At 63.2% G+C, this 112623-nt stretch carries 98 protein-coding genes, 2 tRNA genes and 1 riboswitch (1 of these 101 only partly in view); of the genes, 49 read left to right on the top strand and 51 right to left on the bottom strand.

The window, feature by feature from the left end; all coding sequences use genetic code 11:
* Positions 1–407 precede the first annotated feature (407 nt).
* Entirely contained in the window at positions 408–2024 is a 1617-nt protein-coding gene (rtcR, locus tag LPW39_RS11475) for an RNA repair transcriptional activator RtcR (protein WP_230774766.1), read from the bottom strand.
* Between the two features lie 297 nt (positions 2025–2321).
* On the opposite strand from rtcR, the gene LPW39_RS11470 reads away from it, so the two are divergent.
* From LPW39_RS11470 to rtcA, 3 genes are all read left to right on the top strand, one after another.
* Positions 2322–3539, top strand: coding sequence for an RtcB family protein (locus LPW39_RS11470; protein WP_230774756.1), 1218 nt, complete (start codon positions 2322–2324; stop codon positions 3537–3539).
* Positions 3540–3636: 97 nt separating this feature from the next.
* Positions 3637–4476, top strand: coding sequence for a hypothetical protein (locus LPW39_RS11465; protein ID WP_230774754.1), 840 nt, complete (start codon positions 3637–3639; stop codon positions 4474–4476).
* Positions 4477–4514: 38 nt separating this feature from the next.
* Positions 4515–5591: an RNA 3'-terminal phosphate cyclase gene (gene rtcA, locus LPW39_RS11460; RefSeq protein ID WP_230774752.1), complete on the top strand. Its 1077-nt coding sequence runs from the start codon at positions 4515–4517 to the stop codon at positions 5589–5591.
* Between the two features lie 29 nt (positions 5592–5620).
* Here rtcA and LPW39_RS11455 read toward each other — a convergent pair whose 3' ends face one another.
* From LPW39_RS11455 to LPW39_RS11430, 6 genes are all read right to left on the bottom strand, one after another.
* On the bottom strand, positions 5621–5941 hold the full coding sequence (locus LPW39_RS11455) for a YkgJ family cysteine cluster protein (RefSeq protein ID WP_230774750.1): 321 nt from the start codon (positions 5939–5941) through the stop codon (positions 5621–5623).
* Positions 5942–6058: 117 nt separating this feature from the next.
* Complete coding sequence (proX, locus tag LPW39_RS11450; protein ID WP_230774748.1) at positions 6059–7072, bottom strand: glycine betaine/L-proline ABC transporter substrate-binding protein ProX; 1014 nt, start codon at positions 7070–7072, stop codon at positions 6059–6061.
* A 233-nt stretch (positions 7073–7305) separates the two neighbouring features.
* The gene (proX, locus tag LPW39_RS11445; RefSeq protein ID WP_230775469.1) at positions 7306–8313 is read right to left on the bottom strand and encodes a glycine betaine/L-proline ABC transporter substrate-binding protein ProX; all 1008 of its coding nucleotides are present in this window, start codon (positions 8311–8313) and stop codon (positions 7306–7308) included.
* A 162-nt stretch (positions 8314–8475) separates the two neighbouring features.
* Positions 8476–9750: a glycine betaine/L-proline ABC transporter permease ProW gene (gene proW, locus LPW39_RS11440; protein WP_230774746.1), complete on the bottom strand. Its 1275-nt coding sequence runs from the start codon at positions 9748–9750 to the stop codon at positions 8476–8478.
* On the bottom strand, positions 9747–11051 hold the full coding sequence (proV, locus tag LPW39_RS11435; protein WP_230774744.1) for a glycine betaine/L-proline ABC transporter ATP-binding protein ProV: 1305 nt from the start codon (positions 11049–11051) through the stop codon (positions 9747–9749). The genes proW and proV overlap by 4 nt, the downstream gene beginning before the upstream one ends.
* An 846-nt stretch (positions 11052–11897) precedes the next feature.
* Positions 11898–12500: a TIGR00645 family protein gene (locus LPW39_RS11430; protein ID WP_133857855.1), complete on the bottom strand. Its 603-nt coding sequence runs from the start codon at positions 12498–12500 to the stop codon at positions 11898–11900.
* 339 nt (positions 12501–12839) lie between these two features.
* On the opposite strand from LPW39_RS11430, the gene acs reads away from it, so the two are divergent.
* Positions 12840–14840, top strand: coding sequence for an acetate--CoA ligase (gene acs, locus LPW39_RS11425; RefSeq protein WP_230774742.1), 2001 nt, complete (start codon positions 12840–12842; stop codon positions 14838–14840).
* A gap of 141 nt (positions 14841–14981) precedes the next feature.
* Positions 14982–15464, top strand: coding sequence for a LapA family protein (locus LPW39_RS11420; protein ID WP_230774740.1), 483 nt, complete (start codon positions 14982–14984; stop codon positions 15462–15464).
* Positions 15465–15555: 91 nt separating this feature from the next.
* Here LPW39_RS11420 and LPW39_RS11415 read toward each other — a convergent pair whose 3' ends face one another.
* On the bottom strand, positions 15556–15861 hold the full coding sequence (locus tag LPW39_RS11415; protein WP_021027702.1) for a c-type cytochrome: 306 nt from the start codon (positions 15859–15861) through the stop codon (positions 15556–15558).
* 156 nt (positions 15862–16017) lie between these two features.
* On the opposite strand from LPW39_RS11415, the gene LPW39_RS11410 reads away from it, so the two are divergent.
* Positions 16018–16260, top strand: coding sequence for a TIGR04438 family Trp-rich protein (locus LPW39_RS11410; protein WP_230774738.1), 243 nt, complete (start codon positions 16018–16020; stop codon positions 16258–16260).
* Between the two features lie 238 nt (positions 16261–16498).
* Complete coding sequence (ilvD, locus tag LPW39_RS11405) at positions 16499–18364, top strand: dihydroxy-acid dehydratase (RefSeq protein WP_230774736.1); 1866 nt, start codon at positions 16499–16501, stop codon at positions 18362–18364.
* 100 nt (positions 18365–18464) lie between these two features.
* Here the strand turns inward: ilvD and LPW39_RS11400 are convergent, their stop codons facing one another.
* Positions 18465–19472, bottom strand: coding sequence for a zinc-dependent alcohol dehydrogenase family protein (locus LPW39_RS11400; RefSeq protein ID WP_230774734.1), 1008 nt, complete (start codon positions 19470–19472; stop codon positions 18465–18467).
* Between the two features lie 188 nt (positions 19473–19660).
* Here LPW39_RS11400 and LPW39_RS11395 point away from each other — a divergent pair, with 188 nt between their 5' ends.
* From LPW39_RS11395 to LPW39_RS11380, 4 genes are all read left to right on the top strand, one after another.
* Complete coding sequence (locus tag LPW39_RS11395; RefSeq protein ID WP_230774732.1) at positions 19661–20029, top strand: winged helix-turn-helix transcriptional regulator; 369 nt, start codon at positions 19661–19663, stop codon at positions 20027–20029.
* 57 nt (positions 20030–20086) lie between these two features.
* Positions 20087–21100: a Bug family tripartite tricarboxylate transporter substrate binding protein gene (locus LPW39_RS11390; protein WP_230774730.1), complete on the top strand. Its 1014-nt coding sequence runs from the start codon at positions 20087–20089 to the stop codon at positions 21098–21100.
* Positions 21101–21762: 662 nt separating this feature from the next.
* The gene (gene mgtA, locus LPW39_RS11385) at positions 21763–24510 is read left to right on the top strand and encodes a magnesium-translocating P-type ATPase (RefSeq protein WP_230774728.1); all 2748 of its coding nucleotides are present in this window, start codon (positions 21763–21765) and stop codon (positions 24508–24510) included.
* Between the two features lie 38 nt (positions 24511–24548).
* Positions 24549–25268 carry an MgtC/SapB family protein gene (locus LPW39_RS11380; protein ID WP_230774727.1) on the top strand — a complete coding sequence of 240 codons (720 nt, stop codon included), beginning with the start codon at positions 24549–24551 and terminating at the stop codon, positions 25266–25268.
* A 64-nt stretch (positions 25269–25332) separates the two neighbouring features.
* Here LPW39_RS11380 and LPW39_RS11375 read toward each other — a convergent pair whose 3' ends face one another.
* The 6 genes from LPW39_RS11375 to LPW39_RS11350 form a co-directional block, all read right to left on the bottom strand.
* Positions 25333–26028 (bottom strand): response regulator, encoded by a 696-nt coding sequence (locus tag LPW39_RS11375; RefSeq protein ID WP_230774725.1) that lies wholly within the window; start codon positions 26026–26028, stop codon positions 25333–25335.
* Positions 26025–27563, bottom strand: a complete 1539-nt coding sequence (locus LPW39_RS11370; protein ID WP_230774724.1) for an ATP-binding protein — start codon at positions 27561–27563, stop codon at positions 26025–26027. Before LPW39_RS11370 ends, LPW39_RS11375 begins: the two co-directional genes overlap by 4 nt.
* A 135-nt stretch (positions 27564–27698) precedes the next feature.
* Positions 27699–27956, bottom strand: coding sequence for a hypothetical protein (locus LPW39_RS11365; protein WP_230774722.1), 258 nt, complete (start codon positions 27954–27956; stop codon positions 27699–27701).
* 258 nt (positions 27957–28214) lie between these two features.
* Entirely contained in the window at positions 28215–28760 is a 546-nt protein-coding gene (locus tag LPW39_RS11360; RefSeq protein WP_230774720.1) for a class I SAM-dependent methyltransferase, read from the bottom strand.
* A 3-nt stretch (positions 28761–28763) separates the two neighbouring features.
* Complete coding sequence (locus LPW39_RS11355) at positions 28764–28937, bottom strand: hypothetical protein (RefSeq protein ID WP_230775504.1); 174 nt, start codon at positions 28935–28937, stop codon at positions 28764–28766.
* A gap of 13 nt (positions 28938–28950) precedes the next feature.
* The gene (locus tag LPW39_RS11350; protein ID WP_230774719.1) at positions 28951–30174 is read right to left on the bottom strand and encodes an MFS transporter; all 1224 of its coding nucleotides are present in this window, start codon (positions 30172–30174) and stop codon (positions 28951–28953) included.
* A gap of 455 nt (positions 30175–30629) precedes the next feature.
* On the opposite strand from LPW39_RS11350, the gene LPW39_RS11345 reads away from it, so the two are divergent.
* Positions 30630–32606 (top strand): DNA topoisomerase IV subunit B, encoded by a 1977-nt coding sequence (locus tag LPW39_RS11345; RefSeq protein ID WP_230774717.1) that lies wholly within the window; start codon positions 30630–30632, stop codon positions 32604–32606.
* 182 nt (positions 32607–32788) lie between these two features.
* Positions 32789–35149, top strand: coding sequence for a DNA topoisomerase IV subunit A (gene parC / locus LPW39_RS11340; protein ID WP_230774715.1), 2361 nt, complete (start codon positions 32789–32791; stop codon positions 35147–35149).
* A 79-nt stretch (positions 35150–35228) separates the two neighbouring features.
* Here parC and LPW39_RS11335 read toward each other — a convergent pair whose 3' ends face one another.
* A complete protein-coding gene (locus LPW39_RS11335; RefSeq protein WP_230774713.1) occupies positions 35229–36143 on the bottom strand; it encodes a LysR family transcriptional regulator in 915 nt (304 codons plus the stop codon).
* A 107-nt stretch (positions 36144–36250) separates the two neighbouring features.
* On the opposite strand from LPW39_RS11335, the gene LPW39_RS11330 reads away from it, so the two are divergent.
* Together LPW39_RS11330 and LPW39_RS11325 are read left to right on the top strand one after the other, a co-directional pair.
* Positions 36251–37711, top strand: coding sequence for an amidase (locus LPW39_RS11330; protein ID WP_230774711.1), 1461 nt, complete (start codon positions 36251–36253; stop codon positions 37709–37711).
* A gap of 135 nt (positions 37712–37846) precedes the next feature.
* Positions 37847–38827: a Bug family tripartite tricarboxylate transporter substrate binding protein gene (locus LPW39_RS11325; RefSeq protein ID WP_230774709.1), complete on the top strand. Its 981-nt coding sequence runs from the start codon at positions 37847–37849 to the stop codon at positions 38825–38827.
* A 39-nt stretch (positions 38828–38866) separates the two neighbouring features.
* Here the strand turns inward: LPW39_RS11325 and LPW39_RS11320 are convergent, their stop codons facing one another.
* The 3 genes from LPW39_RS11320 to LPW39_RS11310 all read right to left on the bottom strand — a co-directional run bounded on the left by LPW39_RS11320 (position 38867) and on the right by LPW39_RS11310 (position 41187).
* Positions 38867–40015, bottom strand: coding sequence for an MBL fold metallo-hydrolase (locus LPW39_RS11320; protein WP_230774707.1), 1149 nt, complete (start codon positions 40013–40015; stop codon positions 38867–38869).
* 124 nt (positions 40016–40139) lie between these two features.
* Positions 40140–40601: a RidA family protein gene (locus tag LPW39_RS11315; protein ID WP_230774706.1), complete on the bottom strand. Its 462-nt coding sequence runs from the start codon at positions 40599–40601 to the stop codon at positions 40140–40142.
* A 124-nt stretch (positions 40602–40725) separates the two neighbouring features.
* Positions 40726–41187 (bottom strand): RidA family protein, encoded by a 462-nt coding sequence (locus tag LPW39_RS11310; protein ID WP_021027680.1) that lies wholly within the window; start codon positions 41185–41187, stop codon positions 40726–40728.
* Positions 41188–41341: 154 nt separating this feature from the next.
* Between LPW39_RS11310 and LPW39_RS11305 the strand changes: the two genes are divergently transcribed.
* The 3 genes from LPW39_RS11305 to LPW39_RS11295 are packed head-to-tail and all read left to right on the top strand — an operon-like array spanning position 41342 to position 46590.
* Positions 41342–44011 carry a DNA internalization-related competence protein ComEC/Rec2 gene (locus LPW39_RS11305; RefSeq protein ID WP_230774704.1) on the top strand — a complete coding sequence of 890 codons (2670 nt, stop codon included), beginning with the start codon at positions 41342–41344 and terminating at the stop codon, positions 44009–44011.
* A gap of 60 nt (positions 44012–44071) precedes the next feature.
* Entirely contained in the window at positions 44072–45559 is a 1488-nt protein-coding gene (locus tag LPW39_RS11300; RefSeq protein ID WP_230774702.1) for a circularly permuted type 2 ATP-grasp protein, read from the top strand.
* A gap of 56 nt (positions 45560–45615) precedes the next feature.
* Entirely contained in the window at positions 45616–46590 is a 975-nt protein-coding gene (locus tag LPW39_RS11295; RefSeq protein WP_230774700.1) for an alpha-E domain-containing protein, read from the top strand.
* 106 nt (positions 46591–46696) lie between these two features.
* Here the strand turns inward: LPW39_RS11295 and LPW39_RS11290 are convergent, their stop codons facing one another.
* Positions 46697–48889 carry a TonB-dependent siderophore receptor gene (locus LPW39_RS11290; RefSeq protein WP_230774698.1) on the bottom strand — a complete coding sequence of 731 codons (2193 nt, stop codon included), beginning with the start codon at positions 48887–48889 and terminating at the stop codon, positions 46697–46699.
* 376 nt (positions 48890–49265) lie between these two features.
* Positions 49266–49742 carry a bacterioferritin gene (gene bfr / locus LPW39_RS11285; protein ID WP_230774696.1) on the bottom strand — a complete coding sequence of 159 codons (477 nt, stop codon included), beginning with the start codon at positions 49740–49742 and terminating at the stop codon, positions 49266–49268.
* A gap of 396 nt (positions 49743–50138) precedes the next feature.
* On the opposite strand from bfr, the gene ahpC reads away from it, so the two are divergent.
* Positions 50139–50702 (top strand): alkyl hydroperoxide reductase subunit C, encoded by a 564-nt coding sequence (gene ahpC / locus LPW39_RS11280; protein WP_021025534.1) that lies wholly within the window; start codon positions 50139–50141, stop codon positions 50700–50702.
* A 134-nt stretch (positions 50703–50836) separates the two neighbouring features.
* Positions 50837–52408, top strand: coding sequence for an alkyl hydroperoxide reductase subunit F (ahpF, locus tag LPW39_RS11275; RefSeq protein ID WP_230774689.1), 1572 nt, complete (start codon positions 50837–50839; stop codon positions 52406–52408).
* Between the two features lie 133 nt (positions 52409–52541).
* Here ahpF and argF read toward each other — a convergent pair whose 3' ends face one another.
* Together argF and LPW39_RS11265 are read right to left on the bottom strand one after the other, a co-directional pair.
* Entirely contained in the window at positions 52542–53462 is a 921-nt protein-coding gene (gene argF / locus LPW39_RS11270; protein WP_230774687.1) for an ornithine carbamoyltransferase, read from the bottom strand.
* A gap of 17 nt (positions 53463–53479) precedes the next feature.
* Entirely contained in the window at positions 53480–54682 is a 1203-nt protein-coding gene (locus tag LPW39_RS11265; protein ID WP_230774685.1) for an aspartate aminotransferase family protein, read from the bottom strand.
* A gap of 373 nt (positions 54683–55055) precedes the next feature.
* Here LPW39_RS11265 and LPW39_RS11260 point away from each other — a divergent pair, with 373 nt between their 5' ends.
* Positions 55056–55427 carry a DUF3579 domain-containing protein gene (locus LPW39_RS11260; protein WP_133857884.1) on the top strand — a complete coding sequence of 124 codons (372 nt, stop codon included), beginning with the start codon at positions 55056–55058 and terminating at the stop codon, positions 55425–55427.
* Positions 55428–55672: 245 nt separating this feature from the next.
* Here the strand turns inward: LPW39_RS11260 and rpsT are convergent, their stop codons facing one another.
* A complete protein-coding gene (gene rpsT / locus LPW39_RS11255) occupies positions 55673–55969 on the bottom strand; it encodes a 30S ribosomal protein S20 (protein WP_021025539.1) in 297 nt (98 codons plus the stop codon).
* Positions 55970–56086: 117 nt separating this feature from the next.
* Here rpsT and murJ point away from each other — a divergent pair, with 117 nt between their 5' ends.
* From murJ to ppk2, 3 genes are all read left to right on the top strand, one after another.
* Entirely contained in the window at positions 56087–57652 is a 1566-nt protein-coding gene (gene murJ / locus LPW39_RS11250) for a murein biosynthesis integral membrane protein MurJ (protein WP_230774683.1), read from the top strand.
* A 220-nt stretch (positions 57653–57872) separates the two neighbouring features.
* Positions 57873–58721, top strand: a complete 849-nt coding sequence (locus tag LPW39_RS11245; RefSeq protein WP_230774681.1) for a SirB1 family protein — start codon at positions 57873–57875, stop codon at positions 58719–58721.
* Positions 58722–58839: 118 nt separating this feature from the next.
* On the top strand, positions 58840–59712 hold the full coding sequence (ppk2, locus tag LPW39_RS11240; protein WP_230774679.1) for a polyphosphate kinase 2: 873 nt from the start codon (positions 58840–58842) through the stop codon (positions 59710–59712).
* 308 nt (positions 59713–60020) lie between these two features.
* Here ppk2 and LPW39_RS11235 read toward each other — a convergent pair whose 3' ends face one another.
* Positions 60021–61067 (bottom strand): AI-2E family transporter, encoded by a 1047-nt coding sequence (locus LPW39_RS11235; protein WP_230775467.1) that lies wholly within the window; start codon positions 61065–61067, stop codon positions 60021–60023.
* Between the two features lie 168 nt (positions 61068–61235).
* Positions 61236–62285 (bottom strand): phosphoribosylformylglycinamidine cyclo-ligase, encoded by a 1050-nt coding sequence (gene purM, locus LPW39_RS11230; RefSeq protein ID WP_230774677.1) that lies wholly within the window; start codon positions 62283–62285, stop codon positions 61236–61238.
* A 410-nt stretch (positions 62286–62695) separates the two neighbouring features.
* Here purM and hda point away from each other — a divergent pair, with 410 nt between their 5' ends.
* The 4 genes from hda to folK are packed head-to-tail and all read left to right on the top strand — an operon-like array spanning position 62696 to position 66276.
* A complete protein-coding gene (gene hda / locus LPW39_RS11225) occupies positions 62696–63391 on the top strand; it encodes a DnaA regulatory inactivator Hda (RefSeq protein WP_230774675.1) in 696 nt (231 codons plus the stop codon).
* A gap of 32 nt (positions 63392–63423) precedes the next feature.
* On the top strand, positions 63424–64122 hold the full coding sequence (locus LPW39_RS11220) for a histidinol-phosphatase (protein WP_230774673.1): 699 nt from the start codon (positions 63424–63426) through the stop codon (positions 64120–64122).
* Positions 64119–65735 carry a polynucleotide adenylyltransferase PcnB gene (gene pcnB, locus LPW39_RS11215; protein WP_230774671.1) on the top strand — a complete coding sequence of 539 codons (1617 nt, stop codon included), beginning with the start codon at positions 64119–64121 and terminating at the stop codon, positions 65733–65735. The genes LPW39_RS11220 and pcnB overlap by 4 nt, the downstream gene beginning before the upstream one ends.
* Positions 65725–66276, top strand: a complete 552-nt coding sequence (folK, locus tag LPW39_RS11210; protein WP_269075812.1) for a 2-amino-4-hydroxy-6-hydroxymethyldihydropteridine diphosphokinase — start codon at positions 65725–65727, stop codon at positions 66274–66276. The genes pcnB and folK overlap by 11 nt, the downstream gene beginning before the upstream one ends.
* 97 nt (positions 66277–66373) lie before the next feature.
* On the opposite strand, the gene LPW39_RS11205 is transcribed toward folK, so the two are convergent.
* Both LPW39_RS11205 and LPW39_RS11200 read right to left on the bottom strand, forming a co-directional pair.
* Entirely contained in the window at positions 66374–67342 is a 969-nt protein-coding gene (locus LPW39_RS11205) for a Bug family tripartite tricarboxylate transporter substrate binding protein (RefSeq protein WP_230774663.1), read from the bottom strand.
* Between the two features lie 290 nt (positions 67343–67632).
* Entirely contained in the window at positions 67633–68688 is a 1056-nt protein-coding gene (locus LPW39_RS11200; RefSeq protein ID WP_230774661.1) for a CDP-6-deoxy-delta-3,4-glucoseen reductase, read from the bottom strand.
* Positions 68689–68882: 194 nt separating this feature from the next.
* Here LPW39_RS11200 and LPW39_RS11195 point away from each other — a divergent pair, with 194 nt between their 5' ends.
* Complete coding sequence (locus LPW39_RS11195; RefSeq protein WP_230774659.1) at positions 68883–69893, top strand: NAD-dependent epimerase/dehydratase family protein; 1011 nt, start codon at positions 68883–68885, stop codon at positions 69891–69893.
* 18 nt (positions 69894–69911) lie between these two features.
* Here the strand turns inward: LPW39_RS11195 and LPW39_RS11190 are convergent, their stop codons facing one another.
* The 3 genes from LPW39_RS11190 to LPW39_RS11180 are packed head-to-tail and all read right to left on the bottom strand — an operon-like array spanning position 69912 to position 71720.
* Positions 69912–70676, bottom strand: a complete 765-nt coding sequence (locus tag LPW39_RS11190; protein WP_230774657.1) for a DUF4124 domain-containing protein — start codon at positions 70674–70676, stop codon at positions 69912–69914.
* Positions 70677–70718: 42 nt separating this feature from the next.
* A complete protein-coding gene (locus LPW39_RS11185; protein ID WP_230774656.1) occupies positions 70719–71171 on the bottom strand; it encodes a hypothetical protein in 453 nt (150 codons plus the stop codon).
* 57 nt (positions 71172–71228) lie between these two features.
* Positions 71229–71720 (bottom strand): hypothetical protein, encoded by a 492-nt coding sequence (locus LPW39_RS11180; protein WP_230774654.1) that lies wholly within the window; start codon positions 71718–71720, stop codon positions 71229–71231.
* 534 nt (positions 71721–72254) lie between these two features.
* Between LPW39_RS11180 and LPW39_RS11175 the strand changes: the two genes are divergently transcribed.
* Entirely contained in the window at positions 72255–73385 is a 1131-nt protein-coding gene (locus LPW39_RS11175; protein WP_230774652.1) for a branched-chain amino acid ABC transporter substrate-binding protein, read from the top strand.
* Positions 73386–73423: 38 nt separating this feature from the next.
* Here LPW39_RS11175 and LPW39_RS11170 read toward each other — a convergent pair whose 3' ends face one another.
* Entirely contained in the window at positions 73424–73957 is a 534-nt protein-coding gene (locus LPW39_RS11170; RefSeq protein ID WP_230774650.1) for a methylated-DNA--[protein]-cysteine S-methyltransferase, read from the bottom strand.
* 217 nt (positions 73958–74174) lie between these two features.
* Positions 74175–74332, top strand: a riboswitch (FMN riboswitch).
* Between the two features lie 90 nt (positions 74333–74422).
* Here LPW39_RS11170 and LPW39_RS11165 point away from each other — a divergent pair.
* Complete coding sequence (locus LPW39_RS11165) at positions 74423–74944, top strand: 6,7-dimethyl-8-ribityllumazine synthase (RefSeq protein ID WP_230774648.1); 522 nt, start codon at positions 74423–74425, stop codon at positions 74942–74944.
* A gap of 114 nt (positions 74945–75058) precedes the next feature.
* A complete protein-coding gene (locus LPW39_RS11160; RefSeq protein ID WP_230774646.1) occupies positions 75059–76273 on the top strand; it encodes a sugar transporter in 1215 nt (404 codons plus the stop codon).
* A 74-nt stretch (positions 76274–76347) separates the two neighbouring features.
* Here the strand turns inward: LPW39_RS11160 and LPW39_RS11155 are convergent, their stop codons facing one another.
* The 5 genes from LPW39_RS11155 to LPW39_RS11135 all read right to left on the bottom strand — a co-directional run bounded on the left by LPW39_RS11155 (position 76348) and on the right by LPW39_RS11135 (position 82215).
* The gene (locus LPW39_RS11155) at positions 76348–77727 is read right to left on the bottom strand and encodes a PepSY-associated TM helix domain-containing protein (protein ID WP_230774644.1); all 1380 of its coding nucleotides are present in this window, start codon (positions 77725–77727) and stop codon (positions 76348–76350) included.
* An 11-nt stretch (positions 77728–77738) separates the two neighbouring features.
* Positions 77739–79304 carry a phosphonate ABC transporter, permease protein PhnE gene (gene phnE / locus LPW39_RS11150; RefSeq protein WP_230775463.1) on the bottom strand — a complete coding sequence of 522 codons (1566 nt, stop codon included), beginning with the start codon at positions 79302–79304 and terminating at the stop codon, positions 77739–77741.
* Positions 79304–80143: a phosphonate ABC transporter ATP-binding protein gene (locus LPW39_RS11145; RefSeq protein ID WP_230774642.1), complete on the bottom strand. Its 840-nt coding sequence runs from the start codon at positions 80141–80143 to the stop codon at positions 79304–79306. Before LPW39_RS11145 ends, phnE begins: the two co-directional genes overlap by 1 nt.
* 74 nt (positions 80144–80217) lie before the next feature.
* Positions 80218–81102, bottom strand: coding sequence for a putative selenate ABC transporter substrate-binding protein (locus tag LPW39_RS11140; protein ID WP_230774633.1), 885 nt, complete (start codon positions 81100–81102; stop codon positions 80218–80220).
* 210 nt (positions 81103–81312) lie between these two features.
* Positions 81313–82215: a LysR family transcriptional regulator gene (locus LPW39_RS11135; protein WP_230774631.1), complete on the bottom strand. Its 903-nt coding sequence runs from the start codon at positions 82213–82215 to the stop codon at positions 81313–81315.
* Between the two features lie 132 nt (positions 82216–82347).
* Here LPW39_RS11135 and LPW39_RS11130 point away from each other — a divergent pair, with 132 nt between their 5' ends.
* Complete coding sequence (locus LPW39_RS11130) at positions 82348–83007, top strand: NAD(P)-dependent oxidoreductase (RefSeq protein ID WP_230774629.1); 660 nt, start codon at positions 82348–82350, stop codon at positions 83005–83007.
* Between the two features lie 14 nt (positions 83008–83021).
* On the opposite strand, the gene LPW39_RS11125 is transcribed toward LPW39_RS11130, so the two are convergent.
* The 3 genes from LPW39_RS11125 to LPW39_RS11115 all read right to left on the bottom strand — a co-directional run bounded on the left by LPW39_RS11125 (position 83022) and on the right by LPW39_RS11115 (position 85990).
* Entirely contained in the window at positions 83022–83819 is a 798-nt protein-coding gene (locus tag LPW39_RS11125) for an alpha/beta fold hydrolase (protein ID WP_230774627.1), read from the bottom strand.
* A gap of 50 nt (positions 83820–83869) precedes the next feature.
* The gene (locus LPW39_RS11120; RefSeq protein ID WP_230774625.1) at positions 83870–85402 is read right to left on the bottom strand and encodes a glycosyltransferase family 39 protein; all 1533 of its coding nucleotides are present in this window, start codon (positions 85400–85402) and stop codon (positions 83870–83872) included.
* A 102-nt stretch (positions 85403–85504) separates the two neighbouring features.
* The gene (locus LPW39_RS11115; RefSeq protein WP_230774623.1) at positions 85505–85990 is read right to left on the bottom strand and encodes a nucleoside deaminase; all 486 of its coding nucleotides are present in this window, start codon (positions 85988–85990) and stop codon (positions 85505–85507) included.
* A 131-nt stretch (positions 85991–86121) separates the two neighbouring features.
* Here LPW39_RS11115 and LPW39_RS11110 point away from each other — a divergent pair, with 131 nt between their 5' ends.
* On the top strand, positions 86122–86859 hold the full coding sequence (locus tag LPW39_RS11110; protein WP_230774621.1) for a methylated-DNA--[protein]-cysteine S-methyltransferase: 738 nt from the start codon (positions 86122–86124) through the stop codon (positions 86857–86859).
* 69 nt (positions 86860–86928) lie between these two features.
* Here LPW39_RS11110 and LPW39_RS11105 read toward each other — a convergent pair whose 3' ends face one another.
* Positions 86929–88167 (bottom strand): CaiB/BaiF CoA transferase family protein, encoded by a 1239-nt coding sequence (locus tag LPW39_RS11105; RefSeq protein ID WP_230774619.1) that lies wholly within the window; start codon positions 88165–88167, stop codon positions 86929–86931.
* A 231-nt stretch (positions 88168–88398) separates the two neighbouring features.
* Entirely contained in the window at positions 88399–89589 is a 1191-nt protein-coding gene (locus LPW39_RS11100) for an acyl-CoA dehydrogenase (RefSeq protein ID WP_021026966.1), read from the bottom strand.
* Positions 89590–89805: 216 nt separating this feature from the next.
* Between LPW39_RS11100 and LPW39_RS11095 the strand changes: the two genes are divergently transcribed.
* Entirely contained in the window at positions 89806–90744 is a 939-nt protein-coding gene (locus LPW39_RS11095; protein WP_230774616.1) for a LysR substrate-binding domain-containing protein, read from the top strand.
* Between the two features lie 140 nt (positions 90745–90884).
* Complete coding sequence (gene phaR, locus LPW39_RS11090) at positions 90885–91427, top strand: polyhydroxyalkanoate synthesis repressor PhaR (RefSeq protein WP_021026964.1); 543 nt, start codon at positions 90885–90887, stop codon at positions 91425–91427.
* Positions 91428–91781: 354 nt separating this feature from the next.
* On the opposite strand, the gene LPW39_RS23595 is transcribed toward phaR, so the two are convergent.
* The gene (locus LPW39_RS23595; RefSeq protein ID WP_407928829.1) at positions 91782–92168 is read right to left on the bottom strand and encodes a helix-turn-helix domain-containing protein; all 387 of its coding nucleotides are present in this window, start codon (positions 92166–92168) and stop codon (positions 91782–91784) included.
* Positions 92169–92457: 289 nt separating this feature from the next.
* Here LPW39_RS23595 and LPW39_RS11085 point away from each other — a divergent pair, with 289 nt between their 5' ends.
* The 3 genes from LPW39_RS11085 (at position 92458) to rimO (ending at position 95062) form a co-directional block, all read left to right on the top strand.
* Positions 92458–92841, top strand: coding sequence for a hypothetical protein (locus tag LPW39_RS11085; RefSeq protein ID WP_230774614.1), 384 nt, complete (start codon positions 92458–92460; stop codon positions 92839–92841).
* A 3-nt stretch (positions 92842–92844) separates the two neighbouring features.
* Complete coding sequence (locus LPW39_RS11080) at positions 92845–93429, top strand: hypothetical protein (protein WP_230774612.1); 585 nt, start codon at positions 92845–92847, stop codon at positions 93427–93429.
* A gap of 229 nt (positions 93430–93658) precedes the next feature.
* A complete protein-coding gene (rimO, locus tag LPW39_RS11075; protein ID WP_230774610.1) occupies positions 93659–95062 on the top strand; it encodes a 30S ribosomal protein S12 methylthiotransferase RimO in 1404 nt (467 codons plus the stop codon).
* A gap of 86 nt (positions 95063–95148) precedes the next feature.
* Here rimO and LPW39_RS11070 read toward each other — a convergent pair whose 3' ends face one another.
* From LPW39_RS11070 to earP, 5 genes are all read right to left on the bottom strand, one after another.
* Entirely contained in the window at positions 95149–95961 is an 813-nt protein-coding gene (locus tag LPW39_RS11070; protein WP_230774600.1) for a PPK2 family polyphosphate kinase, read from the bottom strand.
* Between the two features lie 106 nt (positions 95962–96067).
* The gene (locus tag LPW39_RS11065) at positions 96068–97456 is read right to left on the bottom strand and encodes an MATE family efflux transporter (protein ID WP_230774598.1); all 1389 of its coding nucleotides are present in this window, start codon (positions 97454–97456) and stop codon (positions 96068–96070) included.
* A 41-nt stretch (positions 97457–97497) separates the two neighbouring features.
* Entirely contained in the window at positions 97498–98139 is a 642-nt protein-coding gene (locus tag LPW39_RS11060; RefSeq protein ID WP_230774596.1) for a DUF2239 family protein, read from the bottom strand.
* Between the two features lie 220 nt (positions 98140–98359).
* Positions 98360–98914 carry an elongation factor P gene (efp, locus tag LPW39_RS11055; protein WP_021026959.1) on the bottom strand — a complete coding sequence of 185 codons (555 nt, stop codon included), beginning with the start codon at positions 98912–98914 and terminating at the stop codon, positions 98360–98362.
* Between the two features lie 165 nt (positions 98915–99079).
* Positions 99080–100189, bottom strand: coding sequence for an elongation factor P maturation arginine rhamnosyltransferase EarP (earP, locus tag LPW39_RS11050; protein ID WP_230774594.1), 1110 nt, complete (start codon positions 100187–100189; stop codon positions 99080–99082).
* A gap of 93 nt (positions 100190–100282) precedes the next feature.
* On the opposite strand from earP, the gene LPW39_RS11045 reads away from it, so the two are divergent.
* The 9 genes from LPW39_RS11045 to LPW39_RS11005 all read left to right on the top strand — a co-directional run bounded on the left by LPW39_RS11045 (position 100283) and on the right by LPW39_RS11005 (position 109094).
* A complete protein-coding gene (locus LPW39_RS11045; RefSeq protein WP_230774587.1) occupies positions 100283–101497 on the top strand; it encodes a CaiB/BaiF CoA transferase family protein in 1215 nt (404 codons plus the stop codon).
* 61 nt (positions 101498–101558) lie between these two features.
* Complete coding sequence (gene uvrC, locus LPW39_RS11040; RefSeq protein ID WP_230774585.1) at positions 101559–103544, top strand: excinuclease ABC subunit UvrC; 1986 nt, start codon at positions 101559–101561, stop codon at positions 103542–103544.
* A gap of 107 nt (positions 103545–103651) precedes the next feature.
* A complete protein-coding gene (gene pgsA / locus LPW39_RS11035; protein ID WP_116927291.1) occupies positions 103652–104218 on the top strand; it encodes a CDP-diacylglycerol--glycerol-3-phosphate 3-phosphatidyltransferase in 567 nt (188 codons plus the stop codon).
* Positions 104219–104524: 306 nt separating this feature from the next.
* Positions 104525–104797, top strand: a complete 273-nt coding sequence (locus LPW39_RS11030) for an HU family DNA-binding protein (RefSeq protein WP_021026954.1) — start codon at positions 104525–104527, stop codon at positions 104795–104797.
* 16 nt (positions 104798–104813) lie between these two features.
* Positions 104814–104889: transfer RNA gene (locus LPW39_RS11025), tRNA-Val, on the top strand.
* Positions 104890–105617: 728 nt separating this feature from the next.
* The gene (locus LPW39_RS11020; RefSeq protein ID WP_230774576.1) at positions 105618–107531 is read left to right on the top strand and encodes a SurA N-terminal domain-containing protein; all 1914 of its coding nucleotides are present in this window, start codon (positions 105618–105620) and stop codon (positions 107529–107531) included.
* 60 nt (positions 107532–107591) lie between these two features.
* Positions 107592–107667 (top strand) — tRNA-His (locus LPW39_RS11015).
* A 467-nt stretch (positions 107668–108134) separates the two neighbouring features.
* Complete coding sequence (locus LPW39_RS11010; RefSeq protein ID WP_230774566.1) at positions 108135–108458, top strand: FHA domain-containing protein; 324 nt, start codon at positions 108135–108137, stop codon at positions 108456–108458.
* A 150-nt stretch (positions 108459–108608) separates the two neighbouring features.
* Positions 108609–109094: an acyl-CoA thioesterase gene (locus LPW39_RS11005; protein ID WP_230774565.1), complete on the top strand. Its 486-nt coding sequence runs from the start codon at positions 108609–108611 to the stop codon at positions 109092–109094.
* Positions 109095–109232: 138 nt separating this feature from the next.
* Here LPW39_RS11005 and LPW39_RS11000 read toward each other — a convergent pair whose 3' ends face one another.
* The 3 genes from LPW39_RS11000 to ybiB form a co-directional block, all read right to left on the bottom strand.
* Positions 109233–110420: a glycerophosphodiester phosphodiesterase family protein gene (locus LPW39_RS11000; protein WP_230774563.1), complete on the bottom strand. Its 1188-nt coding sequence runs from the start codon at positions 110418–110420 to the stop codon at positions 109233–109235.
* A gap of 71 nt (positions 110421–110491) precedes the next feature.
* Positions 110492–111388, bottom strand: coding sequence for a uroporphyrinogen-III C-methyltransferase (gene cobA, locus LPW39_RS10995; protein ID WP_230774561.1), 897 nt, complete (start codon positions 111386–111388; stop codon positions 110492–110494).
* Positions 111381–112319 carry a DNA-binding protein YbiB gene (gene ybiB / locus LPW39_RS10990; RefSeq protein ID WP_230774559.1) on the bottom strand — a complete coding sequence of 313 codons (939 nt, stop codon included), beginning with the start codon at positions 112317–112319 and terminating at the stop codon, positions 111381–111383. Before ybiB ends, cobA begins: the two co-directional genes overlap by 8 nt.
* A gap of 216 nt (positions 112320–112535) precedes the next feature.
* Here ybiB and LPW39_RS10985 point away from each other — a divergent pair, with 216 nt between their 5' ends.
* Positions 112536–112623: the beginning of a DUF937 domain-containing protein gene (locus tag LPW39_RS10985; protein WP_230774557.1), read on the top strand. Its footprint extends 644 nt past the window's final position; the window shows 88 of its 732 coding nt (coding positions 1–88); the start codon lies at positions 112536–112538; the stop codon falls past the right edge of the window.

Raw genomic sequence — 112623 nt, 5'->3', positions numbered from 1 at the left:
CCAACAGCCAACAGCCTTCAGGCCATCGCTGCGCTCGGCCAGTTTTGGGGCCGAGCGTAGCGATGGCCTGCGTCTGCGAATCTCCCCTTCTGAATGCGCCGAGGAGCACAGGGTATGGGCTGGGCAGTTGCACCGAAGAGTGCAACTGCATCGTGAGCTGACTCACCGCGTCTGTTTGAACGGAGCGCCTCTGGCGCGTAGTGAGTTTCGCGGTGCAGCCCATGCCCGAGCACCACAGGTTGCCCGCAGCGAAGCGAAGGGACGCAGTCAGCAGGGCGACCTTCTTTTGGGTACTTTTCTTGGTCGCCAAGAAAAGTACCTCGCCCGCCGGGCGAAATCCGGCCAGCAGCATGCAATGAACGGCAGAAGTTAAAAACGAACCAAGGCCTAAACAGAGAGAATCAAGCTCAACGAGCAGAACAAACCAAATCCCAACTCAACCCAAACTTCTGCAAATACTTGCGCAACCGATCCGCATCATTCACCACCGCCCGCTGCGCCCGCGAAGCCTGAAACAACTGCCTCCCTGCTTCCGACAAACTACTGGCCGACCGACACACCCGCACCACCGACGCCAACTGCATCCGGTCAAACAAATCCATCGCCTCAATGGCATCACCAGGCAACAAGGCCTCCAACGCCACATCTGCAGAAACGTCAGAAGAAGCAGCCACAGCATCCGGCCGCTGCCACAGCCACTGCAGCCGACCAATCTCCGCCTCCACCTGGTCCTCGGTGATACGACCACTGGTCGACAAGGTGGCCAGCCGCGTCACGCTCGCGTGCAGATCGCGGAAATTGCCGCTCCACAGGGCTTGTGGGCTCTGGGCGAACTGCAGGTAGCGTTTGCGCGCCTCGGCGTTGAAGCGCTCGGTGCGGTGGGTTTGCTGGGCGTGTTGCACCAGCAGGTGGTCGATGTTGGGCTCGATGTCTTCGCTGCGCTGGGCCAGGCCGGGCAGGTTGTAGGTCCAGAGGTTGATGCGGGCGAACAGGTCTTCGCGGAAGCGGCCGGCGCTGACCTCTAGTCGCAGGTCGCGGTTGGTGCCTGCTATCAGCTGGAAGTCGCTGCTCACCTCCTTGTCCGAGCCCATCGGGTAGAAGCGCTTTTCCTCGATCGCCATCAGCAGCATGGCCTGCTCGTCAGCGCCCAGCTCACCGATTTCGTCGAGAAAGAGCAGGCCCTGGTCGGCGGTGCGCAACAGGCCGGCGCGCTCGGTGGCGGCGCCGGTGAAGGCCCCTTTCTTGTGGCCGAACAAGGTGCTGGCGGCGCTGTCGCCGCGCAAGGTGGCGCAGTTGACCTCGACAAAGGCGCCGCTGATCTGGTGGCGGGCCTTTTTCAGCTCGTACATGCGGCGCGCCAGAAAGGACTTGCCCGCGCCCGTCGGGCCCACCAGCAGCATGGGGGCCTGGGAGCGGCCTGCCACCTGTTCGATCTCGGCAATCAGCTGATTGAAGCGCGGGTTGCGGGTGGGGATATGGCTTTTGAGAAAGGCCACTGCATCCTGCTGGGCCTGGGCATGGCGGGTGGCAAGTGCGTCGTAGCGCGACAGGTCCAGGTCGATCAGCGCATAGTTGCCGGCCGCGCCATCGATCTGCCGCTTGGGCGGCGAAGCCTGCAGGATCACGCCGGGTATCGCACGCGATTCCGCCAGCAGGAACAGGCAGATCTGCGCCACATGGGTGCCCGTGGTGATGTTGAGCCAGTACTGGGCCTGGTCGCTGTCGAAGGGGTAGCTGCTGGTCCAGTCGTAGAGCGCGCCGTAGACCTCTTCAAAGTCCCAGGGGTCGCGGATCGGCAACTCCACCAGGTTCACTTCGGTCTCGGGGCTGACCGTGGCGATGTCCTTTTGCACCAGCCGGGCCAGGTCCACATGCGAGCGCGTGTAGAGCAGCTCCATGCGGGCCACCACCATGTCTTCATGCTGGGTGATGGCGACCGAGGGCCGCCATTTGCTCCAGCGGCCCGCGCCGCGCCCGCTGTCGAGCTGCGTGCCGAGAAAGCCGATGACGGTGATGGGTTTCATAGGATCGGTTGGAATGAATTAGCTTTAATTCTAATATATCTAGCTATGTAGCTATTTTTCTAAAAATAGTTTTTGTAGGTTGAGAGCGCATATCTTAAAAATTACCATTTAATTCAATGGTTTGATGAAAAATTTCAGCAATGGAGTAGAGTTGGCACGCTTCTGGCAAATAAGATGGCAAGCGCCACGTGGCGTGAGTCGGGGAAAGCAGGGCGAGGATCCTGCTTTCCCACCGGACGGGGCCAGGACGCAACTGCGCAAGCCCACACAGACACAGAAGAAAGAACAGGGAACAACATGACCTACGAACAACGACAAGTACCCAATGGCGTGCCGATCAAGATGTGGACCAATGGCGTGCCGGTCGAGGCCGAAGCGCAGAACCAGCTGGCCAATATTTCGCGCCTGCCGGTGGTGTTCAAGCACGTGGCGGTGATGCCTGATGTGCACTTGGGGATCGGTGCCACCATCGGCTCGGTGGTGCCTACGCTCAAGGCCATCATCCCGGCAGCGGTGGGGGTGGACCTGGGTTGCGGAATGATGGCCTGCAAGACCACGTTGACGGCCAGCGATCTGCCCGACAACTTGGCGCCGATCCGCGCTGCGATCGAGCGGGCTGTGCCGGTGGGTATGACGCCCAAGCGTTATGGCCGCGACAAGGGAAGCTGGGAGACGCCGCCTGAGGAAACCGATGCCGCCTGGACAGGGCTGGTGAAGGAGTTCGAGGAGATCTGCGAAGCGCACCCGCGCATCAAGAACACCAACAACTACAAGCACCTGGGAACCCTGGGAACCGGTAACCACTTCATCGAAGTCTGCCTGGACGAAAACCAAGCGGTGTGGATCATGCTGCACTCGGGCTCGCGCGGGGTGGGGAACGCCATTGGCACCCACTTCATCGAGCTGGCCAAGAAGGATGCCGAGCTGCACCAACGCAACCTGCCCGATAAGGACCTGGCCTATTTTGAAGAAGGCGCCGCCTACTTTGGGGACTATGTCAAAGCGGTGGGTTGGGCGCAGAAGTTTGCGCGTGCCAACCGCGAGGTGATGATGGTCCGCGTGATCCATGCGCTGAAAAAGGTGATCACCAAACCGTTCGAGACGCACCTGGAGGCGGTGAACTGCCACCACAACTATGTGCAACGCGAGACGCACTTTGGCCAGGAGGTGTTTGTGACCCGCAAGGGCGCGGTGAGCGCTCGCCAGGGTGAGCTGGGCATCATCCCGGGAAGCATGGGGGCCAAGAGCTTTATCGTGCGCGGTAAAGGCAACCCCGAGAGCTTCAACAGCTGCAGCCACGGTGCCGGTCGCACGATGAGCCGGACCAAGGCCAAGAAGCTGTTCACCGTCGAGGACCAGAAGCGCGCCACCGAAGGCGTGGAATGCCGAAAGGACGCCGAGGTGATCGATGAGATCCCCATGGCCTACAAGGACATCGACGCGGTGATGGCGGCGCAGAGCGACCTGGTGGAGGTGGTGTACACGCTCAAGCAGGTGGTGTGTGTGAAGGGGTGAAGGGCCTTGCGCCTTTTCCTTCTACGCAGACTGCATGAATAAGCAGGTGAAGCGTACGCCGTTCGATGGCCCATGAGGCAATGCCAACTGGGTCCATATGATCAAGAGAGAGAAGAAAATGGCAAAAAGAGAGAACTATTTGCCGACGGCCAGCGACTTTCCCGCCGGAGCGCCGTTATCGGTGATGGAGGCAGTGCGGGATTTGTATGAGGCCTGCGCTACGCGTCGTGTGGTCTGGCCCTTAAATGCCTGCATGAGCTGCTGCATGGATGAGCATCTGGCACGCGAAATGTGCGACTGGAGTTTGCGTCTGCTTACTCAGACACATATTTATGAATACCAGGATGCAGCCCATGAGGCCCAGCAAGATGCCGATGAGTATCTGCATTTTTTGCCTCGCGTGGCAGAACTTATCTCGCATGGTGATGCAGAGTTGGTCCGCCATTCAACCGAGATCGCGCTGGATCGTCTGGGTGGGTTTGACCATGCGCTGCTCACTGCTGATGAGCGAGCAGCTATTGCGCGTTGGTCCCTGTCACTGTGGCGTTGGTGGCTGGATGCCGGAGATGAGCGAGAGCGTCTTCCGATATTGAATGAAAGTGCTGATGCTTTACTGGTGATGTTTGGCTTGGCAGGCTTGGAACTGGAGCCTTATCTCAGAGCCTGGGAAGTCTCTTCTACGCCTTGGGCCGCAGCACAGTTTGGTGTTCTATACGCTGAGTTGAATCGCTTAGGTAAAGCGCTGAACGCCTTTGCTGATGATAAGCCCGTGTTAGAGGTGACCATCCGTGCATGGGTGCATCAATCTGATATCTATTTGCACTTTGCTTCGATCTGGGAGCAGATGAGCGATAGAGAAGTGATGAAGGCGCTTGGCGATAGTCCTTACATGCAAGCTTCGGTGGTGGAGGCGTTGGGGCAAAGGGCTCGGCAGTAGCTGCTGGGGGTGAGCAGAATAAGAAGAGAAAGTTGAATATGACAGTACAAAAAATGAGGGACTGCACGAACTCTGCGGCCGTCGAGATCGACGGCTCGCAAGGCGAGGGCGGTGGCCAGATTCTGCGCACGGCGCTGGCGCTGTCGGTCATCACGCAAAGGCCACTGGCGATGCACAGCATCCGGGCCAAGCGGAAGAAGCCCGGTCTGATGCGCCAGCACCTGGCCTGTGTGCAGGCAGCTCAGACCATCAGTGATGCACAGCTGTCGCCCATCGGCGCGGGTGTGACGGAGCTGCAGTTTGCGCCTGTGGCGCTCAAGTCCGGGGACTACCGCTTCCCGATCTCGGGCGCGGGCAGCGCGATGCTGGTGCTGCAGACGGTGCTGCCGGCGCTGCTGATGGCCGATGCCGCCAGCACGGTGCAACTGTCGGGCGGCACGCACAACCCGCTGGCGCCCAACTTCCACTTCATCGATCGCGCCTATGCGCCCTTGGTGGCACGCATGGGGGCGGGGCTGGATATGCGGCTGCGCCGCTATGGCTTTTATCCGGCGGGCGGTGGCGAGGCGCTGGCCTGCATCAGCCCGGCAGCGCAAGGGCTGCAGCCTTTTGACCTGCTGGCGCGCGGCATGCTGCAGGATGTGTCGGTAGAAGCGGTTTGCGCGGCCGTGCCGCGTGGCGTGGCTATGCGCGAATTTGACGAGCTGGCGCGGCTGACCGGCTGGGACCGGCGCGCGATGGCGCTGCTGCCAGTGAGCCAGGAGGAAGGCCCGGGCAACCTGCTGCAGGCCACCTTGCGCTATGACCATGTCACCGAGCTGTTCTGGGGCCTGGGCGCGCATGGGGTGTCGTCCGAAGCGGTGGCGCGTAAGCTCTGCCAGGACCTGCGCGATTACCAGAAGAAGCCCGATGCCGCTGTCTGCGCTTACCTGGCCGACCAGCTGTTGCTGCTGCAGGCGCTGGCAGTGTGGCAAAGCGGCCAGCCCGCAGCCTTCAGCTGCAGCGAGGCGACCGAACACCTGCGCAGCAATATGGCGGTGATTGCGCAGTTCTTGCCGCTGCGCATGTCGATCGAAACGGCCAGTGCGCCGGTGGTGCGCATCGCGCCGCTGTAGCGCCGTGCATGGGGGCGTTGGAGGGCGGGCTAGTACAGCCCGCCCTCCAGCGCCTGCATGCCATGGCGTACGCGCGCCTTGTTGCAGGCCTCGCTGCCTGCTGCAAACTCCCGGCAGGGGGAGGGGCGCCATTCATAAATGCCGCAGGCGGCTTGTTGGCCAATGCTGCCGGTCAAGGCCGCGCAGCGCGGGCGGGCATAGTCGGTGCCGCGCATGCGGCAGGTGGAGTCATTGACCTCTTCGGCCAGGCCCGAGGGCACGCGGCCGCCGTTGCTGTCGCATTCATGGACTGAAAAATCAACGCGAAAGCTGGCGCAGCAGGCGCCGCAACTGAGGCAGGGGTGGGTCATCGGACGTGGGGGCTGGGCGTTGTTTGGCCGGTATTGTAGTTTTGCGCCGCAGAAAGCCACAAAAAAGCCCGCTGGGTCGGCGGGCTCGGGGTGGTTGCGGTGCAGCAGGTGCCAGGCTTACTTGGCAGCCAGCGCTTGCTTGATCCAGCCGTCAAACTTGGCCTGGTGGTTCTTGATCCAGGCGTCGGCATGGCGTTGGATGTCGGCGGTCTTGTTTTCGCCATTGCGCATCAGCAGGTTCTGCGCGGTGATGTCCTCGATGGGCACCTGCATCAGCGCAAACAGCTTGGCGGCGGCCGGGTTGGCGTCCGTCCATTTCTTGTTTGCGAGGATGTACTGGTTGTTCACCTTGAAGCCATAGTTCTTGCCATTGGGCAGGCGGGTGTCTTCATCGCCCTTGGCATTGGGAACATTGGGCACCTGCAGCCAGACGACATCCTGGCCGGGCTTGAGCACGCCGTTGACCCAGTAGGGGGTCCAGACATAGTAGAGCACCGGCTTGCCGGATTGGTAGCGCGCGATGGTGTCTGCAATCAGCGCGGCATAGTTGCCCTGGCGGTGGGTCACCGTGCCTTCCAGGCCCAGGCCCTTGAGGTGCTTGTTGATCGCCAGCTCGCAGCCCCAGCCGGGGTTGCAACCGGTCAGATCGGCCTTGCCGTCGCCATCGGTGTCAAACAGCTTGGCGATCTTGGGATCCTTGAGCTGCATGATGTCGGTGATCTTGTACTTCTCGGCCGTTTTCTTGTCGATCAGGTAGCCCTGGGCGGCATTGGTCGAGAACATGCCTTCGCGGTAGAAGACCTTGGCGCCGCCATTGCGCTCATAAAACTCCTGGTGCAGCGGAATCCAGTGGTTGGCCATGAAGGTGGCATCGCCCTGGCCGACGACAACGTGCTCGGTGCCGTTCTCCAGGCCCTTGGGGTCCTTGACGGTGTAGCCGAGCTTTTCCAGCGCACGCGACACGATCAGGGTCTGGAACAGCTCTTCATCGACGGTGCCCAGCAGGGGCAGCACATCCTTGCCCTTGCCGGGCAGGTCTTGCGCCTGGGCGACGGGTCCCCAGGCCATCAGCGAGATGGCGGCGGCGCAGGCCAGGTGGATGGGGCGATTGAGGCGGTTTTTATAGGTCATGGTCTTCTCCTTGGATTGAAACGCGATGCGCAAGGCGCGCACCGAGAGGGAACATGGGCAGCCCTGGGGGCAAGACGGCGCCAGGCCCGGCCGGCGGTGCCGGGTGGTGGGTGTGCAGCTTGCGGAGGGCTGGGTGGCGGGCAGCGCTGGCGCTGCACCGGTGGACATGGCGACATGCCCCGAGGGGAGGCACCTGCCCGGCCAGAAGCTGCCGGGCGTTCGGTGCTGCAGACTTACTGGGTCTTGGCGGCGTCCAGCGCCGTCTTGACCCAGCCGTCAAACTCGGCCTGGTGGGCCTTGATCCAGCCGTCGGCATGGCGCTCGATATCGGCAGGCTTGTTCTGGCCTTCCTTCATCGCCAGGTTCTGGGCGTTGATGTCGGAGACCGGCAGCTTCATGATCGCAAACAGCTTGGCGGCCGCAGGATTGGCTTCGGCAAATTGCTTGTTGGCAACGATCTTCTGGGTGTTGAGCGGGAAGCCGTAGTTCTTGCCGTTGGGCAGCGCGGTCTTCAGATCAGCCTGGTTGCCGGGCAGTGCGGTAAACGGCACTTGCAGCCAGACGACATCGCGGCCGGGGCGCAGCTCGGCGCTGACCCAGTAGGGCGTCCAGGTGTAGTACAGGATGGGCTTGCCGGACTTGTAGCGGGCGATGGTGTCGGCCATCAGCGCGGCATAGGTGCCTTGCACATGGGTGACGGTATCGCGCAGCTGGTAGGCGGTCAGCTGGTGCTCGATCGCGCCTTCACAGCCCCAGCCGGGGGTGCAGCCGGTCAGATCGGCCTTGCCGTCGCCGTCGGTGTCAAACAGCTTGGCAATCTTCGGGTCCTTGAGCTGCTCGATATTGGTGATCTTGTGCTCGTCAGCCGTCTTCTTGTCGATCAGATAGCCTTGCACGGCACTGGTCGAATACTCGCCTTCGCGGTAGAGCTTGTCGGCGCCGCCGGCGTTCTTGTAGAAGTCGGCCTGCAGCGGATCCCAGTGGTCGGCCATGTAGGTGGCGTCGCCGTTGCCGATGGCCACGTGGGCGGTGGCGTATTCCACCTCGCGGATGGGCAGCACCTCATAGCCCAGCTTTTCCATGGCCTTGTTGACCAGCAGCGTCTGGAAGGTTTCTTCGGCGATCGAGCTTTGCAGTGGCTGGACCTTGATGCCCTTGCCGGGCAGATCCTGGGCCATCGCATGGCCGGCGGCAGCGAGGCCAGCGGCCAGCAGGCTGGTGGCCAGCAGGCTTTTGACCATGCGGGTCGGGGCTGCGAAGGCCTGCCAGGAATGGGGGGTGAATGTCATGGATGCTCCTTGTTATGGGTTCGGCGCTGGCGCAGTGCGCGCCGCCGATCAATGTGCAAATGGGGCCAAGCGGGCGGGCAGCGCAGCCGGCGGTGGCAGCTGCCCTGGCTGGGCCTAGGCGGCAGGCACGGCGTCCTGGCCGGGCTGCGTCTGCGACTGCTTTTGGGCCGCTGGCTGAGGCAGGGGCTTGGGTGCAGGGCTGGCTTCTGGCTTGTGCAGGGCGCGGGCGATGATGCCGGCAGGGCCGGTTTGCCACCAGTGGCGCACGCCACGGCGGGGTTGGCCCATCGCCTGGGTGATGCGGTCCAGCAGAATGGCCAGCAGCACAATGCCCAGGCCGCCGACGGTGGCCAGGCCCATGTCCAGGCGGCCGATACCGCGCAGCACCATCTGGCCCAGGCCGCCCACAGCGATCATCGAGGCGATCACCACCATCGACAGCGACAGCATCAGAGACTGGTTGATACCGGCCATGATCGAGGGCATGGACAGCGGCAGCTGCACCTTCCACAGCAATTGCAGCGGCGAGGCGCCATAGGCGCGGCTGGCTTCGATCAGGTCAGGGCGTACCTGGCGGATACCCAGGTTGGTCAGGCGCACCAGCGGTGGCAGCGCAAACACAATGGTCACGACCACGCCAGGCACATTGCCAATACCGAACAGCATCACCACCGGCACCAAGTAGACGAAGGCCGGGGTGGTCTGCATGGCATCGAGCACCGGGCGGAAGAACTTCTGCGCACGGTCACTGCTGGCCAGAAAAATGCCCAGCGGCAGGCCGATGATGATGCAGAAGGCCAGCGAGGTCAGCACCAGCGACAGGGTGACCATGGCCTCATGCCAGATACCCAGCATGCCGATGATCAGCAGCGACACCACGGCCCCAATGGCCAGGGCACCGCCGGCGAATTGCCAGGCGATCAGCGCCAGAATGGCCACCATCGCGAGCATGGGGATGGCGGTCAGGAAATGCTCCACACCCGTGAGCGTGCCGTCAATCGGCGCGCGCACGGTCTGGAAGAAGGGGCGGAAATTGGCGACGACCCAGGTCAGGCCGCTGTTGATCCAGTCCTGCACCGGCAGGCTGCCGTCCCAGAGCTGGCTCAGGTGGAAACCGCTGTCGTGGGCGGCTTGCGCATGCTGCGCTGCAGCCTGGGCGGCATCGGCAGTCTGGCCTACGGCGTCGGGGCCGCCGAGCCAGTCAGTGTTGCCGGAGACATTGCCAACGGCCTGCCAGGGGTCATCGCTGACGGCTGCGGGTGCCGGCGCGCTGGTGGCCTCTGTGCCGGTCCAGGCGGTGGCCGCGCTCGAACTGGTCGATGCGGTATCGGCCCAAGGGTCGGCAGCGGCAGTGTTCTGGGCGATGGTCATCGTGTTGTCGGTACTCATGCGGCACTCCTGTTGTCGTTGTTGTCGGTATTGGCGGCTTCAGCGGCAGCGGCCTCGGTGGCCGCCTGCATGGCGATCACGGCGGGGTCGGTGGGCGGCACAGGGGGCGTGTCGCGGTCCAGGAAGCGCAGCAGGGTGTTCTTGCTGATCGCGCCGACGAAGCGGCCATCGGCACGCAGCACCGGCAGCGGGCAGGGGGCCTGCGCAACCTGGCCAAACAGATCAGCCACCAGCGCGTCTTCGGCAATGGGTTCGACCTTGTCCAGGTAGGCATGCTGCAGACCCAGCGGGCCGACATGGCCCTTCAGCGCATTGCGCAAGGATTCGGTCGAGACCGTGCCCAGGTACTGCTTGCGGGGCGAGACCACATAGGCAAAATCCCGGTCCTCGTCCTGCAGCAGTTGCATTGCGGCGCGGGCGCCGCGCTGGTCGCTTTCCTTGACGATGGTGATGCCACGGCGGGCGATATCGGCAGCTTTGAACACTGCTGCCGCATCCACGCCCTGGATAAAGGCGCGCACATACTCGTTGGCGGGGTTGCGCAGAATGTCATCGGGCGTGCCGACCTGCTGGACCATGCCGTCCTTCATGATGGCGATGCGGTCGCCAATGCGCATGGCCTCGTCCAGATCGTGCGAGATGAAGACAATGGTGCGGCGCTTGATCTCTTGCAGGCGCATCAGCTCGGACTGCATTTCGGTACGGATGATGGGATCGAGCGCCGAGAAGGCCTCGTCCATCAGCAGGATCGAAGGATCGGATGCCAGCGCGCGGGCCAGGCCCACACGCTGCTGCATACCGCCGGACAGCTCATCGGGGTAGCTCGCGCCCCAGCCGGCCAGGCCCACCTGCTCCAGCGCCTGCTCAGCCGCAGCCAGGCGTTCTTCACGCTTGACGCCGGCCAGATCCAGGCCAAAGGCGGTGTTCTCGACCACAGTGAGGTGGGGCATCAGCGCAAAGGACTGGAACACCATCGAGATGTCCTTGCGGCGCAGCGCGCGCAGCTTGCTGTCCGACAGCTGGTTGATGTCCTGGCCATCGACGACGATGGCGCCGCTGGTGGGCTCGATCAGGCGATTGAGCATGCGCACCAGGGTGGATTTGCCCGAGCCCGATAGGCCCATGACGACAAAGATTTCACCGGCTTCAATGGTGAAGTTGGCGTCAAACACGCCGATGGAGTTGCCGGTCTTCTCCATCACTTCTTGCTTGGTGGCGCCTTTGCGCACCAGTTCCAGTGCGGCTTTGGGGGAATCTCCGAACACCTTGAAGACGTTCTCGATACGGATTTGTTTGGCCATGCGTGGCTCCTCCCTAAGTTGTAGTGGCTACAACGCTGAAAACGCCCACAAAGGGGCGTCGTCCAGCACGGGACCGTCAATCTCTCAACCCTGATGCCGATAGCTGCGCCTGGCAGTCAAAGCGACCGCCATGGCAAGCCCTCGTGGGCAGGACACACAATGTGACCAACAATTTCTGCCTGTACCGGGCATGCATGCCAGGAGCGACGGGCTCCAGGGTCGAGCCAGGTACAGGGTCTCTCGTGCGCATTGAAACCCGATCGTTTCAATCACGCGAGCGCGGCGGACACTGTAAAAAGGCCACCACGCCGGGGCATCAGGGCCGGGAATATTCCGGCCTGTTGACGGACTTCGGCGTGGCGCCAAAGACCCGACGGAGACGATCCGCACCTGTCAGAAAGGCACGGATTACCTGCGTTGCAGGTTGTAAAACATTCCTTAAGTATACGTATTGGAAATATAGAAGTCAAAAAAAGCGGGTTTCATCCGGGCGAATTGGGCCTTGCCAAGCGCCTATTTGCAGCATCTGATTTCTGTGATGCTCCGTTTTTAATAGCAACAAAAAACCAAATATGGTCGGATCAAGCGGTTGGGGTTTCAACGATGCAAAACACATTTAGTTTCAATTTTATGCGAGATCTGTCTGTGAAAGACCCTGATTCTGGCAATTGCGTGCCGATCACGTTGCTTGTGCTGTGAATGCTGTCTTTTAAGGGTAAATGGCTACCGATATCCGAAGCCATGGGGCTGCTGTGTAGGAATATTTCGCCAATCCTGATCGCCCCAATGCCCATGAAAAAGCCCCACCGGGGCGGGGCTGGAGGGCTGCGCGCAGCGGCTGCTGGATCAATGGCTATCCTTGTGGCCAGGGCCTGCGGGGTGCAGGATGCGGTCGGTCCAGGCAATGGCCAGGGCCGACAGCAGGAACACTACATGGATGATGGTCTGCCACATCAGCACCTTCTCGCTGTAATTGGGCGCATTGATAAATGTTTTGAGCAGGTGAATGGAACTGATGCCGATGATGGACAGGCCCAGCTTGACCTTAAGCACCGAGGCATTCACATGGCCCAGCCATTCGGGCTGGTCGGGGTGGCGGTTGAGGTGCATGCGGCTGACAAAGGTCTCGTAGCCGCCGACGATCACCATGATCAGCAGGTTGGAGATCATCACCACATCGATGAGGCCGAGCACCACCAGCATGATGATGGTCTCGTTGAGGGCTGTGATCTGGACATCGGGCGAATAGCCCACCGAGGTGACGAGGATGCGCAGCGCGGTGTCGCTGCCAAAGGCAGCTTCAACCAGGTGCAGCAGCTCGACCAGGAAATGCCAGACATACACCAGCTGGGCAACGATCAGCCCCAGGTAGAGCGGCAGTTGCAGCCAGCGGCTGGCAAAAATCAGCGCCGGCAAGGGGCGCAAAGGAGCATTTTGAGGCAGAGACATGATGGAGGAGGAAGTGGAGAAGACGCTGCCGGGCTGCGGTGCGTTGGAATGCGTTGTTCGATCTCCCATGGGTGATGCGGATACCAGCCGGTCTACCTGCGTGCTGGCTCACCGATGGCAGACATGCAGCCAAAAGAGCGACGCGGATTGTAGCCAGCCACCTGCGTCTTGCGTATGGCGATTGCCAAAATTCGTCACCTCGATGTGGCGGTTGAATTTGGCTATGAATCCGTGGCCGACTGAAGGCAGGTGCGGATGCTGCTGTCAGACGCATGTAAGTGCGCCGGTCCACAGTAGCAGCGATTTTCATACCTACAATGTTTGCAAAGGAGACAACCCATGACAGCCCCAGCCCAAGGAACGATTGAATCCGTTCTGGTCGAAAACCGCGTTTTTCCCCCACCCGCCAGCCTGTCTGCCACGGCCCGCGTCGGCAGCATGGAGGCCTACCAGGCGCTGTGCGCCGAGGCCGAGTCCGACTTTGAAGGCTTCTGGGCCAAGCGCGCCCGCGAGCATGTGCAGTGGACCAAGCCTTTCACCGAAGTGCTGGACCAGAGCCAGCCACCGTTCTTCAAGTGGTTCCAGGATGGCGAGCTGAACGTCAGCGCCAACTGCCTGGACAAGCACATCGGCACGCCGGTGGAGAACAAGACGGCCATCATCTTTGAAGCCGACGATGGCCAGGTCAGCAAGATCACGTACCGCGAGCTGCTGGACAAGGTCAGCGCCTTTGCCAATGCGTTCAAGGCCCAGGGCGTGCAAAAGGGCGACCGGGTACTGATTTATATGCCAATGACCGTGGAAGGCATTGTGGCGATGCAGGCCTGCGCGCGCATTGGTGCGACCCATTCGGTGGTCTTTGGCGGCTTCTCGGCCAAGGCGGTCAATGAGCGCGTCATCGATGCCGGTGCGGTGCTGATCATCACCGCCAACTACCAGATGCGCGGCGGCAAGGAGCTGCCGCTGAAGGCGATTGTGGACGATGCGCTGGCCATGGGCGGCTGCGATACCGTCAAGAAAGTGCTGGTGTTTGAACGCACGGCGACAGCCTGGAACAAGGTCGAAGGCCGGGATGTGAGCTTTGGCGAGGCACTGGCCGGCCAGAGCAAGGAATGCGCGCCGGTGCCGGTGAATGCCGAACACCCGCTGTTCATTCTGTACACCAGCGGCTCCACCGGCAAACCCAAGGGCGTGCAGCATGCCAGCGGCGGCTATGTGCTCTGGGCCAAGATGACGATGGAATGGACCTTCGACCTGCAGCCCAGCGATGTGTTCTGGTGCACGGCCGATATCGGCTGGATCACCGGCCACACCTATATTGCCTATGGCCCGCTGGCCGCAGGCGCGACCCAGGTGGTCTTCGAAGGCGTGCCCACCTTCCCCAATGCCGGCCGCTTCTGGCAGATGATCGAGCGCCATGGCGTCTCCATCTTCTACACCGCGCCCACAGCTATCCGCTCGCTGATCAAGGCGGCCGACTCGGACGACAAGGTGCACCCGCGCAACTGGAACCTGGGCAGCTTGCGCATTCTGGGTTCGGTGGGCGAGCCCATCAACCCCGAAGCCTGGATGTGGTACTACCGGAACATCGGCGGCGAGCGTTGCCCGATTGTCGATACCTTCTGGCAAACGGAGAACGGCGGCCATGTGATCACGCCGCTGCCTGGCGCCACGCCGCTGGTGCCTGGCTCCTGCACCCTGCCGCTGCCCGGCATCATGGCCCAAATCGTGGATGAGACCGGCAAGGAACTGCCCAACGGCACCGGCGGTATTCTCGTGATCAGCAAGCCCTGGCCGTCGATGATCCGCACGATCTGGAACGACCCCGAGCGCTTCAAGAAGGCCTATTTCCCCGAGGAAATGGGCGGCAGCATCTACCTGGCGGGCGATGGCGCGGTGCGCGATGCCAAGACCGGCTACTTCCGCATCACTGGCCGCATTGACGATGTGCTCAACGTCTCGGGCCACCGCATGGGCACGATGGAGATCGAATCCGCACTGGTCGCCAAGACCGACCTGGTGGCCGAGGCCGCCGTGGTGGGCCGGCCTGACGACATGACCGGCGAGGCGATCTGCGCCTTTGTCGTGCTCAAGCGCTCGCGCCCCACTGGCGACGAAGCCAAGCAGATTGCCAAGGAGCTGCGCGACTGGGTGGCCAAGGAAATCGGCCCCATTGCCAAGCCCAAGGACATCCGTTTTGGCGACAACCTGCCCAAGACGCGCTCGGGCAAGATCATGCGCCGCCTGCTGCGCTCGATTGCCAAGGGAGAGGCGATCACGCAGGACACATCCACGCTGGAAAACCCGGCGATTCTGGATCAGCTGTCCGATACGCACTGATCGGCAAATGTCAACAAAGGGCGCGCTGGCGCATGCCAGCACGCCAAGTTGTTGTTAAAGCTGAAAAACCGGTGAGAAAGTGCCAGCATTGGCTGACAAGCCATGGCGCATGGACCGTGCTATGGTCTATGCGTTCTATCCATGCCATCAAATTCCACTATGCGCAGCATTCTTCTTCTCATCATCGCCGTGCTCATCGGCGGTCTGGCAGCCCTCAACTGGGAGGTGCTGTCTACCCCGTCGGAAGTCAACCTGGGCCTGACCACCATACATGCACCGCTGGGCGTGCTGATGCTGGCGCTCACCATCTTGCTTTGCGTGATCTTTATCGCCTATGTGCTTTCCTTGCAAGGCTCGGTCATGCTGGAGGCACGGCGCCATAACAAGGAGATGACGGCCCAGCGCGAGCTGGCCGACAAGGCAGAGGCATCGCGCTTTACCGAGCTGCGCCAGGTGCTGGAGAGCCAGCATGCCGCAGGCCAATCTGCTTTGCTGGCCCGCCTGGCAGAGCTGGAAGCCCACCTGGTCGCCCGCGCCCAGGAGTCGGACAACAGCAATGCCGCCTATATGGGCCAGATTGAAGACCGCATGCGCCAGGTCGAACCGCCGCGCAATACCTTCTAAACCGCTGCAGCACGCCGCAAAAAAGCCACCTTGCAAGGTGGCTTTTTGTTGGCATGGGCCTGTGGGGCCCGACCTGCATGCGATGGTTGGCTTACTTGAGGGTCAGTACCCAGTCGGCCAGCTTCTTGGCATCGGCTTCGCTGACCTGGGTGTTGGCGGGCATGGGCACAGGACCCCAGACGCCTGCACTGCCCTTGATGATCTTCTGGGCCAGCATGTTGGATGCACCGGGCTGGCCTGCAAACTTGGCGCCAATGTCTTTGAATGCGGGGCCCACCACTTTCTTGTCGACCGAATGGCAAGCCATGCAGTTCTTGGATTGGGCCAATGCCTGATCAGCCCACGCAGGTGCGCTGGCCGACAAGGCCAGTGCCGTGGCAATCAGAATACGGTTCATCGTGTCTTCTCCTTAGCGCATGAGGTACATTAATTCTAATGGCTCGCTGCAAGCGCAGATTCTTTGGACTGCGCGGCGGCCAGGATGTTCCGCAACCGAGAACACTTTACGAGCCCGATACCCAAGTGGCCAAGCGACCGAGAAGAGGGAGAGACCATGTATTTTCTGATCCTGGGGATCATTCTGCTGTTGTTGAAGTACCTGGAAATCGGCCCGGTCGCGGCCTGGTCCTGGGTGAGCGTGCTGGCGCCCTTTGGTCTGGCGGCACTGTGGTGGGCCTGGGCTGACTGGTCGGGCTACACCAAACGCAAGGCAATGGAAAAGGAAGTGCTGAAAAAGGAGCGCCGCCTGCAAAAGTCCAGGGATGCGCTGGGCCAATCGGCCCGCAGGCGCCGCTAACGCCGCCGCACAGCAACCGCCTGGGGCGGTTTTTTTCCGTCCACCCGCTGCCCCTACCGCCTTTACTGGCTGGAACCCGAGTGTCTCCGTCATTTGCCCAGCTGCGCCATAATCAGCGCTCACATCGGCGTGCACTCAAGAGGTTCTCGCCAACTTGCCCGCTGGCCCTGGCGTATATCCAGGCCCGCACTATGCAAGACAGGCCGCATTCTTATTGTTTACTGATTCGTACACCACGATGCCCGCATACCGTTCCAAAACCTCAACCGCCGGTCGCAACATGGCTGGTGCCCGCTCCTTGTGGCGCGCCACCGGCATGAAAGACGACGATTTCTCCAAGCCCATCATTGCGGTGGTGAACTCCTTTACCCAGTTCGTTCCAGGCCATGTGCACCTCAAGGACCTGGGCCAGCTCGTCGCCTGCGAGATCGAGGCTGCAGGCGGTGTTGCCAAGGAGTTCAACACCATTGCGGTCGACGACGGCATTGCGATGGGCCACGATGGCATGCTGTATTCGCTGCCCAGCCGGGAAGTGATTGCCGATTCGGTCGAATACATGGTCAACGCGCACTGCGCCGATGCCATGGTCTGCATTTCCAACTGCGACAAGATCACCCCCGGCATGCTGATGGCCGCGATGCGCCTCAATATCCCTGTGGTGTTTGTCTCGGGCGGCCCGATGGAAGCGGGCAAGGTGCGACTGGCCGTGCCTGCTGCCGATGGCAGCAAGACCATCCAGATCAAGAAGCTCGACCTGGTCGATGCGATGGTGATGGCCGCTGACAGCAATGTCAGCGATGCCGATGTGGCCGAAGTCGAGCGCTCGGCTTGCCCGACCTGCGGCTCCTGCTCGGGCATGTTCACCGCCAACTCGATGAACTGCCTGGCCGAGGCGCTGGGCCTGGCCCTGCCAGGCAATGGCACCGTGGTGGCTACCCACTCGGACCGCGAGCAGCTGTTCAAACGCGCAGGCCGCCTGATCGTGGAGCTGGCCAAGCGCTACTACGAGCAGGACGAAGCCACCCTGCTGCCACGCGCCGTGGGCCTCAAGGCCTTCGAGAACGCGATGACCCTGGACATCGCGATGGGCGGATCGACCAACACCATCCTGCACTTGCTGGCGATTGCGCAAGAGGCGGACATCGATTTCACGATGACCGACATCGACCGCATGTCGCGCACCGTGCCCCAGCTGTGCAAGGTGGCCCCCAATACCAACAAGTACCATATCGAAGATGTGCACCGCGCCGGCGGCATCATGGCCATCCTCGGTGAGCTGGACCGCGCCGGCAAGCTGCACACCGATGTGCCCACCGTGCATGCCAAGACCATGAAGGACGCGCTGGACCAGTGGGATATCGTGCGCACGCAGGATGAGGCCGTGCGCACCTTCTACATGGCAGGCCCTGCCGGCATCCCCACCCAGGTGGCCTTCAGCCAAAGCACACGCTGGCCCAGCCTGGACCTGGACCGCGCCGAAGGCTGCATCCGCTCCTACGACCATGCCTTCTCCAAGGAAGGTGGCCTGGCGGTGCTGCGCGGCAACATCGCGCTGGACGGCTGCGTGGTCAAGACCGCTGGTGTTGACGACTCGATCCTGGTGTTCGAAGGCTCGGCCCATGTGGTGGAGTCGCAGGACGAGGCCGTGGAAAACATCCTGAGCGACAAGGTCAAGGCCGGTGATGTCGTGATCGTGCGTTACGAAGGCCCCAAGGGCGGCCCCGGCATGCAGGAAATGCTCTACCCGACCAGCTACATCAAGTCCAAGGGCCTGGGCAAGTCCTGCGCGCTGCTGACCGATGGCCGCTTCTCGGGCGGTACCTCGGGCCTGTCCATCGGCCACTGCTCGCCAGAGGCGGCCGCTGGCGGCGCGATTGGCCTGGTGCAGAACGGCGACCGCATCCTGATTGACATCCCTAACCGCACCATCAATGCGCTGGTCAGCGACGAGGAATTTGCCAAGCGCCGCGAAGCACAAAATGCGCTGGGCTGGAAGCCTGCCAAGCCCCGTCCGCGCAAGGTGTCCACCGCGCTGAAGGCCTATGCCAAGCTGGTGACCTCGGCCGACAAGGGTGCGGTGCGCGATATCTCGCTGCTGGACTGACCGTCTCTCGCCCAATGCACAACCGCCCCAGGCGCAAGCCCGGGGCGGTTTTTTCATCGCGGTAGCGCAGACGGCAGAGCGCTTGCCCTGCCGTGGCCACTTACCAGCTCAGGCAGATCTTGCCAAAGTGCTGCGCGCTGATCTGGTGCGCAAAGGCATCGGCGATTTTCTCCAGCGGGTAGCTGCTGTCGATCACCGGGCGCAGTGGCAGCTGGTCGAGCGCGCGCACCAGGTCTTGCTGCTGCTCGCGGCTGCCAACGATCAGGCCTTTGAGCGTTTGCTGTTTGCGCATCAGCTCCACCGTCGGTACATCGCCGGCAAAGCCGGTCAGCACACCGATCAGGGCGATATGGCCCCCGGGCGCACAGGCGCGGATGGACTGCGGCAAGGTGCCTGGGCCGCCGACTTCCACGACGATGTCGGCACCACGGCTGCCGGTGGCTTGCAGCACCGCGTCGCCCCATTCGGGCTGGTCGCGGTAGTTGATGACCGTGTCGGCACCCAGGGCGCGCAGGCGCTCGGCCTTGGCAGCGCTGGACGTGGTCGCAATCACCTTGGCGCCCATCGCATGGGCCAGTTGCAACGCAAAGATGGAGACGCCGCCGGTGCCCAGCACCAGCACGGTTTGCCCCGCTTCGATGCGGCCATCGACGACCAGGGCGCGCCAGGCGGTCAGGCCCGCCGTGGTCAGGGTAGCGGCTTCTTCATGCGTATAGCCCTTGGGTGCATGGGTAAAAGCCGTGGCCGCCATCGTGACCTGCTCGCGCGCAAAGCCATCGATGCCATCGCCAGGCACCGTGGCAAAGGTGGAGGGCACTTGCTTGCCCGATAGCCACAGCGGGAAAAAGCAGGAAACGACGGCGTCACCCACGGCGAACTCGGTCACGCCTTCCCCCACGGCTGTCACCACACCGGCGCCATCGGCCATCGGGACGCGGCCATCGGCCGTGGCCGAGCGGCCGGCAGCAATGGCCAGGTCGTGGTAGTTGAGCGAGCTGGCGTGCAGGCGCACCTGGATCTCTCCAGCGCCTGGTGCTGCGGGCGCTGGCAAGTCCACCAGTTGCAGGCGGTCCAGGCCACCGGGAGCGGCAAGTTGAATGGCTTTCATGGCGTGTGTCTTTCCTTGGTTGGCATCACAGAGGCTGCAGGCTGCAGCCACCCGGCCATCATGCAAGCGCTGGGTGTGGAACGCTAGAACCGACATATTTGTGGTCTAGTATTAAAAATGTAAGCAATGCATGGATATTGGCTTGGCACTAGGATGGGGCGTTTGTCGTTTTCCAGGGAGCAAGGGGTATGAAGCGTTTGAACAGCAAAAGCGGCTGCGCAGTGGAGGTCACCTTGTCCGTCATGGGCGGCACCTGGAAGCCCATTGTGCTTTTCCATCTGCTCCATGGCACCAAGCGTTTCAGTGCGTTGGCGCGCGCCATTCCGAACGTCACCCAGCGCATGCTGACCTTGCAGCTGCGCGAGCTGGAAGAGGCCGGCATTGTTGCGCGCACCGTCTATGCCGAGGTGCCCCCGCGCGTGGACTACGCACTGACTGAGCTGGGGCGCAGCCTGGAGCCGGTGCTGATTGCGATGCGCGATTGGGGTATGGACTATGCCCAGAGGCAGGGGCTGCAGGAGGCGGGGCAGGGCGTACAGGTCAGCTGTGCTGCTTAGTGCCGTTTTCCGCTCGGGAGGATAATTCTCGTCTCTGCTTTTTAGTGCCCGCCTGCCATGATCTCCCGCTTCCCCTTCCTGCGCCCGTTTGCGCTGTTGCCCGCGCTGGTCTGCCTGGGCCTGGCATGGGCTGGCCATGCGCAGGCGCAGGCACAAGAGCGGCGTCCGTATCCGAGCCAGCCCATCAAGCTGGTGGTGCCCTTTGCACCGGGGGGCTCGACCGACATTGTGGCCCGCCTGGTTGCCGATGCGATGCGCGAGCCGCTGGGCCAGCCGGTGGTGGTGGAGAACAAGGCAGGTGCCGCAGGTCTCATCGGGGCCGAGGCGGTAGCCCGTGCGCGGCCTGATGGCTACACCATCGGCGTGGGAACGATCAGCACCTTGGCTGTCAATGCGGTGATGCTGAAGTCGCTGCGCCGCGACCCGCCCGAAGCGCTGGCACCGGTCATCGCGTTGGCGCAGATTCCATCGGTATTCTCCACCCACCCCAGCCTGGGGGCAGCCGATCTGCAGAGCCTGGTTGCGATCTTGCGCGCCCAGCCCGACCACTACACGATCGGATCGGCCGGCGTGGGCTCCATCGGTCACCTGATTGCCGAGGCGATGAATGAGGCGCTGGGCGTGCGCCTGCGCCATATTCCGTACAAAGGCCAAGGCCCGGTGGTCAACAGTGCGCTGTCGGGCGAGACCCAGGTGCTGAGTGACCAGTACCCGTCATCCAGCAGCCTGGTGCAGTCGGGGCGCCTAGTGCCCTTTGCGGTGGCCGCACCCCAGCGGCTGCCGGCGCTGCCGCAGGTGCCTACGTTGGCAGAGGCGGGCTACCCGGCGCTCAACCGCCTGGCCATCACCTGGTTTGGGCTGGTGGCGCCGGCCGGCACGCCGCCAGCGGTCATCGACACCCTCCACCACGCAGCCCGCCAAGCGCTGCAGCAACCTGCGGTGCAGGCGCGTCTGGAGCAGCTCGGTGTGGTGCCGATGGGCGGCAGCCCGCAGCAATTTGCAGCGCTGATCAGCGATACGCGCGCCCAGATCCAGCAGCTGGTGCAGCAGCGCCGGCTGGTGCTGGACTGAGCTTTCTGAAAAGCGCAGGTAAAGAGCCCGTTGTGCCTTCTCAACCACTGGTGGTTTTTGAGGCCTTGATCTACAATGCGGCCAGCTTTTTTATCAGGAGTAACCCTGTGGACTTACCGAGTTGTTGGCCAGCGGCCAACCGACCACAGGCAAGGTAATCGCAAACGCCCCAGCTTTGCGCGCTGCCTTGCCGAACCAGGCGGGCAGCTGTGAGGTGCCGTAGTTTCTGTCAGACAGACCTGCGCCCTTACTGCATCCCATTTTGATCTTCCAGTCTTGCCCAGTGGCGAGCGCCTTTGCTGCGCGCCATCACACCGGGTGTGGGAGCTTTTCATGCCACTGCGTATGTCTTCGCTGGCCTCCTTGCGCGCACCGCGACGCAGGGCTGTGCCATGGGCCATCACGCCATGCTGCGGCTTGGGCGCGCCCCGCTGCATGCAGCGCCAGCTTGCGACCATGCTGCGCCGCCGCGCCCCCATGGGCAAGGATGCCGTGCAGTGCTGCTCGGCTTCGGCGGCACTGGACCCTTTCAGTCGCTGACCTCTCTTCTGTTTGAGGTGCATCTTTGCGGCCGCCTGGCAGCGGCGCGCATGGGCACGCCTGTATGGATTGAAGATGCCATGCGGCGCGGCTGGGCCGTGCCCATGGCGGGGAGATGGGTCATGTTGAACCTGCTGAAAAATGGATTCGTTAACTTTCTGCGTTCGCGCCACTGGGGCGTGCATTTCCGCCGCTTGCCCATGTTTGAGCAACTGGCCCAGACGCCGGTGGATGCCGGCATTTCCAAGGCCATGGGTGAGCGGCTGCGCAACGCCGCCCATGCTGCTGAACCCGCATTGCTGGAAAGCCTGAACACCAGCCGCCAGGGCCTGGACGATGCGCAGGTGCAGCAAGCCCGTGCGCAAGCGGGCTGGAACACCATCTCGCAGGACAAGCCCATGTCCCGCACCGAGCACCTGTGGCTGTGCTTTCGCACGCCTTTCAACCTGCTGCTGACGGTGCTGGCCGCCGTCTCGTGGCTGACGGGCGACACCAAGGCCACGGTGGTGATTGGCAGCATGGTGGCGCTGGCGACCGGCCTGCGTTTTTGGCAGGAAGGCCGCGCCAACAAGGCCGCTGCTGGCCTGCAGGCCATGGTCTCCAACACTGCTGCCGTGCTGCGCCGCAGCGCTCAGGATGAGGAGGGGCGAGAGCTGGATGCGCCGCCATCGCGCCTGTCTGCACTGCAGGCCATGCGCGAGCTGCCGGTGCGTGAGCTGGTGCCAGGCGACATCATCCAGCTGGCGGCTGGCGATATGGTGCCCGCCGACTGCCGCCTGCTGGCCGCCAAGGACCTGTTCCTGGCCCAGTCGGCGATGACCGGGGAATCCATGCCGGTGGAGAAATTTGCCCAGCTGCCCGACGATGCCCAGCACAACCCCGTGGAGCTGCGCAACCTGGTGTTCATGGGCACCAATGTGGTTTCGGGTGCGGGTCTGGCGGTAGTGCTGAGCACCGGCAACCAGAGCTACCTCGGCGCGCTGGCCGGCAAGGTTTCGGCGATGGACCGCAGCCCCACCGCGTTCCAGATGGGGGTCAACAAGGTCAGCTGGGTGCTGATCCGGTTCATGCTGGTGATGGTGCCGCTGGTGCTGCTGATCAATGGCCTGACCAAGGGCGACTGGACCGAGGCGCTGCTGTTCGCGCTGTCGGTGGCCGTGGGCCTGACGCCTGAGATGCTGCCGATGATCGTGACCGCCACGCTCGCCAAGGGGGCGGTGTTTTTGTCGCGCAAGCAAGTGATCGTCAAGCACCTGGATGCCATCCAGAACTTTGGCGCGATGGATGTGCTGTGCACCGACAAGACGGGCACCCTGACCGAGGACCGGATCTCGGTCGAGCGCCACCTCGATGCCTGGGGCGATGTCTCGCAGCATGTGCTGGACATGGCCTACCTGAACAGCTACTACCAGACCGGCCTCAAGAGCCTGCTCGATGTGGCCGTGCTCGCCCATGCCGAGCGCGCCCAGCTGGTCGATGCCTATGCCAAGGTCGATGAAGTGCCGTTTGACTTTGTGCGCCGGCGCATGTCGGTGGTGGTGAGTGACAGTGGCGGCGCCGGCAAGATCATCACCAAGGGCGCGGTCGAGGAAATCCTGCAGGTGAGCGGCTCGGTGCAGGCCGCCGGTGGTGTGCTGGCGCTCGACACAGGCTTGCGCCAGCGCATTGTGGCAACGGCCGAGGCGCTCAATGCCCAGGGGCTGCGCGTGGTAGCCGTGGCGACTCGGGATACCGAGTCTGGCCAGAGCAACTTCGGGGTGGCCGATGAGGCCGGCATGGTGCTCTGCGGCTTTCTGGCCTTTGTCGACCCACCCAAGGAGAGCGCTGCGCCCGCGATTCAGGCGCTCGCACGCCATGGCGTGCAGACCAAGGTGCTGACCGGCGACAACGCCGCCGTCACCGCCAAGGTCTGCCAGCAAGTGGGCATCACCGAGCAGCACATCGTGCTGGGTGGCGATATCGAGCAGATGGACGACCAGCGCTTGGCCCAGGTGGTGGAAGAAGGCAATATCTTTGCCAAGCTGAGCCCTGCACACAAGGAGCGCATCGTGCGCATGCTCAAGGCCAATGGCCATGTGGTGGGCTTCATGGGCGACGGCATCAACGATGCGGCCGCGCTGCGCACGGCCGATATCGGCATCTCGGTGGACACGGCCGTCGATGTGGCCAAGGAAGCGGCCGACATCATCTTGCTGGACAAGAGCCTGATGGTGCTGGATCAGGGCGTGCAGGAAGGGCGCCGCACCTTTGCCAACATGCTCAAGTACATCAAGATGACGGCGAGCTCGAACTTCGGCAATGTGTTCTCGGTATTGATTGCCAGTGCCTTCATTCCTTTTCTGCCCATGCTGCCGATGCAGCTGCTGGTGCAGAACCTGGTGTATGACTTCTCGCAGTCGGCGATTCCGTTTGACCATGTAGACCCTGAACTGCTGACCCAGCCCCAGCGCTGGAATCCCGCCGATGTGGGCCGCTTCATGCTGTTCTTCGGCCCCATCAGCTCGGTCTTCGATATCACCACCTTTGTTGTGATGTGGAAGGTGTTTGGCGCCAACACGCCGGAGCGCCAGGCGCTGTTCCAGTCCGGCTGGTTTGTCGTGGGCCTGCTCACCCAGTCGCTGATCGTGCACATGATCCGCACCATGCGCATCCCGTTCATCCAGAGCCGCGCTGCCTGGCCGGTGAGTGTGATGACCCTGGTGGTTGTCGCCATCGGCATCTACCTGCCCATGGGCGCGCTAGCCCCTTATTTCAAGCTGGAGCCCCTGCCTGGTCTGTACTTTGTGTTTCTGGTGGCCGTGTTGCTGGCCTACATGGGTCTTACGCAAGTCATGAAAAAGTGGTACATCCGTCGCTACGGCTGGCAATAAGCGCCATTAAAGAATAATCATCTGCTAAGGAGGGCGCCATGCTCGAAGCGCTGAACTACACACACCTGAACTCACTGATCAACACGACCATCAGCCTGGTGACCGCCTTTGTGCTGGGCGCCGTCATCGGCCTGGAGCGGCAGTACCGCCAGCGCACCGCCGGCTTGCGCACCAATGTGCTGGTGGCCGTGGGCGCGGCCGTCTTTGTCGACAGTGCCAACACCATTGCCGGCCCTGACGGGGCCGTGCGCGTGATGGCCTATGTGGTCTCGGGGATCGGCTTTCTGGGCGCTGGCGTCATCATGCGCGAAGAGGGCAATGTGCGCGGTCTGAACACCGCCGCCACCTTGTGGGGCTCCGCCGCAGTGGGCGCGGCAGCGGGCGCTGACCTGATCGTGCAGGCCGCCCTGGGCACCGTGCTGGTGCTGGCGGCCAATACCTTGCTGCGCCCGCTCGTCAATGCCATCAACCGCAAGCCGCTGGATGTGGCTTCCACCGAAATGACCAATGCCGTGTTTGTGGTGGCCGAGCGCCTGCACCAGCGGCTGGCGCTGGCCATGCTGCAGGATGTGCTGGAGCGCGGTGGCTACCCGCCCGGTGACATCGATATCAAGCCTTTTGGCGAGGCCGAGGTAGTCATCGAAGCGACCCTGGCAGCCCAGTCGGTAGAAGGCGAGGAGCTCGATGCCATGGTGCACCTGCTGGCGGCCAAGCCCGGCGTACGCCAGGCATTCTGGAGCCCTAGCACGCGGGATTGATGGGGGCGCCTCGGCAGGTGCTCAGGCTGCCCAGTCCGCTGCAGCGCGGTGTCCGGCGGCTTGCTCAGTCTTCAAAGGCAAAGCCGACGCCATAGATGGAGCGGATGCAGTCTGCATCATCGCCCATCACCGTGCGCAGCTTCTTGCGCAGGTTCTTGATATGGCTGTCGATGGCGCGGTCGCTCACCTCCAGCGCATCGGCATAGGCCAGGTCCAGCAGCTGGCTGCGGGGGTAGATCTTGCCGGGGTGGCGCTGCAGGATGTGCAGCAACGCAAACTCGCGCCGCGTCAGGCCGAGATCCTGGCCGCGCCAGCTGGCCTGGCTGGTGGTCTCGTCCAGCTGCCAGTCGCTGGCGGCCTGGCTGGCTGCCGCACCGGGAGCAGGTGGTGCATGGCGGCGCAGGATCACCTTGACGCGGGCAATCAGCTCACGCGGTGAAAAGGGCTTGCAGATGTAGTCATCGGCGCCCATCTCCAGGCCTACCAGGCGATCCACTTCTTCGACCTTGGCGGTCAGGCAGATGACGGGGCAGATCTGGCGGGCGCGGCATTCGCGCAGAATGCTCAGGCCATCGGTGCCGGGCAGCATCAGATCAAGAATGGCCAGCTGCGGCGCGCGGGCGCGCAGCGCCGCCATGGCCTGGCTGCCATCGGCGAAATGCTCGACCTCATAGCCGGCGTGGTGCAGGTAGTCGATGACGACCGAGGCGATATCGGCCTCGTCTTCGGCATACAGAATGCGGGGTTTGGCGGTGTTCATGCAACAGGGTCTATCAAGGGCAGGATCAGGGTAAGGCGCAGTCCGCCCAGTGACGAGATGGAGGCCTGCAATTGTCCTCCATGGGCTTGCACAATGCTTTTGCAGATCGCAAGCCCCAGGCCCGAGCCGCCGCTGGCGCGGCTGCGCGAGGTCTCTACGCGGTAAAAACGTTCAAAAATACGGGGCAGTTCGGCGGGCGGCACCGAGGGGCTGCTGTCATCGAGGTGCAGCTCCAGCCAGCGCTGGCCGGACGCAGGCGCTGGCCCATGCAGGCTGGCGCTGATGCTGACCCGGCCGGGCGTATCGGTGTAGCGCAGGCTGTTTTCCAGGATATTGCTCAGCACCTGGTGCAACTGCTGGGCATTGCCTTGCACCCATGCCGATGGCAGTGCGCTCAGCAGCTCTTGTGCCGAGGGCAGGCCAATGCCGGCCTGGCCAAAGCGGATCTGCACGGCTTCGACCGCCTCGATGGTCAGGGCCCGCATGTCCAGCGGACGTGCCGTGGCAGGCAGGTGTGCGGTCAGTTGCAGAGCCGGCGCCGCTTCCGGCGCGTGCACCACCAGGGCGGTCGGTATGGTCGCGCGCATGTCGCTGACCAACTGGGTCAGGCGCAGAATCTGGCGGTGCAGGCGCGCAGCCGTCTGCGCGTCAAAGCTGCGGATGCCGTCTTGCACGGCTTCGATCTCGGCCCGCACTGCGGCCAGCGGCGTGCGCAGCTCGTGGGCCACCTGGGTCAGCCATTCATGCTGTTGGGCCTGGGCAGCCGACAGCTGCTCGGCCATGTGGTTGTAGCGGTCTGCCAGCTCTACCAGCTCATCATGGCCGGCCACCGCAATGCGGTAGTCCAGCTGGCCACTGGCAAAGGCCTTGGCGCCTTCGCTCAGGGCCTCGATGGGGCGAATCCAGCGCCGGCTCAGCCACCAGGACAGCGCACCGGCCAGCAGCAGTCCCAGCAGGCCGGTGATGCCCAGGAACACCAGATGCTCCTTCAAAAAGGCGTTGTCTATCTGGTTTTTCAGATCCTGGGGCTGGTTCAGGGTCAGGGTGCCGATCAGCATATGCTGGCTGTCAAACAGCGGGTTTTTGGCGCTGCCTGGCATGGGGGGCACGCCGGCAATCAGCTTGCCCTGGTTGTCGAGCAGGCCCAGGCGCTGTGACAACGGATGGCGTTCGATGGGCCGCAATTGTTGGGTGATTGCCGGCCCTAGTGTGGCGCGGCGCGGCGCTTCGCTATCCGCTGGGGGCGAGACGGGTATAGCCGCCTGGCTGCCAAAGCGCGTCAACGCATTCCAGCGCTCCGGCGTCAGTGCAGCCCATTGCGGGTCCTTGGCGTATTCGCGTCGCAGCTGGCTCTCCAGGTATTCCAGGCGCCCCAGCTCGATCTGCGCGACATAGCCACCCAGGCCACGCTGCAGGCTCCAGTACGAGAAGCCAAAAAACCCCAACAGAAGACCCAGCAGCAGCAGCACCATTGCCAACAGCACCCGCGTTTGCAGACGGGTAAAGCGAAAAAACTGGAAGCGGGGCTTGGTCACTGAGGGCGGGTGGGGCTAATGGAGAAGATGGAGGCAACGGCAAAAACGGGCAGGCGCAATGCCTGCCCGGCTATTCTCTTACACAGTGCGTGGGTGTGTAAAAGTGTTGCTTGATCAGGTCGCTACCAGCGGCACTCAAGGCCCGATGGAGGCGCCACGTTTGGCCACCAGCTGTTTGCCTTCGATGCGGCAGGTGGCCTTGACTGTTTTTCCGTTGTCCAGGGGCAGCTGCACGCTATCGCCAGCTTTCTTGCCTTGGCAGGCCTCAATGGCTTGCTTGGACGGTGCGGACTTGGCGGGGGCGGCGGCATAGGCCTGTGCGGTGGCCATCCAGAGGGCTGCAGTCACGGCGGTGCTGCACAGCAGGCGATGGCGAAGTGGTTGAGAACTCATGGCATTCCTTGTATAAAAAGAGGCTCTGCGGCAGGCCGCGATCTGGTGTGGAACAGAAAGAAGCGGGTGAAACAGAGAAACTGGAGTGTGTTTACGCCTCTCCGCAGAGCCTATGACTGAACTATAAAAGCCAAATGTGGAGGAAGTTGGGCCGGCTTTGTGCAAGGTGTGACAAAGCGAAAACCGCATGCCCATTGGGTTTACGTGGGATCAGGCCGATTTTGGAACGCCGCAAAGTTATGCAAAGCGGCCCTGGTTTCAGAGCAGCGGCGCCGCTGGCAGCGGGCTGCCGCCCTGCGGGCGGCGCGCCGCAATGCGCTGTATCACCCGCTCCGGGCTGCGCAGCAGCCCCGTCTCATAGGCGATCACCGACCAGCCGGCGCAGACTTGCAGCAGCTCGCCGGGCTGCAGCAAAAAGTCGGGTCGGGAGGGTTTGCCATAGGCTTCATTGCCTTGGGCAAAGGTCTCGTACAGCAGCAGTCCGCCGGGCGCCACACTGGCAAGAATACGCGGCCATAGCGGGCGCCAAAGGTAGTGGGTGACGACGACTGCATCGAAGTCCCGGCCCTCCAGCGGCCAGACGCCGTTTTCGATATCGGCCAGCAGCCATTCACCTGCCGTATCGGATTGCAGTGCACGCAGCGCGGCCGCATCGCGGTCCACCCCCGTTACCCGCAAACCCCGGGCCTGCAGGTAGCGGGCATGCCGGCCCTGGCCGCAGGCCAGATCCAGCACCTGGCCACTGGCAGGTAGCAGCGGCGCAAAGCGGGTGATCCAGGGCGAGGGGGCGGGGGTGTGGGTCATGCGCTAGAAGCAAGCCCAGACATGGTCAGCCATGCGCACCATGAATTCCGGTTGCGTATAGAGCATGAACACCAACGCCAGCAGCACCGCCACCAGCAGCCAGATGGCAGCGCGCTGCCAGCCGCGCAGCGGCGCGGCGTCAGCGTTGGAGGGTGTTGGTGGTGCAGGCTGTTGCATGAGAGTTTGGTTGTCAGGCCGCCAGTGGCTGGCGCCGCACGGGCTCTTCCTTGACGGGCAGATTGACCAAGCCGGCGAACACGCCCAGCCCAATGGCCACGTACCAGACGACATCATAGCTGCCGGTGTGGTCGTAGAGGTAGCCGCCCAGCCAGATGCCGAGGAAGCTGCCGATCTGGTGGCTGAAGAACACAAAGCCGCTGAGCATGGACAGATGCTGCACGCCAAAGATCTGCGCGATGGCGCCATTGGTCAGCGGCACGGTGGACAGCCACAAGAAGCCCATCACGGCGGCAAACACATACACCGACCAAGGCGACAGCGGGACCAGCAGAAACACCACAATCGCGATCGCGCGGATGAAGTAGATACCCGAGAGCAGGTAGCGCTTGGCCATGCGCTGGCCGAGCGAGCCGGCCAGGTAGGTGCCAAAGATGTTGAAGAGGCCAATCAGCGCCAATGAGTAACTGGCCACATGGGGTGGCAGGCCAAAGTCCTTCAGGTAGCTGGGCATATGCACGCCAATGAACATCACCTGGAAGCCGCAGACAAAATAGCCGGCCGTCAACAGCAAAAAGCTGGGATTGCGAAAGGCTTCGCCCACGGCCTGGGCGATGGTTTGTTGCTGGCCTGCGGCCGCGTGGCGCTTGAGCGCGTGGAAATTGGGCTCGCGCAGCGCGATGGCCAGCGGCACGATGGTCAGCACCAACACTGCACAGACCAGCAGCGCGTTCTGCCAGCCCAGGTGGGCGATCAGCTGGCCCTCGACCGGCACCATGAAGAACTGGCCAAAGGAGCCGGCCGCTGCGGCCACCCCCATGGCCCAGGAGCGTTTCTCAGCAGGCAGTTGGCGCCCGATGACGCCATAGATCACCGCATAGGTGGTGCCTGTCTGCGCCATGCCGATCAGAAGTCCGGCCGTGAGTGCGAACACCAGCGTATTGGGCGCCCAGGCCATGCCGGCCAGCCCCAGCGCATAGAGCAGCGCGCCGCAGACCAGCACCTTGCTGGCGCCAAAACGGTCGGCCAGCATGCCGGTGAAGATGCCAATCAGGCCCCAGCTGAGGTTTTGCACCGCCAGCGCAAGCGCAAAGGATTCGCGCGTCCAGCCCATCTCCTGCGTGATCGGCTGCAGCCACAGGCCAAATCCGTGGCGGATGCCCATCGACAGCGTCACCACGGCGCCGCCGCACAGCAGCACGCGGGCCATCGTCAATTGTTGTGCGTTGTTTTGCATAGTCCTAGCTTGTCTCGTTATCTAAAAACGTGATTACGGTCTCTACGCAGCCGCGTTGGAGTGCAATCGGGATGAGTTCGAAGGGCTGGTCCGCAGCTTGCACCGGGGTGCAAGCAAGGGCCAGCGCGAAGAAATCGCCCGATTTCACTCCAACCCTTCGGGACAGTGGCTTTGCGGGCGGTCTGCTTCGTTGCAGCGCTTGCCAATAGCGGGCTATTGGCTGCGCACTGCGCCTCGCATCCCATCCCGCAAAGACACTGTCGCGGCGCGAGGAGATCGTAAGCACGTTCTAGAAATTGTTACTCCAACGCCCAAAACCGGCTGTCTCTCGCATATTGCCCAGTGGCCAGCCAAGCCCATTGCAGGCTTTTGCGACCAAGCGTCGTGAATCGTCAACAAATCCACCTGTTTATCTATACAGCTATTTACAATGGCAGCCGCTAGAATGGAAAGTTATGGCAAGCAAAAACACGTCTACCAGTGAATACGCAGAAGGCTCGATCCGGGTCCTCAAGGGGCTCGAACCGGTCAAGCAGCGCCCGGGTATGTATACCCGTACGGACAATCCGCTGCACATCATCCAGGAGGTGATCGACAACGCCGCCGACGAGGCACTCGCCGGCTTTGGCAAGAAGATCCGCGTCTACCTGCACACTGATGCGTCGATCAGTGTGGAGGACGACGGCCGGGGCATTCCCTTTGGCATGCACCCCGAAGAACATGCGCCGGTGGTGGAGCTGGTGTTCACCCGCCTGCACGCGGGCGGCAAGTTCGACAAGGGCCAGGGCGGTGCCTACAGCTTCTCCGGCGGTCTGCACGGCGTGGGGGTGTCGGTGACCAATGCCTTGGCCACCCGCATGGAAGTGACCGTGCACCGCGACGGCTCGGTCGCCACGATGGCCTTTGCCGGTGGCGATGTGGTCGAGCCGCTGAAGGTGCGGCCCATGGTCAGCGGTGACCGCAAGCAGGGCACGACGGTGCGCGTCTGGCCTGATGCCAAATATTTCGAATCCAGCCACCTGCCAATGGGCGAGCTGGTGCACCTGCTGCGCAGCAAGGCGGTGCTGATGCCCGGCGTGAGCGTGCAGCTGACGCAGGACAAGAGCCGCGAGACGCAGACCTGGCAGTACAAGGGCGGCCTCAAGGACTACCTGCTGCAGACCCTGCCGGTGGACCCGATCATCCCCGTGTTCGAGGGCGAGGGCTTTGCCGGCCGCAACGATGACCATTTTGCCGAGGGCGAAGGGGCATCCTGGTGCGTGGCCTTTACCGACGAAGGCCAACCGGTGCGCGAGAGCTATGTCAACCTGATCCCGACCACGGCAGGCGGCACGCATGAAAGCGGCTTGCGCGATGGCCTGTTCCAGGCGGTCAAAAGCTTTATCGAGCTGCATTCGCTGCTGCCCAAGGGCGTCAAGCTGATGCCCGAGGATGTGTTTGCCCGCGCCAGCTATGTGCTGTCGGCCAAGGTGCTTGATCCCCAGTTCCAGGGCCAGATCAAGGAACGTCTGAACTCGCGCGACGCCGTGCGCCTGGTCTCGGGCATGGTGCGGCCAGCGCTGGAGCTGTGGCTGAACCAGAACGTCGAATACGGCAAGAAGCTGGCCGAGATCGCGATCAAGGCAGCGCAGACGCGCCAGCGCGCCGGCCAGAAGGTGGAAAAGCGCAAGGGCAGCGGCGTGGCCGTGTTGCCCGGCAAGCTGACCGATTGCGAAAGCCGCGACCTGGCCTACAACGAGGTGTTTCTGGTCGAGGGCGATTCGGCCGGCGGCAGCGCCAAGATGGGGCGCGACAAGGAAACCCAGGCCATCCTGCCGCTGCGCGGCAAGGTGCTCAACACCTGGGAGGTGGACCGCGACCGCCTGTTTGCCAATACCGAAATCCACGACATCTCGGTGGCCATTGGCGTGGACCCGCATGGCCCCGATGACGAGGTGGACCTGAGCGGTCTGCGCTACGGCAAGATCTGCATCCTCAGCGACGCGGACGTGGACGGCTCGCACATCCAGGTGCTGCTGCTGACCTTGTTCTTCAAGCACTTCCCGCAGCTGATCGACAAGGGCCATGTCTGCGTGGCGCGGCCGCCGCTGTTCCGCGTCGATATTCCTGCCCGGGGCAAAAAGCCTGCGGCCAAGGTCTATGCGCTGGACGAGGCCGAGATGCATGCCATCTTCGACAAGGCCGCCAAGGATGGCGTGCCGCGCGAGAAATGCCAGATCAGCCGCTTCAAGGGCCTGGGCGAGATGAATGCCGAGCAGCTCTGGGAAACCACCCTGAACCCGGACACCCGCCGCCTGCTGCCGGTGCGCCTGAGCCGCACCGATATGCTGGCCACCCGCGAGGTCATGACCCAGCTGATGGGCAAGGGCGAGGCTGCGGCCCGCCGTGACCTGATGGAGCTGCACGGCCACGAAGTAGAGATCGACATTTGATTCCATGCCTGCACCATCCATGACTTTGTCGCTTTCGCCTTGCCTTGCTCCAGCAATGTCTGCGGCTCGGCTTCGCGTCCTGCATGGCGGAGCCATGGAATGACTTGCTGCGAGCGCCGCTGAACCATAAAACCCCAACACAGCCGCGCGCAGCCGTGCCACAAGAAGAAAGCTGAACGACTATGAGTGAACAAACCGGTCTGGATTTGCTATCCAACCCCGAGCCCGAGGACGGCGACAGCCTGGACCTGGGCCATTACGCGCAGCGCGCCTATCTGGAATATGCGCTGTCGGTGGTCAAGGGCCGTGCGCTGCCCGATGTCTGCGATGGCCTGAAGCCGGTGCAGCGCCGCATCCTGTTTGCGATGGACCGCATGGGCCTGGGCTACAGCGGCCCCAACCGCGCCACGGCGGCCAAGCCCGTCAAAAGCGCCCGCGTCGTGGGCGATGTGCTGGGCCGCTTCCACCCGCATGGCGACCAGTCCGCCTATGACGCGCTGGTGCGCATGGCCCAGGACTTTGCCCAGCGCTACCCGCTGATCGATGGCCAAGGCAACTTTGGCAGCCGCGATGGTGATGGCGCTGCAGCCATGCGTTACACCGAGGCGCGCCTGTCCAAGATCACCAGCCTGCTGCTCGACGAGATCGACATGGGCACGGTGGACTTTGTGCCCAACTACGATGGCTCCACCGAGGAGCCCAGCCAGCTGCCGGCGCGCCTGCCGTTCTCGCTGCTCAATGGCGCCAGCGGCATTGCAGTCGGCCTGGCCACCGAAATCCCCAGCCACAACCTGCGCGAAGTGGCCGATGCCTGCGTGGCGTTGATCAAGAAGCCGGCGATGACCGACTTCGACCTGCAGCAGATCATTCCCGGCCCGGATTTCCCCGGTGGCGGCCAGATCATCAGCAGCGACAAGGACATTGCCGATGCCTACCGCACGGGGCGCGGCTCGATCAAGGTGCGCGCGCGCTGGACTATCGAAGAGCTGGCGCGCGGCCAGTGGCAGCTGGTCGTCAACGAGCTGCCGCCTGGCGTTTCATCGCAAAAGGTGCTCGAGGAGATCGAGGACCTGACCAACCCCAAGATCAAGACCGGCAAGAAAACCCTGACGCAGGAGCAAAGCCAGCTCAAGGCCACGGTGCTGTCCCTGCTCGATGGTGTGCGCGACGAGTCGAGCAAGGACGCTGCAGTGCGCCTGGTGTTCGAGCCCAAGACTGGCAAGATTGCGCAGTCCGAGTTGATCACCTGCCTGCTCGCGCATACCAGCCTGGAGAGCTCCTCGTCGGTCAACCTGACGATGATCGGCATCGACGGCAAGCCCACGCAGAAGTCGCTGCGCCTGATGCTGGAAGAGTGGATCCAGTTCCGCCAGACGACCATCACGCGCCGCTCCGAACACCGCCTGGCCAAGGTGCTGGACCGCATCCATATCCTGGAAGGCCGGCAGACCATTCTGCTCAATATCGACGAGGTGATCGCGATCATCCGCGCCAGCGACGAGCCCAAGGCCGCGCTGATGGCGCGCTTTGACCTGAGCGAGCGCCAGGCCGACGACATCCTGGAAATCCGCCTGCGCCAGCTGGCCCGCCTCGAAGCGATCAAGATCGAGCAGGAGCTGACCGAGCTGCGCGCAGAGCAGGGCAAGCTCGAAGACATTCTGGCCAACCCCGCCTCGCTCAAGCGCCTGATGGTCAAGGAGATCGAAGCTGACGCCAAGCAGTTTGCCGACGCCCGCCGCACCCTGATCCAGGAAGAGAAAAAGGCCGTTGCCGAAGTCAAGGTGGTCGATGAGCCGGTCACCGTCGTGGTGTCGGAAAAAGGCTGGGTGCGGGCCCGCACCGGCCATGGCCATGCGGCCGACAGCTTCAGCTTCAAGTCGGGCGACAGCCTGTATGGCACCTTTGAATGCCGCACGGTCGACCAGCTGCTGGTCTTTGGCAGCAACGGCCGGGTCTATTCGGTGGCGGTGGCCAATCTGCCGGGCGGCCGGGGTGATGGCCAGCCGGTCACCACCTTGATGGAGCTCGAAGCCGGCACCCAGATCAAGTACTACTTCGCCGGGCCGCTGTCCGCACGCCTGCTGCTGGCCAGCAGCGCCGGCTATGGCTTCACCGCGCTGGTGGAGAACATGGTTTCGCGCCAGAAGGGTGGCAAGGCCTTTGTCAGCCTGGACGATGGCGACATGCTCTGCGCCCCTTCGCATATCTCGGGTAGTAGCGGCAGCTTGCCACTGGCCGATGCCAGCCATGTGGCCTGCGCCTCGGTGGGTGGCCGCATCCTGACCTTCGAGATCGCCGAGCTCAACCACATGGCCAAGGGTGGCAAGGGGCTCAAGCTCATCGACCTGGAGGACAAGGACCGCCTCGCCGGTGTCGCCGTCTACACGCGCAGCATCCGCATCGAAGGCATCGGGCGCGGCGGCAAGGCCCGTGAGGAAACCCTGGAGATCCGCAGCCTCAACAATGCCAAGGCCGGGCGCGCCAAAAAGGGCAAGCTCGCCGATCTGGGCTTCAAGCCCAGCGCCGTGTTCCGCGTCGAATAAAACGCGCTGCCCATCGCATCCCAGCCCTGCCCGGTATCGCCCGGCAGGGCTTTTTCATGCCCCGTCGTTGCAGCGCCGATCAACGCTGTGCCGGCAGCAGCGCCCGCAGATGGTCGACAAAGGCGCACACACCCCGGGGCAGGTTGCGGCCGGTCAGCGTTTGTAGTTCGATGGAGCGCGCATGCATGCCGCGCTCGCGGATGGGTACGGTGTGCAGCAGGCCCCGGCGCACATACTCGCGCACGGTGACTTCGCCGCCCAGGGTGAGGCCGCCGCCATGCAGCACAAAGCGCACCAGCGCATCAAACTGCCCGCTCTCCAGCACCGGGTCGAACACCAGGCCACGTTGGCCGCTGGCAATGTCAAACAGCTGGCGCGCGGTATTGCCATCGTCCAGCAGGGCCAGCGGGTAGGGATGCATCTGTGCCAGGCTCACGCTGGCAAAGCGGGCCAGCGGGTGGCCGGGCGGCATGATCAGGATGACGGGCGAGTTCTGGCGGTGCTGCACATCGATATCGCGCACCGCAGCGCGGCTGTAGGTCAGGCCCACATCGGCCTCACCATTGCGCACCGCCTGGGTCACCTGGGCGGGCGAGGCCGACACTAGCTGGAACTGCATGCCCGGGTGCTGTTCCCGGAACGTGGCCATGGCCAACGGCAAAAACTCAAACGCAAAGCCGGCCGATGCGCAGACCCGCACCTGGCCCCGGCGCAGGCCTTGCAGCGCCTCGATATCGGCCACCACGCGCTCGGCCTCCAACGCATGGCGCTTGGCATGGGTGGCCAGCAACTCGCCGGCGGCGCTTGCCACCATACCGCGCGGGCGGCGTTCGAACAGCGGCACCTGCAGCACTTCCTCCAACGATGCGATCTGGCGGCTGACGGCGGACGCCGAGACATTCAGGCGCAGCGCGGCCTCGCTGACCGAGCCGCTGCGCACGACTTCCAGAAAATAGCGGATGGCGGTGTCCTGGAGGTGTTGCGAGGGTGTCATGGTCTGCTTTGCAAAAAACGCAACGATAACCGCAAAAAATTGTGATTGTCGAAATGGGCCGCATTGCCTATGCTGGATTTTTACGACATCCAAGAGACATACCTCCCATGCCATCCCAGCCTGTTCCTGCCGACCACAGCATCGTCGAGTTGAGCGCCGTGGCGCTGTCCGCCGCCATCCAGCGGCGCGCGCTGTCCTGCACCGAGGTGCTGCAGGCCTTTTGGGGCCAGATCGACCGGCTCAACCCACAGGTGAATGCACTGGTCGCGCCGATGCCGCGTGAGCCGCTGCTGGCCCAGGCCGCGCAGCTCGATGCCGAACTGGCCCAGGGCAAGAGCCGGGGGCCATTGCACGGCTTTCCGCAGGCACCCAAGGATATTTCACCCGCAGCAGGCATGGTGACGACGAAGGGCTCGCCGATCTTCCAGGGCCAGGTCAGCAGCAGCGATGCGGTGATTTTCGAGCGCATGCGCGCAGGTGGTGCGCTCTTTGTGGCGCGCAGCAATTCGCCCGAGTTTGGCCTGGGTGGCCACACCTACAACCCGGTCTACGGCACCACGCGCAATGCCTTTGACCCGAGCCGCTCGGCTGGCGGCAGCAGCGGCGGCGCTGCGGTGGCCGTGGCTTTGCGCATGCTGCCGGTGGCAGATGGTTCGGACATGATGGGCTCGCTGCGCACGCCGGCTGCCTTCAACAATGTCTACGGCCTGCGCACCTCCGTAGGCTGCGTGCCGCATGGCCCAGGCGATGAAGTGTTCTTCCAGCAGTTCAGCGTGGCCGGGCCGATGGCGCGTGACATTCCCGATCTGGCCTTGCTGCTGTCGGTGCAGGCAGGCTTTGATGCCCGCCTGCCCTTGACCCACCGCAGCGAAGGCGCGCAGGACTGGGGCCTGGGGCTGGAGCGCGACTTCAAAGGCCGCAAGATTGCCTGGCTGGGCGACCTGGGCGGGCACCTGCCCACCGAGCCGGGCCTGCTCGACACCTGCCGCGCGGCGCTGGGCGCCTTTGCCGACATGGGCTGCACGGTAGATGAGGTGCTGCCTGACTTTGACCTGGAGCAGCTCTGGCGCGCCTGGATCGATTTGCGCAGCTTCAGCGTGGCGGGCGCCAATGCGGCGCTGTACGACGACCCGCAAAAGCGCGCGCTGCTCAAGCCCGAGGCCTTGTGGGAAATGGAGCGGGGCCGCGCGTTGTCAGGCATGGACATCTATGCCGCCGCCAAGGTGCGCAGCAGCTGGTACGAAGTGCTGCGCCGCATGTTCGAGCGCTATGACTTTGTCGTGCTGCCTGCCGCGCAGGTGTTCCCTTTCGAGGCCGAACTGGACTGGCCCCATGCCGTGGGCGGCCGCAGCATGGACACCTACCACCGCTGGATGCAGACGGTGGTGGGTGCCACGATGGCCGGCTTGCCGGCCCTGTCCGTTCCCGCCGGATTTGGCCCCAGCGGGCTGCCGGCCGGTCTGCAGATCATCGGGCCCACGCAGGCTGACCGGGCCCTACTGCAAATCGGCCATGCCTATGACCAGGCCAGCGGCCACGCGCGCCGGCGCAGCCCGTTGCTGGGCTAGGCGGGCCGCGCTCTGCGGTCCCTGTCGTTCAGCACATTTTTCCCTGCGCATACCGCAGCAGACCCGGCGCCTTGGCAGCGCGGGTCTGCGATGGTTCTGCACCCGTTTGTTCACAAAAAGGTAGATCCCATGTCCATGCCGATATCCCGTCACCGCTTTTTGACCTGCCTGGCCGCAGGCGCTGCCGGCCTGGCCCTGCGCCCCGCATGGGCCCAGGGCTACCCTGACCGTGCGATCAAGCTGGTGGTGCCGTTTGCGCCTGGCGGGGCCACGGACATTCTGGGCCGGCTGCTGGCCTCGCAGCTCAGCGAGAAGCTGGGCCAGTCGGTGTTTGTGGAGAACCGCCCGGGGGCAGGCACGGCGGTGGCGGGCGGGCAGGTGGCCAAATCGGCGCCCGATGGCTATACCTTGTTTCTGGGCGCCAGCTCGACCTTGGCGATGAACCCGGTGGTGCGCAAGGCGGTGCCCTATGACCCGGTGCGCAGCTTCAGCATGCTGGGCCTGGTGGCAGACATGGGCCTGGTGCTGGTGGCGAACAATGCCGTCAAGGCCACATCGCTGCAGGACTTGGTGGCGCAATCGAAGGCGGCGCCGGACCGCTTTTCCTACGGCTCCTTTGGGCCGGCCTCATCGGTGCATTTTGGCGGCGAGATGCTCAAGAGCGCGACCGGCATCCGCATGCTGCATGTGCCTTTCAACGGCAGCACACCGAGCCTGACGGCGCTGATGGGTGGCCAGGTGCAACTGGCGGTGGACACCGTGGTGGCGACCACGCCGCTGATCAAGGCCGGCAAGATCAAGCCGATTGCCGCACTGGGCGCCCAGCGCCTGGCCTTGCTGCCCGACGTACCGACGGTTGCGGAAAGCGGCTTTCCCGGTTTTGACATGAGCACCTGGTTTGCCTTTTTGGCCCCTGCCGGCCTGCCCGAACCGGTGCGCGCCAAGCTCGAAGCCGCCCTGGCCGATGTGATGGCCCAGTCCGCCACCCAGCAAAAGCTGGAAAGCATTGGGCTGACCCCTGCCTGGGGCAATGGCAGTGCGCTGAAGGCGCGCGTGGAGCGTGAGCTGCCGCTGATGCGCGATGTGGCGCAGCGCGCCCAGATCGAGGTGGAGTAAGCCTTGGGCGAGCGGTGCTGACGTGAGGGAAAAAAGCGCTTAACGCAGCGCTTCCCACCACTGCTTGTTGCTGCGCGGCTGGCCCACGGTCAGCACCTCGCCGATCTCGGGCGTGGCCAGTTGGATGCCCTGCTGCTGTGCCAGTGCTGCGAGCCGGTCCATGGGCTCGCGCCAGCCGTGCATGGCCAGCGAAAAGGTGCTGTTGTGCACGCTGTACAGCACTTGGCCGCGCACATCCGTAAAGGCCTGGATGGTTTCTTCCGGCGTCATGTGCACGGAGGGCCAGTAGGCGTCATAGGCGCCGTTTTCCATCAGCGCGAGGTCTATGGGGCCGAACTTCTCGCCAATCGCCTTGAAGCCGGGGAAGTAGCCGGTATCGCCGCTGTAGTAGATACGCTGGCCACCCGTTTGCAGCACCCAGGACGCCCAGAGCGTGCTGTTGCGGTCGCTCAAGGTACGGCCCGAGAAATGCTGGCTCGGCGTGGCGGTCACTTGCACACCCGCGTGTTGCTCTTGCTGCCACCAGTCCAACTCGACAATGCGCTCGGGCTCCACACCCATGTCGCGCAGGCGTGCGCCCACGGCCAGCGGCACAAAGTAGCGCTCCACCTTGCCCAGCAGGAACTTGATCGTCGGCTCGTCCAGGTGGTCGTAGTGGTCATGCGACAGGACCAGGCCGGCAATGGGCGGCAGGTCTTGCAAGGGCAGCGGTGTGGGGTGGAAACGCTTGGGGCCAATAAAGCTGAACGGCGATACCCGCTCGCCAAACACCGGGTCGATCAGCCAGTAATTGCCCTGGAGCTTGAGCAGGTGCGACGAGTGGCCCAGCCGGATCACATGGTTGGCATCCGCTGGCAGCGCCTGCAGTTGCGACGGGGTGACGGTGTGGACGGGAATGCTGTCCAGCGGCGTGGTGCCGCTCTTGTCGCCGAACAGAAAGCGCGACCAGATCTGAAAGCCGCCGGCGTGGGGCTTGGCGGCCGGATTGGGCGGGTTTTGAAAGCGCTTGTCAGCGGAGGAATACTGGGGCGATGCCTGGTAGCGGCGTTGGCTGTCTTCGTCCGGGGTGGAGGCACAGGCCACCAGCGAGCAGGCCGTTGCCACGAGCCAGCCACTGCGCAGCCGTTGAAAGCCGCCGTTGCCGCGGGTGCTGTTGTTGGAGGAGGAGGCGGGGCGGGGCTCTTGCATGGCTAATATCAATCGGGCTGGGTGGTGCGGTAAGCGACAGCCATGATACGGCGCCAACAAGAAAGCCGCATGGCTGCGGCTGTTGTAGGGATTTAGCGAAAAATCTATTGATTAATCTACAGATTTATTCCACTTCGGCGATGAGTTCAATCTCGACGCAGGCGCCCCGGGGCACCTGGGCCACGCCGAAGGCGCTGCGGGCATGGGCACCCTTGTCAGGGCCAAAGACCTGGGCCAGCAATTCGCTGGCGCCGTTGGTGACCAGATGTTGCTCGGTGAAGTCTTCGGTGCTGTTGACCAGGCTCATCAGCTTGACAATGCGCTTGACCCGGTTCAGATCACCGCCCACCGCTGCCTGGAGGGTGCCCATCAAATCGATGGCGACCGCGCGCGCTGCCTGCTGGCCTTCAGCGGTGTCCATGGTCTTGCCGAGCTTGCCGGTCCAGGGCTGGCCGTTCTTGCTGGCCGTGTGACCGCTGATAAACACGAGCTGGCCTGTCTGTGCATAGGGTGCGTAAGCTGCGGCGGGCGTGCGCACCGGCGGCAGTTCAATGTTCAGGGCTTGGAGTTGGTCGTAAATGCACATGCCGGTCTGGTCCTTGCTGGGTTGAAGAGAGGCATCTTAGAGGCATGGCTTAGCGCCGTGGCATGCAAAAACAATGCGGCGCCATACCCGCAGGGCATAGGCGCCGCATGGCGTGGTGCGCGGTTTAGGCCAGCTCGGCGATCAGCTCGATTTCGACGCAGGCACCCATCGGAATCTGGGCGACGCCAAAGGCGCTGCGGGCATGGGCGCCTTTCTCAGGGCCAAACACTTCGGCGAACAACTCGCTGGCGCCATTGGTCACCAGGTGCTGCTCGGTGAAGTCGCCGGTGCTGTTGACCAGGCTCATCAGCTTGACCACGCGTTTGACCCGGTTCAGATCGCCGCCAGCTGCATGCTGCAAGGTGCCCAGCAGGTCAATAGCGACAGCACGCGCTGCCAGCTTGCCTTCTTCGGTGTTGATGTTGCGGCCGAACTGCGCCACCCAGGGCTTGCCATCCTTGCGGGCAATGTGGCCACTCAAAAACACCATGTTGCCGGTCTGCACATAGGGCAGGTAGGCGGCAGCGGGCACCGCCAGCGGCGGCAGGCTGATGCCGAGGGCCTGGAGTTTGTCGTAAACGCTCATGGAATCCTTTCAACAATGGAGGCGGGGCAAAGCGCCCAGTGTGGCACAAATGCCCCGCTTGGGTGCCCAGATCCGTGTCGCCTGAGAGGGGCGGCGACGGACTTTAGGGCAAGTCCGGATCGGGCATGGGGACAGCGCTGCCTAGCATGGGGAGATGATGGAGACTTCTTCCGCCAAGCCGGCAGAACAACGCAGTGTGGGGCGGGGCTGGAGCGGCTACTGGCGACCGGCGGCCTGGCTTTGGGGCATCCTGGCCGGCACCGCTGTGCAGTTGCAGCAGGCCAGCCTGGGGCCCGTCTGGTACTACGCGGCTTGGGTATTGCTGGGGGCCATGGCCAGCCTGCTGCTGAGCCGCTGGCGCAGACCGCTGCCGTGGTTGGATCGCGCGCTGTGTTGCCTGGCCGCCGCCGCACTGGCCTTTGGCCTGGCGGGCATGCGCGCCGCCCACCAGGCACAAACGCAGTTGCAGCCAGCGCTGGAAGGTATCGATCTGCAGCTGGAGGGCGTTATCGTGGCGATGCCTTTGCCGGTCAGCGGCGGGCAGCGCTTTCGGCTCAAGACCGAGCAGGCCTGGCTGGAGGGGGCACAGGTGGCAGTGCCGCCGCTGGTCGACCTGTCCTGGTACCGCGCTGACCACCGCGCCTTTGCACGCGAGGCGATGGAGCAGCCCGCATCGGCAGAGGGGGCCTTGCCGCTGCTGCAGGCGGGGCAGCGCTGGCGGCTGCCGGTGCGTCTGCGCGCACCCCATGGCAGCCTGAACCCGCATGGCTTTGACTACGAGATGTGGATGTGGGAGCAGGGCGTACAGGCCACGGGCTATGTGCGCCACGGCCAGCCCGAGGGGCCGCAACTGCTCGCAGCGCGGCAAGGCCATGCGGTGGAGCGCATGCGGCAGATGGTGCGCGATGGCATGGTGCAGCAGCTGGCGCCGCCAGGCGGGCCGCAGGCGGCAGAGCGGGCACGCATTGCCGGTGTGCTGGTGGCGCTGGTGACAGGCGAGCAGCGCGCGATTGACCGCGAGGACTGGCGTGTGTTCCGCATCACCGGGGTGGCCCATCTGATGGCGATCTCGGGCCTGCACATCACCTTGTTTGCCTGGGTGTCGGCCGCGATGATCCGCATCGCCTGGCGGCGCAGCCCTGCGCTGTGCCTGCGGCTGCCGGCCCCCCATGTGGCCCTGTGGGGTGGCGTGCTGTGCGCGGGCCTCTATGCGTTGTTCAGCGGCTGGGGCATTCCGGCACAGCGCACGGTGCTGATGCTGGTCGTCGTGGCCGCGCTCGCATCAAGCGGCCGGCAATGGCCCTGGTATATGCGCTGGTTGCTGGCCTGCGTCTGCGTGGTGCTGGCCCAGCCGATGGCCTTGTTGCAGGCGGGGTTCTGGCTCAGCTTTCTGGCGGTTGGTATCTTGTTTGCATCGGACCGGGGGCCTGGTGCCCGCAGCCCCGAAGCCTCTGGACAAGGCATCGCCCAGCGCGGTCTGCGCGGCGCCTTGGCGGCCACGGCCCAGCTGCTGCGCGAGCAATGGGTGGTGACCTTGGCAATCACGCCCTTGTCCCTGCTGCTGTTTGGCCAGGTGTCGGTGGTGGGCTTTCTGGCCAATCTGCTGGCCATCCCCTGGGTGACCTGGGTGGTCACGCCGTTGGCCTTGCTGGGGGCCGTGCTGCCGCCATTGTGGACGGCGGCTGCCTGGGCGCTGCAGCCCTTGATGCTGGTTTTGCAGTGGCTGGCGAGCTGGCCCCATGCGGCGCTGTGGCTGGCGGCCGCTCCAGGCTGGGCGGCGCTGGCTGCCGTGCTGGGTGGGGTGTGGCTGGTGCTGCCCTGGCCTTGGCGTCTGCGGTTGCTGGGCCTGCCTTGTCTGCTGCCGGCCTTGTTCTGGCAGCCGCCGCGGCCGGCACATGGCCAGTTTGAACTGTGGGCGCTCGATGTGGGCCAGGGGCAGGCGGTGGTGGTGCAGACCGCCAGGCATAGCCTGCTGTACGACGCGGGCCCACTGTATGGCCCGGGCAGCAATGCCGGTGACCGGGTAGTGGTGCCGGCCATGCGGGCGATGGGTGTGCGCGGGCTGGACAGCGGCCGGCTTGATCTGCTGGTGCTGAGCCATGTGCATGTAGACCACACCGGCGGCGCCGAAGCGGTGGTGGACCAGCTGCGCCCGGTGGCGGTGATGGGCTCCCTGCTGCCCCATGAGCGCCAGCGCCTGGGCATCGCTGCCGCGCCCTGGCAAGACTGTGTTGCAGGCCAGACATGGACCTGGGATGGCGTGCAGTTCCGCGTACTGTTTCCAGGGGAGCAGGAGCTAGGCACAGCCGACAGCCCCATCCCCAGGCAGAGCTCCGGCAACCCCTTGAGCTGTGTGCTGCGTATCGAAGCTGCAGCACGCGGTGGCCATGCGGCTGCGGCCTTGTTGCCAGGCGATATCGAGCGCGCCCAGGAATGGGCGCTGGTACAGCGCCATGCCGATGCGCCAGCCGCTTTGCGTGCCGACCTGATGCTGGCACCGCACCATGGCAGCAACACCTCATCGACGCAGCCGCTGCTGGCGGCAGTACAGCCGCGCTGGGTGGTGGCACAAACGGGCTACCGCAACCGCTTCAGGCACCCGGCGGCTGCGGTGCAGCAGCGTTACCAACAGATGCAGATTGTGCTGCGCAATACCGTGCATTGCGGCGCAGCGCACTGGCGATCCAAGCAACCAGAGGCACTGGTGTGTGAACGGCAAAAACGGCCCCGCTATTGGCGCCACAAGGCTGCCGAGCTGGGCCAAACGCGTAGGACATTGGATATAAACAAAACAAATCAGCTCCTAATTCTTGATGAAGGTTAGTACTTATCTTTGGGTGGCCTGAAACTTGCTAAGCTGCTGGTGCCAGAAAAGGATTCTGCGATGCAAAAGTTCGATGAGATGTACCAGGGCCTGCCTTATGCAGCAGGTGCCGAAAGAGCGCACTACCAAAGCTATGCCAAATGGTTGCAGCAGCAGCCTTTTGAGAAGATGCAGGCCTTGCGGGAGGAGGCCGAGCTGATATTCCGCCGCGTGGGGATCACCTTCGCGGTCTATGGAGAAAAGGACGAAGACGGCTCGGGCACCGAGCGGCTGATTCCGTTTGACCTGATCCCGCGCATCATCCCCTCGCATGAGTGGTCGCAGATGCAAAAAGGCCTGGTGCAGCGCGTCGCCGCGCTGAACCGCTTCATCCACGATGTCTACCATGACCAGGAAATTCTGAAAGCCGGCATCATCCCGCGCGATCTGGTGCTGGAGAACAGCCAGTACCGGCCCGAGATGCGAGGCGTGCATGTGCCGCTGGACACCTATGCGCACATCGCAGGCATCGACATCGTCCGTGCGGCCGACGCCGACGGCAGTGGCACCTACTATGTGCTGGAAGACAATCTGCGTGTGCCTTCGGGCGTGTCGTACATGCTGGAGAACCGCCGCATGATGATGCGCCTCTTCCCTGGCCTGTTCAGCAGCCATGCAGTGGCGCCGGTGGCCCATTACCCGGATCTGCTGCTGGACACCTTGCGTGCCAGCGCCCCCAACCAAGCGGCCAACAACCCGACCGTGGTGGTGCTGACGCCGGGCATGTACAACAGCGCCTATTTTGAGCATGCCTTCCTCGCCCAGCAAATGGGCGTGGAGCTGGTCGAAGGCCAGGATCTGCTGGTGCGCGATGACGTGGTCTACATGCGCACCACGCAGGGCCTGCAGCGCGTGGATGTGATCTACCGCCGGGTCGATGACGACTTTCTCGATCCCCAGGTCTTCCGCCCCAATTCCACCCTGGGTTGTGCCGGCCTGATGCGCGCCTACCGCAAGGGCAATGTGGCCATCTGCAATGCGGTGGGCACCGGCGTGGCCGATGACAAATCGGTCTACCCCTATGTGCCGGCGATGATCCGCTTCTACCTGGGCGAAGAGGCCATCCTGAAGAACGTGCCGACCTGGATGTGCCGCAAGCCCGATGACCTGGCCTATGTGCTGGACCACCTCGACGAGCTGGTGGTCAAAGAGGTGCATGGCGCTGGCGGCTACGGCATGCTGATCGGCCCCGCCTCCACACGTGCCGAGATCGAGTCCTTCCGCGCCGTGCTCAAGGCCAAGCCCAATGGCTATATTGCCCAGCCGACCTTGAGCCTGTCGAGCAGCCCCACCTATGTCGAAAGCGGCATTGCGCCGCGCCATATCGATCTGCGGCCCTTTGTGCTCAGTGGCAAGGATGTGCAGATGGTGCCCGGCGGCCTCACGCGCGTGGCGCTTAAGGATGGCTCGCTGGTGGTCAACTCCTCGCAAGGCGGTGGCACCAAGGACACCTGGGTGCTGCGTGGCCCGGAGGACGATTACAGCGAATGGGATGGGATGCAGCAGTGAGCTCCCAGAGCTTCCTGATTGAAAACCCTCCATCTGCCTAGCGAAAGAATGTCACTATGTTGAGCCGAACCGCCGACCACCTCTACTGGATGTCCCGCTACACCGAGCGGGCGGAAAACACTGCCCGCATGCTCAATGTGAGCTACGAGACCTCCATGCTGCCGCAGACTGTCTCTGCGGCGACCAAGGCATGGCAAAGCGTGCTGTCCATCAGCGAGCTGCTGCCTGCCTACTATGAGCGCCATGACGAGATCACCCTCGATGGGGTGCTGCACTTCATGGTGCGCGACGAGACCAACACCTCGTCGATCTACAGCTGCCTGCTGGCCGCGCGCGAGAATGCGCGTGCCGTGCGCGGCGCGCTCACTACCGAAGCCTGGGAGACCCTGAACGCGACCTGGCTCGATGTGAACCGCTTGTTCAAGGCCAAGAAGTTCGAGAACGACCCGGCCAAGTTTTTTGAATGGGTGAAGCTGCGCTCGCACCTGTCGCGCGGCGTCGTGTCGGGCACGATGCTGCAGGACGATGCGTTTTTGTTCTTGCGCCTGGGCACCTTCATCGAGCGGGCCGACAACACCGCCCGCCTGCTGGATGTGCGCTTCCATGCGGTCAAGAATGACTACCATGGCTCCTACCAGCCGGGCAAAGGCAGCCAGCCCTCGGACTTCTACCACTGGAGCGCGATCTTGCGCAGCGTCTCGGCCTTTGAGGTCTACCGCAAGGTCTACCGCAATGTGATCACGCCCGAGCGCGTGGCCGAGATGCTGATCCTGCGGCGCGACATGCCACGCTCCCTGCATGCCAGCATGTACGAGGTGGTGCAGATTCTGCAGGCCGTTGCCAACGACCATTCGGCTGAGACCCAGCGCCAGGCCGGCCTGCTGCTGGCCGAGCTGCAGTACGGCCGCATCGATGAGCTTTTGGCCACAGGCCTGCATGCCTTCCTGGTGCGCTTCCTGGAGCGGGTGCATGCACTGGGTGGCCGCATTGGCCAGGATTTTCTGGCGACCACGGAGCCAGCGGCGGCCTGATTCGCAACCAGCCAGAAAGGCAAAAGGCTGCGGTGTTTATCGCAGCCTTTTTTGCATCCATGTCGCGGGCATTCCGCTGCCCGCGATCCGCGCTGATCCCTGGCGATCAGTAGCGGTAAGTAGCGGTCAGCAGAAAGTTGCGACGCTCGCCGTAGAAGCAGTCCCCGCGTGACAGGCACTGCGTGATCACGACCTTGTCGGTCAGGTTGTTGGCATGGAAGGCCAGGCGCCAGTCACCGCTGTCGTAGGCCACCATGGCATCGGTCAACAAGGACGAGGGCGTGTCGATGGCGCTGGTGCCCGACCACTGCGAGCCGGTGTAGCGCAGGCCGGCGCCGACGCTCCAGCCGCCGCGCCCTTGGCTGGCAAAGCGGTGCGTCAGCCAGCTCGATGCCATATGGCGTGAGACGGCGGCCACGCGCTGGCCCTGGTCGCCGGCATTGCTGCGGCTGATCTTGGCGTCGGTGTAGGCATAGGCAAGCGTCCAGTCCCAGCTTTTGGCCAGGCTGGCGGTCATCTCGGCTTCAAAGCCCTGGGTTTTGACCTCGCCCAGCTGCAGGCTGTTGAGCGGGTTGGCCGGGTCATTGGTCTTGCGGTTTTGCTCACGCAGGCTGTAGACGGCCGCATAGCCGGAGATGCCCTTGCCTTCAGGAATCCATTTCACGCCCGCCTCGACCTGCTTGCCACGCTGCGGTTTGTAGGGCGTGCCGTAAAAGTCCACGCCGCCCAGCGGCTGGAAGGACTCGGTATAGCTGATGTAAGGCGCCAAGCCGCCACCGGCCTGGTAGGTCAGGCCGACGCGCTTGGTCCAGGCCGAATCGTCGGCAGCAGCGGCGGGCCGGCCTTCGGTCTCTGTCTTGGCATGGTCGCGGCGCAGGCCGGCCGTGGCGCTCCAGTCGCCCCAGCGCAGCTGGTCCTGCAGGTAAAAGCCCAGCTGGCGCTGCGACACATTGGGCGCCTGCACCAACTGCGAAGCCGTGGGCGGCGTGAACGAGCCGTAGACGGGGTTGTAGACATCGAGCGGCGTGCCCAGCGCGCGCCAGCTCGCCTGGCTCGTGGTATTGCGCTGCCAGTCCATGCCGGCCAGCACCGTGTGCTGCACATCGCCAGTCTGCAGCTTGCCTTCCAGCTGGGTATCGACCAGCAGCATGCGGCCGCCGTTGATCTGCCAGACGGCATCGCGCTGCACGGTGCGGCCATCTGCATCGAACACCGGGCGGGCCGGGCGGCCTGCGGCAGCATTGGCGGCAAAGCTGGTGTAGAGCGTGCGGTAGTCCACCTCGCTGGTGGTGCGGCGCAGGTTCTGGCGCAGGGTCCAGTGGTCGTTCAGCTGGTGGCTGAACAGGTAGCCAAAGGACTTGTTCTCGGAGTCGTACTTGTCAAAGTTCGGCTCGCTGATGAAGGTGCTGGTGGGAATCTGGCCGTAGGGGCTGGGCAGGCGCGTGCCCTGCCAGGGGAAGAACTGGGTGATCGAGCCGCTCTTGTCCTTGTGGTACATGGCCTGCAAGGTCAGCGAGGTGCCGGCGAAGGGCTTGAAAGTCAGCGAGGGCGCAATGACCAGGCGGTCGTCCTTGACATGGTCGACCTGGGTGTTGCTGTCCCGGCCCACCGCCACCAGGCGGTAGAGCCAGCGGCCGTCTTCGTCGATGGGGCCAGTGATGTCGCTGGCGATCTGCTTGCGGTCATGGCTGCCCAGCTGCAGCTGCACCTCGCGCTGGGGCTGGTCCAGCGGGCGCTTGCTGGTCAGATTGAGCACGCCGCCCACGCTGCCCTGGCCATAGAGCACCGACGAGGGGCCGCGCAGAAACTCGACCCGCTCCAAGGTATAGGGCTCAACCTTGATGTTGTTGTAGGTGCCATAGGTGCGCAGCAAGCCGTCTTGGTACTGGCTGACATCGCCGCCCCGGGCCTTGAAGCTGTCCACCCGGTTGTCGAAATAGCTGGAGTTGATGCCGGCCGCGTAGCGCGTGGTTTCGCGCAAGGTGGTGACGCCCTGGGCTTCAAACTGGTCGCGGGTCACCACGCTGATGGCCTGCGGGGTCTCGATCAGCGAGGTATCGGTCTTGGTGGCGGAGAGGGCGCGCTTGGCCACAAAGCCCTTGACCGGGCCGGTGGCCGTCTCGGCAGTGGCATCGCCCTGCACGGTGATGGGCGCGAGCGTGGTCTCTGCCGGGGCTGCCGGCGCGGCGCTTTGCGCCAGCGCGTTGCCGCCCCAGCAAGCGAGGGCGGCCCACAAGGCCGTGTGCAATGCGGTATGCAGCGCACGCGGCGCGGCTGCGGGGATCAGGGTGTCAGACATGGTGATCGGGTGTTGAACGCGGAAAAACGGCGCGCTGAAAGGCTCAGCGCCAGAGCTTTACCGGGCCTGACCACGGGCCATGCGGGGAGGCTGCGCTGTGGATACAGGTGCTGACATCCAAGGCTCCCAACTGCGGCCTGGTGGACCGCGAGGCGAGGCAATAGGCGTGCACGCAGCATGGCGTTGGGGATGACCCGGTGCGCTGGCTGGCACCGGTAAACAAACGATGCTGGCGTGCGAAGAAAGATGAAGGCGCAGTGTAATAGAAGTCGCGAATGATTATTGTTTAACCATCAATACAAGCAGGTTTGTGCGACAGATACAACAAAAAAGGACCCGAAGGTCCTTTTTGAAAGAGGGTTGCTGGCGTCGTGGCTTATTCGACCTCGCCCATGATGGACTGCAGGTAGTTCTGGATGCCGACCTTGTCGACCAGGTCCAGCTGGGTTTCCAGAAAATCGATGTGCTCTTCGGTGTCATCCAGGATCTTTTGCAGCAGGTCGCGCGAGACATAGTCACGCACGCTTTCGCAGTGGGCGATGCCGTCCTTGATGGTCGCCTGCGCTGCTTGCTCCAGACGCAGGTCGCAGGCCAGTGCTTCTGGCACGTCTTCACCGATCTGCAGCTTGCCCAGGTCCTGCAGGTTGGGCAGTCCATCGAGCATGAAGATGCGGTCCATCAGCCAATCCGCATGCTTCATCTCACCGATGGATTCCTCGTATTCCTTCTTGGCCAGCTTGTCCAGACCCCAGTGCTTGTACATGCGGTAGTGCAGAAAGTACTGGTTGATGGCGGTGAGTTCGTTCTTCAGCTGTGCCTGCAGAAAACCGATGGCTTTGGGATCGCCTTTCATGGTGGGCTCCTTCTCTTGTGTGAATGACGGGTGTTGGGACTATTGTCCTTGCGAAAGGTCAAGCAACCAAACCGGGTAGCACTTATCCCCCGTGCTTTTGCTCTGGCTGCGTGTAAGGCTGAGTCGTGTTCTCATTTGACGCCGCAGCTCCCTTGCTTGCATGATGCGGCTTGCTGCAGCGCAACTGCGTTGTCATGGCGCTGTGCTAAGTTGCAGTGATAAGGTTGCAGGCTTGCAAAATCTGCATAAGCCCGCATATGCCAATCTGCCTTGGGTCAGTATTTAGATAATAGTTTGTTTAAATTGAAATCATTATTTTAATTGAATTGATCAATTATTAAGAAGTTTCTACACTAACCCCTGTCAATCGTTTTTACTCAACAGAAGGAAACCACCATGTCCGTACTCAACAGCAAGATCAAGCCTTTCGCGACGCAAGCTTTCAAGGATGGCAAGTTCATCGAAGTGACCGAAAAAGACGTCCTGGGCAAGTGGGCTGTGTTCTTCTTCTACCCTGCTGACTTCACCTTCGTCTGCCCCACCGAACTGGGCGACGTGGCTGACCACTACGCAGAACTGCAAAAGCTGGGCGTGGAAGTTTATTCCGTGTCCACCGACACCCACTTCGTGCACAAGGCATGGCACGACACCTCGGACACCATCGCCAAGATCAAGTACACCATGCTGGGTGACCCAACCTGGCAAATCAGCCAGAACTTTGACTGCCTGCGCGAAGGCCAAGGCCTGGCAGACCGTGCCACCTTCATCGTGGATCCAGAAGGCGTGATCCAGGCGATGGAAATCACCGCTGAAGGCATCGGCCGCAATGCAGAAGACCTGCTGCGCAAGATCAAGGCTGCCCAGTACGTGGCATCGCACCCCGGTGAAGTCTGCCCTGCCAAGTGGCAAGAAGGCGAAAAGACCCTGGCTCCTTCGCTGGACCTGGTCGGCAAGATCTAAGCCCAAGCCTTTCCCTTTCTTAACTGCTGCCATTCCAACGTAGTAGACGCCCGGGTGCCTGGCGCCCGGGCTTTGTTTTTTGAAAAGTGCTGCAAGCCATCGAGGCTTGGCATAAGAAGTTTGAAGGAAGTCCCATGCTCGACAACACCATGAAAGCCCAATTGAAAGCCTACCTGGAGCGCTTGACCAAGCCTGTCGAGCTGGTGGCGACCCTGGACGACGGTGACAAGTCGAAGGAAGTGCGCCAGCTGCTGGCAGATATCAAAGAGCTGAACGACAAGATTTCGGTGGTCGAGGACAACGCGGCCGATGTGCGCAAGCCCTCGTTCCTGATCACCAACCCCGGCACCGATGTCGGCGTGCGTTTCGCCGGCGTGCCGCTGGGCCATGAATTCACCTCGCTGGTGCTGGCGCTGCTGCAGGTGGGTGGTCACCCATCGAAGGAATCGGCAGAGCTGCTCGAGCAGGTCAAGAACATTGATACGCCACTGCACTTCGAGACCTTCTACTCGCTGTCCTGCCACAACTGCCCGGACGTGGTGCAGGCGCTCAACCTGATGTCCGTGCTCAACCCCAAAATCACGCACACCGCGATCGATGGCGGTCTGTTCCAGAAGGAAGTGCAAGAGCGCGAAATCATGGGCGTGCCCACCGTGTTCGTCAACGGCCAGCGTTTTGGCCAGGGCCGCATGGAGCTGGCCGAGATTGTCGCCAAGGTGGATACCGGAGCCGCAGCCCGCGAAGCGCAAAAGATTTCGGCCAAGGAGGCCTTTGATGTGCTGATCGTCGGTGGTGGCCCTGCTGGCGCAGCCGCTGCGATCTATGCAGCGCGCAAGGGCATCCGCACCGGCATTGCGGCCGAACGCCTGGGTGGCCAGGTGCTCGACACCGTGGATATCGAGAACTTCGTCTCCGTCAGCAAGACCGATGGCCCCAAGTTTGCAGCGGCGATGGAGAGCCATATCCGCGACTACGAGGTCGACATCATGAATCTGCAGACCGCCAAGTCCTTGACGCCTGCAGCGCAAGAGGGTGGCCTGATCGAGATCGAGACCGAATCGGGTGCCAAGCTCAAGGCCCGCACGGTGATCCTGTCGACTGGCGCGCGCTGGCGCAACATGAATGTGCCCGGTGAGGATACCTACCGCACCAAGGGCGTGACCTACTGCCCGCATTGCGATGGCCCGCTCTTCAAGGGCAAGCCCGTCGCGGTGATCGGTGGTGGCAACTCGGGTGTCGAGGCGGCGATTGACCTGGCTGGCGTGGTCAAGCATGTGACCTTGCTGGAGTTTGCCTCCGAGCTGAAGGCCGACGCCGTGCTGCAGCGCAAGCTGCGCAGCCTGCCCAATGTGACGGTCATCCTGAACGCGCAGACCACCGAAGTGAACGGTGACGGCAAGAAGGTGACGGGCCTGACCTACAAGGACCGCACGAACGACGAGATCAAGACCGTCGCGCTGGAAGGCATCTTTGTGCAGATCGGTCTGCTGCCCAACACCGGCTGGCTCAAGGGCACCGTGCAGCTGACCCCGTTTGGCGAGATCGAGATCGATGCCAAGGGCCACACCAACCTGCCCGGCGTGTTCGCTGCCGGTGACTGCACCAATGTGCCGTACAAGCAGATCGTGATTGCCGCAGGTGCCGGTGCGACTGCCGCGCTGAGCGCGTTTGACCACCTGATCCGCACGACGGCACCTGCTGCCTGATCTGCCTGATTTGACTGTTAGGCGCTGAAATGACAATGCCCCGATACCGAAAGGTCCGGGGCATTGCTACATCTGGAGAGGCCGGGGTGGCTCAGCCAGCCGATGAACAGCCGCTGGATTGTGTTAACGCCGCCTAGCCTTGCTTGCCGATGAGCAGGTACTCCATCAAAGCCTTCTGCACATGCATGCGGTTCTCGGCCTCGTCCCAGACGACGGACTGCGGGCCGTCGATGACCTCGGCCTGCACCTCTTCGCCGCGGTGGGCGGGCAGGCAGTGCATGAAGAGGGCGTCCTTCTTGGCGACGGCCATCATGTCGAGGTCCACGCACCAGTCGGCAAAGGCCTTCTTGCGCTTCTCGTTTTCCTCTTCATAGCCCATGCTGGTCCACACATCGGTGGTGACCAGATCCGCGCCCTTGCAGGCCTCCTGCGGATCGCTGAACAGCTGGTAGCAGCCCTTGTCGTAGGGGCGGCCGCTGAAAGCCAGTTGCTCATCGATGCCATAGCCGCTGGGCGTGCTGACATGCACCTTGAAGCCCAGCAGGTTGGCCGCCTGCAGCCAGGTGTTGGCCATGTTGTTGCCGTCACCCACCCAGGCGACGGTCTTGCCCTGGATGGAGCCACGGTGCTCGATGAAGGTGAAGATGTCGGCCAGGATCTGGCAGGGGTGGAACTCGTTGGTCAGGCCATTGATGACCGGCACGCGCGAGTGCGCTGCAAAGCGCTCGATCTTGTCCTGGCCGAAGGTGCGGATCATCACCAGGTCGGTCATGCGGCTGATCACGCGGGCGCTGTCCTCGATGGGCTCGGCACGGCCCAGCTGGCTGTCGCCGGTGGTCAGGTGGACCACCGATCCACCCAGCTGGTACATGCCGGCTTCAAAGCTCACGCGGGTGCGGGTGCTGGCCTTTTCGAAGATCATCGCCAAGGTGCGGTCGGCCAGGGTATGGTGGGTCACATAGCCCTTGAACTTCTGCTTGATCAGCGTCGCGCGCTTGAGCAGGTATTCGTATTCGTCAGCCGTGAAGTCCTGGAATTGCAGATAGTGTTTCATTGCGTTCTTTTCTGGCCTTATTGGCCCGCCAGGAAGGATTTGACCAGCGGTACGAGCTTGGCGACGATTTCATCGGCTTCGGCTTCGGTCAGGATCAGCGGTGGCACGATACGGATCACCGTGTCGGCGGTCACGCTGAACAGCAGGCCTGCTTCTTGCGCGCCGCGCGTGATCAGCTCGCCGCAGGGCTTGTTGAGCTCCACGCCGATCATCAGCCCCTGGCCGCGCACCTCGACAAAGCCGGGCGTGCCAGCGAGCGCCTGGTTCAGCGCTGCCTTGAGGTGATTGCCCACCTGGGTGGCGTTGGCCAGCAAGCCTTCTTCTTCCATGATGGCGATGGTTTCCACACCGGCACGCATGGCCAGCGGGTTGCCACCAAAGGTGGTGCCATGGTTGCCTGGTTGCAGCACCTTGGCCGCCTTGGGGCCGGCGACGACCGCGCCCACCGGCACGCCCGAGCCCAGGCCCTTGGCCAGCGACATCACATCGGGCACGATGCCTGCCCATTGGTGGGCAAACCACTTTCCGGTGCGGCCCATGCCGGCCTGGATTTCATCAACGATGAACAGCCAGTCCTTGGCATCGCAGAGTTCACGCACCTGCTTCATGAACTCAGCGCGCATCGGGTGCAGGCCGCCTTCGCCCTGGATGGGCTCCATCATCACACCAACGATATTGGGGTTGCCTTCGGTCGCTTCCTGCAACGCGACGAAGTCATTGGCCGGCACGCGCAGAAAGCCGTCGAGCAGGGGGCCGAAGCCGTTGCGCACCTTGGGGTTGGCGGTGGCGCTCATCGTGGCGATCGAGCGGCCATGGAAGGCATGGTCGAACACGACGATCACGGGCTTTTCGATGCCCTTGTCCACGCCGTACTTGCGCGCGATCTTGATCGATGCCTCGTTCGCCTCCAGACCGGTGGAGCAGAAGAAGACATTGGTCATCTTCGAGCGCTCGACGAGCAGGGCCGCCAGCTTTTCCTGGCCGGGCACATAGTAGTAGTTGCTGGTGTGGATCAGCTTGGTCATCTGGTCGTGCAGCGCAGCGACCAGCTTGCCGTGGTTGTGGCCCAGCGTGTTGACCGCAATGCCGCCCAGCGCGTCGAGGTATTCCTTGCCGTTGACATCCCACACACGCACGCCCTGGCCTCGCTCCAGTGCGACCGGCACGCGGCCATAGGTAGTCATCACATGGGGCTCAGAAGGCTTGACGGTGTCTTGCATGGAAATCTCCGGAAAAAGAAACAGAATCAAAAAATCCGCCATAGCCCCATGCCCCTATGGCATGGCACCAGCGGAAGTCCCATTCTAGGGGCTGCGTAGCGACAGACTAGTGAAGAATGCGCATCACAGAATCCCAGCGGAGTCTGAGCGCAGGTGCAGCCCAATACCGGCAGGCTAGACTACGTAACGCGTAGGCCTCGGCATATCTGCACCAATGGCCTCTGCAAGCCATTCAACGTTATGCGTGTCATGCATCTGATGATGCTTTGAACTTATGCCTTGTGCGTGCGTATCTCTTATATAAGAGTTAAAATACGGGTTTGGCCTGAGGCAGTGATCCTGTGCTCAGGTGTCTATCAGAGGCTTCCACCCCATGGTTTCTCCAACATCTCAAGAAGTTTTCATTCTGGGCCTGACCCAGAATGGGAAGACCTTTCGCCCCAGCGACTGGGCGGAGCGTCTGGCGGGGGTGATGAGCCAGTTTCGTCCGGGAGGCATGCGCCGTGGTGGCCATCTGGGTTATTCGCCCTGGTGCGTTCCCACGACAATGAACGGCGCCAAATGCGTGATCGTCAAGCGCGAGCTGCAGGTCCATGAGCCGATGGCCTGGGACTTTGTGATGAACTTTGCGCGCGACAACGGACTGCAGACCACAGATGCCTGCCTGATTCCGGAGGCGCCGGCCAAGCCTGGCGATCCGGCCAGTCCGGCCAGCAGCACTGGCAACACCACCACCAAGGCCTGAGTTTTCAGGCCTTTTTTGCGGGTGGGTGTTGGCTGGCCGGGTGCTTTCCAGGCGCCATGTGTGCATCGCGTGCTTGATGGGCGCGATGCTTGGATCTGGCTTTGTTGTCTGAGCCCATCCAGCGCTGCTAAGAATCGGTCGACACAACGAAAAAAGCCGTCTTGCGACGGCTTTTTAGTTCACTGAGAGCGCACCCGTTACAAACGGCGGGCAGGGGATCCTGCCCGTGCGATTGCCTAATGGGCTTAGGCGGCCAGTGCCAGGGCCTTGACCTTGGCAGCAATGCGGCTCTTATCGCGAGCAGCCTTGTTCTTGTGGAAGATGCCCTTGTCGGCAATCGTGTCCAGCACGGATTGCGCCTTGGCAAACAGTTCGGTGGCCTTGGTCTTGTCGCCAGCAGCAACAGCCTTTTCCACGTTCTTGATGGCGGTACGGTACTTGGAACGCAGCGAGGTGTTGGCGGCGTTCAGCTTGATGGTTTGGCGGGCGCGCTTGCGGCCGGATGCCAAACGGGGGTTTTTCTTGACTGGCTTAGATGCCATGATGAGTGTCCTTTGAGTCTGCGGATGTTTTCAGTGAATCGGGCATTATAGCCGCTCTTTACTCAGAAATCCAGATATCCGGCATTTTCCCGCCAGCGGCGCAGCTACACTGCCCGGGTGTCACTGTTCAAAGCTGCCTCCACCGTCTCCCTGTTTACGCTGCTCTCGCGTATCACAGGGCTTGCCCGCGACCTGCTGATGGCCACCATGTTTGGTGCCAGCGCGTTGACCGACGCATTCAATGTAGCGTTCCGCATTCCCAATCTGTTCCGGCGCTTGTTTGCAGAAGGGGCATTCAGCCAGGCCTTTGTGCCGGTGCTGGCCACCACCCTGACCAAGGAAGGCGAGGAGCGCACCCGTACCCTGGTGCACAGCGTGGCCACGGTGCTGTTCTGGATTCTGGCGCTGACCTGTGTAGTGGGCGTGGTCGCAGCACCCGTGCTGGTCTGGCTGCTGGCCAGCGGTCTGCGGCAGAACCCGCACAGCTATGACGCGGCCGTGCTGATGACGCGCTGGATGTTTCCCTATATCGGCTTCATGTCGCTGGTGGCATTGGCGGCTGGTGTGCTAAATACCTGGAAGCGCTTTATCGTGCCGGCCTTCACGCCGGTGCTGCTCAATGTCAGCATGATTGTGGCTGCCTTGGCGCTGACGCCCTGGATGCGCAGCCATGGGCTGGAACCCATCTACGGCATGGCCATCGGCGTGATGGCCGGTGGCGTGCTGCAGCTGGTGGTGCAGTTTCCGGCGCTGCGCCGCATCGGCATGCTGCCGCGCATCTCGTGCCGGCCCTCGGTCATCAGGCAGGCCTGGGCCGATGCCGGGGTACGCCGCATCCTGTCGCTGATGGCGCCCGCCTTGCTGGGCGTGGGCGTGGCCCAGATCTCGCTGATGATCAACACCCAGATCGCGTCCTACCTGGCACCAGGTAGCGTGACCTGGCTGTTCTATGCCGACCGGCTGATGGAGTTCCCCACTGCCTTGTTGGGCGTGGCGCTGGGTGTGGTGCTGACGCCGCAGCTGTCGTCGGCCAAGGCGGCGGGCGATGACGAGCGCTATGGCGCCATGCTGGACTGGGGCCTGCGCATCGTGGTGCTGCTGGCGGCACCTTGTGCGGCTGGTTTGCTGCTGTTTGCCAAGCCCTTGGTGGCGGTGCTGTTCCACTACGGCGCGCTCAAGGGCTCGGATGTGGGCCAGATTGCACTGGCGCTGCAAGGCTATGGCGTGGGCCTGCTGGCCATGGTGGCCATCAAGGTGCTGGCGCCCGGCTTTTATGCCAGCCAGGACATCCGCACGCCGGTGAAGATTGCCATCTGTGTGCTGGTGCTGACGCAGCTGTTGAACCTGGTGCTGGTGCCGACCATGGCCCATACCGGCCTGGCCTTGTCGATCGGTCTGGGCGCTGTCATCAATGCGCTGTGGCTGCTGGTGGGCCTGATCCGGCGCGGCAGCTTCCAGCCCAAGCCAGGCTGGTGGATCTTCCTGGCCCGGGTCTCGCTGGCGGTGGCGCTGTTGGGCATCTTCCTGGCCTGGGGCGCGCAGATGACCGACTGGGTGGCGATGGGGGCGCACCGCCTGGAGCGAGTGGGACTGCTGGCGCTGTGGATGGCCGGCGCTGCGCTGCTGTACTTTGGCGTGCTGGCCTTGTCAGGCATGAAGCTGCGCAACCTGCTGCGCCGCTGAGCGTTTTTGAGCGCTAACTGCAGGCGCAGTTGTAGCGGTAGCTCGGCAATAGTTCCTAGGGAGATTCCTGGGGATAGCCAGCATATTTACGCAGCTTTTGCACAATTGTGTCCTACAGCCCCTGCATTCGGGGCTGTCTCGTGCTATACATGGCGTCATGGCACAGGCAGCGCCCGAATGTGCCAGCGATGTATGCGGCGGCGCTGCAGTTGGGATGTGTATGGACTTCCGCTTTTCTATCCCCACACCGTTGGAGCATTTTGAATCGCTGGTTAGCAGCGATGATGGTTTTCCGCTGCTCGAAGCCGCCGCTGCCGTGGCCTGCATCGAATACCCCCAACTGGACACCCAGCAGGTTCTGAACGAAGTCGATCAACTGCTGGGCCAACTGATGGAAAGCCGCGATGCCAGCAGCCGCAGCGCGCTGACCCGGCTCAAGGCACTTAACCACCGTTTCTACGCCGATTGGGGTTTTCAAGGCAATCCCAATGACTTCTATGCGCTGGACAACAGCTGCCTCAATGCCGTGTTGCACCGCAGGCGCGGCATCCCCGTGTCGCTTGCGGTCATCTGGTTGGAGCTGGCATCGGCCTTGCAGCTGCCCGCGCACGGCATCTGTTTTCCAGGCCATTTTCTGCTCAAGGTGAGCGTGGCCGAAGGGCAGATTGTGCTTGATCCGCTGTCGGGCCAGTCGTTCTCCAGCAACATGCTCGCCGAGATGCTGGAGCCCATGCAAAAGGCGTTTCACCGCGTTGATGAAGACGATGTGCCGCTGGGCCTGTATTTGCAGGCCGCCAGTCCGCGCGACATCATTGCGCGCATGCTCTCCAACCTCAAGGAGATCTACCGCAGCGACAAGAACTGGTCCAAGCTGATCGAGGTGCAAAACCGGCTGCTGATCCTGCTGCCCAGCGAATGGACCGAATTGCGTGACCGTGGCCTGGCCTATGCAGAGCTGGGCGTGCATGACCGTGCGCGCGAAGACCTGCAGGCCTACCTGAACCATGCCGGCAATCCGGAGGATGCGGCCACTATCCGTGCGGCTTTGTTAGATTTGCAACGAATGTAACGTATGACGTTGTTTTGACATTTTCCTGTCATTCTGTCGTCACACAAATTCGGCAAGATAGCGGCACTGGGGATGCGCCACTATGAAAGATAGATTAGGAATTTCACCTGAAGACGTCATGCACAAGATTGCGCGTGACGTGATGGATGACTATGACGAGTCTCTGGAGCTGGAGATGGAAGACGGCTTGCTGGGCGCGCCGTTTGCTGCAGGCATGACGGAGCATGACTACCAGTATTTCCGCGAGCTTCTCAGGCTGCAGGGTGAGCTGGTCAAGCTGCAGGACTGGGTGCAGCACACCGGACAGAAGGTGGTGGTGCTGTTCGAAGGGCGCGATGCCGCAGGCAAGGGCGGTGTGATCAAGCGCATCACCCAGCGTCTCAACCCCCGTGTGGTGCGCGTGGCCGCCTTGCCGGCGCCCAACGACCGTGAGCGCACGCAGTGGTACTTCCAGCGCTATGTGGCGCACCTGCCAGCTGCCGGTGAGATCGTGCTGTTTGACCGCAGCTGGTACAACCGCGCTGGCGTCGAGAAAGTCATGGGCTTTTGCACCAACGACCAGTACGAAGAATTCTTCCGCACCGTGCCCGAGTTTGAGAAGATGCTCGTCCGCTCGGGCATCTTGCTGGTCAAGTACTGGTTCTCGATCAGCGATGAAGAGCAGCACCTGCGATTCCTGGGCCGTATCCATGACCCCCTCAAGCAGTGGAAGCTCTCCCCGATGGACCTGCAAAGCCGCGTGCGCTGGGAAGAGTACACCAAGGCCAAGGAGGTGATGCTGGAGCGCACCCACATCCCTGAAGCGCCCTGGTGGCTGGTGCATGCCGATGACAAGAAAAAGGCGCGTTTGAACTGCATTGCGCACTTCTTGGCCCAGGTGCCTTACAGCGATGTGGACCATGAGAATGTGGTGCTGCCCGACCGGGTCCGCCATCCGGACTACAGCCGCCTGCCCGTGCCTGCTTCCATGTATGTTCCAGAAGTCTATTAATTAAGATTTCGGATCATTCAATTCAAAGAGCCTCGGTTTGATCGCCGAGGTTTTTTTACGCCCGTATTGTACTGATGCTGGCAGCGCGCCCATGGGGCAGCGAAGGCTGGGTTGTGGGAAGGCGGCCGATCCGCGTACGGTAGGAGGAGCCAGCAGGCGGCGAAGCTGTGTCGAGGTGAGGCATCTGTCCAGCTGCATCTCTTGCACGTGGGGCGCTTGAAGATGTGTGGTGCGGTGCTTGCAGCAAAGAGGGTGGCGTGACGGGCATCTGCACCCCGCCTGAGGGTGCAGCGCCAAAGAGGCAGGTGTCAGATCAGCCGCGCCGCAAACAGCTCTTTTTTCAGATAGGCGTAAAAGAGCGGCGCAGCCACCAGCCCGGCAGGGCCAAAAATGGCTTCGGCCACAAACATCACCGACAGCAGCTCCCAGACGCCCATATGCGTCTTGGCGCCAACAACCTTGGCATTGATCAGGTACTCAGCCTTGTGGATCAGCACCAGGAACGCCAGGCAGGCCACGGCGGTGAGCGGGGAGACCGACAGGCCGACCGTGGTGATGACGGCATTGCAGACCAGGTTGCCGACAATGGGAATCAGGCCGCCAAAAAAGGTCAGCATGATGAGCGCGCCGCTGTAGGGCAGGCGCATATTGATCAGCGGCAGGATGCCCAGCAGGAAGATGGCGGTCAGCACCGTGTTGAACAGTGCAATCCAGAACTGGGCCGCGACAATCTGGCGGAAGGCATCGCCAAAGCGCTGCACGCGCAACTGCAGCTGGTAAGCCAGGGGGGCGTGGGAATGGCGGCTGTGGCGCACGGCGGCCAGCGCACCAATCAACAGGCCCACAAACACATAGAGCAGGCCGGTGAGCCAGAGCCGGCCCATGTTGGCGATGGCGCCTGCCTTGGTGCCCAGGTACTCGGCAGCCCTTTGCTGCAGGTCCTGCACGCCATCGGGCAGCACATTGGCCAGCTCGGGTGGCAGCTTGCTGCGCAGGTCCAGCAGGGTCTTGGCCATCGATACCAGCATCTCGCGGTACTGTTGCGGCGCATTGAGCAGATAGCCCTGGGAATGGATCAGGCCAATGGTGACCAGCACCACCGGAACCACGAGCACGATGGTGACGGACAGGTATTCCATCCACAGCGGCGGGGGCGTGTTCAGCGAGGTTGGCAGGCGGCTCAACTCGCGGATCTTGTGCACCAGAAACAAGGTGAAGGTGTAGCCGGCGCAGGCGGCCAGCAGGCCCACCAGCAGACCATTGAGCATGATCAGCAGCAACGCCGAAGCCATCAACACATAGGATGCCACCCTGACGCCCCAATGCGCAGGAGGCGGCCGCCAGACATGCGGCATGTCCGCAGCGCCACTGGCCGGTTGGGCGGCTGCGGGGCTAGTGGACGAGGGCTTTGCGGAATCCGGTTGCATGGTAGGCCATCCAGCTGAGCGAGTCGGAGGGCCAGGAGCTGGCCCTTGCTGCGCGCTGGGCAGACGGCGTGGTGCGCGCCTGCCCGACGGGTAAGCTTAGCGTACCGTGACTGCAGCCTCTGCGCCACGGGGGCCGATGCTGCCAATCGTCCACACTTGTTCACCAAGTGCAGAGAAAGCGTCCTTGACCGCCTTTTCGCTGTCAGCAGGAACCACCACCACCATGCCGATACCGTTGTTGAACGTGCGGTTCATCTCGATGTCGTCGATGCCAGCGGTCTTTTGCAGCCAGGCAAACAGCTCGGTCTGGGGCCAGCTGCCCTTGACCAGCTGTGCGCCCAGGCCTTCAGGCAGCACGCGGGGGATGTTTTCCAGCAGGCCGCCACCGGTGATGTGGGCCAGCGCCTTGATGGGCTGCGAAGCCAGCACCTTCAGTACGTTGAGCACATAGAGGCGCGTGGGCTCCATGATGGCGTTCTTGAAGGGCTTGCCGTCCAGGGTTTCGGGCAGGCCGCCTTGGCTTTCAGCGCGTTCGATGCACTTGCGCACCAGCGAGAAGCCATTGGAATGCACGCCGTGCGAGGCCAGGCCCAGCACCACGTCACCGGCTTGCACGTTCTGGCCGGTCAGGATCTTGCTTTTCTCGACCGCGCCAACTGCAAAGCCGGCCAGGTCGTATTCGCCATCCGGGTACATGCCGGGCATCTCGGCGGTTTCACCACCAATCAGTGCGCAGCCCGACAGCTCGCAGCCTTTGGCGATACCGCCGACCACGGCCGCTGCCGTGTCCACATCCAGCTTGCCGCAGGCAAAGTAGTCGAGGAAGAACAGGGGCTCGGCGCCTTGCACCAGCACGTCGTTGACGCTCATGGCCACCAGATCGATGCCCACGGTGTCATGCATATTCCACTCAAAAGCCAGGCGCAGCTTGGTGCCCACGCCGTCCGTGCCCGACACCAGTACTGGCTCCTTGTAGCGCTTGGGCACTTCAAACAGCGCGCCAAAACCACCGATACCCGCCATCACGCCTTCGCGCATGGTTTTCTTGGCCAGGGGCTTGATGCGCTCGACCAGCGCGTCGCCTGCGTCAATATCAACGCCAGCGTCTTTGTACGAAAGGGGGGTGGAGGAATTGGAAGAGCTCATGAGGGACTACAAAGGCAATAAAGCTGACAAGCTGACCCAACGGGGGCCAGAAACGTCGATTTTATGTCGCAAGCCATACCCGAGGGGGCAGAATGCCCGTCCGCTATGCACTGTTACCGCCAGAGCGCACATTTGGCGGCCTGCTTTGTGGCCGATTTCATGCATAAATGCGGCGCAGTGGCCTTTTGTGTCACACGGCCGTTACTACCGACTAAAATCAACGGGTTTGCATGTAGGGCCCTGGCCACTGCATGACGAGCAGGGGCGCCCCAAGTTGGCGCGCATCGCGCCAACCAGACCGAACGCTTTCTTGTATTGAACGCAGCCATGCGTGAGATTTCCTTTTATCTGATGTCCGACAACGCAGTGCCTCATGCACGGCGGGCCTGGGCGCGGATAGGAGTTGGCGCATGAAGCAAATGGCTTTGGACCTGGGTTTGGCGCCAGCGCCAAGCCTGAACCGGTTTTTTGCGGGCTCCAACCAGGCGGCACTCGCGCATCTGCATGCCCAGGTCAATGAGACCTGGGACACGCCGCGCTCCACCGTGCCGACTTACCTCTGGGGCGAGATGGGCTGCGGCAAGACCTATGTGCTGCGCGCGGTGGCCGAAGCCTTGCGTGAGCAGGGCGCGCCGGTGGGCTGGCTCGATGCGAGCACCCGCTTTCCCAGTGCCTTCAACGAGCGCTGGTCGGCCGTGATCCTGGACGAGGTGCAGTTCTACAACCCGGTGCAGCAGGCAGCGGCCTTCAACTGGTTCGTCAACGCCACCAGCCCGGCCACGGGTGCGCGGCGCTGGGTGCTGGCGGCGGGCGATGTGCCGCCTTCGGACCTGAAACTGCGCGACGACTTGCGCACCCGGCTGGGCTGGGGCGAGATCTACCAGCTGCACCTGCTCAGCGAAGCGCAGCGCAGGGATGTGCTCAAGGATGAAGCCAAACGACGTGGCCTGGTATTGACCGACGATGTGATGGATTACATGCTCAAGCGCTTCTCACGCGATTTGGGCAGCCTGATGCAGCTGTTGGACCACCTGGACAATTTTGCCTTGCGCAATAAAAGGGGTCTGACGATCCCCTTGCTCAAGGACATGCTGGAGACGGAATAAATGGTCTTACAGCAACAACCGAGATTTTTTGAATGAATAACTCTGCTGGCACAAGCACAAGGCTTGCGCTTTTTGACCTGGACCACACGTTGCTGCCGCTCGATTCGGATTACGAATGGGGGGAGTTCACCTTGCGCAAGGGCTGGTGCGACAAGCAGGAGTTTGGCAGCCGCAATGCAGCCTTTTTTGCCGATTACCAAAAAGGCACGCTCGATATCCATGCCTATGTGCGTTTTGCCACCGAGGCCATTCGCAAGCTGGGCCCGCAGGCCGCCGATGAGGCGCACCGCGTGTTCATGCAGGAAGTCATCACGCCGCATATCCAGCCGGCCGCGCTGGCACTGCTGCAGCAGCACCGTGATGCGGGTGACACCATCGTGATCGTCACCGCCACCAATGAGTTCGTGACCCGCCCGATTGCCAAGGCCTTGGGTGTGGACCACCTGCTGGCCGTCAACCTGGCGCGCGATGCCTCGGGCTGGATCACCGGCGAGATCGATGGCGTACCCACGATGCGCGCTGGCAAGGTCACCCGCATGGAAGCCTGGATGGCCGAACGCGGCCTGAGCTGGGACAGCGTGGACAGCATCTTCTACAGCGACTCGATGAACGACGTGCCGCTGCTGGAGAAAGTCAACACGCCGGTGGCCACCAACCCTGACGACCGCCTGCGCCAACTGGCGACAGAACGCGGCTGGCGCATCCTGGACCTGCTGGAGCCACACGCATGATCAAGACCATCATCGATAAATTGCTGGGCAAGGCAACTGCCGCCAGCAAGACCAAGAATCCCTTCGGCAAGCGCGAGGAAGTGGGCGTCGATGTGCACAACATCGATCCCAAGCTGGTGGACCGCCGGGCGCTGGATGTCTGCAGCACCTTGAAGGAAGCGGGCTTCGAGGCCTATATCGTCGGCGGCGCGGTGCGCGATCTGCTGCTGGGCCTGCGCCCCAAGGATTTTGACGTGGCCACCAATGCCACGCCCGAGCAGGTCAAGAGCCTTTTCCGCCGTGCCTTCATCATCGGCCGCCGCTTTCGCATCGTGCACGTGGTCTATGGCCGTGGCCGCGAGAACGAGGTCATCGAAGTCACCACCTTCCGCGCTTTCCTGGACAGCTCCAAGGCCGAGCAGGTGCAGGGCAACGAGAAAACCAGCAAGGCCGCACTGGCCGGCATGAAGCTGGCGGTGGACGAGAGCGGCCGCGTGCTGCGCGACAACGTCTGGGGCCCCCAGAACGAGGATGCGGCACGGCGCGACTTCACCGTCAACGCCATGTACTACGACCCGCAGACCCAGATCGTGGTGGACTACCACAAGGGCATCCGCGACTCGCAAAAGCATGTGCTGCGCATGATTGGTGACCCGGCCACGCGCTACCGCGAAGACCCGGTGCGCATCATCCGCGCCGTACGCTTTGCCGCCAAGCTCAGCAAGAAGGGCTTCACGCTCGACCCCAAGACCGCCAAGCCCCTGGTCGAATGCGCCCAGCTGCTGCAGGAAGTGCCGCAAAGCCGCATGTTTGACGAGATGCTCAAGCTCTTGCAGACAGGCCATTCGCTGGCCTCGATCGAGCAGCTGCGCCTGCTGGGCCTGGCCAAGGGCATTTACCCGCTGCTGGATGTGGTGGTGGACCGCGCCGACCTGCCTTTTGTGCAGGCCGCGCTGATGGACACCGACCGCCGCGTGGCCGAAGGCAAGAGCGTGGCGCCAAGCTTCTTGCTCGCCTGCGTGCTGTGGCAGGACGTGAAAGCGGGCTGGGACAAGCGCATGCTCAAGGGCGAGCACCCGCACCCGGCGCTGCAGGATGCGATCGACGATGTCTTCAACCACCGCATCGGCGATGTCTCCGGCCGGGGCAAGCTCGCCGCTGATATGCGCGAAATCTGGGTGATGCAGCCGCGCTTTGAAAAGCGCACCGGCAGCACGCCGTTCGGCATGATCGCACAGGCGCGCTTCCGCGCTGGTTTCGATTTTCTGCGTCTGCGCGCCGATGTGGGCGAGGTGGACGAAGCGCTGGCCAACTGGTGGCAGGAGTTCCAGCAGGCCGATGAGGCCCGCCGCGAAGACCTGATTGCCCAGGTGCGTGAAGAGCAGCGGGCCAAGCCCAAGGCAGGCGCGCCCAAGCCCAAGCGCGCGCCTAGAAAGCCCGCCGCCGCCACGGAGGCCCAAGAGGGCTCCAGCCTGGACCAGGTGGCTCAGCAGGCGATGGACAGCGACAGAGAAGCCCATGGAGATGCGCCGGCCAAGAAGCGCCGCCGCCGCCGCCGCAAACCCGGTGCGGGTGATGCCGGCGGTGCAGCAGGTGGCGGCAATGGTGGTGATGCAGCCGCCCATGGCGACTGACGCGCTGGGCCAGGCGCAGCCCTTGGCCAATGGTGATGCCGCACCGCCCGCCGGGCAGAGCTTGCGCGCCTGGATAGGCCTGGGTGCCAATTTGGGCGACCGGGGTGCTGCGATGGCGCAGGCCTTGCAGCAGTTGGCGGGCAGCGCGGGTGTGGCCGTGCAAGCGGTCTCGTCGCTGTACAGCAGCCGGCCGGTGGATTCCAGCGGGCCCGACTACCTGAATGCCGTGGCCGAGTTGCGCACATCGCTGTCGGCACAGCAGCTGTTGCACCTGCTGCAGCAACTGGAGCTAGAAGCCGGCCGCGAGCGCCCCTACCGCAATGCCCCGCGCACCCTGGACCTGGATGTGCTGCTCTATGCAGACATCGGCACGTCGATTGAGATTCCCAACCTCCAGGTTCCCCATCCGCGCATGTGGCAGCGCGCCTTTGTGCTGGCACCCTTGCGAGAGCTGGCGCCGGCCTGGGTCAGCGAGGCACAGCTGCAGCCGCTTTTGGCGCAGGGTGTGCAGCGCAGCCAAGGGCCGGACTGGTGGCGCTGAGCCGGCGAGAGAGAGATACCGCGCCACAAGAACAAAGCCCCGCAGCTGCACGCTGGCGGGGCTTCTTGCTGGGCGCTACGGATTCGCAGCGTGGCGCTTAGTCGACCTTGGCGCCAGAGAGCTTGACCACCGATTCGTACTTGTTGCGCTCGGAGGCCATGAACTTGTCAAACTCGGCCGGCGTGGTGGGCACGGGTTCGGCCATCAGGCTGGCAAAGCGGGTCTTGGTAGTGGGGTCCTTCAGCGCATCGGTGAAGGCCTTGTTGAGGCGGTTGATCACATCGGGAGGCGTGTTGGCCGGAGCCACCAGGCCCCACCAGGTGTCGATCTCAAAGCCCTTGAGCGTGTCAGCCAGTGGCGGCACGCCGGGCAGCATGGGGCTGGCGTGCAGGCTGGTGACGGCCAGTGCGGTGAGCTTGCCACTGTGGATGTTGGCCGAGGCGGCCGCCAGGTTGTCGATGTTGAAATCCACCTCGCCCGACAGCAGGGCCAGCTGGGCCGGGTTGGCGCCACGGTAGGGCACGTGCACGGCAAAAATGCCGGCCTGGCGTTTCATCATCTCGCCGGCCAGGTGGCCCGAGCTGCCATTGCCGCCGCTGCCGAAATTGAGCTTGCCCGGGTTCTTCTTGGCATAGGCAATGAGGTCCTGCACATTGCTGATCTGCAGCGCCTTGGCGCGCTCGGTGTTCATCACCAGCACATTGGGCACGCGCACCATCTGGGTAATGGCGGTGAAATCCTTGGCGGCGTTGAAAGGCATCTTGGTATAGAGCCAGGGATTGACGGCATGCGTGGCCGTGGCCGACAGGCCGATGGTCAGGCCGTCCGGCGCAGCCTTGGCCACAATGTCGGCACCGATGTTGCCGCCGGCGCCTGCCTTGTTGTCGATTACCACGGTGCCCAGTTGGTCGCGGACACGCTCAGCCAGAATGCGCGAGGTGACATCCAGTGGACCACCGGGTGCATAGGGCACCACCAGGCGGATCACAGGTTCTGCAAATGCGGCAGGTGCTGCGAGGGCGGCGGCCGCCAGGAGGGTGGATAGCAGGATATTTCTGCGTTGCATGCTTGTGTATCTTCTTGAGGAGAGTGAATAACGACGCAGCGCCCGTGATAGGCAGGCACTACCCCCTGAGTGCCGCCAGCACAGCCTTGCCAACCGATGGTTTGCGTTGGAGGCTGGGCGCCCAGTCCTGGGCCGTAAAAAGGTAGACCAAGACGGGGCAACCAGCGACCAAGGGATGTGTTAGCGGCTCCAAACTTTCTAGTGTAGCGGCTGGACCGTGTAGCTGCTGTGACGCGGCAGTCGGACAGGGGCGCGATTGCGCCATGTCAGACCTTGTGCGGCGGCGCCGTTCATACGATCTGGTTTTGCTTGTCAGCCTCGGTCACGAAGGCATCGGCAAAGAAGGCGTCTTCCGGCAGGCCGCGCTGGCTGGTGAAGCTGGCACGGGCGGAATCGACCACAATCGGGGCGCCACAGGCATAGACCTCGTGGCCCGACAGGTCGGCAAAATCATCGAGCACGGCCTGGTGCACAAAGCCGCTGCGGCCTTGCCAGGCGTCTTCTGCCAGCGCGTTCGACACCACCGGTACATAGCGCAGCTGGGGCATCTCGGCGCTGCGCGCCAGCATCCAGTCGTGCATATACAGGTCTTGCGGGCGCCTGCCGCCCCAGTACACCACCACCGGGCGCTGGATGTCGTGGTGCTGCAGATGTTCGACAAGCGCCTTGATGGGCGCAAAGCCGGTGCCCGAGGCCAGAAAGACCATCGGTTTGTCGCCCTCATGCAGGAAGAAGCTGCCGAACGGGCCTTCAATGCGCAGGATCTCGCGCTCCTTCATCGCACCAAACACGTGGTCGGTAAAAAGACCGCCGGGTGTGTGGCGAATATGCAACTCCAAGCCAGGCGCGCTGTCCTGGTGGTGCGGCGCGACCGCCATCGAATAGGCGCGGCGCATGCCGCCAGCCAGCAGGAACTCGATGTACTGACCGGCGTGGTAGCGAAAGCTGTCGGCAGCCGGCAGTTGCAGGCGCAGCTTGACGACATCGGGCGACAGGCGCTCGATGGTCTGCACGCGCACCGGCATTTTCTTGATCGGAAAGGCACTTTCATCAGTGACATGGCGCGACTCGATCACCACATCGCTGGTGGGCACGGCGCAGCACGGCAGGATCATGCCATCGGCCTCTTCCTGGGGGCTCAGCGCACGTTCGCTGTGGGGACCATGCACGACGGTGCCGCTGAGCTTCTTGCATTTGCAGGAGCTGCAGGCGCCATCCTTGCAGCCATAGGGCAGGCCCACGCCGCTGCGGATGGCTGCGGTGAGGATGGCTTCCGAGGCCTGGGTGGCAAATGCGCGTCCGCTGGGCAGGACCGAAATTTGAAACGCGCTGGACGAAGAGCTCATTGCACCAAAATTCCTTATCGACACAAAACAATGGCGCTCATCTGCGCCTGGGCTTGCATAAATGGGGGGCGAACGGCCATTTGCAAGCCGCATGAGACGCTAGACTGCAGCGTGTGCCCCGCCGATGTGAACCACGAAAGCTTATTGTGCCTTTAAACCAAAGCCCGCGAAGCGGGCCCCGACAGCGCTGCGCCATGGCAGCTGGCCAGGCTTTGCCAGCGCGTTTTCGGCGCCAGCGGGTGCTGATCGTGGGCTGCGGCGATGTCGGCCAGCGGGTGCTGCGGCTGTGGCAGCGGCCAGGCCAGCAAGCGCATGCGGCGCGCGGCCCGCTGGTGCGGGCGCTCAGTTCATCGCCGCAGCGCTTTGACAGCCTGCGTGCCCTGGGTGCTACGCCGTTGCTGGGCAATCTGGACGAGCCGCGCAGCCTGCGCCGGCTGGCGGGCCTGGCCCAGCGCGTGGTGCATCTGGCGCCACCGGCACAGCCCGCAGCGGGAACGCCGTCCGCGCTGGCCTCGCGCGACCTGCGCACACGCCATCTGCTGCAAGCACTGGTTTGCCGCGCGGGCCAGGCGCCGCAGCTGGTGTACGGCTCCACCAGCGGTGTCTATGGCAACTGGGACGGTGCCTGGGTCACGGAAACCCATCCGCTGCGCGCCAGCACCGCCCGGGCGCTGCGCCGGGTCGATGCCGAGCGCCAGCTGCGCGCCTGGGCACGGCGCTTTGTGGCCAGCGGCGCTGCCGTGCATGTGCTACGCATCCCCGGCATCTATGCGGGCGACCGCGAGGGCGGCACCCCGCTGGGGCGGCTGCAGCGCGGCACGCCACTGCTGCGGCGCGAGGACGATGTCTACACCAGCCACATCCATGCCGATGACCTGGCGCGCGCCGTGGTGCGGGCGCTGTGGCGTGGCATGCCCCAGCGCATCACCAATGTGGCCGATGACTCAGCCATGCCGATGGGCGATTATTTTGACCTGGCTGCTGACCTATGGCGCCTGCCGCATCCCGCACGCATCAGCCTGGCTGAGGCCGAGCAGCAACTGAGCCCCACCTTGCTGAGTTTCATGCGCGAGTCGCGGCGCTTGAGCAATACCCGGATGCGGCAGGAGCTGGGTTTGGTGCTGCGCTACCAGACGGTACACCACGGCTTGCAGGCCGCGGTGTACCTGGTGGGGCCGGGCACTGCGACGGGCCCGGACGCTTGATCCTTGGCCGAAGCCCGGCTAGCAGGGCGCCGTGCCGCCCTGGCTGCGGCAACTGCGCGGGTTGGCGCCGGGGCTTGGTGGCCGAGCGATCTCGCCAATCTGGCCACGGGGGTGCGAATAGCCTTGCGTATCGATGCACTTGAACACATCGCAGCGGCTGATGCTGGGCGCGGGGGCCGGTGGTGGCGCCGGCGGGCGGGGGCGATTTGGGCGGTACGGGTAGCCGTCCCAATAGGAATCGGCGGGCAGTACCGCAGTCGGGGCGGGACGGCTGGCCTCCAGGCGGCTATAGGCCTCGGGGCCCATGCAGTCGAGCTCCATCTGGCGTTTGGCCGCATCGAGCCGGGCGTTGCTGCCCATGGTTTTGTCGGCCGCCTCATCGGATGCGGCGCCGTAGCGCTCGCGCGATTGCAGGCAGGCGGCTGACTGTGCAGGGTTGCCGCGAGCGGGGCGGTTGGCGGCCCGTTGCGCCGAATCCTCGGCCCGTTCATCGGCCTGCAGCTTGCGCTGGGTCAGCTCCTGCTGGCGCCGCTCGGCCTTGGCCTGCAGCGCTTCCTGCTCGCGGGCGCGGTCCTGGGCCAGTTCCTCGTCAGTTTTGCGGCGCTCGATCTCGGTCGCGCTGGCGCCGCTGGCACAGGCGCCATCGGTGTAGGTCACCTTGCCGGTGCCCGGATCTACACAGCGGATGACCTGGGCATGGGCCATGGACGCCGCCAGCGCGCAAGCACAGCACAAACCCAGCCAGGCGGCAAACCGAAGGCTGGGCAGATGGGGGCGTGGCATGGCGCGCATGGAAGTGGCTGCCGGGGTGGTGTGATCTAGGTGTTAACGCGGCTGGAACTGCCCGCCAAAGCGGCTGCCATTAGGGCGCGAAGCAGGGGCAGCTGGGCGCGGACCCGAGCCAATGGGACGGCCAAAATTGGAACCGGTGCCGGGCGCCAGTTGCTGTGGGCGCGATGGTGGTGGGCGGCTGCTGCCGCCATGGCCGGGGCGATCATAGCCACCGCCGGGGCGGTAGTAGCCGCCACCTGGGCGGTAATAGGGCCGGCCACCGCCATACACATAGGTCGGAGAGCTCTGGATCACCAGCGAGCTGCTGCCGTAGTAGGGATAGCTGTTGTAGCCATAGCCATAACCGCCATAGCCATAGCTGGGGGTGGAATAGGTCGAATAGGCATCGCCGTAGTACACGCCGTCTGCGGGCGCGACCACGCAGCCGCCCAAGAGCAGGGCGCTGGCCGCAGCGATGACCATCGTGCCGAGACGAATGGTACGCATGGTGAAAACTCCTTGTTGAAAACGTCCGCGCGCTGGGCACGCGGGCTGGTCAGCCCATTAGCGGCAGGGGCGGCTGGGGGTCAGCACATTGTCGCTGCCGGCCGCATTCTGGCGCGCAGCCGCTGCGCATTCCTGCTGGTGACGGCTCTCGCCAAAGCGGTTGCGGTCACGCTCGCGGTTTTGGCGTTCGCGGTCCTGTGCCTGGCGCTCCAGTGCGCGGCGGCGGTCTTCGTCACGGGCGCGCTGGTCGCGGTCGCGCTCACGGGCCTGGCGATCGCGGTCCCGGTCACGCTCGCGTTCACGCGCTTCGCGCTCGCGGGCTGCACGGTCGCGGTCACGTTCACGGTCGCGGTAATAGCGGTCGTCGTTGTAGCGGTCCTGCACATAAATGGTTTGCGAAGGCTGCTGGTAACCATAGCCATAACCGCCGCCATAGCTGCCGTAGCTCGAATCGCTGTAGTAGCCGTCGCTGCCGGTGGCAACGCAGCCGGTCGTGGCCAGCGCGCTGAACGCGATGGTGGCAATGCTGAGCAGATGACGATGATTCATATTCGAGCCTTTTTGGTTGTGTGGTGGCATCGCTGATGCCATGGGGCCAGCAATCACGATTCCCAATGCTAACCGTTACTCCCTCAAATCCCGGATACATGGCCCCATGTATGTAAAGACGTTTTTCCGGCCTCGGGGGTTGACGGCGGCAGCACAGCCATGCTGTGTTTTTCCAATCTTTACAGACATCGCAGGCGTCGTATGCAGGAGACAGCCTTTTGTTCGTTGTCAATGTCCGTATTGGTCGGTATCGGTAAGTTAGACCTTTTCCGGGTAATTGCGTTCCGGTTGATGCAATGCAGCAATCGCTGGAATGCGTTGCGCGCTGGCGCTTATATGCGATTTCAAACCTACTGTGTCGCTATTTTTACAGGACTTGTCCTAATACCGTCGTAGGCCCGGGTAGATAAAAAATCTCACTCACGCTATCGAGTTCGATGATGTACCGGATGAGCGGCCTCCATTACAAGTGGGCAGGGCCGCACATGCCGGTCCGGTGGCGCTTAACAGACGCTTTTGATGGAGTACGACGCAATGGATAAAAGTATCAAGGCTGCAGTGGCCCTGGTGGTGGCCGGTATGGCCGTGGCTGCAAGCGCACAAGAGGTGGTGAAGATCGGTACGATGAGCCCGCTGTCCGGTCCTCAGGCGCACTATGGCAAAGACAACGTCACGGGCGTGCGTTTTGCGGTGGAAGACCTCAACACCCAGAGCGTGACCATCGGTGGCAAGAAGATCAAGTTCGAAGTGGTGGCCGAAGACGATGCGGCAGACCCCAAGCAAGGCACGGCTGCTGCGCAAAAGCTCTGCGATGACAAGGTGGCGGCGGTCGCCGGTATCCTGAACTCGGGCGTGGCGATTCCCTCGGCCAAGATCTTCAACGACTGCGGTGTGCCCTTCATCACCGGCGCGGCCACCAACCCTGAGCTGACCCGCCCTGGCTACCCAGGCGTTTTCCGCATCATCGCCAACGACAACGCGCTGGGCGCTGCGTTGGCAGGCTATGCGGCCGACACCCTGAAGCTGAAGAACGTGGCCGTGATCGACGACCGCACCGCCTACGGCCAAGGCCTGGCCAATGTGTTCAAGAAGGACGCTGGCGCCAAGGGTGTGAACATTGTCGCTTCCGAGTTCACCAACGACAAGGCCACCGACTTCATGGCCATCCTGACCTCCATCAAGGCCAAGAAGCCCGATGCGATCTTCTACGGCGGCATGGATGCGCAAGCCGGCCCCATGCTGCGCCAGATGGTGCAACTGGGCATGACCAATGTGAAGTTCTTCGGTGGCGACGGTATCTGCACGGCCGAGCTGGCCAAGCTGGCCACCGGCACCAAGACCTTGGGCAATGTGGTCTGCGCCGACGGCGGTGCATCGCTGGCCAAGATGCCTGGCGGCACGGAATGGAAGAAGCGCTACGATGCCAAGAACCCTGGCGTGTTCCAGGTCTACAGCCCATACTTCTATGACGCGACCATGCTGATCGTCGACGCGATGAAGCGTGCCGATTCCACCGATCCCAAGAAGTACCTGCCTGAGCTGCGCAAGTCCGAGTACAACGGCGTGACCGCGAAGATTGCCTTCCAGGAAAACGGCGAGCTGAAGGTGCCTCTGTACACCCTGAGCCACTACATCGAAGGCAAGAAGACCCCGATCGGTGAGTAATCTGCCGAACTGGTGCTGACCGACAGCCCCAAGCCCGCCTAGGCGGGCTTTTTGCTGTGCCGGGCTTCATGCGCCAGCAGCCACTGCTTGCGCGCCAGGCCCCCGGCATAGCCCGTGAGCGATGCATCGCTGCCGATGACCCGGTGGCAGGGCAGCACGATGCTGATGGGGTTGGCGCCATTGGCCATGCCCAGCGCCCGCACCGCTGCCGGCCGCCCGATCTGCGCGGCCAGGCTCGCATAGCTGCGCGTGCTGCCTGCGGGGATGGCGCGCAATGCGGTCCAGACCTGGCGCTGAAAATCGGTGCCGCCCAGCGCCAGTTCCAGGCCATCGAGCGCCTGCAGCTCGCCATCAAAATACGCGGCCAGTGCATTGGCTACCGGCGCTGGCACAGCCGTGCTGCTGTGCATTTGCACGGCATCGCGCGGGTACTGGCGGCGCATCAACAAGGCCATGCGCGCTTCATAGCCCTGCCAGTCCAGCGCGCGCAGGCGCTGCTGCTCATCGCAGAGCAGCAGGATGCCGCCTTGTGGGCTGGGGAGGTGGGAGAGCAGGAAGTTCAGCGGGGCCATGGTGGGGACGGGGAATGGATGGGGCGCGTGGCTACCGCAGTGTAGAGCGCTGGCGCTGTACCGAATGCGGGCAGAGAAATCTGTAGCACTAGATCCATAACAAGTTTCCTGCGCATCAAAAACCTGGGTGACGGTGTTTGTATCCCAGCCCCTCTACAATCGGCCGGCGAGCTGCAGCAGGCGGGGTCCCTTCAGGGCCTTGCCAGCAGCGGCTCAGCGTTATTCTCAGGGCGGGGTGCAATTCCCCACCGGCGGTATCTGGCTTCTAGCAGCCAGGAGCCCGCGAGCGCTTGCAAGGCCTACGGCCACGCAAGGTCAGCAGATCTGGTGCGATGCCAGAGCCGACGGTCACAGTCCGGATGAAAGAGAATCGCGCAAAGCTTCGCCGCCTCCTGCGCCTGTGCGCGGGGTGCAGCCATGGGCTTGCGCGCGCCCTGATTCAGGTCATTGAAGGACAGCAAAACCATGAATCAGCATTCCAGCATTTCTTACTCCATCAACAAGGCCGCACGCCTGGCGATTGTCAGTGCGCAATGGCATTCGGACATCGTGCACCAGGCGCGCGATGCCGCGATCGCCGAGCTGGCGCAACAAGGCTGGCGCGCCGACCAGATCGACCTCTACGATGTGCCCGGCGCCTTCGAGATCCCCCTGCTGCTCAAGCGCCTGGCGCAAAGCGGCCAATACGCCGGTCTGATGGCCTGCGGCCTGGTGGTCAACGGCGGCATCTACCGCCATGAGTTTGTGACCACCGCGGTGATCGATGGCCTGATGCGCGTGCAGCTGGACACCGGCGTGCCCGTGTTCTCGGCCGTGCTGACGCCGCGCGACTTCCATGACTCGCAAGAGCACCATGACTTCTTCCACCAGCATTTTGTGAAGAAGGGCGTCGAGCTGGCCCGCGCCTGCGCCACCACCGTGCAACTGCACCGCAAGCTGGAAGAGCAGCAATTGCAGCAGCTGCAACCGCAAACCTTGGCAGCCTGAAGCGGGCTCCATTCCTGATAAAAGGGTTTTCCCTGAGTATCATGGGCCGGTAACTGTTTTTTGGCACACTGGCTAGCCGCTCTCCGCTTTGGAGTTGCGGCTTTTTTTATTGCAATGACCGATTCCGCATCTTTGACCCGCCGCCAGGCCTGGCTCGGCGTGATCGCCCTGGCCATGGGCGCTTTTGTTTTCAACACCACCGAGTTTGTACCAGTGGGCCTGCTCAGCGACATTGGTGGCAGCTTTGGCATGGGCACCGAGCAGGTCGGCCTGATGCTGACCATCTATGCCTGGATCGTCGCGCTCACCTCGCTGCCCTGCATGCTGATGACCAAGAACGTCGAGCGCCGCAAGCTGCTGATGGGCGTGTTTGCGCTGTTCATCGTGAGCCATGGCCTGTCGGCCGTGGCCTGGAACTACGCCACCTTGCTGATCAGCCGCATGGGCATTGCGCTGGCGCATGCGGTCTTCTGGTCGATCACCGCATCCTTGGCGGTGCGCATTGCACCGCAAGACAAGCGCCCGCAGGCACTGGGCCTGCTGGCCACCGGCACCACCTTGGCGATGGTGCTGGGCGTGCCTTTGGGCCGCATGGTGGGTGAGGCGCTGGGCTGGCGCACCACCTTTGGCATCATCGGCGTGCTGGCGCTGGCCGTCATGCTGGTGCTGTGGCGCATGCTGCCCTTGCTGCCTAGCGAGAATGCCGGTTCGCTGCGCAGCATTCCCGTGCTGTTCAAGCGCCCGGCGCTGTCGGCCACCTATGCCTTGCTGATCTTGATGGTGACGTCCCAGTTCACCGTCTACAGCTATATCGAGCCACTGATCCAGCGTGAGGCGGGGCTGAACAACCAGGTCACCACCTGGGTGCTGCTGCTGTACGGCGGCATGGGCGTTGTCGGCAGCATCTTGTTCAGCAGCTTTGGCATGCGCTGGCCGCGCGGCTTTTTGCTGGGTGCGATGGCCGTGCTGACCGCTTGCCTGTGGTTGCTGCTGCCCAGCACGCGCTGGCCGCCTGCGCTGTACCTGGTCTGCGCCGTCTGGGGGGTCGTCATGCTGTGCATGGTGCTGCCGCTGCAGGCCAAGGTGCTGCGCCTAGCCTCGGATGCCACCGATGTGGGCATGTCGCTGTTCTCGGGCATCTTCAATATCGGCATTGGTGCCGGCGCCTTGCTGGGCAGCCAGGTGGGCATGCATGCCGGCCTGCACTACCTGGGCCCGGTTGGCGGCAGCATTGCCGTGCTGGGTGTGCTGTGGTGTGCCTATGCCGGCTGGAAGTGGCGCAGCAGCTTTGCCCCTGCAGGCGCCGAGGCGCGCATTGTGCCGCACTGAGCGGCAAGCCAGCGCCCGCAAGTCAGCGCTATTCACCTGCCCGGCACTACCTCTGTGCCGGGCATTTTTTTGGCCTATCGGCGCAGGTAGATCCAGGCATCCAGCGCCAGCAGTGCCAACAGGCTGCAGCCCAGCACCGGCAGCAACCAGCCCAAGGCGGCTGCCACCAGCAACAGAGCCAACGCTGAAACACACGGCAACTGGCGCCATTGGTGGATCAGGGTCAGCTGGCCATGCAGCCATTCGCGGCTGCGGCCTGGGCGCTTGCGCCACTGCAGCCAGCCGGTCACTGCCATCGCCACCATGCCGGCGCCCAGCAGCACCAGCACCACCTGGTTCAGCACACCCCAGCTGCCCATGTGCAGGTCAATGCCCCAGCGTGTCAGCTTGGAGGCCAGCGGGTAGTCGCTGAAGCGGTTGTGGTCCAGTACCTGGCCCTGCGCCAGGTCAATGGCCAGCGCATCCACTTCGGTGGGCCAGGAACGGTTGATCTCCGTCACCGTCCAGGCCTTGTTGGCGGCAACTGGCGGCCGGATCTCCAGCTTGGCGGATGCCAGGCCATGCTCGCGGGCGATCGCCAGCACACTGTCAAAGTCCTGCGGCATGGGCGCCATACCTGCCATGCCCGCCATACCGGTCATGGGCGCGGCCTGGTGCTCTGCGTGGTCCGCATGCGGGTCGGCGGGCTGGTGGTGGGCATGGGCACTGCTGTCATCCGTACCCAGGCTGGTGTTCAAACGCGGCGTTTGCCAGCCCATCTGCTGCAGCGCCTGGCCAAAATGGCCACCGGCCCAGCGCGACCAGGTCAGGCCCGTGGCCGACAGAAACAGCAGGCCCACCAGCAGCCATAGACCCAAGCCATGGTGCCAGCGGCGCAGCGGCGCATGAGCCACCTGGGCGCCAGCCCGCTGTGGGCGCGACAGCCACCACAGTGCTACACCACCCAGCGCCGCCACCCACAGCCAGGAGGCCGCCAGTTCGCTGTAGGTACGGCCCCATTCGCCCATCAGCAGCTGGCGGTGCAGCAGATCGAGCTGCTTGCGCAGCGGCAGCACGCCGCTGGTGCCATAGACCGTCAAATCGCCCTGCAGCGCCAGGCTGTAAGGGTTCACAAAGAGGCTGCGGTACTCCGAGGGGCCCAGCGCCGCATCGGCCACCATCACACGGGTACTGCTGCGGCTATCGGGCGCCGGGCGCACAGCGACCACGGCAGCCGGAGTGGGCAGGGCCTGCAAGGCCGCTTGCACCTGGGCCGACAGCGGCTGTGCCTGGGCGCCTGGCGCCGATTCGGCCTGCAGCGCGCTGCGGTAGAGCTGGTTTTCCAGCTGGGGTGTCAGCGCATACAGCAGGCCGGTCGCGGCGGCCACGGTGATGAAGGGCGCGACCAGCAGGCCGATGTAGAGATGCAGTCTGCGGATCAGCAACTGCCAGGTTTTGCGGGAGGAGGGAGGCATGAGGATCGTGGTTAGCGCATTGCGCGGCGCAAGGCGGCACTGCTCCAGTCCACCGCGATGCTCAGCAGCAGCATGGCGATGATCACGGTGCTGGCCTGTGCATAGTGGAACAGCGAGAGTTCGACATACAGCAGCTGGCCCAGGCCGCCAGCGCCGACAAAGCCGAGGATGGCCGCCATGCGGATGTTCATCTCCCAGCGGTACAGGGTGTAGGCCAGCAACTGCGGCGCGGCCGCTGGCAGGGTGCCGTAGCAAAAGGCCAGCAGGCGGCTGCTGCCGGCCAGGCGCAGCGCCCGGGCGGGGGCTGCGGGCGTGTTCTGCAGGGCCTCGGCATAGAGCCGGCCCAGCACCCCGGCCGTGTGCAAGGCCAGCGCCAGCGCGCCAGCATACGGACCCAGGCCCACGGCCAGCACGGTGATGGTTGCCCAGACCAGCTCGGGCACCGAGCGCAGCAGGTTGAGCAGTGCATTCCAGGGCGTGCGCCAGCGCGGCAAGGCCAGCAGCAGCCCCGCCATGGCCGCCAGCAGGCTGCCGATGATGGAGATGGCCAAGGTCTCCCACACGCCCTGGGCCACCTTGCGCAGCCAGGCGGTGCTCAGATCGGGCGAGAAAAAGCCGGACACAAAGCTGCCCATCGATTGCAGCGCATCGCGGCTGAACAGCGCGGACCAGTCGATACCGAGCAAGCCGAAGCTGGCCCAGAGGCCAACGCCGCCGAGCAGCAGCATGGCCGCGCTGCGCCTGCCAAAAGGCAGCGCACGGGCCGCTGGCGGCGTATCGAGCGCGCGGCGCAGCCACCAGGACAGCAGATCGGCCAGCGCCACCAGCAGCATGAAGGCCAGCAAGATGCTGGCGACCTCGCCGCCATTGAGCATCTTCATCGCCTGGTCCATCAGCTGGCCCAGGCCGCCCGCGCCCACAAAGCCCATCACCACCGAGGCGCGGATCGCGCATTCCCAGCGGTAGACGGTGTACGAGGTCAGCTCACGCGCCGCTTGCGGCAGGCTGCCGTAGAGCAGGGCCTGCAGGCGGCCTGCGCCACTGGCGCGCAAGGCGCGGGCGGGGGCCGGGTCGGTGGATTCCAGAATCTCGGCATACACCTTGGCCAGCATGCCGCCATAGGTCAGGCCCAGCGCCAGCACGCCAGCGGCGGGGCCCAGGCCAAACACCCGCACAAACACCAGCGCCCAGACCAGCTCGGGCACGCCGCGCAGAATGGTCAGCACGCCGCGGGTAAGGGGGTTGAGGCTGACTTTCTCGCGCGCCGCGCCGCTGGCCAGGTAGGACAGCGGCAGCGCCAAAAGCAGCGCCAGCGCCATGCCGGCAGTAGCAATGGCCAGGGTCTCCAGGCTGGCCTGGCCCAGGTAGCCCAGAAACTCCTGGCTGCTCTCGGGCGGCAGAAACTGGGCCAGAAAGCCGCCGACGACTTTGAGGTTGTTGCTGTCAAAAAACGGCGCCAGCGAGAAGCCCGTGGTCTGCAGCATCGGCCACAGCACCACCAGCGCCAGCAGCAGTGCGATAAGCCGGCCACGGGCGGCAGGGTCGCGGTGCTGAGTGCCCGTGGCAGAAGCTCGCATCACCGGCATGTGATCACTTCAGCTGCCGGGCCGGGCACCAAATGCGGCGTGGCGCTGCCCATGCTGCCCAGCGTGGGCAAGGCAGCAGCGCTGCCATCGGCATGGGCGTACAAGGCCTGGAGCTGCGCCTGGCTTACCTGCGCAGCGGGCAGGTCAAAGGCAATCCGGCCATCGCGGATGCCGACAATGCGTGCAAAGCAGCGGAGGGCCAGGTCCACCGCATGCAGGCTGGCCACCAGGGTGGCCTCGCGCGCGGCGGCCTCTTGCACCAGCAGCTGCACGGTGGCCAGCGACAGCGCAGGGTCGAGCGCGGAGACCGGCTCATCGGCCAGAATCAGCCGGGCCTGCTGGTAGAGCACCCGGGCAATGCCCACGCGCTGCAGCTGGCCGCCGGAGAGCTGGTCGCAGCGCGCAAAGAGCTTGTCCTCCAGCTGCACACGGGCCAGCGCCTCGCGGGCGCCAGCAATATCTTGCGGGTAGGCCAGTGATGCCAGCGCCTTCCACAGCGGCCATTGGCCCAGGCGGCCCGCCAGCACGGCGGTGACCACGCGCTGGCGCAGCGCAATCGGTGCGCTCTGGTGCACCGTGCCGATGAGGCTGCGCAGCGCTTTGAGCTGGCGCGCGGAGGGCACCGCCGGCAAGTCCTGGCCCAGCACCTGCATGCGGCCGCTGCTGGGCAGGTGGGCGGTGCCGATGGCCGTCAGCAGCGAGGTCTTGCCCGCGCCGGAAGGGCCGATCAGCGCAATGCTCTCGCCCTGGGCCGCCGACAGGCGAATGCCCGCGAGTGCGACAAAACCATTGGTGTGGGTCAGGCCCACATCGTCAAGCACAAAGCTCATGGATCAAATGCTGGAAAAGTGCAGCAGAGGCAGGCGGCATGGGCCCTGCAGCAGTGCCCATGCCCGGCGGCCCCTTACTTGAGCAGGCCGGCGGACTTGGCGGCCGCTTCGGTGCCGGCATAGTTCTCGGGCTTGGTCGGGATGAACTTGGAGGCGCGCTGCAAATCCATGATGGCCTTGTGCTCGGGCTTGGCAGGGTCCAGCGCCAGGAAGGCATCGGTCAGCTTCTTGATGATGGCCGGGTCCAGGTCGCCGCGCACGGTCCAGTTGTAGTCGAAATAGGTGGGGGTGGTGGCGAACACGCGCACCTTGCTGGTGTCCACCTTCTTGGTCTCGACCAGCTTGTCCCATACCGACGTATTGAGCACACCGGCCTCGGCCTTGCCGGCCGCCACAAAGGCCACGGTGGCGTCATGCGCGCCTGAGTAGGCCACGGTCTTGAAGTCCTTTTCCGGGTTCAGCCCGTCCTGCAGCAGAAAGTAGCGTGGCATCAGGCTGCCCGAGGTGGACGAAGGCGCGCCAAACGCGAAGGTCTTGCCCTTGAGGTCCGCCAAGGTCTGGATGCTGGGGTCGGCCGTGATGAACTTGCTGGTGAACACCGCGTCTTCGGCGCGCTGCACGATCGGGATGGCCGTGCCATTGGTGCGGATCTTTGCCTGCACATAGGTAAAGCCGCCCAGCCAGGCCAGGTCCAGCTTCCTGGTGGCCAGGGATTCCACCACCGCCGCATAGTCGGACACCGGCGTGAACACCACCTTCATGCCCGTCGCCTGCGACAGGTACTCGCCCAGCGGCTTGAACTTGCGCTGCAGCTCCGTGGGTGCCTCGTCGGGGATGGCAGATACGCGCAGCACCGCCGGGGTGTCTGCATGGGCACTGAAGCTTGCCAGGCTGGAGAGGGTGAGCGCGGCCAGCGACAGGCCACGCAGCGCCGAGCGGCGAGCGGTAGAGTGGGTCATAAAGCTTCCGTTCGTTAAGCCACCGCCGTCCGGATAACACGGCGGTTTAGTTGGCTGCGCGGGTTGTGCGCAGCGATAAGGACTAAGGCAGTACACCGACCACCAAAGGTGGATTCTTGCGTATTTGTCAAAACCACCGCTGCCCCTCACGTTCTTTTTAGGCAACAGCGGGGGTGCAAGCGCCTACTTATGGCGACCCGGCAAGGTGCTTCAGGACAGCGCCAGCGGCGCAAAGTGGGCCTGCAAGGTGGCGAGGGCCAGCCGCACACGCGCGGGCAGTGCGTGGCGCTCGGGGGTGAGGGCGGAGATGCGCAGGCTGCCGCAGTCCCAGTCGGGCAGCAGGTGCAGCAGCTGGCCGCTGCGCACCTGGTCGGCCACTTCCAGCGAAAACAGCCGCGCCAAGCCCAGCCCCTCGCTGCACAGCTGCTGCAGTGCGTACTGCTGGTTGCTGATGATGCGTGGCGTCGTGTGCAGCATCACCACCTCGCCGCTGTGGCGGTGCTGCAGCTGCATGCTGGCGCTGGTGGTCTTGCCGATGTTGCGCGCCATCCAGGGCCAGGCCTGCAAAGCCTGTGGGTGTTGCGGCACGGGCCTGCCTTGGGCCAGCGCGGGCGCGGCGCATATCCACCAGGGCAGGGTGCCCAGCGGTCGGGCCACCCAGTGGGAGTCGGGCAGCTCGCCCAGGCGGATGGCAATGTCCACCCGCTCTGCTACCAGGTCGCTGTGCGAATCATCGAGCAGCAACTGCAGCCGCAGCTGCGGGTGGGCATGCAGCAACGGAGCCAGCGCCCGGCCCAGCGGTGCGGCCAGGCCCAGCACCGCGGCAATGCGCAGCTCGCCCACGGGCTCGTCGCGCTCGGCATCCAACTCGGCGCGGGCCTGGCGCGCGGCCTGCAGCATCACCGCGCACTGCGCATAAAAGCGCTGCCCGGCATCGGACAGGCTGAGCCTGCGCGTGGTGCGGTGCATCAGCGGCAGGCCCGCTTGGGCTTCCAGGTGCCGCACCTGCTGGCTGACGGCCGAGGCGCTCATGCCCAGCAGACGCGCGGCCGCTGTCATCGAGCCTTGCTCGACCACGGTCGCAAAAATAGCCATGCGCTTGAGGTCTTCCATCGGTTGATTATGAAGCACAGCTTCAAAGAAATGCTTGGATGGGAGGGATTATCAATGCCGCTCGACCGGCATACAGTGTGGTCTTGGCGTGGCGCAGGGGCTGCCCGCCTTTGTCCATGCGAAGGAAATACGATGAAAGTCACACTGATTGGATCGACCGGTTTTGTAGGCGCTGCACTGCTTGATGAATTGCTGCGGCGTGGCCACGAGGTGGTGGCTCTGGTGCGCGACCCCGCCAATCTGGCGCCCCGCCCGCATCTGCAAGTGCTGCAGGGGGATGTGATGGATGCGGCCGTGGTGCAAAAGGCGGCCACCGGCAGCGATGCCGTGCTGTCGGCCTACAACGCAGGCTGGACCAACCCGAATATCTACGAGGACTTCCTCAAGGGCTCGCAGGCCATCGAGGCCGGCACCCGCGCAGCCGGTGTGGCCCGCTACCTGGTGGTGGGCGGCGCTGGCAGCCTGTATGTGAACGGCCAGCAGCTGGTGGATTCACCCGAGTTCCCCGCTGCCATCAAGCCCGGCGCCAGTGCGGCCCGCGACATGTACAGCGCGCTGCAAAAAGAGAGCGCCCTGGACTGGACCCTGCTGAGCCCGCCTGTGGGCTTCCATGGCGGATCAGCCGCGCAAAGCCAGGGCCGCACTGGCCAGTACCGCACCGGCAAGGACGAGCCGCTGTGGCAAGCCGATGGCAGCCCTGGCGATATCTCGGCAGCGGATTTGGCCGTAGCCCTGGTCGATGCGCTGGAGCAGCATCTGCACAGCAAGGCGCGCTTCACTGTGGCCTATTGAAGAAAGGCGCAGGCTCAGTCGGCCTGCGCCAGAAACGTCTGCACCCGGCCGAGCACCTGCTCGGCCATTTCGCGGTGCGGCACATGGTGGGCGCCGGCGATGATCTCGGTCTGGCCACCGGCACCCGCCTGGCGGGCAATGCGCTCTGGGTGCGCGGTGCTGCCGTATTCATCCAGCTCACCATGGATGGCGAGCAGAGGGCATTGCAGGCCGGGCAGCCAGGCGTCCACGTTCCAATCGCTAAACGCGGGGCTGAGCCAGGTCTCCGTCCAGGCATCCACCACCCAGCGTGCCTTGCTGCCGTGGTATTTGGCCAGGCGCTCCAGCTGCGCAGCGTCCTGGAAGAGCGCGCGTGCCTCGGCAATGCCCGCCCGCGTGCGGTCTTCGACAAAGGCCTGGGCGGCGATGGTCACCAGTGCCGTACAGTCCTGGCCCGCGCCGGCCGCAATAGCAATACCCATGCCGCCACCCACGCTGTGGCCCAGCAAGGCAAAGCGGTCCAGACCCAGATGCTGGCACACGACGGGGAAGTACAACTGCGCTTCTTCGCCTACAAACTGCGCCGACAGCGTGCCGCTGCGCGCATCCGATTGGCCAAAGCCCAGGCGGTCATAGGCGATCACCTGCCGGCCCGTGGCCTGGGCCAGTTGCGCCGGCAGATCCCTCCACAACGCTACCGACCCCAGCGAGTCATGCATCAGCACCAGCGGCGCTTGGTGTGCGGTGCTCGGGGTCCAGGTCTTGGCATACAGCCGGCCCTGTTGGGGCAGGCTGATCCAGTGTTCTTGGGCGATGGCGGCAGTGTCAGTCATGGTCTCGGCGGCGAGGGAAATGACCGCATCTTAGTGGCGCCGGGCGGTGTTTATCTGCCCGCCGGGGACACCACAAAGTTCATCTGCATCTGCTCGATCGCCGGGTCGGTCCAGCGGTAGGGCAGCTCGGCCTCTTGCACCTGCAGCATGGCATCGACGGGCCAGGCGGCCCACCACCAGGCGTCGGGGGCCGGGTCCTCGGTGGAGATTTGCAGCCAAGGCAGGTGCTGGCGGCGCGCGCTTTCGGCAGCCTGCCAGGCGCAGTCCATATGAAAGCCCGGCTCGTCCGCATCGCAGACCACGATCTTGGCCTGGGGGAACAGAATGCGCATGACGCCACCGGTGGTGTGGTGCTCGGCCAGCACCATGCCCTGGCCTTGGTAGCCGGCCTGGCGCAAGGTGCTGGCGATCAGGTCCAGCTGCCAGTTGAGGCGGTCACCCTTGCCGCGCTTGGCATCGCGCAGCGGCGCCAGCAAGGCCAGCGACCAGACCAGCACCAGCATGCCCAGGCAGGCCAGCAGATAGCGCCGGCGGCTTTTGTCCGACTGCGCCAGCGCCGGCCAGCGGGCCAGCACATAGAGCGGAAAAACCAGTAGCAGCGGCTGGATCCAGCGGCCATCGAATTTGGCCGCGCCGGCCAGCGCCATCAGCGCGAGCGCGCCCGCCACCAGCGCCATATAGCGGCGCAGTAGCGGCACCAGCCAGTCAGGTGTGGGGCTGTTGTTTTCAGCGCCGCTCGCAGCCGCGGGCTGTTGCCAAAAGCGCCCACTGGTCCAACGCGCCATCAGCAGCCAGGGCAGCACCGCCAGCAGCAAGAAGGCCAGCAGATCGCGCAGGCCGTGGGCCAGGCCGCTGAGGTAGGAGCTGGTCTCTGCCGGGTGCAGCTTGTCCAGCGTGGCGCCGCTGGCCGCTTGCCAGTGCTCCAGCACCCACCAGGCATGCGGGGCGACCAGCGCGATGCTGATCAGCGGCGTGAGCCACCAGCCGCGCGACAACAGCGCGCGGCGCGTGCTGGCCATGCTCAGGCAGGCCAGCAGCAGGGTGACGGCGACCAGCAGGTAGCTGTACTTGGACAGCATGCCCCAGGCGACCACCAGGCCCAGGTAGACAAAGCCCAGTGGGCGCGGCTGGCGCAACTGGCGCAGCAGCAGCCACCATGTCGCGCAGATGGCGCAGGTCAGCATCACCGTATGGGTCTGGTCACGCAGCAACTGCCAGGCAATGCCGGGCAGCCAGGTCATGCCGGCAGCGGCCAGCCAGGCCTGGCGCGCGGGCAGCACTTGGCGTGCGGCCAGCAGCATAAAGACAAAGCTCAGTGCGATCAGGCTGTTTTTGAGCAGCACCACCGCCAAGGTGCTGGGGCCCAGCACCCCCACCAGGGCCCATTGCAGCCAGGTGTAGAGCGGGGGCTGGGGCCCATAGCCCAGCTCCAATTGCTGCGACCAGACCAGCTGCTCGTTCTGGTCCCAGGACACCCCGTGCGAGGCCAGCAGACGGCTGGCCATGACCAGCACAAACAGCGCAGCAATCCAGCGCAGTGCTTGGCGGTCAACGGTTGAGGGCGGGGGAGAAAGCGGGGTCATGCAAGCGGAGGGAAGGGCGGCGTGGCCGCCAAAAAAAGCTGCCCGATCATAAGGGGCAGACGTAAAGCCAACGCAAAGCGCGAAGGCAATGTGCGGGGTGTCTTAGTCCGCGCTGGGCCAGGGCGCATCGCCATAAAGCTGCGCTGCGCTGATGCCCAGATCCAGCCGCTGGATGGGCAGAGGCGGCGATTGCAATTGCAAGCCCAGGCGCTGGTAAACGCCTTCGCTCGACAGCCCGAAAGGCGCCGCATCGGCATTGTCAAACGCAAAAAACACCTGCTTGGCCTGGCCCGCCACAATCGCCGCCAGGCACATGGGGCAGGGGTGGCCGGAGGCATAGACCGTCAGCCCCTGCAGATGCGGCAGCTGGCGTTGGTGGCAGCAGTCGCGGATGGCTTCCATCTCGGCGTGGCCCGTCATGTCCTGCGTCTGGCTGATGGTGTTGACGCCCCGGCCCAGAATGCGGCCCGCATCATCGGCAATCGCTGCGGCAAAGGGGCGGCCTTTGTGCAGATGGCGGTTGCCGTGGGCGCTGGCTAGCACCTCGCGCATGATGGCGGCGTGCTGGGCTTGCAGGGTGTCGGTCATGGGGATCTTCTTATCGGGGAACACGGGCTTGATTGTCCTGTCACCCCAGACAGCCGCGCGGGTGGGGCAGCAAAGGCTGACAGTGGCACTGCGGCTTGCGGGGTCGGCATGGTGGGGGCAAGATGCGGGGCATGAACACTGAGCCGCTTTCTTCCCGCTCCCCGCCCGGCGATGCCTGGGATGCTGCGCAAACGGGCCATGCCTTGTTCCGCACCCGCCTGGGTGTCTGCGGCATTGCCTGGGGTGCGCAAGCCGTTGTCGCGCTGCGGCTGCCCGAGCCCAGCCTGGAGGCTACACAGATGCGCCTGCTGGAGCATGCCCGCCAGCGCCGCGAGGGCTTGTGGCCACAGGCGCAGGCGCCCGGTGATCTGAGTGCCCAGGCTTTGCAGGCGGTGGCCGGCGTGCAGTGGCTGCTGGCCGGGCGCCAGGAGACCAGTGAACCGGAGGGCAGCGCGCGCTGGCCGGATGCACCTGCCCCCGTGCTGGGCGACCTGCGCAGCCTGCTGACCCTGAACCGCTGGTCCGCGCAGAGCGGTTTGCCGCTGCTCGATGATGTGGTGCTCGACTGGCATGGGGTGCCGGATTTTTCGCGTGCGGTCTACCAGCTGGCGCTGGCCATTGAGCCAGGGCAGACGCGCAGCTATGGTGACCTGGCCGACGACTTGGGTGGCAAGGGGATGGCCCGTGCGGTAGGCCAGGCGCTGGGGGCCAACCCCTTTGCACCCGTGGTGCCCTGCCACCGCATCTTGGCGGCGCATGGTGCACGCGGCGGCTTCTCGGCCAATGGCGGTACGCGCACCAAATTGCAAATGCTGGAGTGGGAGGGCGCAGCGCTGGGCGATGGCATCAGCCTGGGTCTGTTTGACTGAGCGCTGACGCCATCAACAAGAAGGGCCGCGACAGCGGCCCTCGGTGCATCAAAGCAATAGCGCCAGCCCTTAGACCACGCCTTCGCTGTGCAGCTGCGCAATCTGCGCGGGTGAGCGGCCCAGCTCGGCCAGGATCTCGTCGGTGTGCTGGCCCATCGCGGGTGGTGGGCGGCGCACCACCGGCGGGGTGGCGGTCAGCCGCATGGGGCTGGCGACGGTGCTGATGGTGCCGATCTGGTCGCCGGCATCGCGCGGGATCTGCACATGCAGGCCACGTGCAATCACCTGCGCATCCTCAAAGGCCTGGGCGATGTTGTTGATGGGGCCGCAGGGGACGGCCTTGTCTTCAAGCAGCGCAATCCATTCGGCGGTGGTGCGTGTCTTCATCAGTGGGTACATCAGTTCCTGCAAATCCTTGCGGTGGATGATGCGGCCCGAGTTGCGGGTAAAGCGCGGGTCCTGCGCCCAGGCCTCATTACCGGTGGCGGCGCAAAAGCGGGCGAACTGGCCGTCGTTGCCAATGGCCAGCAGCACATTGCCGTCCTTGCTGGGGAAATCCTGGTAGGGCCCCACGCTGGGGTGGATATTGCCTGCGCGCTGCGGAATATCGTCTGCATTCAGGTAGCCCACGGCCTGGTTGGCCAGCACGGCCATGCCCACATCCAGCAGCGCCATGTCGATGTGCTGGCCTTCGCCGGTCCGGTGGCGTGCCTGCAGCGCGGCCAGGATGGAGCAGCAGGAATAAATACCGGTGAACACATCGGTGACCGCGACGCCCACCTTGAGCGGGCCGCCACCGGGCTCGCCATCAGGATGGCCGGTGATGCTCATCATGCCGCTCATCGCCTGCACCATCAGGTCGTAGCCAGCGCGCGGAGCGTAGGGGCCGGTCTGGCCAAAGCCGGTGACCGAGCAGTAGATCAGGCGCGGGTTGATCTTGCGCAGGCTTTCATAGTCGAGGCCATAGCCCTTGAGGCCGCCGACCTTGAAGTTCTCGACGAGGATGTCGGCATCCTTGGCCAGCTCGACAATCAGCGCCTGGCCCTGGGGCGAGGCCATGTCGATGGTGATGCTGCGCTTGTTGCGGTTGCAGCAGGTGTAGTAGCTGGCCTGCTCGGTCTTGGTGCCGTCATCGGTGTGCAGGTAGGGAGGGCCCCAGTGGCGCGTGTCGTCACCGGCTTCGGGCCGCTCGACCTTGATCACCTCAGCGCCCAGGTCACCGAGCATCTGCGCGCACCAGGGGCCGGCCAGCACCCGCGACAGATCCAGAACTTTGATGCCGTCCAGCGGCGCGATGCTTGCGGTCATGGTGTCTCCAAATTCGATAGCTGCCCATGCATGTGCAACAGGCGCTGCAGCAAGAAATTTCTGCAAAACTCGCCGATGGTACGTGCGGCCTCAGGGCGGCGCCATTCGCATCCGGCAAGGGGGTGGTTAAGCGATCACAAAACACCACAACCCACCCACGCAGCGCCTGCGGTGAAGTGGGTTGTGGGCGGGCATGCAGCGAGTCTGCATGCGAGGGGGCTCGGGCCGTTCTTAGTTGGCGAACGCGGCGATGCCGGTCTGGGCGCGACCCAGGATCAGCGCATGCACATCGTGCGTGCCTTCGTAGGTGTTCACCACTTCCAGGTTGACCAGGTGGCGGGCCACACCGAACTCGTCGCTGATGCCGTTGCCGCCCATCATGTCGCGGGCCAGGCGGGCAATGTCCAGCGACTTGCCGCAGTTGTTGCGCTTGATCAGCGACGTGATCTCGATCACGTTCTGGTGCTCGTCCTTCATGCGGCCCACGCGCAGTGCCGCTTGCAGGCCCAGGGTGATTTCGGTCTGCATGTCGGCCAGCTTTTTCTGGATCAGCTGGTTGGCGGCCAAGGGGCGGCCAAACTGCTTGCGGTCCATCGTGTACTGGCGGGCGGTGTGCCAGCAGAACTCGGCCGCACCCATCGCACCCCAGGCAATGCCAAAGCGGGCGCTGTTCAGGCAGGTGAAGGGGCCCTTCAAACCACGCACTTCGGGGAAGGCGTTTTCTTCGGGCACAAACACGTCATCCATGACGATTTCGCCGGTGATCGAGGCACGCAGACCCACCTTGCCGTGGATCGCAGGAGCCGACAGGCCCTTCATGCCCTTTTCCAGCACAAAGCCACGGATCTGGCCAACGGCGCCGCCTTCGGAGACTTCCTTGGCCCAGACTACGAACACATCGGCGATGGGGCTGTTGGTGATCCACATCTTGCTGCCCTTGAGCTTGTAGCCGCCATCCACCTTGTAGGCGCGGGTGGCCATGCTGCCAGGGTCGGAGCCGTGGTCAGGCTCGGTCAGGCCAAAGCAGCCGATGAACTCGCCCGATGCCAGCTTGGGCAGGTACTTCTGCTTTTGCGCTTCGGTGCCGAACTCGTTGATCGGCACCATCACCAGCGAGGACTGCACCGACGCCATCGAGCGGTAGCCCGAGTCGATGTACTCGATCTCGCGTGCCACCAGGCCGTAGCTCACATAGTTGAGGCCGGCGCCACCGTACTCGGTCGGGATGGTGGGGCCCAGCAGGCCCAGCTCGCCCATCTCACGGAAGATGCTGGTGTCCACCGATTCCTTGCGGAACATTTCCTGCACGCGCGGTGCCAGCTTGTCGCGGCAGTAGGCACGGGCCGCGTCGCGGATCATGCGCTCGTCTTCGGTCAGTTGTTCGTCGAGGTGGAAGGGATCTTCCCAGGTGAATTGCGCCATGTCTGCTCCTTGGATCGGTATTCGCGTATCGGAAGGCGAGGCCGGGCGCAGAAGCGCGGGCCTGCCAAAACAGCCGCCATGGTAGGCCCGCCGTCGCAGGGCGGCAAACGATTGTTTATCATCCAGATATGCGAACTACGCATTTATAAAGACGTTTGCCCTGTGCAGTCCTAGAGAATAACCAGGCGATTGGATGCGTCACCTCGGAGACAAGATATGCGCCGAATGATTCCCTCGACCCAGGCGCTGGCCTGTTTTGAGGCCGCCGCCCGCCACGAGAGCTATACCCGCGCCGCCCAGGAGCTGGCGCTAACGCAAAGCGCCGTCTCGCGCCAGATCATTGCGCTGGAAGAGCAACTGGGCGTGCAGCTGTTCAAGCGCTCGCGCCACGGCATGGTGCTTACACCTGCGGGCCACCAGTACAGCCATCAGGTGGCGCAGTGGCTGCAGGGCATTGAGCGCGGCACCTTGGACATCATGGCCCACCAGGGCGCAGGCGGCGCGATCAGCATTGCGGCCGTGCCCACCTTTGCCACCCGCTGGCTGTTGCCGCGCCTGCCGCAGTTTCTGCAGCAGCACCCGGGGGTGGTGGTGCATATCGATGTGCAGACCCGGCCCTTTGCCTTTACCGAGCGCCTGGTCGATGCCGCCATCTATGCCGGCACCGCTGAGCAGGCGCGCCAGTGGCCGGGCACGCAGGCCACCTGGTTGATGGACGAGCTGATCGTGCCGGTCTGCAGCCCGCGCCTGCTGGAAGGCGCCACCCAGCGCGGGCGCGGCCGTGCCTACCTGACCGTATCGCCCCCCGTGCTGGCCCAGCTGCCGCTGCTGCAGCAAAGCACCCGGCCTGATGGCTGGCGCAAATGGTTTGATGCCGCTGGCGTGCCTGCCCCCCATGCGCTCGATGGCCCGCGCTATGAGCTGTTCTCGATGCTGGCCGTGGCCGCTGCCGCCGGCATGGGCGTGGCGCTGATCCCGCCCATGCTGATCGAGGATGAGCTGGCCCGGGGCGAGCTGGTGGTTGCCTGCGAGCAGCCTTTGAAAGGCAGCCGCGCCTATTACTGGATGACCCCGCTGGCGACCGAGCCCATGCCCGCCCAGCCCGCGCTGCAGGCCTTTGGCAGCTGGCTCAAGGGCCGGGCGGGCGCATCTTAGGGTAAGTGCTGCAGCGCAACAGGCCTCCGCCGTCACTACAATCTAAAAATTGCCTTAGAGGTAAAAACCGCCGTCCCAGAGACTAGGATGGTCGGTATTCCCATAACGCCCGCCGTTGGCGAGAGACACAGGAGATCCGCGTGCCGGAAAACACCCCAGGAACAGCTACCGCGTCCGAGCGCGTCGTCAAGAAGTACCCCAACCGCCGTCTGTACGACACCCAGACCTCTGCCTACATCACCTTGGCCGAGGTCAAGGCCTTGGTCATGCAAAACGAGCCCATCGTCGTCAAGGACGCCAAGACGGGCGAGGACCTGACGCGCAGTATTCTGCTGCAGATCATTCTGGATGAGGAGGCGGGCGGCGCGCCGATGTTCACCGAGGCCATGCTGGTCAACATCATCCGCTTCTACGGCCATGCGATGCAAGGCTTCATGGGCTCCTACCTGGAGCGCAATGTGCAGCTGTTCACGGAGATGCAAGGCCGCTTTGCCGACCAGATGAAGGGTGCCACGCCCGAGATGTGGCGCAACTTTTTGGGCATGCCGATGCCCGGCGTGCCAGGCATGCCCGATGCAAGCAACTACCAGGCCCAGTCGCAGCAGTTCTTCCAGCAAATGCAGGAGCAAATGCAAAAGCAGACGGAGCAGATGCTGACGGCTTTTGGGATCAAGCGGCCTTGATGCTGGCCATCTAAAGCATCCTGCTGCCGTGCTGCCATTTAGCAGCTAGGCATACGGATGCGGGTGCAATTCCCGCTAACCTGCCCTGTGATCAACCGCCATCTACCGGAAGTTTCGGTAGATGGCGGTTTTTATTGCTGTTGCGCCCCCGCCTGCGGGTCTATACCCCAGGGGCGGAGCCTGCCCGGGCGCCTGCTTTAAAATACCGCCCAGATTAGTTGCCAGGTTCCCCTGCAAGAAAAATGAATACCGATACCCACGCTGCCACTGCGACGCTCGACGCCAACCGAACCCCCAAGGTGGGGTTCGTCAGTTTGGGCTGCCCATAAGCGTCGGTATCTATATCGGGTTTTGTCAGGCAGGATCAGTCGTTGATGGCCTCCGTGCGAGAGTGCGAGCGAAAACCATCAGCATGTTTTGATCATCTGCGTTCAGCTCCTTGAACAGACCGAGCAACTCCGACGCATCGTCTCGTGTGGCCCCCGCGTAACTTAGCGCGGCTCCCGTTCCGTCCAAGATAAAGCTAGGCGCGCAGTCCAATGCGCGTGCCATCTTCATCAGCGTCACTGCACTTGGCTTCCGAGCCGCACTACCAACAATGTTTGCGACAGTTGACTGCGAGATACCCATCAACTTTGCAGCATCGGTCTGGGTAAGTCTGCGGCGGCTGAGTAGCCATTCCACACGCTGTCCGACGGTCCACAGCTCGTATGACTTCGGTTGGTTTCGATAAGACTTCATTATCGAGAGTCTACTTGCCGTCCCTAGGGTGCTGGGAGCACTTGTGTTTACGGCTCCAATTGACCCTGAGGTGCCGCCAAAATCAAAACCGTATAGTGGTCATTCATACCAGCGGTAGGCAAGTTATGATATGCAGCTAACCAGTTTTTGGTGGAGCAGCTGTTGCGAATCTAGATTGGCTGTTTTAATTCTTATTTCGATATGCTTCTATTTAACAAATTTGGAGCGGATATGTACTGCAAGCCCATTTTTTGGCTTCTGATCCATCAAAGTAGACTGAGGTGAAACGATGCAGATAGACGTTGAAGACAAGAAACTAGTGGGTTTCAACGATCCCGCCAGACATGCATTGACTAAATCCATCGGCGAATTTATTGATGACTTGGTAAAGGAAGCCAATCGAATTGAGGCTACGCACAATCCCTCATCCGGTGCCCCTCAAATTACAAGCAGCATGGTTGGAGATGCGGCGGTTTTAATACGCCGAGGGCTAGCGCGACCGAAGAGGAAGATCGGCGCAAAAGTTCTTCGAATCGTTGCTGCCGTCTTGTCCATGGCCGTTGGGTTTAGCTACGACGCAGCTAAGCTTCAAGACAAGACGTACATGCTTATTTTTGTCGTGGTAGTAGCGCTGGCTATTCTTGCCGTGACCATTTCAACAATCATGGAGTAGGTCATGTTAGAGCAACAAATCGATAATTTACACGACTACGAACAAGACCTATGGGAATTGGAAGCCCGACAGAATTCCTTTCGCCGCATTCAGCAGGTATTTCAGCTATATGCATTGTTTGGCGCGCTCATCGGTATAGGAGCCTTGGCGTACTTCTTCATCTTGAAGCTAGATGTCAATCTGACGATGCGTGAACAGATGGCACTGATGGTTTCGTCGACCGGCTTCTTCATTTCGATCTTTTCTGTTGTCTATCTATTCCTCCGTAGGCAGCGTCAGTCTACCGAGTTAGCACGCAGCCGCTATATGGGCGCAGCTGCAGAGTTCCTGTTTCAGTGGGTGCGCTTTGAGAAGCTCGGACGCGATCGGCTGGAGAAAACAGGCCGCGAGTTCAACCGCATGTCCATTCGAGCGATTACTGTTGAACTTTTAAAGGAGGGATTGATATCTAGCGATGAACTGGTGCAATTGGAGGAGGTGCTGCGGTTTCGCAACGTGCTGGTACACAGCGGAACGCCGCCTGACCCCGTGCTCCTTGCGCGAATGTCCGAGATGCTACGAGCAATCATGAAGCGCATCGCAGCCTAAACTATCCCAGCAACCGAAATACTGCAGCTGGCCCCACCAGCCTTTGCTGTCGGGTGGAACAGAAAAATTGAAAGTCTGCTTCTCCTGCCAGTAAACGGCAGCTTCTGGCCGATTGCGGTGACTGGGGCAAAGATGCTTAAGCGATATAAATTGAGTTACCTATGCGTGTATCACAATTGAAATAGAATTTTCAATCCACGAATTTCTGGCTGTCTGCCACTAAAAACAAATGAAATCAATGATTTATGATAAGGTGGCGCAGTCAGTCATCCCGAAAATTGGGATGGTTTCCCTAGGTTGCCCCAAAGCCCTTACCGACAGCGAGCTGATCCTGACGCAGTTGAGCGCCGAGGGGTACCAGACCTCCAAGACCTTTGAAGGTGCCGATCTGGTGATCGTCAACACCTGCGGCTTTATTGACGATGCCGTGCGCGAAAGCCTGGACACGATTGGCGAGGCGCTGGCCGAGAACGGCAAGGTGATCGTGACCGGTTGCCTGGGTGCCAAAACGGGTACCAACGGCGGAAATATGGTCAAGCAGATGCACCCCAGCGTGCTGGCGGTGACGGGCCCCCACGCCACGCAAGAGGTGATGGACGCGGTCCACACCAACCTGCCCAAGCCGCATGACCCCTTCATCGACCTGGTGCCTGGCAGCTTTGGCGAGGCGGGCATCAAGCTCACGCCCAAGCACTATGCCTACCTGAAGATTTCCGAAGGCTGCAACCACCGCTGCACCTTCTGCATCATCCCCTCGATGCGCGGTGACCTGGTCAGCCGCCCGATTGGCGATGTGCTCAAGGAAGCCAAGGCGCTGTTTGCCGGCGGCGTCAAGGAGCTGCTGGTGATTAGCCAGGACACCTCCGCCTACGGTGTCGATGTGAAGTACCGCACCGGTTTCTGGGACGGCAAGCCGGTGAAGACCCGCATGCTGGAGTTGGTGGAAGCGCTGGGCGAGCTGGCCAAGCCGCACGGCGCCTGGGTGCGCCTGCACTATGTGTACCCGTATCCCACGGTGGACGCGATCTTGCCGCTGATGGCCCAAGGCCTGGTGCTGCCTTACCTGGATGTGCCACTGCAGCACAGCCACCCTGATGTGCTCAAGCGCATGAAGCGCCCGGCCAGCGGCGAGCGCAATCTGGAGCGCATCCGTGAGTGGCGTGCGATCTGCCCCGAGCTGGTGATCCGCTCGACCTTTATTGCCGGCTTCCCCGGCGAGACCGAAGAAGAGTTCGAGCACCTGCTGGACTTTATCCGCGAGGCCGAGATTGACCGCGCAGGCTGCTTTGCCTATAGCCCGGTCGAAGGCGCCACCGCCAACGAGCTGCCTGGCATGCTGCCCGCTGAGGTGCGCGAAGCGCGCCGTGCCCGCTTCATGGAAGTGGCCGAAGAGGTGTCCGCCAAGCGCCTGGAGCGCCGTGTGGGCCAGACCATGCAGGTGCTGGTGGACAAGGCCATCGGCCTGGGCAAGAAGGGTGGCATCGCCCGTACCTATGCCGATGCGCCCGAGATCGACGGTGTCGTGCACCTGCTGCCGCCCGAGAAGCTCAGCAAGACCTACAAGGTCGGCGAGCTGATCAAGGTGCGCATTGTGCGCAGCCAGGGCCATGACCTGGTGGGTGTGCCGGTTTAAACACTGGATCGCAGACAAAGCAAAGGGGCCTTGCTGGTACAGCAGGCCCCTTTTCTGTGGTCGGTGCGCTTTTGCCGGGCGCGCGCTTATTCGACCTGCAGACCCACGAGCTCCGGATAGTCCACCGGGTACTGCGGTTGCATATCCAGCAGGCAGTGGTTGAGCAAGGTGTTGACCATCAGGTTGCGGTGCAGCTTGTTGTCGGCCGGCACCACATACCAGGGCGCATGCGTGGTGGATGTGGCTTCCAGCAGGTCTTCATAGGCTTGCTGGTAGGCCTCCCACTGCTTGCGCACCGTCAGGTCATCGAGGCTGAACTTCCAGCGTTTTTCCGGCACATCGATGCGCTCCTGCAGCCGAACGCGCTGTTCGTCCTTGCTGATATGCAGCATGCATTTGAGGACGGTGGTGCCGTTCTCGGCCAGCAGGCGCTCGAAGTCATTGATCTGCGCATAGCGCTGCTTGGCGATCTGCGGTGTGATCCAGCGGTTGACCAGCGGCACCAGCACGTCTTCATAGTGGCTGCGGTTCCAGATGCCGATCTCGCCCTTGGCGGGCGCCACTGCATGGCAGCGCCACAGGTAGTCGTGCGAGAGCTCTTCCTTGCTCGGGCTTTTGAAGGTGGCCATGCGCAGGCCCTGCGGCCCCGTGGTCTTGAAGACGCCGCGCACGGTGCCGTCCTTGCCACTGGTGTCCATGCCTTGCAGCACCAACAGTACCGAGCGCTTGTTCTCGCCCTGCAGCGGGCGCATCAGCTGCGCCAGCTGCTTGTTGAGCATCTTCAGGTCCTTTTCCTGGGCCTTGACGGTGCCGTGGGCAAACGGTGTGGCGGCCGGGTCGTAGTCGGCCAGATGGACGGGACCCTTGAGGGGCACGCGGTAGTTATCAAGCTTGGGCATAAAAGGCGGATCGTTGAAGGAAGGCAGGCTGCTGCTGCAGCCATGATTTCAGTTTTTACGACGCTTGTCACCTGGGCTGGTGTGCGCAGCGCTGGGCCTGCCGCGCTCAGACCATCTTGCGGATCGGGCGCTTTTTCCAGATGGCCTGGTAGTACCAGGTCTGCAGCGCCAGGGTGATGCCGTAGGAGACCGGGAAGGCCATCCAGATGCCCACCAGGCCAAAGTGGCGGCTGAACAGCCAGGCCAGCGGCAGCTCCAGCGTGGCAATCACGCCGATGGTGATCAACGTGGGGATCAGCACATCGCCACTGGCACGCATCAGCGCTGCCAGGGACGCGAAGGCGCCAAACAGCAGGCCACTCCACAGCACAATGCGCAGCAGTTCCACGGCCACATGCAGCACCTCCTGATCGGTGATGAAGATCGACAGCAAAGGCCTGGCGAAGAGGGTGCCGAGCAACGCGGTGGCGCCCCCGATGGCCAAGTTGATCTGCATCGCTGTACGCGCAATGGCGGGCAGGCGTTCGCTGCGGCCGGCGCCGATCGACTGGGCGGCCAGGATGGAGGCGGTGATGGCGATCGAGATCAGCGGAAACTGCGCGAACGCATTGATCTGGTTCACGGCGCCGTAGGCGGCGGTGGCGTTGGATCCAAATCCGTTGATCAGCGACAGGACGACCAGGCCGGCCAGCGAGGTGGCGATCATCAGCACGCCGGTGGGGATACCCACGCGCAGTACGCCGCGCAGCAAGCCCCAATCCGGGCGCATGGAGTGCAACAGGGCCCTATTGGGTGCCAGCACGCTGCGCTTGCGGCGCAGCTGCACCGTCAGCCAGACCAGGGCGATGCTGAAGCCCAGGATCATCGACACCCCGGCGCTGGCCACGCCCAGGCGCGGCAGGCCGCCCCAGCCGGAGATCAGTGCCGGCGTGCTGACCAGGCCGATGCCGGTGGACACGATCAGCGACCACATGGGCGTGAGCGTGTCGCCCACCCCGCGCAGCAGCGAGGTGAACAGCAAAAAGATGAACAGCCCTGGCATGCCCAGCAGCACGATGCGCGAGTAGATGGTGGCCTGCTCCAGAATGTCGGCCGGCGTGCCCAGCATGCGCATGATGGGCTGTGTAAACAGGCCGCCAAACAGCGCCACGACTGCGCCCATGACCAGCCCGGTCATCAAGGTGGTGCCGGCGATGGCGCGCACCTTGTCAGGTTGGCCCGCACCCCAGGCCTGGCCGATCAGCACCGAGGCGCCAGCCCCCAGGCCGATGACAAACGCAATAAAGACAAACATGACCGGGAAGAAGGCCGCGACGGCGGCGAGCGCCTTGACTCCCATCATCTGGCCCAGAAACATGCTGTTGAGCGTGCCCGAGAGTGACTGCAGGATGTTGGACAGCAGCATGGGGCCGAGAAACACCATGAAGACTTGCCAAAGGGGGCGTACAGGCGGGGCGGGCGGCGCAGCCTGGGGTGAGGGGATGGACAGGGACATCGGAGGGAGGGTGCAAAATCGGGAGGGCAGCGGGTGGGTGCTTAAACCGGCCAGATGGGGCGGCTGAGCTGGTGCAGATAAGCTTGTACATCATCCGGCCAGGCCTGGGTCTGCAGCAGAAACGCCGATTGCTTGTGGGCAAACAGCGCGCGGCAGGCTTCGTCAAAACCGGGCAGATCGCCGGCCATGGCCTGCATGAACTGGTAGGTGGCCTCGGTCGCCGCACGCTGTGAATCCTGCTGGGCATGGGCATTACGCGCGTCGTCTATCAAACGGCGCAACGCGGCTGAGGCACCGCCGGGCTGGCGGTTGAGCCACTCCCAGTGGCGGGGTAGCAAAGTGACCTCGCGCGAGACCACGCCCAGTTTGGGGCGTCCCACGGCGCGTGCAGTGCGGCTGTGGGGTGCCGCTTCAACGGCTGCTGCAGCTGGGGCGGCGGTTGCAGGGGCTGCATCATCCAGCGGGGCCGCAGGCTGCAGGGCCGGTGCCAGTTCCGAGCGCCAGTTCAAATCCAGCCGCAGGCCGGAGAGGTCATCAAACACCCACAAGGGCGTAAGACTGCCGCCGGGGTGCAGTTCATCATGGTTTTGCAGATAGCGCAGCACCGTCAGGCGGTCGGCTTGCAGCAGGCGCTGGTGGCCCTGGAAAATAGTCAGCCGGCTGGTCAATGTCTCGGTCGTCATGGCCACTTGTTCTTTCTTTGTTCTTGCTAAGCCAGGTATTTTACCGGGGCTAAAATATTTGGCTATTTTTAATGGGTAAAAATATGTATCTGGATGTTTGAGGCTTCAGATGGCCTGTTGCAGCTGGCACTGGAGTTGGGTGCAAGCGATGCTGGGGCGAAAAAAAACCTCCAGCGCGGGGCATGGAGGTTGCTTCGGCGAGGGCCTCGTGGCCCAGGCATTACACGCGCTTGCGGTATTCGGCAGTGCGGGTGTCGATTTCGATCTTGTCTTCCTGGCTCACGAACAGTGGCACAGCGATTTCAAAACCGGTAGCGATCTTGGCAGGCTTGAGCACCTTGCCGGAGGTGTCGCCCTTGACGGCTGGCTCGGTCCAGGTGATTTCGCGCACGATGGTGGTGGGCAGTTCGACGGAGATGGCCTTGCCGTCATAGAACACCACTTCAGCGGTCATGCCGTCTTCGAGGTAGTTCAGGGCGTCAGCCATGTTTTCGGCTTCCACTTCGTACTGGTTGAACTCAGGGTCCATCCAGACGTACATGGGGTCTGCGAAGTAGGAGTACGTGCAGTCCTTCTTTTCCAGGATCACGTTGTCGATCTTGTCGTCGGCCTTGAACACGTTTTCCGTGCCGAAGTTGCCGATCAGGCTCTTGAGCTTCATGCGCACGGTTGCAGCGCCACGGCCGCCACGTGCGTATTCGGTCTTCAGAACGATCATCGGGTCCTTACCGAACATGATCACGTTACCAGCGCGGATTTCTTGAGCGATTTTCATAGCAATAGGTGCCTGTGTTGGGCCGCTCAAACTTCTACGGGCGGCGCGCAAGTGTCGTTGGACGGGCTGTGCTGCGCCGTAGCATGTTCCGCGGCGTTGTGCGCATCCGTCAAACCTAGCTGCCTGGCGGCGCTGGGTGCGCGGATAAGCGCAAAGACTCCGATTCTAACATTTTTCGTCTGCAAATGCCATCAGCTGCTCGGCAAGGCTGGGCTGGCGCAGCAGACTGTTGCGCGCCGCCTGCACGCACTGCGCCCATTGCGCCAGCACCGCCGCTGTGGGGGCGGGCCAGGCAGGGGGGGCGCCATCAGTGCCTGGGATGCCATTCCAGGCGGCATGGGCTTGGCGCAGGCTGCCCGGCGCGTCCAGCCAATCCAGAAAGGCCTCCAGCTTGGCATGGTGGGCATTGTCGTCCTGCGGGTAGATCTGCCAGACAAAGGGCTGGCCTGCCCACAGTGCCCGCACCAGCGAGTCTTCGCCACGCACAAAGTTGAGGTCGCAGGACCAGAGCATTTCGTCGAATTCTGGCTGGCTGCAGGGCTGCAGCAGCTGCACCTGGCGGGGCAGGGGCTGGGGCAGTTGCTGCTGCACCAGCGCTGTGGCGCGGCCGGGGGTGACCAGCCATTGCGTGGCCGAGCCAGCGCTGGCAAAGGCCTGCAAAAAAGCGGGCGGCTCATAGCAGAACAGCGAAAACACCAGGTCGCCGTCTTGCAGGCCGTGTCGCGCGCGCCAGGCGCTGCGGTCAAAGCCTGCCCGGCGCTGGGGCAGATCGGCCTCGCGCAGCAGGCCGCCGGTGCCGGTGCTGAACCCGGGGTAGAAGAACCAGCGCGTAAGGCCAGCAGCGGGGCCGCTCATCAGCCTTGAGGGCAGGCGGTGGCAGCGTTCCACATAGTCTTCGGCAGACAGGTATTCCAGATTGATCCAGACGTTGGGCCGCTGTGTTGAGGACTGCGCACGCGCCGCCAGCGCCTGCTGGAAGGCGGGCGGAATCTCGCAGCCAAAGGCTTCCACCACCACATCGGCAACGCCGCTGGCCGGCACCGCATCGGGCCAGGGCTGCACCGTCACGCCAGCTGCGCCCTGCGGCGCCATCCAGGCCAGCGCGCTGGCGTCGTCCACCCACAGGCGCACCTGGCAGCCGCGCTGGGCCAGGTCGGCAGCCAGGCGCCAGCAGACGCCAATGTCGCCAAAGTTGTCGATCACCTGGCAAAAGATATCCCAGACCTGTGGGGCTGGGATGGGCGTGGCGGAGGGCTGGGTGGGAGCGTTGGGCATGACGGGGCGATGATAGTGCAGTCCCGGGCGTCACTGCGCGGGGTATGCGCCTGGGCCACAATAAGCCCCAGTTGATCAAGCATGGAGACAGACATGAACCCCCACACTGCAACCCCCGGGCCCATGGCTTTGCAAGGCGTCAAGGTGGTCGAGATGGGCCAGCTGATTGCCGGCCCCTTTTGCGGCAAGACCTTGGGCGAGTTTGGGGCCGAGGTGGTCAAGATCGAGGCCACCGGCGCGGGCGACCCGCTGCGCAACTGGCGCCTGCTGCAGGATGGCACCTCCGTCTGGTGGCAGGTGCAGTCGCGCAACAAGCAATCGCTGGCGCTGGATTTGCGCCAGAAAGAAGCGCAGGACATTGCCCGCCAGCTGATTGCCGAGGCCGATGTGCTGGTGGAGAACTTCCGCCCCGGCACCCTCGAGGGCTGGGGCATGTCGCCCGAGGAGCTGCATGCGATCAACCCGGGCCTGGTGATGCTGCGCATCTCCGGCTACGGGCAAACCGGCCCTTACCGCGACCTGCCAGGCTTTGGCGTGATTGGCGAGGCGATGGGCGGCCTGCGCCACCTGACGGCCGAGCCCGGGCGGGTGCCTGTGCGCGTGGGGGTGTCGATTGGCGACACCTTGGCGGCACTGCATGGCGTCATCGGCGTGATGATGGCGCTCTACCACCGCAAGGTGAATGGCGGCAGCGGCCAGGTGATCGATGTGGCCTTGCATGAGGCGGTCTTCAATGTGATGGAAAGCCTGATCCCCGAGTACAGCGCCTTTGGCGTGGTGCGCGAGGCGGCGGGCAGCGCCTTGCCGGGCATTGCGCCGTCCAACGCCTATGCCTGCCAGGATGGCTGGGTGCTGGTGGCCGGCAATGGCGACAGCATCTTCAGGCGGCTGATGGACACCATTGGCCGGCCTGACCTGGGCCAGGCGCCCGACCTGGCCAGCAATGCGGGACGGGTGGCACGTATAGAGGAGATCGATGCGGCCATCAGCGCCTGGACACAGCCGCGCGCGATTGCGCAGGTGATGGATGCGTTGGCCGCTGCAAGGGTGCCGGCCGGCAAGGTCTACACCGCCAAGGACATCAGCGAAGACCCACACTACCGTGCGCGCCAGATGATCGTGCCGCAAACCACGCGCGATGGACACACGGTCGAGGTGCCGGGCATCGTGCCCAAGCTGTCCGTTACGCCAGGCACGATCCGCAGCAGCGCGCCCCATCTGGGCGATGACACCGATGCCGTACTGCAGGGCCTGGGCCTGAGCGCTGCGCAGATTGCGGCCTTGCGTGAGCGCGGCATTGTGCAGTGAGCGCACATGGCTGAAGGGCCTGTTCGCTGCGGGCCGGGCCTGGGCATAAGACAATAGCGCCATGCCCACCTACGTGCACTCTCCCGAACTTCTTGCCCAGGTGGCTGGCTTGCCAGCCATGCCCGGGGTCTACCGCTATTTCGACGCCAGCGATGCCCTGCTGTATGTGGGCAAGGCCATCAACCTCAAGCGCCGGGTATCGAGCTATTTCCAGAAGGACCATGGCGGCACGCGCATCGGCCACATGGTGGGCAAGATCGTGCGCATGGAGACCACGGTGGTGCGCTCCGAAGCCGAAGCGCTGCTGCTGGAAAACAACCTCATCAAGACCCTGCACCCGAAATACAACATTCTTTTTCGGGATGACAAAAGCTATCCCTACCTGAAGATCACCGGCATGGCCATCCACGATGGCGACATGCGCACGCCCCCCAGCCAGTGCTACCCGCGCGTGGCCTATTACCGGGGTGCGACCGACAAGCGCCAGCGCTATTTCGGCCCCTACCCAAATGCCTGGGCGGTCAAGGAAACCATCCTGCTGCTGCAAAAGGTGTTCCGCCTGCGCACCTGCGAGGACAGCATCTTCAGCAACCGCACCCGGCCTTGCCTGCTGTACCAGATCAAGCGCTGCAGTGCCCCCTGCGTGGACCACATCAGCCCCGAGGACTACGCCGCCGATGTGGCCCATGCCGAGGCCATGCTGCGCGGCGAGACCGACACCCTGCTCAAGACGCTGGAGGCGCGCATGATGGCGCACTCGGACAAGCTGGAGTTTGAGCAGGCGGCCGACATCCGTAACCAGATCAAGGCGCTGGCTAGCATGCTGCACCAGCAAAGCATCGAGACCATCGACGACCGCGATGTGGACATGCTCGCGGTGCAGGTGCAGGGCGGCAAGGCCTGCGTGAACCTGGCCATGGTGCGCGGTGGCCGGCATCTGGGTGACCGTGCGTACTTCCCGGTGCATGTCGAGGACAGCGCAGCCATCGCCAGCATGGAAGAGGCCGAAGAAGCCGAGGACCAGGCGGGCGGCCAGCCGAGTGTGGCCCCACCTGCCAAGACCGTGGAGCAGCGCGTGCTGGAAGCCTTCGTGGCCCAGCACTATTTGCAGGTGGCACCGCCGCCGGTGCTGGTGGTCAGCGTGGCACTGGAGCCCGCGCTGCTGGAGGCCTTGTCCCAGCAGACCGGCACGCGCATTGCGGCGGTGTCGCAGCCGCGCGAGGAGCGCCGGGTGTGGCTGGAGATGGCGCAAAAAAATGCGCAGCTGCAACTGGCCCGCCTGCTGGCCGAAGAGGGCTCGCAGCAAGCGCGCACACGTGCCTTGGTCGAAGCACTGGATTTGCCGCAGGACGATATCGACCAGCTGACCATCGAGTGTTTTGACATCTCGCACACCTCGGGTGAGAACACCCAGGCCTCTTGCGTGGTGTTCCACCACCACAAGATGCAAAGCAGCGAATACCGGCGCTACAAGATCGAGGGCATCACCGGCGGCGACGACTATGCCGCCATGCGCCAGGTGCTGACGCGCCGCTACAGCAAGGTGGCCGAGGCCCAGCGCGACGCCGGCGGTGCCGAGCTGGGCAAGGGCGCTGCCCGTTTGCCCGACATCGTGCTGATCGACGGCGGCAAGGGCCAGGTCGGCGTGGCGCGCGAGGTGTTTGCCGAGCTGGGTCTGGACCTGTCGCGCATCGTGGGTGTGGAGAAAGGCGAGGGCCGCAAGGTGGGCCTGGAAGAACTGGTGTTCTGCGACGGGCGCGACAAGGTCTATCTGGGCCGTGACTCGGCCGCGCTGATGCTGGTGGCGCAGATACGCGACGAGGCGCACCGCTTTGCGATCACCGGCATGCGCGCTGCGCGTGCCAAGGTGCGGGTAGGGGGCAGCCGGCTGGAAGACATTCCCGGGGTCGGGCCCAAGAAGCGGGCGCGCCTGCTGCAGCGCTTTGGTGGCGTGCGCGGCGTGGAGGAGGCCGGTGTCGATGACCTGATGACCGTCGATGGCATCTCTCCAGCCCTGGCCGAGGACATCTACAAGGCCCTGCATTGATGCGCAGCCTGTGCGGGCTGGCAACAGCTTGCGCAGGCTGGCCTGCCATCGGTGCTAAACGCCATATCGTTCACTGAATTTGCACCGTAGCGTGCCACAATAGCCGCATGTTCTTCACGATCCCCACCATCATGACCTGGACGCGCATTGTCGCTATCCCGCTCATCATCGGCGTGTATTACTCGCCTCTTGATATGGCCACCAAGAACCTGTGGGCCACCGTCATGTTTGTGGTGTTCGCGTTCACCGATTGGCTCGACGGCTTTCTGGCTCGCAAGCTCAACCAGACCTCGTCGTTCGGGGCCTTTCTGGATCCGGTGGCCGACAAGTTCCTGGTCTGCGCTTCGCTGCTGATCCTGGTCTACCTGCAGCGTGCCGATGTGTTTGTCGCGCTGATCATCATTGGCCGAGAGATCGCCATCTCGGCCCTGCGGGAATGGATGGCGCGCATTGGCGCCAGCAAGAGCGTGGCCGTGCACATGGTGGGCAAGCTCAAGACCACCGTGCAGATGGTGGCCATCCCATTTTTGCTCTATGACGGCAAGGTGGCTGGCATTGACACTGGCGTCTGGGGCACCTGGCTGATCTGGGGCGCAGCGGTGCTCACCGTCTGGTCGATGATCTACTACCTGCAAAAGGCCTTGCCCGAGATCCGGGCTAGGGTTGATTCTTAGTCGGCCGCAGCAGGTTTGGGCGTAGACTGCACCTCGCCTGTAAAAGGAATTCAGGCTACAGGGCCCGTGATGCCTGGCTTTTGCAAGACAAACCGGGCGCTGGTCAGCGAAAAAAAGTGATTTTTTGCCTGAGTACCCAGAAATTCCGTCTAGAATTCATCTCATTCCAGAGGCGCTGGGGTCGAGATGAAAATTTCGTGCCAGTGGTGTTGTTTTTGAATCTGTGACAGTTGTACGCTATACAAACTGCTCATAATGGGATGAAACATACACTTCCTTAACTCTCTTGATTAATAGAGGCTGCTTGTGAATAAAACTGAACTCATTGAGCACATTGCTAACAATGCTGATATCTCCAAGGCTGCTGCGGCTCGTGCGCTGGAGTCCACCATTGACGCAGTGAAGAAGACCTTGAAAAAAGGTGGTACAGTCTCTCTGGTAGGTTTTGGTACCTTCGCCGTTGGCAAGCGTGCTGCACGTACCGGCCGTAACCCACGTACCGGCGCTGCGATCAAGATCAAGGCAGCCAAGGTGCCTAAGTTCCGTCCAGGCAAGGCATTGAAAGATGCGCTGAACTAATTTCGGTTATCAGGTGGGGTGCTTAGCTCAGTTGGTAGAGCGGCGCCCTTACAAGGCGTAGGTCGGCGGTTCGACCCCGTCAGCACCCACCAATCTAACCAAGAAAATCAACCCCTTAGAGCGATCTAAGGGGTTTTTTCTTTGTTCATCCATAGGCGGCTGCAAGGTCTGCTGCGATCGGCTCTTCGCTGCCGAGTAAAAATGAATCAGCCGCTTGGTCTGGCATGGCTTCGCGGTCATTATCTTGATGGCATGGTGCCTTTCCGCAGGGCTGGAATCGATAAGACTTCTTGGCTTTGTCAAAGAGTATCCCTGGATTCTTTGGACCGATGCCTTCAGGTCGTGACGGCTGTACTGATAAAGCTGCTCTTGCACGCTGCCAAGATGCGCTCGCCACGCAAAGGTTGAGGGGCAGGGTGCTGCATCCTGGCCATCCCAGCCGCCAGATCCCCAGTTCGCATCTGGAGCCAAACCGATGAAGTGCGGCATCCGCGCCGCATTCCGCCCCTCTGCGGCTGCGAAATTCCCGTATTCCCTAACGCGCCCCTGGACCTCATAGGGATCAAAAACTCTTTCGCTGTACACTTGCTGTTTCGACGTTCATGCGTTGCCAAGACGCATGTTGCACGCCCTATTTGACAGGGGGGCGGGGTGTCTGCGTCGGCGCTGGGGCTATCTGATTGATTTGTAATGTGAAATCATCCATTGCAAGCGTAGGGTAGGCGTTTCAGGCCAAGCAGCAAGCCCGCACTCCTGGAGTAAAACCGAATAAAGGCGAATGAGGGTTCGCCTTTTTTTTTGTCCTCAGGAAAGTTAGACGATGTTTGAAACCATCCGCAAGTACTCCAAGGTGCTGATGTATCCGCTGTTCTTGCTGATCATTCTGTCTTTTGTTTTGGTGGGCGTGAACCAGAACTACTTCACCGAAAAGAGCCCGGTGGTCGCCAAAGTCAATGGCAAAGACATTACGCAGATGGATTGGGACAATGCACACCGCGTTGCCTCTGACCGTATGCGTCAGCAAGATCCCAACATGGACGCCAAGTGGATGGACGGCCCAGAAGCCCGCTATCTGACCTTGGAGCGCATGGTGCGTGACCAGGTGATCGATGCCGCCGTGCAAAAAATGCACCTGACGGTGGACAATGCCTCGCTGGTTCGCGCGCTGCAGGAGATCCCGCAGATCGCTGCGCTGAAAAAACCTGATGGCTCGCTGGACGTCGATGCTTACCGCGCACTGGTGGGTGCCCAGGGCATGACGCCCGAGGGCTTTGAAGCGGGCATGCGACGCGATATTGCTGCGCGCCAGGTGCTGGGCGGTGTATCTAACACGGCCTTTGCAACCGACGAGCAGACCAAGCTGGCGGTTGATGCGCTCTACCAGCAGCGTGAGATCCAGCTGGCCCAGTTTGCTGCCAAGGACTATGCGTCCCAGGTCAAGACCACCGATGCTGATGTGGAGGCTTTCTACAAGAGCAACCAGGAGCTGTTCCGCCAAAAGGAGCAGTCCACCATTGAATACGTGGTTCTGAATGCTGAAGCCGTCAAGGGCATGATCAAGCCTAGCGAAGACGATCTGCGTACCTACTACAAGGAAAATCTGAGCCGCTTCATGGACAAGGAACAGCGTCGCATCAGCCACATCCTGATCGACGCACCTGCCTCCATGTCGGCAGCAGACCGTGAGAAGGCCAAGCAACGCGCTGAGCAAATTCTGGCCGAAGCCAAGGCCAACCCTGCGCAGTTTGCCGATCTGGCCAAGAAGAACTCGCAAGACACCGGCTCGCGTGACGGCGGCGGTGATCTGGGTTGGGTCAAGCCTGGCGATATGGTCAAGCCTTTCGAAGACGCCGCCTTTGCCATGAAGTCTGGCGATATCAGCGACCTGGTGAGCACCGAGTACGGTTTCCACATCATCAAGATGGGTGAAGTGAAGACCCCCCGCACGCCAAGCTTTGAAGAGCTGCGCGCCAAGATCGAGACCGAAGTGCTGGCCCAGCAGGTGCAGCGCAAGTACGCCGAAGTGGCCGAGACCTTCTCCAACATGGTGTTCGAGCAGTCCGACAGCCTGCAGCCTGTGGCTGAAAAGCTGGGCCTGAAGATCCAGAAGGCTGAGCATGTGACCCGCACGGCTGCAACTGGTGCGACTGGCGCCCTGGCCAACCCGACCTTCCTGGAAGCGCTGTTCTCCAGCGATGCGCTGCAAAACAAGCGCAACACCGAAGCCATCGAAGTGGCGCCCAGCACCTTGGCCTCCGGCCGTGTGGTGGAACACTTCGACGCGCGCATTCTGCCGTTCGAAGAAGTCAAGGCCAAGGCCCATGACCTGTATGTGGCGCAGAAGTCTGCGGAACTCGCTCGCCAGGACGCACAAGCCAAGCTGGAAGCCTGGAAGGCTGACGCCGCAGGTGCCAAGCTGGCCGCTCCCATTGTTGTGTCGCGCCAGGATGCCAAGGGCCAGGTGCCTGCCGTCCTCAATGCCGCCATGCATGCCAAGATCGGCGATGCCGCATCCTGGGTGGGTGTGGACCTGGGCAACGACGGCTACACCGTCGTGCGCGTGAACAAGGTCGTGCCGCGGGGAGAAGACTCTGCCGAACTGCGCTTGCGCCAGAAGCAGGAGTTTGAGCGTTACCAGGCCAATGCCGAGACCCTCGCTTATTACGAGATGCTCAAGGAGCGTTTCAAGGCGCAGATCAAGGTTCCACGCCCCGCAGAAACAAAAAATTCATAAAAACGGCGATTTCATGAGAGGAGCCAAATTTCTGGCTATAATCATGTCTTCCCCAACACGGTGGCTGTAGCTCAGTTGGTAGAGTCCAGGATTGTGATTCCTGTTGTCGTGGGTTCGAGCCCCATCAGCCACCCCAAATAAAGAAACGCGCTAGTGCTTATGCCCTAGCGCGTTTTGCTTTGTGTTTTCGGTTTTCAGCGAGCCAAGCGCTTGCCAAGGCTGCCATCGGGGCAATGGCATGGCGACAGGGGGCATGCAGCACATGGCTTTATCTTCTTCGCTCCAGATTCTCTGGTCGCATTCCTGAGTGCTGCCGCCACCTAGCCGGTCGCAGCGACCGCCTTCCACCCTTCACAGCGTGTTTTATGTCATCCGGTGTGTCGCGCTGGCCGCTTGTGTCATGCCTGTATGCACCTCGAAAGCACGCTTTTCCTCTCGATAGAGAAAATTGATACCCCCGTGTATCCCCTAGCGCTTCTCTCTATCAATTCAGGTTGTAATTTATTATCAATCTATTCTTATAAATCGATTGATAATTTGTTCTAGCTGCATGCTGGGGCTGCGGTTCCGACTGGTGATCCGGTCGGACGAAGGAGGTGGAATATGCTGCCGGAAGTCCTTATTTTCATCACGCACAGGGTCGTGCTGCACTCGCTCACTCTGGAGAACGGTTACACAACCTTTGGACGAGGGGCGGGCAACGCCATCTGCCTCGACAACCCGGCAGTCAGCCGCGACCATGGCGCCTTCTACTACCGCGCCGGTGTCCTGTCGATTGAGGACCACCACAGCATGAACGGTATCTTTGTGAACGGCATGCGCATGCACCGCAAGGTGCTTTACTCCGGGGACTATGTGCTGATTGGCTGCTACAAGGTCTTCGTCAAGCATGGCTCGGAGCACCCGCGCAATGCCTATGCAGGTTGACGGTTGCGCGTTGGGCGCGTGAGGTGCCTGTGGGGAGGGGCTCTGGGCAGCAATAGCGTTTACATGCCTGATGGCGGCATTTCCGAGCGGAGGCAGGGGCGCTTGCCAGGGCCACCACCGTCCGTCATCCGCGCTGCCTACAATCGGCCCATGCGATTACCCCATCACCAACTCACGATGACGGTGCTGATGTCTCCGGACATGGCAAATTTTTCTGGCAATGTGCACGGCGGCGCCATTTTGCGCGAGCTCGACAACGTGGCCTACTCCTGTGCGAGCCGCTATGCGGGGCGCTATGTGGTGACGCTGAGCGTGGACCAGGTCATGTTCCTGGAGCCCATCCATGTGGGTGAGCTGGTGTCCTTCTACGCCAGCGTCAACTACACGGGCACCTCGTCGATGGAGATCGGCATCAAGGTGGTGGCGGAGAATATCCGCGAACGCAGCGTGCGCCATGTCAACAGCTGCTTTTTCACGATGGTGGCGGTGGACGACCAGCGCAAGCCAGTGCCGGTGCCGCCGTTGCAGCCGGAGACGGCGGATGAAAAACGCCGCTGGGAAGCGGCGTTGACGCGCAAGGAACTGCGCAAAGAGTTGGCGCGGCGCTTTGCGCAGACGACGCGGCAGACAGTTTGACGGTCTGACTCCTGCGGCACGAACTCCAGGCGAACAAACAAAAGGCAAGGTGCAGTGACCTTGCCTTTTTGGCTGGCGGCTTGGCTAAAGGATTGTCTTAGCGCAGCCCCTGTTGCGCTATGGCGATGGGTCTCGTTCTCAGCGTGCCCGGTTAGCGTCGCGGGGGGCGTCGCTGAACACACCATCCACCCCGACCTCATAGAACAGCTTGTATTCGGCGGCGACCTGGCCCTTGAAGTCGCTGGCCAGCAAGGTCACATCATTGCGGTACTCCCAGGGGTGAACAAAGAGCTTGGCGGCATGGGCGAGGGTCACCAAGTTGGTAGGTGCCATCATCTCGCGGTCACGGTAGTCCCGTAAGCCATCGTTGTTCAGGTCATCGGGCTGGCCGTCGCCATTCTTGTCCAGATAGCGCGCGGAGATGACAAAGGGCTTCCAGGGTGAGATGCCGTTGGCATAGGTCTTTATCTGGGCCAGACCATCAGCGGTCACCATCTGGTTATAGGTGGTAGAGGTGCCGGCCAGCGTGAAGTCATAGGGCTGCCCGTAGGGCAGGTTCATCAGAATCTGCCCGTCGCGGCCCAGCGTTGGATCGCCATTGATCATCTGGACCAGCCGAACCTGGGTTTTGGCGCGCAAGGCCTTCAGGTGAGCCACTTCCAAAGAGCGCACCAGTACAGGCGCCGTCTCCTGGGTGTAGCCCGCTGCGGTGAAGGCCGCCACCAGCTTGTCTTCCATCGCCAGGCCCTGCTGGCTATGGTAGGTCGGGTTCAGGGTCTGCAGATACAGGCCGACGGTCTTGCGCTGGCGCTTAACGTAAGCGATCACATCATTGAGCGACAGGATGCGGCCAGTGGTGGCATTGGTCGGTGGCGCGCTGGAGTCATTTAGTTTGGCGCGCAGGCTTTGCAGTTCCACCAAGGTGAAATCAGAAGCAAACCAGCCCTGGTGCGACTGGCCATCGATCAGACGGACGGTCTTGCGATTGGCGTAGACGCTGCGGCTGGAGACGTCAGTGATATTGGTGATGTCCGGCGAGGCCAGCGCGACCAGTTCGCCATCCTTGCTCATGACCAAGTCAACGGCGATAAAGTTGGCATCCTGCGCGATGGCGGCATCAAAGCTCTCGGCCGTATTGGCCGCCTTGCCATCAATGCTGCTGAGCGAAAAGCTTTGCGGCGCATTTCCGTCGAGCGTGGGGTAGGGCTTGGGGTTGGGATTGGTGCCACCACCACCATCGCCCGGGCCCAGCTCGGTCTTGCAGGCGGTCAGTGCGGTAATGGCCAGTGCAGCGGCGCACAGGCGCCAGGTGCGTTGTCTTTGCATATCGTCAGTGCTCCTCGTTTTATGGATTGAACCTGGAGAAACAATCTGTGCATATGTAAAGATTGATTACTCTACGCTATGGATGCTTGGTCTTCCACGGTTGCCTGGCTATCGTATCCGCAAATCTCGGAGAAATCTCGGCTGGCTATCGGCTCGTTGTTACGGATTGCCTGCGCTGCCAACGCGACGCATTGCACCACATCGCCAACGACGATGATGCTGGGACTGGCCAGCTTTTCGCGCGCCATCGTGGCGGGTAAATGGGCCAGGTCGGTGATGGCATGGCGTTGCTGGGGCAAGCTGGCATGCTGCACGATGGCGACCGGCGTATCGGCCGGCAAGCCACTGCCCAGGCCCTGGCTGATGGCCTCGGCGCTGGCCACCCCCATGTAGATCACCAGGGTCAGGCGTGCATCGTGTGCCGTGCGCGCCAGTTGCGCCCAATCGGGGCCTTGGCTGCCTGGCTTGGCATGGCCGGTGATGAACACGACGCCCCGTGCATGGTCGCGGTGGGTCAAGGGGGCGCCCAGGCTGGTCAGCGCTGCAAGCCCGGCCGTCACGCCGTTGATGATGCGCGGCTCGATGCCATGGGCGCGCAAGAACTCCACCTCTTCGCCGCCGCGTCCAAAGATGAACGGGTCACCCCCTTTGAGGCGCACCACGTTCTCTCCTGCCTGCACCTCCTGCAGCATCAAGCGCTGGATAAATGCCTGGGGCGTGCTCTGGCAGCCGCCGCGCTTGCCCACATGGACGATGCGGGCGCTCTCGGGTGCCCATTGCAGCACAGCCTCGTTGACCAGGTCGTCCACCAGCAGCACGGTGGCGCGTTGCAAGGCTTTTGCGGCGGCAATGGTCAGCAGATCGGGATCGCCCGGGCCGGCACCGACCAGGGTGCACTGGCCCAGGCCTGGCAATGGCGCATCAGCCGGTGGGCGCGCGGTGAGAGTGGGCAGGCTGCTGTCAGTCATGGTGGAGACCTTGGGACGCGGGTAGTGTTTGTTGGGCGATGGCCAGCACATGTTCCACTTGCTGGGCCAAGGCGGCGGGCACGGGCAACTGGCCCGCCAGCACCGCCTCGGTGTAGCGGGCGGTGGTGTCCGCATCGCGCTCGCTGGGCAGACCGGGCACCTGGCTGTCGGTGCCGCTGCTGCGTGCTTGCAGCAGCTGGTGCTGGCCGGCGACAAAGCCGTCGTATTGAGGGCTTCGGCGTGGGTCGGCGCAGACTTCGCCTTCCAGCCCACGCGAGAGCAGGGCATGGGTTTGCAGCTCGGCCAGGGTGGCTAGCAGCATCGGCAGGTATTCAGGGTGGGTATAGCTGCCCAGCAAGACGGCAGGGCCTTCCACCGGCTGCAGCAGCTTGGCAATGCTGTGGCCGGGGTTGCGCAGGCCAATAATCTGGCGCACGGCCAGCAGCTTGGCGAGCGCGGGCAGCAAGGTGGCCGTATGCACCAAGGCTACTTCGGATGGGGCGATTGCCCCGGCCCCATCGCGGACCGTCAGCCCCAGCCGCTCGAACACCGCAAAGGCCGTGATGCGGCTCGCCTCAGTCTGCATGCCGTGAACCAGCACGGGCAGGCCTTCGCGTGCCAGCAGCAGGGCCAGCAAGGGCGTCAACGTTGGCAGGCGCCGGGCGCCGTTGTAGCTGGGCAGCACCACAGTGGGCAGCGCGGCGCTGCTGTGGAAGCGGGCAATACGTGCATGCACGGCATCCCAGAGGCCGCACATCTCCTCGGCGGTTTCGCCTTTGATGCGCATCGCAATGCAAAAGGCGCCGATTTCGTAATCGCTGACCCGGCCATCGAGTATCTGCGCCATCGCATCGCTGGCTTCGAGACGGCTGAGGGCCTTGGCGCCGCGTGCGCCGCGCCCGATTTCCTTGATGTAGTGCTGTATGGCCATGGCATTGAAAAATACGTGTGCCCATTATTTTAGGTTTTATATATACGTAAGTAATAAGGAAAATCAGCCCATCCGGCATCTCGGGTATGCAGGCCGGCGGCGGTGAAGCGGCCTTGGTTAACGAAGATTTGCGCCACTCCTTATTGCACTGCCATGCTGAACGTCTACTATCTGCAGTCTGTGCCACGCCCGCCTGGGCTTATGAAAGGAAAGAACATGTCCGCAAATCCCTCGATGGTCGATGAGCTCCTCGCGCAACTGCAAGGGGCTCCCATCCAGCAGATGGCCCAAAGCCTGGGCCAGA

It is taken from the genome of Comamonas koreensis, assembly GCF_021026195.1.
Taxonomy (GTDB): Bacteria; Pseudomonadota; Gammaproteobacteria; order Burkholderiales; family Burkholderiaceae_C; genus Comamonas; species Comamonas koreensis.
Note: the sequence above shows the minus strand (reverse complement) of the source record. Positions and strands in the feature narration are given on the sequence as shown.

What these genes read in the sequence shown, in the direction of transcription:
- rtcR (WP_230774766.1), bottom strand. Translation starts at nt 2,024, where the DNA reads ATGAAACCCATCACCGTCATCGGCTTTCTCGGCACGCAGCTCGACAGC.
- LPW39_RS11470 (WP_230774756.1), top strand. Translation starts at nt 2,322, where the DNA reads ATGACCTACGAACAACGACAAGTACCCAATGGCGTGCCGATCAAGATG.
- LPW39_RS11465 (WP_230774754.1), top strand. Translation starts at nt 3,637, where the DNA reads ATGATCAAGAGAGAGAAGAAAATGGCAAAAAGAGAGAACTATTTGCCG.
- rtcA (WP_230774752.1), top strand. Translation starts at nt 4,515, where the DNA reads ATGACAGTACAAAAAATGAGGGACTGCACGAACTCTGCGGCCGTCGAG.
- LPW39_RS11455 (WP_230774750.1), bottom strand. Translation starts at nt 5,941, where the DNA reads ATGACCCACCCCTGCCTCAGTTGCGGCGCCTGCTGCGCCAGCTTTCGC.
- proX (WP_230774748.1), bottom strand. Translation starts at nt 7,072, where the DNA reads ATGACCTATAAAAACCGCCTCAATCGCCCCATCCACCTGGCCTGCGCC.
- proX (WP_230775469.1), bottom strand. Translation starts at nt 8,313, where the DNA reads ATGGTCAAAAGCCTGCTGGCCACCAGCCTGCTGGCCGCTGGCCTCGCT.
- proW (WP_230774746.1), bottom strand. Translation starts at nt 9,750, where the DNA reads ATGAGTACCGACAACACGATGACCATCGCCCAGAACACTGCCGCTGCC.
- proV (WP_230774744.1), bottom strand. Translation starts at nt 11,051, where the DNA reads ATGGCCAAACAAATCCGTATCGAGAACGTCTTCAAGGTGTTCGGAGAT.
- LPW39_RS11430 (WP_133857855.1), bottom strand. Translation starts at nt 12,500, where the DNA reads ATGTCTCTGCCTCAAAATGCTCCTTTGCGCCCCTTGCCGGCGCTGATT.
- acs (WP_230774742.1), top strand. Translation starts at nt 12,840, where the DNA reads ATGACAGCCCCAGCCCAAGGAACGATTGAATCCGTTCTGGTCGAAAAC.
- LPW39_RS11420 (WP_230774740.1), top strand. Translation starts at nt 14,982, where the DNA reads ATGCCATCAAATTCCACTATGCGCAGCATTCTTCTTCTCATCATCGCC.
- LPW39_RS11415 (WP_021027702.1), bottom strand. Translation starts at nt 15,861, where the DNA reads ATGAACCGTATTCTGATTGCCACGGCACTGGCCTTGTCGGCCAGCGCA.
- LPW39_RS11410 (WP_230774738.1), top strand. Translation starts at nt 16,018, where the DNA reads ATGTATTTTCTGATCCTGGGGATCATTCTGCTGTTGTTGAAGTACCTG.
- ilvD (WP_230774736.1), top strand. Translation starts at nt 16,499, where the DNA reads ATGCCCGCATACCGTTCCAAAACCTCAACCGCCGGTCGCAACATGGCT.
- LPW39_RS11400 (WP_230774734.1), bottom strand. Translation starts at nt 19,472, where the DNA reads ATGAAAGCCATTCAACTTGCCGCTCCCGGTGGCCTGGACCGCCTGCAA.
- LPW39_RS11395 (WP_230774732.1), top strand. Translation starts at nt 19,661, where the DNA reads ATGAAGCGTTTGAACAGCAAAAGCGGCTGCGCAGTGGAGGTCACCTTG.
- LPW39_RS11390 (WP_230774730.1), top strand. Translation starts at nt 20,087, where the DNA reads ATGATCTCCCGCTTCCCCTTCCTGCGCCCGTTTGCGCTGTTGCCCGCG.
- mgtA (WP_230774728.1), top strand. Translation starts at nt 21,763, where the DNA reads ATGTTGAACCTGCTGAAAAATGGATTCGTTAACTTTCTGCGTTCGCGC.
- LPW39_RS11380 (WP_230774727.1), top strand. Translation starts at nt 24,549, where the DNA reads ATGCTCGAAGCGCTGAACTACACACACCTGAACTCACTGATCAACACG.
- LPW39_RS11375 (WP_230774725.1), bottom strand. Translation starts at nt 26,028, where the DNA reads ATGAACACCGCCAAACCCCGCATTCTGTATGCCGAAGACGAGGCCGAT.
- LPW39_RS11365 (WP_230774722.1), bottom strand. Translation starts at nt 27,956, where the DNA reads ATGAGTTCTCAACCACTTCGCCATCGCCTGCTGTGCAGCACCGCCGTG.
- LPW39_RS11360 (WP_230774720.1), bottom strand. Translation starts at nt 28,760, where the DNA reads ATGACCCACACCCCCGCCCCCTCGCCCTGGATCACCCGCTTTGCGCCG.
- LPW39_RS11355 (WP_230775504.1), bottom strand. Translation starts at nt 28,937, where the DNA reads ATGCAACAGCCTGCACCACCAACACCCTCCAACGCTGACGCCGCGCCG.
- LPW39_RS11350 (WP_230774719.1), bottom strand. Translation starts at nt 30,174, where the DNA reads ATGCAAAACAACGCACAACAATTGACGATGGCCCGCGTGCTGCTGTGC.
- LPW39_RS11345 (WP_230774717.1), top strand. Translation starts at nt 30,630, where the DNA reads ATGGCAAGCAAAAACACGTCTACCAGTGAATACGCAGAAGGCTCGATC.
- parC (WP_230774715.1), top strand. Translation starts at nt 32,789, where the DNA reads ATGAGTGAACAAACCGGTCTGGATTTGCTATCCAACCCCGAGCCCGAG.
- LPW39_RS11335 (WP_230774713.1), bottom strand. Translation starts at nt 36,143, where the DNA reads ATGACACCCTCGCAACACCTCCAGGACACCGCCATCCGCTATTTTCTG.
- LPW39_RS11330 (WP_230774711.1), top strand. Translation starts at nt 36,251, where the DNA reads ATGCCATCCCAGCCTGTTCCTGCCGACCACAGCATCGTCGAGTTGAGC.
- LPW39_RS11325 (WP_230774709.1), top strand. Translation starts at nt 37,847, where the DNA reads ATGCCGATATCCCGTCACCGCTTTTTGACCTGCCTGGCCGCAGGCGCT.
- LPW39_RS11320 (WP_230774707.1), bottom strand. Translation starts at nt 40,015, where the DNA reads ATGCAAGAGCCCCGCCCCGCCTCCTCCTCCAACAACAGCACCCGCGGC.
- LPW39_RS11315 (WP_230774706.1), bottom strand. Translation starts at nt 40,601, where the DNA reads ATGTGCATTTACGACCAACTCCAAGCCCTGAACATTGAACTGCCGCCG.
- LPW39_RS11310 (WP_021027680.1), bottom strand. Translation starts at nt 41,187, where the DNA reads ATGAGCGTTTACGACAAACTCCAGGCCCTCGGCATCAGCCTGCCGCCG.
- LPW39_RS11305 (WP_230774704.1), top strand. Translation starts at nt 41,342, where the DNA reads ATGATGGAGACTTCTTCCGCCAAGCCGGCAGAACAACGCAGTGTGGGG.
- LPW39_RS11300 (WP_230774702.1), top strand. Translation starts at nt 44,072, where the DNA reads ATGCAAAAGTTCGATGAGATGTACCAGGGCCTGCCTTATGCAGCAGGT.
- LPW39_RS11295 (WP_230774700.1), top strand. Translation starts at nt 45,616, where the DNA reads ATGTTGAGCCGAACCGCCGACCACCTCTACTGGATGTCCCGCTACACC.
- LPW39_RS11290 (WP_230774698.1), bottom strand. Translation starts at nt 48,889, where the DNA reads ATGTCTGACACCCTGATCCCCGCAGCCGCGCCGCGTGCGCTGCATACC.
- bfr (WP_230774696.1), bottom strand. Translation starts at nt 49,742, where the DNA reads ATGAAAGGCGATCCCAAAGCCATCGGTTTTCTGCAGGCACAGCTGAAG.
- ahpC (WP_021025534.1), top strand. Translation starts at nt 50,139, where the DNA reads ATGTCCGTACTCAACAGCAAGATCAAGCCTTTCGCGACGCAAGCTTTC.
- ahpF (WP_230774689.1), top strand. Translation starts at nt 50,837, where the DNA reads ATGCTCGACAACACCATGAAAGCCCAATTGAAAGCCTACCTGGAGCGC.
- argF (WP_230774687.1), bottom strand. Translation starts at nt 53,462, where the DNA reads ATGAAACACTATCTGCAATTCCAGGACTTCACGGCTGACGAATACGAA.
- LPW39_RS11265 (WP_230774685.1), bottom strand. Translation starts at nt 54,682, where the DNA reads ATGCAAGACACCGTCAAGCCTTCTGAGCCCCATGTGATGACTACCTAT.
- LPW39_RS11260 (WP_133857884.1), top strand. Translation starts at nt 55,056, where the DNA reads ATGGTTTCTCCAACATCTCAAGAAGTTTTCATTCTGGGCCTGACCCAG.
- rpsT (WP_021025539.1), bottom strand. Translation starts at nt 55,969, where the DNA reads ATGGCATCTAAGCCAGTCAAGAAAAACCCCCGTTTGGCATCCGGCCGC.
- LPW39_RS11245 (WP_230774681.1), top strand. Translation starts at nt 57,873, where the DNA reads ATGGACTTCCGCTTTTCTATCCCCACACCGTTGGAGCATTTTGAATCG.
- ppk2 (WP_230774679.1), top strand. Translation starts at nt 58,840, where the DNA reads ATGCACAAGATTGCGCGTGACGTGATGGATGACTATGACGAGTCTCTG.
- LPW39_RS11235 (WP_230775467.1), bottom strand. Translation starts at nt 61,067, where the DNA reads ATGCCGCATGTCTGGCGGCCGCCTCCTGCGCATTGGGGCGTCAGGGTG.
- purM (WP_230774677.1), bottom strand. Translation starts at nt 62,285, where the DNA reads ATGAGCTCTTCCAATTCCTCCACCCCCCTTTCGTACAAAGACGCTGGC.
- hda (WP_230774675.1), top strand. Translation starts at nt 62,696, where the DNA reads ATGAAGCAAATGGCTTTGGACCTGGGTTTGGCGCCAGCGCCAAGCCTG.
- LPW39_RS11220 (WP_230774673.1), top strand. Translation starts at nt 63,424, where the DNA reads ATGAATAACTCTGCTGGCACAAGCACAAGGCTTGCGCTTTTTGACCTG.
- pcnB (WP_230774671.1), top strand. Translation starts at nt 64,119, where the DNA reads ATGATCAAGACCATCATCGATAAATTGCTGGGCAAGGCAACTGCCGCC.
- folK (WP_269075812.1), top strand. Translation starts at nt 65,725, where the DNA reads ATGGCGACTGACGCGCTGGGCCAGGCGCAGCCCTTGGCCAATGGTGAT.
- LPW39_RS11205 (WP_230774663.1), bottom strand. Translation starts at nt 67,342, where the DNA reads ATGCAACGCAGAAATATCCTGCTATCCACCCTCCTGGCGGCCGCCGCC.
- LPW39_RS11200 (WP_230774661.1), bottom strand. Translation starts at nt 68,688, where the DNA reads ATGAGCTCTTCGTCCAGCGCGTTTCAAATTTCGGTCCTGCCCAGCGGA.
- LPW39_RS11195 (WP_230774659.1), top strand. Translation starts at nt 68,883, where the DNA reads ATGGCAGCTGGCCAGGCTTTGCCAGCGCGTTTTCGGCGCCAGCGGGTG.
- LPW39_RS11190 (WP_230774657.1), bottom strand. Translation starts at nt 70,676, where the DNA reads ATGCCACGCCCCCATCTGCCCAGCCTTCGGTTTGCCGCCTGGCTGGGT.
- LPW39_RS11185 (WP_230774656.1), bottom strand. Translation starts at nt 71,171, where the DNA reads ATGCGTACCATTCGTCTCGGCACGATGGTCATCGCTGCGGCCAGCGCC.
- LPW39_RS11180 (WP_230774654.1), bottom strand. Translation starts at nt 71,720, where the DNA reads ATGAATCATCGTCATCTGCTCAGCATTGCCACCATCGCGTTCAGCGCG.
- LPW39_RS11175 (WP_230774652.1), top strand. Translation starts at nt 72,255, where the DNA reads ATGGATAAAAGTATCAAGGCTGCAGTGGCCCTGGTGGTGGCCGGTATG.
- LPW39_RS11170 (WP_230774650.1), bottom strand. Translation starts at nt 73,957, where the DNA reads ATGGCCCCGCTGAACTTCCTGCTCTCCCACCTCCCCAGCCCACAAGGC.
- LPW39_RS11165 (WP_230774648.1), top strand. Translation starts at nt 74,423, where the DNA reads ATGAATCAGCATTCCAGCATTTCTTACTCCATCAACAAGGCCGCACGC.
- LPW39_RS11160 (WP_230774646.1), top strand. Translation starts at nt 75,059, where the DNA reads ATGACCGATTCCGCATCTTTGACCCGCCGCCAGGCCTGGCTCGGCGTG.
- LPW39_RS11155 (WP_230774644.1), bottom strand. Translation starts at nt 77,727, where the DNA reads ATGCCTCCCTCCTCCCGCAAAACCTGGCAGTTGCTGATCCGCAGACTG.
- phnE (WP_230775463.1), bottom strand. Translation starts at nt 79,304, where the DNA reads ATGCGAGCTTCTGCCACGGGCACTCAGCACCGCGACCCTGCCGCCCGT.
- LPW39_RS11145 (WP_230774642.1), bottom strand. Translation starts at nt 80,143, where the DNA reads ATGAGCTTTGTGCTTGACGATGTGGGCCTGACCCACACCAATGGTTTT.
- LPW39_RS11140 (WP_230774633.1), bottom strand. Translation starts at nt 81,102, where the DNA reads ATGACCCACTCTACCGCTCGCCGCTCGGCGCTGCGTGGCCTGTCGCTG.
- LPW39_RS11135 (WP_230774631.1), bottom strand. Translation starts at nt 82,215, where the DNA reads ATGGAAGACCTCAAGCGCATGGCTATTTTTGCGACCGTGGTCGAGCAA.
- LPW39_RS11130 (WP_230774629.1), top strand. Translation starts at nt 82,348, where the DNA reads ATGAAAGTCACACTGATTGGATCGACCGGTTTTGTAGGCGCTGCACTG.
- LPW39_RS11125 (WP_230774627.1), bottom strand. Translation starts at nt 83,819, where the DNA reads ATGACTGACACTGCCGCCATCGCCCAAGAACACTGGATCAGCCTGCCC.
- LPW39_RS11120 (WP_230774625.1), bottom strand. Translation starts at nt 85,402, where the DNA reads ATGACCCCGCTTTCTCCCCCGCCCTCAACCGTTGACCGCCAAGCACTG.
- LPW39_RS11115 (WP_230774623.1), bottom strand. Translation starts at nt 85,990, where the DNA reads ATGACCGACACCCTGCAAGCCCAGCACGCCGCCATCATGCGCGAGGTG.
- LPW39_RS11110 (WP_230774621.1), top strand. Translation starts at nt 86,122, where the DNA reads ATGAACACTGAGCCGCTTTCTTCCCGCTCCCCGCCCGGCGATGCCTGG.
- LPW39_RS11105 (WP_230774619.1), bottom strand. Translation starts at nt 88,167, where the DNA reads ATGACCGCAAGCATCGCGCCGCTGGACGGCATCAAAGTTCTGGATCTG.
- LPW39_RS11100 (WP_021026966.1), bottom strand. Translation starts at nt 89,589, where the DNA reads ATGGCGCAATTCACCTGGGAAGATCCCTTCCACCTCGACGAACAACTG.
- LPW39_RS11095 (WP_230774616.1), top strand. Translation starts at nt 89,806, where the DNA reads ATGCGCCGAATGATTCCCTCGACCCAGGCGCTGGCCTGTTTTGAGGCC.
- LPW39_RS23595 (WP_407928829.1), bottom strand. Translation starts at nt 92,168, where the DNA reads ATGAAGTCTTATCGAAACCAACCGAAGTCATACGAGCTGTGGACCGTC.
- LPW39_RS11085 (WP_230774614.1), top strand. Translation starts at nt 92,458, where the DNA reads ATGCAGATAGACGTTGAAGACAAGAAACTAGTGGGTTTCAACGATCCC.
- LPW39_RS11080 (WP_230774612.1), top strand. Translation starts at nt 92,845, where the DNA reads ATGTTAGAGCAACAAATCGATAATTTACACGACTACGAACAAGACCTA.
- rimO (WP_230774610.1), top strand. Translation starts at nt 93,659, where the DNA reads ATGAAATCAATGATTTATGATAAGGTGGCGCAGTCAGTCATCCCGAAA.
- LPW39_RS11070 (WP_230774600.1), bottom strand. Translation starts at nt 95,961, where the DNA reads ATGCCCAAGCTTGATAACTACCGCGTGCCCCTCAAGGGTCCCGTCCAT.
- LPW39_RS11065 (WP_230774598.1), bottom strand. Translation starts at nt 97,456, where the DNA reads ATGTCCCTGTCCATCCCCTCACCCCAGGCTGCGCCGCCCGCCCCGCCT.
- LPW39_RS11060 (WP_230774596.1), bottom strand. Translation starts at nt 98,139, where the DNA reads ATGACGACCGAGACATTGACCAGCCGGCTGACTATTTTCCAGGGCCAC.
- efp (WP_021026959.1), bottom strand. Translation starts at nt 98,914, where the DNA reads ATGAAAATCGCTCAAGAAATCCGCGCTGGTAACGTGATCATGTTCGGT.
- earP (WP_230774594.1), bottom strand. Translation starts at nt 100,189, where the DNA reads ATGCCCAACGCTCCCACCCAGCCCTCCGCCACGCCCATCCCAGCCCCA.
- LPW39_RS11045 (WP_230774587.1), top strand. Translation starts at nt 100,283, where the DNA reads ATGAACCCCCACACTGCAACCCCCGGGCCCATGGCTTTGCAAGGCGTC.
- uvrC (WP_230774585.1), top strand. Translation starts at nt 101,559, where the DNA reads ATGCCCACCTACGTGCACTCTCCCGAACTTCTTGCCCAGGTGGCTGGC.
- pgsA (WP_116927291.1), top strand. Translation starts at nt 103,652, where the DNA reads ATGTTCTTCACGATCCCCACCATCATGACCTGGACGCGCATTGTCGCT.
- LPW39_RS11020 (WP_230774576.1), top strand. Translation starts at nt 105,618, where the DNA reads ATGTTTGAAACCATCCGCAAGTACTCCAAGGTGCTGATGTATCCGCTG.
- LPW39_RS11010 (WP_230774566.1), top strand. Translation starts at nt 108,135, where the DNA reads ATGCTGCCGGAAGTCCTTATTTTCATCACGCACAGGGTCGTGCTGCAC.
- LPW39_RS11005 (WP_230774565.1), top strand. Translation starts at nt 108,609, where the DNA reads ATGCGATTACCCCATCACCAACTCACGATGACGGTGCTGATGTCTCCG.
- LPW39_RS11000 (WP_230774563.1), bottom strand. Translation starts at nt 110,420, where the DNA reads ATGCAAAGACAACGCACCTGGCGCCTGTGCGCCGCTGCACTGGCCATT.
- cobA (WP_230774561.1), bottom strand. Translation starts at nt 111,388, where the DNA reads ATGACTGACAGCAGCCTGCCCACTCTCACCGCGCGCCCACCGGCTGAT.
- ybiB (WP_230774559.1), bottom strand. Translation starts at nt 112,319, where the DNA reads ATGGCCATACAGCACTACATCAAGGAAATCGGGCGCGGCGCACGCGGC.